Origin of the sequence: Haloferax sp. DFSO52 (assembly GCF_048158745.1) — an archaeon.
Classification (GTDB): Archaea; Halobacteriota; Halobacteria; order Halobacteriales; family Haloferacaceae; genus Haloferax.
In genome coordinates, this window is sequence record NZ_JBLOPB010000002.1 from 1 (window position 1) to 113,229 (window position 113,229).

110 protein-coding genes and 2 tRNA genes (1 of these 112 only partly in view) are annotated in these 113,229 nt (G+C 60.7%); 51 read left to right on the top strand and 61 right to left on the bottom strand.

Going from position 1 to position 113,229, the window contains the following annotated elements:
* The first annotated feature begins 200 nt into the window (after positions 1–200).
* Positions 201–277 (top strand) — tRNA-Cys (locus ACK3SC_RS09695).
* Between the two features lie 315 nt (positions 278–592).
* Here ACK3SC_RS09695 and ACK3SC_RS09700 read toward each other — a convergent pair.
* Together ACK3SC_RS09700 and ACK3SC_RS09705 are read right to left on the bottom strand one after the other, a co-directional pair.
* The gene (locus ACK3SC_RS09700; protein WP_416839975.1) at positions 593–3,388 is read right to left on the bottom strand and encodes a DUF1508 domain-containing protein; all 2,796 of its coding nucleotides are present in this window, start codon (positions 3,386–3,388) and stop codon (positions 593–595) included.
* A 133-nt stretch (positions 3,389–3,521) separates the two neighbouring features.
* A complete protein-coding gene (locus ACK3SC_RS09705) occupies positions 3,522–7,142 on the bottom strand; it encodes a tetratricopeptide repeat protein (RefSeq protein WP_416839976.1) in 3,621 nt (1,206 codons plus the stop codon).
* 267 nt (positions 7,143–7,409) lie between these two features.
* Here ACK3SC_RS09705 and ACK3SC_RS09710 point away from each other — a divergent pair, with 267 nt between their 5' ends.
* Positions 7,410–8,264 (top strand): hypothetical protein, encoded by an 855-nt coding sequence (locus ACK3SC_RS09710; RefSeq protein WP_416839977.1) that lies wholly within the window; start codon positions 7,410–7,412, stop codon positions 8,262–8,264.
* Between the two features lie 10 nt (positions 8,265–8,274).
* Here the strand turns inward: ACK3SC_RS09710 and ACK3SC_RS09715 are convergent, their stop codons facing one another.
* From ACK3SC_RS09715 to ACK3SC_RS09725, 3 genes are all read right to left on the bottom strand, one after another.
* Complete coding sequence (locus ACK3SC_RS09715; protein WP_416839978.1) at positions 8,275–8,493, bottom strand: hypothetical protein; 219 nt, start codon at positions 8,491–8,493, stop codon at positions 8,275–8,277.
* 260 nt (positions 8,494–8,753) lie between these two features.
* Positions 8,754–11,348 carry a heavy metal translocating P-type ATPase gene (locus ACK3SC_RS09720; protein WP_416839979.1) on the bottom strand — a complete coding sequence of 865 codons (2,595 nt, stop codon included), beginning with the start codon at positions 11,346–11,348 and terminating at the stop codon, positions 8,754–8,756.
* A 109-nt stretch (positions 11,349–11,457) separates the two neighbouring features.
* Complete coding sequence (locus tag ACK3SC_RS09725) at positions 11,458–12,063, bottom strand: AsnC family transcriptional regulator (RefSeq protein WP_416839980.1); 606 nt, start codon at positions 12,061–12,063, stop codon at positions 11,458–11,460.
* Positions 12,064–12,193: 130 nt separating this feature from the next.
* Between ACK3SC_RS09725 and ACK3SC_RS09730 the strand changes: the two genes are divergently transcribed.
* From ACK3SC_RS09730 to ACK3SC_RS09740, 3 genes are all read left to right on the top strand, one after another.
* Entirely contained in the window at positions 12,194–12,391 is a 198-nt protein-coding gene (locus ACK3SC_RS09730; protein WP_416839981.1) for a heavy-metal-associated domain-containing protein, read from the top strand.
* Positions 12,392–12,560: 169 nt separating this feature from the next.
* On the top strand, positions 12,561–12,899 hold the full coding sequence (locus ACK3SC_RS09735; protein WP_416839982.1) for a hypothetical protein: 339 nt from the start codon (positions 12,561–12,563) through the stop codon (positions 12,897–12,899).
* Positions 12,900–13,041: 142 nt separating this feature from the next.
* Entirely contained in the window at positions 13,042–13,260 is a 219-nt protein-coding gene (locus ACK3SC_RS09740) for a hypothetical protein (protein WP_416839983.1), read from the top strand.
* Positions 13,261–13,343: 83 nt separating this feature from the next.
* Here ACK3SC_RS09740 and ACK3SC_RS09745 read toward each other — a convergent pair whose 3' ends face one another.
* Positions 13,344–13,748 (bottom strand): MaoC family dehydratase, encoded by a 405-nt coding sequence (locus tag ACK3SC_RS09745; protein ID WP_416839984.1) that lies wholly within the window; start codon positions 13,746–13,748, stop codon positions 13,344–13,346.
* Between the two features lie 118 nt (positions 13,749–13,866).
* On the opposite strand from ACK3SC_RS09745, the gene ACK3SC_RS09750 reads away from it, so the two are divergent.
* The gene (locus ACK3SC_RS09750) at positions 13,867–14,223 is read left to right on the top strand and encodes a hypothetical protein (protein ID WP_416839985.1); all 357 of its coding nucleotides are present in this window, start codon (positions 13,867–13,869) and stop codon (positions 14,221–14,223) included.
* Positions 14,224–14,288: 65 nt separating this feature from the next.
* On the opposite strand, the gene ACK3SC_RS09755 is transcribed toward ACK3SC_RS09750, so the two are convergent.
* From ACK3SC_RS09755 to ACK3SC_RS09790, 8 genes are all read right to left on the bottom strand, one after another.
* The gene (locus ACK3SC_RS09755; protein WP_416839986.1) at positions 14,289–15,401 is read right to left on the bottom strand and encodes an NAD/NADP octopine/nopaline dehydrogenase family protein; all 1,113 of its coding nucleotides are present in this window, start codon (positions 15,399–15,401) and stop codon (positions 14,289–14,291) included.
* 117 nt (positions 15,402–15,518) lie between these two features.
* Positions 15,519–16,703: an NAD(P)/FAD-dependent oxidoreductase gene (locus ACK3SC_RS09760; RefSeq protein ID WP_416839987.1), complete on the bottom strand. Its 1,185-nt coding sequence runs from the start codon at positions 16,701–16,703 to the stop codon at positions 15,519–15,521.
* Positions 16,700–17,740, bottom strand: a complete 1,041-nt coding sequence (locus ACK3SC_RS09765; protein WP_416839988.1) for an oligopeptide/dipeptide ABC transporter ATP-binding protein — start codon at positions 17,738–17,740, stop codon at positions 16,700–16,702. Before ACK3SC_RS09765 ends, ACK3SC_RS09760 begins: the two co-directional genes overlap by 4 nt.
* Positions 17,724–18,716 (bottom strand): ABC transporter ATP-binding protein, encoded by a 993-nt coding sequence (locus tag ACK3SC_RS09770; protein ID WP_416839989.1) that lies wholly within the window; start codon positions 18,714–18,716, stop codon positions 17,724–17,726. The genes ACK3SC_RS09765 and ACK3SC_RS09770 overlap by 17 nt, the downstream gene beginning before the upstream one ends.
* Positions 18,716–19,609 carry an ABC transporter permease gene (locus tag ACK3SC_RS09775; protein ID WP_416839990.1) on the bottom strand — a complete coding sequence of 298 codons (894 nt, stop codon included), beginning with the start codon at positions 19,607–19,609 and terminating at the stop codon, positions 18,716–18,718. Before ACK3SC_RS09775 ends, ACK3SC_RS09770 begins: the two co-directional genes overlap by 1 nt.
* Before the next feature lies 1 nt (position 19,610).
* The gene (locus tag ACK3SC_RS09780; RefSeq protein ID WP_416839991.1) at positions 19,611–20,594 is read right to left on the bottom strand and encodes an ABC transporter permease; all 984 of its coding nucleotides are present in this window, start codon (positions 20,592–20,594) and stop codon (positions 19,611–19,613) included.
* Positions 20,595–20,704: 110 nt separating this feature from the next.
* Complete coding sequence (locus ACK3SC_RS09785) at positions 20,705–21,850, bottom strand: mandelate racemase/muconate lactonizing enzyme family protein (protein ID WP_416839992.1); 1,146 nt, start codon at positions 21,848–21,850, stop codon at positions 20,705–20,707.
* A 110-nt stretch (positions 21,851–21,960) separates the two neighbouring features.
* Positions 21,961–23,706 carry an ABC transporter substrate-binding protein gene (locus tag ACK3SC_RS09790; RefSeq protein ID WP_416839993.1) on the bottom strand — a complete coding sequence of 582 codons (1,746 nt, stop codon included), beginning with the start codon at positions 23,704–23,706 and terminating at the stop codon, positions 21,961–21,963.
* A 611-nt stretch (positions 23,707–24,317) separates the two neighbouring features.
* Between ACK3SC_RS09790 and ACK3SC_RS09795 the strand changes: the two genes are divergently transcribed.
* Positions 24,318–25,109, top strand: a complete 792-nt coding sequence (locus ACK3SC_RS09795; RefSeq protein ID WP_416839994.1) for an IclR family transcriptional regulator — start codon at positions 24,318–24,320, stop codon at positions 25,107–25,109.
* A gap of 56 nt (positions 25,110–25,165) precedes the next feature.
* Here the strand turns inward: ACK3SC_RS09795 and ACK3SC_RS09800 are convergent, their stop codons facing one another.
* A complete protein-coding gene (locus ACK3SC_RS09800) occupies positions 25,166–25,816 on the bottom strand; it encodes a GNAT family N-acetyltransferase (protein WP_416839995.1) in 651 nt (216 codons plus the stop codon).
* 122 nt (positions 25,817–25,938) lie between these two features.
* Here ACK3SC_RS09800 and ACK3SC_RS09805 point away from each other — a divergent pair, with 122 nt between their 5' ends.
* The 6 genes from ACK3SC_RS09805 (at position 25,939) to ACK3SC_RS09830 (ending at position 31,244) form a co-directional block, all read left to right on the top strand.
* On the top strand, positions 25,939–26,184 hold the full coding sequence (locus ACK3SC_RS09805) for a hypothetical protein (RefSeq protein ID WP_416839996.1): 246 nt from the start codon (positions 25,939–25,941) through the stop codon (positions 26,182–26,184).
* Between the two features lie 181 nt (positions 26,185–26,365).
* Complete coding sequence (locus ACK3SC_RS09810; RefSeq protein ID WP_416839997.1) at positions 26,366–26,896, top strand: TQO small subunit DoxD; 531 nt, start codon at positions 26,366–26,368, stop codon at positions 26,894–26,896.
* Between the two features lie 214 nt (positions 26,897–27,110).
* Complete coding sequence (locus tag ACK3SC_RS09815; protein ID WP_416839998.1) at positions 27,111–28,307, top strand: ABC transporter substrate-binding protein; 1,197 nt, start codon at positions 27,111–27,113, stop codon at positions 28,305–28,307.
* Between the two features lie 3 nt (positions 28,308–28,310).
* Positions 28,311–29,306: an FAD-dependent oxidoreductase gene (locus ACK3SC_RS09820; RefSeq protein ID WP_416839999.1), complete on the top strand. Its 996-nt coding sequence runs from the start codon at positions 28,311–28,313 to the stop codon at positions 29,304–29,306.
* A complete protein-coding gene (locus ACK3SC_RS09825; RefSeq protein WP_416840000.1) occupies positions 29,299–30,414 on the top strand; it encodes a FecCD family ABC transporter permease in 1,116 nt (371 codons plus the stop codon). The genes ACK3SC_RS09820 and ACK3SC_RS09825 overlap by 8 nt, the downstream gene beginning before the upstream one ends.
* On the top strand, positions 30,414–31,244 hold the full coding sequence (locus ACK3SC_RS09830; RefSeq protein ID WP_416840001.1) for an ABC transporter ATP-binding protein: 831 nt from the start codon (positions 30,414–30,416) through the stop codon (positions 31,242–31,244). The genes ACK3SC_RS09825 and ACK3SC_RS09830 overlap by 1 nt, the downstream gene beginning before the upstream one ends.
* A gap of 44 nt (positions 31,245–31,288) precedes the next feature.
* Here the strand turns inward: ACK3SC_RS09830 and ACK3SC_RS09835 are convergent, their stop codons facing one another.
* From ACK3SC_RS09835 to ACK3SC_RS09860, 6 genes are all read right to left on the bottom strand, one after another.
* Positions 31,289–31,762, bottom strand: coding sequence for an FKBP-type peptidyl-prolyl cis-trans isomerase (locus ACK3SC_RS09835; RefSeq protein ID WP_416840002.1), 474 nt, complete (start codon positions 31,760–31,762; stop codon positions 31,289–31,291).
* A gap of 61 nt (positions 31,763–31,823) precedes the next feature.
* Entirely contained in the window at positions 31,824–33,296 is a 1,473-nt protein-coding gene (locus ACK3SC_RS09840) for a hypothetical protein (RefSeq protein ID WP_416840003.1), read from the bottom strand.
* 93 nt (positions 33,297–33,389) lie between these two features.
* A complete protein-coding gene (locus ACK3SC_RS09845) occupies positions 33,390–34,115 on the bottom strand; it encodes a cytochrome c biogenesis protein CcdA (protein WP_416840004.1) in 726 nt (241 codons plus the stop codon).
* Positions 34,115–34,705 carry a TlpA family protein disulfide reductase gene (locus ACK3SC_RS09850; RefSeq protein ID WP_416840005.1) on the bottom strand — a complete coding sequence of 197 codons (591 nt, stop codon included), beginning with the start codon at positions 34,703–34,705 and terminating at the stop codon, positions 34,115–34,117. The genes ACK3SC_RS09845 and ACK3SC_RS09850 overlap by 1 nt, the downstream gene beginning before the upstream one ends.
* A 101-nt stretch (positions 34,706–34,806) precedes the next feature.
* On the bottom strand, positions 34,807–35,490 hold the full coding sequence (fer, locus tag ACK3SC_RS09855; RefSeq protein WP_416840006.1) for a ferredoxin Fer: 684 nt from the start codon (positions 35,488–35,490) through the stop codon (positions 34,807–34,809).
* Positions 35,491–35,565: 75 nt separating this feature from the next.
* A complete protein-coding gene (locus tag ACK3SC_RS09860) occupies positions 35,566–35,898 on the bottom strand; it encodes a hypothetical protein (RefSeq protein WP_416840007.1) in 333 nt (110 codons plus the stop codon).
* A gap of 131 nt (positions 35,899–36,029) precedes the next feature.
* Between ACK3SC_RS09860 and ACK3SC_RS09865 the strand changes: the two genes are divergently transcribed.
* Complete coding sequence (locus tag ACK3SC_RS09865) at positions 36,030–36,965, top strand: EamA family transporter (RefSeq protein WP_416840008.1); 936 nt, start codon at positions 36,030–36,032, stop codon at positions 36,963–36,965.
* 28 nt (positions 36,966–36,993) lie between these two features.
* On the opposite strand, the gene ACK3SC_RS09870 is transcribed toward ACK3SC_RS09865, so the two are convergent.
* From ACK3SC_RS09870 to ACK3SC_RS09890, 5 genes are all read right to left on the bottom strand, one after another.
* Positions 36,994–37,587, bottom strand: coding sequence for a class I SAM-dependent methyltransferase (locus ACK3SC_RS09870; protein ID WP_416840009.1), 594 nt, complete (start codon positions 37,585–37,587; stop codon positions 36,994–36,996).
* Between the two features lie 88 nt (positions 37,588–37,675).
* Entirely contained in the window at positions 37,676–38,758 is a 1,083-nt protein-coding gene (locus ACK3SC_RS09875) for a TrmB family transcriptional regulator (RefSeq protein WP_416840010.1), read from the bottom strand.
* Between the two features lie 1,026 nt (positions 38,759–39,784).
* Positions 39,785–40,918 carry an N-methyl-L-tryptophan oxidase gene (gene solA / locus ACK3SC_RS09880; RefSeq protein WP_416840011.1) on the bottom strand — a complete coding sequence of 378 codons (1,134 nt, stop codon included), beginning with the start codon at positions 40,916–40,918 and terminating at the stop codon, positions 39,785–39,787.
* A gap of 101 nt (positions 40,919–41,019) precedes the next feature.
* Positions 41,020–42,432, bottom strand: a complete 1,413-nt coding sequence (locus ACK3SC_RS09885) for a Na+/H+ antiporter NhaC family protein (RefSeq protein ID WP_416840012.1) — start codon at positions 42,430–42,432, stop codon at positions 41,020–41,022.
* 140 nt (positions 42,433–42,572) lie between these two features.
* A complete protein-coding gene (locus ACK3SC_RS09890; RefSeq protein ID WP_416840013.1) occupies positions 42,573–43,679 on the bottom strand; it encodes an NAD(P)/FAD-dependent oxidoreductase in 1,107 nt (368 codons plus the stop codon).
* 125 nt (positions 43,680–43,804) lie between these two features.
* On the opposite strand from ACK3SC_RS09890, the gene ACK3SC_RS09895 reads away from it, so the two are divergent.
* A complete protein-coding gene (locus tag ACK3SC_RS09895) occupies positions 43,805–44,566 on the top strand; it encodes an IclR family transcriptional regulator (RefSeq protein ID WP_416840014.1) in 762 nt (253 codons plus the stop codon).
* A gap of 1,123 nt (positions 44,567–45,689) precedes the next feature.
* Here the strand turns inward: ACK3SC_RS09895 and ACK3SC_RS09900 are convergent.
* The 3 genes from ACK3SC_RS09900 to ACK3SC_RS09910 are packed head-to-tail and all read right to left on the bottom strand — an operon-like array spanning position 45,690 to position 50,962.
* Complete coding sequence (locus ACK3SC_RS09900; protein WP_416840015.1) at positions 45,690–47,921, bottom strand: glycoside hydrolase family 3 N-terminal domain-containing protein; 2,232 nt, start codon at positions 47,919–47,921, stop codon at positions 45,690–45,692.
* Between the two features lie 59 nt (positions 47,922–47,980).
* A complete protein-coding gene (locus tag ACK3SC_RS09905; RefSeq protein ID WP_416840016.1) occupies positions 47,981–49,642 on the bottom strand; it encodes a CRTAC1 family protein in 1,662 nt (553 codons plus the stop codon).
* Complete coding sequence (locus ACK3SC_RS09910; protein ID WP_416840017.1) at positions 49,643–50,962, bottom strand: hypothetical protein; 1,320 nt, start codon at positions 50,960–50,962, stop codon at positions 49,643–49,645.
* A gap of 153 nt (positions 50,963–51,115) precedes the next feature.
* Here ACK3SC_RS09910 and ACK3SC_RS09915 point away from each other — a divergent pair, with 153 nt between their 5' ends.
* The 6 genes from ACK3SC_RS09915 to ACK3SC_RS09940 all read left to right on the top strand — a co-directional run bounded on the left by ACK3SC_RS09915 (position 51,116) and on the right by ACK3SC_RS09940 (position 57,542).
* Positions 51,116–52,939: an ABC transporter substrate-binding protein gene (locus tag ACK3SC_RS09915; protein WP_416840018.1), complete on the top strand. Its 1,824-nt coding sequence runs from the start codon at positions 51,116–51,118 to the stop codon at positions 52,937–52,939.
* 21 nt (positions 52,940–52,960) lie between these two features.
* Complete coding sequence (locus ACK3SC_RS09920; RefSeq protein WP_416840019.1) at positions 52,961–53,965, top strand: ABC transporter permease; 1,005 nt, start codon at positions 52,961–52,963, stop codon at positions 53,963–53,965.
* Positions 53,952–54,995 carry an ABC transporter permease gene (locus ACK3SC_RS09925; RefSeq protein ID WP_416840020.1) on the top strand — a complete coding sequence of 348 codons (1,044 nt, stop codon included), beginning with the start codon at positions 53,952–53,954 and terminating at the stop codon, positions 54,993–54,995. Before ACK3SC_RS09920 ends, ACK3SC_RS09925 begins: the two co-directional genes overlap by 14 nt.
* On the top strand, positions 54,996–56,084 hold the full coding sequence (locus tag ACK3SC_RS09930; protein ID WP_416840021.1) for an ABC transporter ATP-binding protein: 1,089 nt from the start codon (positions 54,996–54,998) through the stop codon (positions 56,082–56,084).
* Positions 56,081–57,172: an oligopeptide/dipeptide ABC transporter ATP-binding protein gene (locus tag ACK3SC_RS09935; RefSeq protein ID WP_416840022.1), complete on the top strand. Its 1,092-nt coding sequence runs from the start codon at positions 56,081–56,083 to the stop codon at positions 57,170–57,172. Before ACK3SC_RS09930 ends, ACK3SC_RS09935 begins: the two co-directional genes overlap by 4 nt.
* Positions 57,173–57,308: 136 nt before the next feature.
* Positions 57,309–57,542 (top strand): hypothetical protein, encoded by a 234-nt coding sequence (locus tag ACK3SC_RS09940; RefSeq protein WP_416840023.1) that lies wholly within the window; start codon positions 57,309–57,311, stop codon positions 57,540–57,542.
* Positions 57,543–57,606: 64 nt separating this feature from the next.
* Here the strand turns inward: ACK3SC_RS09940 and ACK3SC_RS09945 are convergent, their stop codons facing one another.
* Positions 57,607–57,747 carry a hypothetical protein gene (locus ACK3SC_RS09945; protein ID WP_416840024.1) on the bottom strand — a complete coding sequence of 47 codons (141 nt, stop codon included), beginning with the start codon at positions 57,745–57,747 and terminating at the stop codon, positions 57,607–57,609.
* Between the two features lie 11 nt (positions 57,748–57,758).
* On the opposite strand from ACK3SC_RS09945, the gene ACK3SC_RS09950 reads away from it, so the two are divergent.
* From ACK3SC_RS09950 to ACK3SC_RS09965, 4 genes are all read left to right on the top strand, one after another.
* A complete protein-coding gene (locus ACK3SC_RS09950) occupies positions 57,759–57,947 on the top strand; it encodes a hypothetical protein (RefSeq protein WP_416840025.1) in 189 nt (62 codons plus the stop codon).
* 605 nt (positions 57,948–58,552) lie between these two features.
* The gene (locus tag ACK3SC_RS09955) at positions 58,553–59,389 is read left to right on the top strand and encodes a QueT transporter family protein (protein WP_416840026.1); all 837 of its coding nucleotides are present in this window, start codon (positions 58,553–58,555) and stop codon (positions 59,387–59,389) included.
* Between the two features lie 198 nt (positions 59,390–59,587).
* A complete protein-coding gene (locus tag ACK3SC_RS09960; RefSeq protein ID WP_416840027.1) occupies positions 59,588–60,817 on the top strand; it encodes a low temperature requirement protein A in 1,230 nt (409 codons plus the stop codon).
* An 80-nt stretch (positions 60,818–60,897) separates the two neighbouring features.
* Entirely contained in the window at positions 60,898–61,302 is a 405-nt protein-coding gene (locus ACK3SC_RS09965) for a pyridoxamine 5'-phosphate oxidase family protein (RefSeq protein WP_416840028.1), read from the top strand.
* A 48-nt stretch (positions 61,303–61,350) separates the two neighbouring features.
* Here ACK3SC_RS09965 and ACK3SC_RS09970 read toward each other — a convergent pair whose 3' ends face one another.
* Positions 61,351–61,647 (bottom strand): DsrE family protein, encoded by a 297-nt coding sequence (locus tag ACK3SC_RS09970; RefSeq protein WP_416840029.1) that lies wholly within the window; start codon positions 61,645–61,647, stop codon positions 61,351–61,353.
* 111 nt (positions 61,648–61,758) lie between these two features.
* A complete protein-coding gene (locus ACK3SC_RS09975) occupies positions 61,759–62,880 on the bottom strand; it encodes a ferritin-like domain-containing protein (protein WP_416840030.1) in 1,122 nt (373 codons plus the stop codon).
* 145 nt (positions 62,881–63,025) lie between these two features.
* On the opposite strand from ACK3SC_RS09975, the gene ACK3SC_RS09980 reads away from it, so the two are divergent.
* Positions 63,026–64,294, top strand: coding sequence for an MFS transporter (locus ACK3SC_RS09980; RefSeq protein ID WP_416840031.1), 1,269 nt, complete (start codon positions 63,026–63,028; stop codon positions 64,292–64,294).
* Between the two features lie 56 nt (positions 64,295–64,350).
* Here ACK3SC_RS09980 and ACK3SC_RS09985 read toward each other — a convergent pair whose 3' ends face one another.
* Positions 64,351–65,007 (bottom strand): CDGSH iron-sulfur domain-containing protein, encoded by a 657-nt coding sequence (locus ACK3SC_RS09985; protein WP_416840032.1) that lies wholly within the window; start codon positions 65,005–65,007, stop codon positions 64,351–64,353.
* Between the two features lie 180 nt (positions 65,008–65,187).
* Between ACK3SC_RS09985 and ACK3SC_RS09990 the strand changes: the two genes are divergently transcribed.
* The 4 genes from ACK3SC_RS09990 (at position 65,188) to katG (ending at position 69,549) form a co-directional block, all read left to right on the top strand.
* Positions 65,188–65,646 carry an SRPBCC family protein gene (locus tag ACK3SC_RS09990; protein WP_416840033.1) on the top strand — a complete coding sequence of 153 codons (459 nt, stop codon included), beginning with the start codon at positions 65,188–65,190 and terminating at the stop codon, positions 65,644–65,646.
* A gap of 95 nt (positions 65,647–65,741) precedes the next feature.
* Positions 65,742–66,470, top strand: a complete 729-nt coding sequence (locus tag ACK3SC_RS09995) for an ABC transporter ATP-binding protein (RefSeq protein WP_416840034.1) — start codon at positions 65,742–65,744, stop codon at positions 66,468–66,470.
* Positions 66,467–67,183, top strand: coding sequence for an ABC transporter permease (locus ACK3SC_RS10000; RefSeq protein ID WP_416840035.1), 717 nt, complete (start codon positions 66,467–66,469; stop codon positions 67,181–67,183). The genes ACK3SC_RS09995 and ACK3SC_RS10000 overlap by 4 nt, the downstream gene beginning before the upstream one ends.
* 227 nt (positions 67,184–67,410) lie before the next feature.
* A complete protein-coding gene (gene katG, locus ACK3SC_RS10005; RefSeq protein WP_416841208.1) occupies positions 67,411–69,549 on the top strand; it encodes a catalase/peroxidase HPI in 2,139 nt (712 codons plus the stop codon).
* Between the two features lie 220 nt (positions 69,550–69,769).
* Here katG and ACK3SC_RS10010 read toward each other — a convergent pair whose 3' ends face one another.
* The 9 genes from ACK3SC_RS10010 to ACK3SC_RS10050 form a co-directional block, all read right to left on the bottom strand.
* Complete coding sequence (locus tag ACK3SC_RS10010) at positions 69,770–70,468, bottom strand: ABC transporter ATP-binding protein (protein WP_416840036.1); 699 nt, start codon at positions 70,466–70,468, stop codon at positions 69,770–69,772.
* Positions 70,469–71,242 carry an ABC transporter ATP-binding protein gene (locus ACK3SC_RS10015; RefSeq protein WP_416840037.1) on the bottom strand — a complete coding sequence of 258 codons (774 nt, stop codon included), beginning with the start codon at positions 71,240–71,242 and terminating at the stop codon, positions 70,469–70,471. It abuts the gene before it with no gap.
* Positions 71,235–72,689 (bottom strand): branched-chain amino acid ABC transporter permease, encoded by a 1,455-nt coding sequence (locus tag ACK3SC_RS10020; protein ID WP_416840038.1) that lies wholly within the window; start codon positions 72,687–72,689, stop codon positions 71,235–71,237. The genes ACK3SC_RS10015 and ACK3SC_RS10020 overlap by 8 nt, the downstream gene beginning before the upstream one ends.
* On the bottom strand, positions 72,689–73,891 hold the full coding sequence (locus ACK3SC_RS10025; RefSeq protein WP_416840039.1) for a branched-chain amino acid ABC transporter permease: 1,203 nt from the start codon (positions 73,889–73,891) through the stop codon (positions 72,689–72,691). The genes ACK3SC_RS10020 and ACK3SC_RS10025 overlap by 1 nt, the downstream gene beginning before the upstream one ends.
* A 52-nt stretch (positions 73,892–73,943) precedes the next feature.
* Complete coding sequence (locus ACK3SC_RS10030; RefSeq protein WP_416840040.1) at positions 73,944–75,098, bottom strand: MFS transporter; 1,155 nt, start codon at positions 75,096–75,098, stop codon at positions 73,944–73,946.
* A 3-nt stretch (positions 75,099–75,101) separates the two neighbouring features.
* Positions 75,102–76,763, bottom strand: a complete 1,662-nt coding sequence (locus ACK3SC_RS10035) for a hydantoinase B/oxoprolinase family protein (RefSeq protein ID WP_416840041.1) — start codon at positions 76,761–76,763, stop codon at positions 75,102–75,104.
* Positions 76,760–78,808 (bottom strand): hydantoinase/oxoprolinase family protein, encoded by a 2,049-nt coding sequence (locus tag ACK3SC_RS10040; protein ID WP_416840042.1) that lies wholly within the window; start codon positions 78,806–78,808, stop codon positions 76,760–76,762. The genes ACK3SC_RS10035 and ACK3SC_RS10040 overlap by 4 nt, the downstream gene beginning before the upstream one ends.
* A 63-nt stretch (positions 78,809–78,871) precedes the next feature.
* Entirely contained in the window at positions 78,872–80,248 is a 1,377-nt protein-coding gene (locus ACK3SC_RS10045; RefSeq protein ID WP_416840043.1) for an ABC transporter substrate-binding protein, read from the bottom strand.
* 113 nt (positions 80,249–80,361) lie between these two features.
* On the bottom strand, positions 80,362–80,910 hold the full coding sequence (locus ACK3SC_RS10050; protein ID WP_416840044.1) for a ribbon-helix-helix protein, CopG family: 549 nt from the start codon (positions 80,908–80,910) through the stop codon (positions 80,362–80,364).
* Between the two features lie 257 nt (positions 80,911–81,167).
* Here ACK3SC_RS10050 and ACK3SC_RS10055 point away from each other — a divergent pair, with 257 nt between their 5' ends.
* The 3 genes from ACK3SC_RS10055 to ACK3SC_RS10065 all read left to right on the top strand — a co-directional run bounded on the left by ACK3SC_RS10055 (position 81,168) and on the right by ACK3SC_RS10065 (position 84,747).
* Positions 81,168–81,938: a glycerophosphodiester phosphodiesterase gene (locus ACK3SC_RS10055; protein ID WP_416840045.1), complete on the top strand. Its 771-nt coding sequence runs from the start codon at positions 81,168–81,170 to the stop codon at positions 81,936–81,938.
* Positions 81,939–82,115: 177 nt separating this feature from the next.
* Positions 82,116–83,276, top strand: coding sequence for an MFS transporter (locus ACK3SC_RS10060; protein WP_416840046.1), 1,161 nt, complete (start codon positions 82,116–82,118; stop codon positions 83,274–83,276).
* Positions 83,277–83,601: 325 nt separating this feature from the next.
* Positions 83,602–84,747 (top strand): Fic family protein, encoded by a 1,146-nt coding sequence (locus tag ACK3SC_RS10065; RefSeq protein ID WP_416840047.1) that lies wholly within the window; start codon positions 83,602–83,604, stop codon positions 84,745–84,747.
* A gap of 61 nt (positions 84,748–84,808) precedes the next feature.
* On the opposite strand, the gene ACK3SC_RS10070 is transcribed toward ACK3SC_RS10065, so the two are convergent.
* The 3 genes from ACK3SC_RS10070 to ACK3SC_RS10080 form a co-directional block, all read right to left on the bottom strand.
* A complete protein-coding gene (locus ACK3SC_RS10070; RefSeq protein ID WP_416840048.1) occupies positions 84,809–85,450 on the bottom strand; it encodes a helix-turn-helix domain-containing protein in 642 nt (213 codons plus the stop codon).
* A 262-nt stretch (positions 85,451–85,712) separates the two neighbouring features.
* Positions 85,713–86,336 carry a plastocyanin/azurin family copper-binding protein gene (locus ACK3SC_RS10075; protein ID WP_416840049.1) on the bottom strand — a complete coding sequence of 208 codons (624 nt, stop codon included), beginning with the start codon at positions 86,334–86,336 and terminating at the stop codon, positions 85,713–85,715.
* Between the two features lie 31 nt (positions 86,337–86,367).
* Complete coding sequence (locus ACK3SC_RS10080) at positions 86,368–87,066, bottom strand: hypothetical protein (RefSeq protein WP_416840050.1); 699 nt, start codon at positions 87,064–87,066, stop codon at positions 86,368–86,370.
* Positions 87,067–87,337: 271 nt separating this feature from the next.
* Between ACK3SC_RS10080 and ACK3SC_RS10085 the strand changes: the two genes are divergently transcribed.
* Complete coding sequence (locus tag ACK3SC_RS10085) at positions 87,338–87,781, top strand: hypothetical protein (protein WP_416840051.1); 444 nt, start codon at positions 87,338–87,340, stop codon at positions 87,779–87,781.
* Positions 87,782–88,089: 308 nt separating this feature from the next.
* On the opposite strand, the gene ACK3SC_RS10090 is transcribed toward ACK3SC_RS10085, so the two are convergent.
* The 4 genes from ACK3SC_RS10090 to gnd all read right to left on the bottom strand — a co-directional run bounded on the left by ACK3SC_RS10090 (position 88,090) and on the right by gnd (position 91,618).
* Positions 88,090–88,162 (bottom strand) — tRNA-Arg (locus tag ACK3SC_RS10090).
* A gap of 62 nt (positions 88,163–88,224) precedes the next feature.
* The gene (locus ACK3SC_RS10095) at positions 88,225–89,691 is read right to left on the bottom strand and encodes an MATE family efflux transporter (RefSeq protein WP_416840052.1); all 1,467 of its coding nucleotides are present in this window, start codon (positions 89,689–89,691) and stop codon (positions 88,225–88,227) included.
* 234 nt (positions 89,692–89,925) lie between these two features.
* The gene (locus ACK3SC_RS10100) at positions 89,926–90,510 is read right to left on the bottom strand and encodes a 2Fe-2S iron-sulfur cluster-binding protein (RefSeq protein WP_416840053.1); all 585 of its coding nucleotides are present in this window, start codon (positions 90,508–90,510) and stop codon (positions 89,926–89,928) included.
* A 208-nt stretch (positions 90,511–90,718) separates the two neighbouring features.
* Entirely contained in the window at positions 90,719–91,618 is a 900-nt protein-coding gene (gene gnd, locus ACK3SC_RS10105; protein WP_416840054.1) for a phosphogluconate dehydrogenase (NAD(+)-dependent, decarboxylating), read from the bottom strand.
* Positions 91,619–91,721: 103 nt separating this feature from the next.
* Between gnd and ACK3SC_RS10110 the strand changes: the two genes are divergently transcribed.
* Entirely contained in the window at positions 91,722–92,822 is a 1,101-nt protein-coding gene (locus ACK3SC_RS10110) for an aminopeptidase (protein WP_416840055.1), read from the top strand.
* 254 nt (positions 92,823–93,076) lie between these two features.
* The gene (locus ACK3SC_RS10115; RefSeq protein WP_416840056.1) at positions 93,077–93,586 is read left to right on the top strand and encodes a hypothetical protein; all 510 of its coding nucleotides are present in this window, start codon (positions 93,077–93,079) and stop codon (positions 93,584–93,586) included.
* A 15-nt stretch (positions 93,587–93,601) separates the two neighbouring features.
* On the opposite strand, the gene ACK3SC_RS10120 is transcribed toward ACK3SC_RS10115, so the two are convergent.
* Positions 93,602–93,856 carry a rubrerythrin-like domain-containing protein gene (locus tag ACK3SC_RS10120; protein WP_416840057.1) on the bottom strand — a complete coding sequence of 85 codons (255 nt, stop codon included), beginning with the start codon at positions 93,854–93,856 and terminating at the stop codon, positions 93,602–93,604.
* A 153-nt stretch (positions 93,857–94,009) separates the two neighbouring features.
* Here ACK3SC_RS10120 and ACK3SC_RS10125 point away from each other — a divergent pair, with 153 nt between their 5' ends.
* The 8 genes from ACK3SC_RS10125 to ACK3SC_RS10160 all read left to right on the top strand — a co-directional run bounded on the left by ACK3SC_RS10125 (position 94,010) and on the right by ACK3SC_RS10160 (position 100,613).
* Positions 94,010–94,411, top strand: a complete 402-nt coding sequence (locus ACK3SC_RS10125) for a 30S ribosomal protein S6e (protein ID WP_416840058.1) — start codon at positions 94,010–94,012, stop codon at positions 94,409–94,411.
* A gap of 22 nt (positions 94,412–94,433) precedes the next feature.
* Positions 94,434–94,871, top strand: coding sequence for a hypothetical protein (locus ACK3SC_RS10130; protein ID WP_416841209.1), 438 nt, complete (start codon positions 94,434–94,436; stop codon positions 94,869–94,871).
* A gap of 425 nt (positions 94,872–95,296) precedes the next feature.
* On the top strand, positions 95,297–96,544 hold the full coding sequence (locus ACK3SC_RS10135) for an MgtC/SapB family protein (RefSeq protein ID WP_416841210.1): 1,248 nt from the start codon (positions 95,297–95,299) through the stop codon (positions 96,542–96,544).
* A 169-nt stretch (positions 96,545–96,713) separates the two neighbouring features.
* On the top strand, positions 96,714–97,811 hold the full coding sequence (gene phnD, locus ACK3SC_RS10140; RefSeq protein ID WP_416841211.1) for a phosphate/phosphite/phosphonate ABC transporter substrate-binding protein: 1,098 nt from the start codon (positions 96,714–96,716) through the stop codon (positions 97,809–97,811).
* A 39-nt stretch (positions 97,812–97,850) separates the two neighbouring features.
* A complete protein-coding gene (gene phnC, locus ACK3SC_RS10145) occupies positions 97,851–98,651 on the top strand; it encodes a phosphonate ABC transporter ATP-binding protein (RefSeq protein ID WP_416840059.1) in 801 nt (266 codons plus the stop codon).
* 3 nt (positions 98,652–98,654) lie between these two features.
* Positions 98,655–99,467, top strand: a complete 813-nt coding sequence (phnE, locus tag ACK3SC_RS10150) for a phosphonate ABC transporter, permease protein PhnE (RefSeq protein WP_416840060.1) — start codon at positions 98,655–98,657, stop codon at positions 99,465–99,467.
* A complete protein-coding gene (gene phnE, locus ACK3SC_RS10155) occupies positions 99,468–100,286 on the top strand; it encodes a phosphonate ABC transporter, permease protein PhnE (RefSeq protein ID WP_416840061.1) in 819 nt (272 codons plus the stop codon). It abuts the gene before it with no gap.
* Complete coding sequence (locus ACK3SC_RS10160) at positions 100,287–100,613, top strand: hypothetical protein (protein ID WP_416840062.1); 327 nt, start codon at positions 100,287–100,289, stop codon at positions 100,611–100,613.
* Here the strand turns inward: ACK3SC_RS10160 and ACK3SC_RS10165 are convergent.
* Entirely contained in the window at positions 100,547–101,218 is a 672-nt protein-coding gene (locus ACK3SC_RS10165) for a phosphoglycolate phosphatase (protein WP_416840063.1), read from the bottom strand. The two genes, ACK3SC_RS10160 and ACK3SC_RS10165, sit on opposite strands and share 67 nt — an antisense overlap.
* Before the next feature lie 170 nt (positions 101,219–101,388).
* On the opposite strand from ACK3SC_RS10165, the gene ACK3SC_RS10170 reads away from it, so the two are divergent.
* Complete coding sequence (locus ACK3SC_RS10170; protein ID WP_416840064.1) at positions 101,389–101,814, top strand: DUF5807 family protein; 426 nt, start codon at positions 101,389–101,391, stop codon at positions 101,812–101,814.
* 54 nt (positions 101,815–101,868) lie between these two features.
* Here the strand turns inward: ACK3SC_RS10170 and ACK3SC_RS10175 are convergent, their stop codons facing one another.
* Both ACK3SC_RS10175 and ACK3SC_RS10180 read right to left on the bottom strand, forming a co-directional pair.
* Positions 101,869–103,083 (bottom strand): DHH family phosphoesterase, encoded by a 1,215-nt coding sequence (locus ACK3SC_RS10175; RefSeq protein WP_416840065.1) that lies wholly within the window; start codon positions 103,081–103,083, stop codon positions 101,869–101,871.
* Positions 103,084–103,177: 94 nt separating this feature from the next.
* Positions 103,178–103,630, bottom strand: coding sequence for a universal stress protein (locus ACK3SC_RS10180; RefSeq protein WP_416840066.1), 453 nt, complete (start codon positions 103,628–103,630; stop codon positions 103,178–103,180).
* 101 nt (positions 103,631–103,731) lie between these two features.
* Between ACK3SC_RS10180 and ACK3SC_RS10185 the strand changes: the two genes are divergently transcribed.
* Positions 103,732–104,187 carry a universal stress protein gene (locus ACK3SC_RS10185; RefSeq protein WP_416840067.1) on the top strand — a complete coding sequence of 152 codons (456 nt, stop codon included), beginning with the start codon at positions 103,732–103,734 and terminating at the stop codon, positions 104,185–104,187.
* 29 nt (positions 104,188–104,216) lie between these two features.
* Here ACK3SC_RS10185 and ACK3SC_RS10190 read toward each other — a convergent pair whose 3' ends face one another.
* Positions 104,217–104,759: a GNAT family N-acetyltransferase gene (locus ACK3SC_RS10190; RefSeq protein WP_416840068.1), complete on the bottom strand. Its 543-nt coding sequence runs from the start codon at positions 104,757–104,759 to the stop codon at positions 104,217–104,219.
* Positions 104,756–105,124 carry a universal stress protein gene (locus ACK3SC_RS10195; RefSeq protein ID WP_416840069.1) on the bottom strand — a complete coding sequence of 123 codons (369 nt, stop codon included), beginning with the start codon at positions 105,122–105,124 and terminating at the stop codon, positions 104,756–104,758. Before ACK3SC_RS10195 ends, ACK3SC_RS10190 begins: the two co-directional genes overlap by 4 nt.
* Before the next feature lie 121 nt (positions 105,125–105,245).
* Between ACK3SC_RS10195 and ACK3SC_RS10200 the strand changes: the two genes are divergently transcribed.
* On the top strand, positions 105,246–106,118 hold the full coding sequence (locus tag ACK3SC_RS10200; protein WP_416840070.1) for a DUF5806 family protein: 873 nt from the start codon (positions 105,246–105,248) through the stop codon (positions 106,116–106,118).
* Here the strand turns inward: ACK3SC_RS10200 and ACK3SC_RS10205 are convergent.
* Positions 106,115–106,636: a hypothetical protein gene (locus ACK3SC_RS10205; RefSeq protein ID WP_416840071.1), complete on the bottom strand. Its 522-nt coding sequence runs from the start codon at positions 106,634–106,636 to the stop codon at positions 106,115–106,117. The genes ACK3SC_RS10200 and ACK3SC_RS10205 overlap by 4 nt on opposite strands.
* A gap of 100 nt (positions 106,637–106,736) precedes the next feature.
* Here ACK3SC_RS10205 and ACK3SC_RS10210 point away from each other — a divergent pair, with 100 nt between their 5' ends.
* Positions 106,737–106,994, top strand: coding sequence for a hypothetical protein (locus tag ACK3SC_RS10210; protein ID WP_416840072.1), 258 nt, complete (start codon positions 106,737–106,739; stop codon positions 106,992–106,994).
* Between the two features lie 36 nt (positions 106,995–107,030).
* Entirely contained in the window at positions 107,031–107,201 is a 171-nt protein-coding gene (locus tag ACK3SC_RS10215; RefSeq protein WP_416840073.1) for a hypothetical protein, read from the top strand.
* Positions 107,202–107,246: 45 nt separating this feature from the next.
* Here ACK3SC_RS10215 and ACK3SC_RS10220 read toward each other — a convergent pair whose 3' ends face one another.
* The 4 genes from ACK3SC_RS10220 to ACK3SC_RS10235 form a co-directional block, all read right to left on the bottom strand.
* A complete protein-coding gene (locus tag ACK3SC_RS10220) occupies positions 107,247–107,525 on the bottom strand; it encodes a hypothetical protein (RefSeq protein WP_416840074.1) in 279 nt (92 codons plus the stop codon).
* A gap of 20 nt (positions 107,526–107,545) precedes the next feature.
* Positions 107,546–107,995 (bottom strand): hypothetical protein, encoded by a 450-nt coding sequence (locus ACK3SC_RS10225; RefSeq protein WP_416840075.1) that lies wholly within the window; start codon positions 107,993–107,995, stop codon positions 107,546–107,548.
* A 113-nt stretch (positions 107,996–108,108) separates the two neighbouring features.
* Entirely contained in the window at positions 108,109–109,398 is a 1,290-nt protein-coding gene (locus ACK3SC_RS10230) for a dihydroorotase (RefSeq protein ID WP_416840076.1), read from the bottom strand.
* 104 nt (positions 109,399–109,502) lie between these two features.
* Positions 109,503–110,192: a lipoate--protein ligase family protein gene (locus ACK3SC_RS10235; RefSeq protein ID WP_416840077.1), complete on the bottom strand. Its 690-nt coding sequence runs from the start codon at positions 110,190–110,192 to the stop codon at positions 109,503–109,505.
* Between the two features lie 54 nt (positions 110,193–110,246).
* Here ACK3SC_RS10235 and ACK3SC_RS10240 point away from each other — a divergent pair, with 54 nt between their 5' ends.
* Together ACK3SC_RS10240 and ACK3SC_RS10245 are read left to right on the top strand one after the other, a co-directional pair.
* Complete coding sequence (locus ACK3SC_RS10240; RefSeq protein ID WP_416840078.1) at positions 110,247–111,155, top strand: hypothetical protein; 909 nt, start codon at positions 110,247–110,249, stop codon at positions 111,153–111,155.
* Between the two features lie 246 nt (positions 111,156–111,401).
* Positions 111,402–112,094 (top strand): helix-turn-helix domain-containing protein, encoded by a 693-nt coding sequence (locus ACK3SC_RS10245; RefSeq protein WP_416840079.1) that lies wholly within the window; start codon positions 111,402–111,404, stop codon positions 112,092–112,094.
* Positions 112,095–112,256: 162 nt separating this feature from the next.
* Here the strand turns inward: ACK3SC_RS10245 and ACK3SC_RS10250 are convergent, their stop codons facing one another.
* Positions 112,257–113,229 carry the 3' portion of a PfkB family carbohydrate kinase gene (locus ACK3SC_RS10250; protein ID WP_416840080.1) on the bottom strand. It continues 155 nt past the right edge of the window, so 973 of the gene's 1,128 nt are visible here — the last part of the coding sequence; the start codon falls outside the window, past its right edge; the stop codon is at positions 112,257–112,259.

Below are 113,229 nucleotides of genomic sequence, written 5' to 3' on the forward strand. Positions count from 1 at the left end.
TGACACACCGACTCGAGAGCAACAGCACGCGCTCGAGTCGAGTCGGGTCACTACGTACGCACTACAGAGAGGTATCACCCTACACAGAGGCATCTTTGTCCGTCAGCACGCGCTCTGGTCACCCCCAACCAGGCGTCTCTCGGGGCACAGATACAGCACACCGTCAGGCTTAAGCACAAGACAGCGGTACGATTAATTGCGCCAAGGTGGCAGAGTTCGGCCCAACGCATCCGCCTGCAGAGCGGAACCCCCGCCGGTTCAAATCCGGCCCTTGGCTTTCTTATGCGAACGACAGTGAGCAGTCGTCGCCACACCGGATTGAACCCTGAATGGCGAGTGTAACGAGTCGTTCTCCGGTTCAAATCCGGCCCTTGGCTCTTTTGACCGAGCGTAATCATACGTGAGAGACAGTAGGCCGCGATTTGAATCAGGGAGCGGAGTGACCGTGGTTCAAACTCCGGCCTGTGGCTCTTCTATTGGAACTGAGCCCCGAGAGATATCGCGAGGAGTTGCGTTCTGAGCGGTAGCTCACACATTCGAGACGGAACAGCGTCACAAAAAATCGAGACGTGAGAGTTTCCCGTCGAGGGAATTACTGTGCGACGGTCACGTGACCATCGGGTGCCTGGTCTTTGAGCGTCTGCATGGCTGCACGGGCTTCTTGCCGAGTCGGGTACACCTCGATACTCTGCGCGAGGGAGTTGCCGTTGCCATCGACGAGTCGCCAGATCCACCCATCGTTCTGGTAGTTGAGTTCGAACGTCGGGTCGTCGATTTCGAGGACGCTCGCGGTGGCGACGAAGTCGCGAACGGTTTCGATTCGGTCTTTCGCTTCTGCTTGCGTCTCGAACGGTGTCGCACCGGTCGCAACAATCTGCTCGTTCTGGTCGAGCAGACGCCAGCGCCATCCATCGTCGTCTTCGAACAGTTCGAATCCGGCGTCGCCGAAGTCGATGGTGTGGGCGTCGGGAACGAGTTCTTTGAGGCGCTCGATGGCGTCGAGCACTGCTGCTCGCGTATCGTACTGGGCGGGGCTGCGGGCGTAGGAGTTCCGCTCGCGGTCGATGAGAACCCACCCGAACCCGTCGTTGTGGTGGGTGAGACGAATCGCAGCACCGTCGATTTCGAAGATTGGCGCACTGTCGGCGTTCGCGCGGAGCGTGTCGATATCACGGAGTGCACCGTCTCGGTCGGAGTACTGCCGGGTTCCCGTCGCGACCACTGCCCGGGAGGGGTCGAACACACGCCACGACCACGAATCGGTGGCCGCAAGTTCGATGGCGTAGGTTTCGAGGACGTTGACGGGTGCGTTGACCGCTGCCGTTCTGACTTCTTCGACGTGAGCGGCGGCGTCGTCGCGGGTGCCACGAGTCTCAGTTCCGTCGGCGATGGTTTCGTTTTCGACGGTGACGTAGCGCCACGCCCACTCGCCATCGTCGGTGTACAGCTGGAAGACTGGGTCTGCCATCTCGCGGACATCGGCGTCTGGCGAGAGGTCCACCAGCAGGTCCATCGCCTGTCGGGCCGCCTGTCGACTTGGATGGGTCGACGCGCCTTCTGCGATGAGATTTCCACCTTCGTCGATGAGTCGCCAGCGCCACTGGTCGTCGTCGGTGCGGACGAGTTCGAACGCGGCCGTCTCGATCTCGAGGATCTCGGCGTCGGGTGCTTTCTCCTTGAGCGTCTGCATCGCTTGGCCGGCGCCGGCCTTGGATTCGTACGACTGGCCACTGTCTGCGAGCACCGCACCGCCTTCGTCGATGAGTCGCCAGCGCCACTGGTCGTCGTCGGTCTTGTACTGCTGGAAGGCCGAACTTTCGAACTCCAGTAAGTCTGCTTCGGAGGCTTGCGAACGAACCGCCTGGATGATTTCACGGGCTTCGTCGGGCGTCTCGTAGCCACCTTCGCGGTCTGCGACGATGGTGCGGTCCGCGGTGACGAATCGCCAGTGCCACCCGGTCTCACCGGGGTAAATCTCGTAGTCGCCGGCTTCGATAGAGACCACGTCGGCGGTGGCCGCCGTGTTGGCGATGTTCGAGGCGCGGTGGACGAGCGCACCCGAACTGTCTGCCGACTCGGTGTTCCGAGCGACGATTTCTTCGGTGGAATCGACGAGTCGCCAGTCCCACCTGTTGGCCTCGGAGAACACTTCGAAGCCTGCACGGCCTTTCTCGACGACGGTCGCGTCGCCGATATCTTCGAAGAAGCCGTCGGCGGAGGCCTCTGCGAGTCGTCGTTCGCTGAACGTCGTTCCGCTCGTCGCGAGTTCTCGGTCACCCGAATCGACGACTCGCCAGCGCCACTGGTCGTCGTCTTCGTAGAGTTCTGCGCCGACATCGTCCAGTGCCAGCACGCGGGCGTCCGGCACTAACGACTGGAGGTCTTCGACGGCAGCAGTGGCCGATTCTTTGTCGGGATGGGCGGCGACATCACCCGCGAGTGATTGTCGGTTTTCGTCGATGACCCGCCAGTGCCACTCGTCGCCTTCGCGGTAGTAGTCGATGGCCGCACCGTCGATATCGATAATCGGTGCGCTCGGGCCGGTGTCTTTCGTGAAACTCACCGAGTCTTCGACGCCATCGCGTGCGCTGTAGACCGTTCCGCTCTCGGCGACGACACCACCGTCTTCTTGCATCAGCACCCACCGCCACTGGCCGTCGTCTTCGTAGAGACGGAATGCGGCCGTCGTGATTTCGAGCATTCCGGCCTTCCCGACGAGTTCGCGGACTTCTTCGACTGACTCTCGTGCCGTCGCACGACTCTCGGTCGTTCTGGTGCTGTCTGCGACGGCGTCTTGTTGAATCGCACGCCAGGTCCAATCTTTGTCCGTCTTGCGGAAGACGCTGAACAGCGTTCCCGTGGTCGAATCGCCGATCAAGACCGGCGGTTGGTCCGCGAGGTTCAGCAACTCGTCTTCGACGAACATTCCCTGTTTGCCGGTCACGACCGGAACCAACACTGCGACACCGGCGATGACGGCGATACCGACCGTATAGAGCGCGACGATTTCACTCGTGTAGTTCGCCCCACTGCGCCAGTGTTGTGGGTACGCGAACTGGAACGCGAGCACACCCAGCACCGACAACCCCGCCCCCCCGAGCGTGACCTGGACTGCTCGCCATCTGACAGGTAACAACAGGACGATACCGAGCATCGCTAGCGGCAGTCCCAGTGCCGCGAGTGTGACGGACATTCGCCAGTAGAAGACGTTGACGCTGCCGCCGGCGTTCGGAAGTCCCGTGAGGAAGATACCGACCCCGGCGAAACTCACGAGATAGCCGGTGACGAACAACCAGTAGCCGTACACGTCTTTTTGCGAGTCCGGTTCTCCGACGTATCGTTCGTACAGGCGGTATAGACGACCTTGTAAAACATTAGCGTGTGACATGGATGTTCACACGTAACAACTCACGAAAGTCACTAATAACGTTAATTGCCGATTATGCAGTCATATCAACGAACACGTACTGTTTCGACCGTTTTGCTGTCTGCGAAATTGGGCGTTTAATGACGGCTAACAATCACGAACTGCTGTTGTCGAGTCGCGATTCGAACTCGGTCACGGCAGCGTCGTCGCTCACGTCACGAGCGATTTCGAGCGCCTCGAGTATGGATTCTCGCGCTCGAAGGTCGGCTTCGACGGCCGAAAAGCAGTCGACAGCACGGCGGAGTTGGTCGAGCGCTTCGTCAGGCTGTCCAGTCGACCGGAGCGCGTCGGCGAACTGGGTACGACAGCGACCCTCGAGTTCGGTGGTTGCTGCGACGTCGGCGGCTTCTTCGAGGTGAGCAAGTCCACGTGCGATGTCGCCTGTTTCGACGAGGGCACACCCTAACGCGACTTTGGCGCTCGCCTGTTGTTCTGCTCCGAGTTCAGCCGCGCGTTCAGTTGCCGTGCTTGCGAGTGTGCGCCCCTCGTCGTACTCACCACGCTCCAGCTGTATTCGTGCGTGAACCGCCTGGAGTTCCACCTGTTGAGATTCGCTCGTCTCTCGATGTGTTGCTGCTTCGACGTGTTCGAGGGCTGCGTCGGGGTCGCCCAGTTCCAAGAGCGTCTCGGCCAACCCGTAGTGAACACGCCCACGAATCCACTCCGGTTGGTCGTCGAGGTCGTCCAACAGCGCGGAGTAACGACTTCGGGCGTCGTCGAGGTTACCACGGACGTATCTGACAGTCGCAAGGTTGCTCGACGACAGCGCGCACCCCATCGAATCGCCGATGTCGCGCCGAATGTCGAGAGACGACCGGATGTACCGCTCTGCGTCATCGAGCGACCCGTCTTCGAGTTCGATGACCCCGAGAACTGAGAGGCTCAGCGCCTCTCCCCAGCGGTAGCCGATGGCACGACGAAGTCGAAGACTCTCTCGGACGTACTCGCGTGCGATGTCGTACCGTTCGAGCGATTTCTCGGCCCCTGCGAGATTCGCGAGCGTACTCGCCACTTTGGTGTCATCACCGATGGCGCGTCGGTAGTCGAGTGCCGCTTCGTAGTATCGTTTTGCGGTTTCGAAATCCCCGAGCTGCGCTTCGATTCCGCCGAGCGCGTTCAGCACGTCACCGCGTCCAACGTCGTCGTCGATGTCCTCGTATCGGTCAAGTGCCTCGCGGGCGCACTCGCGGGCGCGGTCTAACTCAGCATGATAGCGAGCAATCTCCGAGATACCGGCACACCCGTCTGCACGCGCTCTGGTGAGTGTCTCGCTGTCGAGGTCGTCGTCCTCCAGGGTAGACAGTGATTCGAACTCGCGTCGTGCGCGGTCGAGTTCGCCACCGTTGACGAACATCCGGGCGCGCCACCGACGGACGTCGAGTCGGAGTTCTCCATCACACGCCTCGGGAACATCGACGCCCGAGTAGTCCGTCTCGGCGAACAGCGCCGAGAGCGTCGGGTTGTTGACGCCGAGTTGGAAGACGCTCTGGACGAGGCGGTCACCCCACGACTGGGGGTCGTCTTCGATAGTGCGGATGATGTCGGCGGTTCCGCCAAACACTGCCTGGACGCGCTGTCGTTCGTCCGCGTCGTCGACGAGCGACACCAGCGCTTCCAGACAGCGTTCGAATCGTCGTCTCGCCCGGCGCTCGGATTCGACGTCGAGGAGTCGCAGGAGGAACCGTGTCGACCACGTCTCGTGGACTGTCCGGACACGGTCGGTGTGGTCGTCGTCGGTGTGGTCGTCGTCGGTGTCGCCTTCGCTGTCGGTGTTGTTGTCACGGCCGGTGCCGATGCCGTCGTCGTTAGCACTGTCGGTGTCGGTGTCGCCGAGTGCCGAGTAGAGGACCGACCGCTCGAGTTCATCGAGTGCCGCTTCGATGAGCGGTTCGTCTCGTTTCGACGACGACAACGCGTACGCCAGGGGTGCGTCGATGTCGAGTCCGGCGGCGTTCAGGAGATTGACGAGAACGCCGACGTCGACGCCGAGTTCGTCGTCGACCGCCCGGAGGTCCTCGTAGACGCCATCGATATCGTCGAGGAGTGTCGTCGGCCCGGTGTCGCCGTAGGATGTCGTGCCGATGTACCGTGCGAGTCGATGGAAGAAGAGATACATCTCTCCGGGGGCGAGTTCGTCGTCTTCTCCGGGGGTCAGGTCGTCGGGGTCGACATCGAGTGGTTGGCCGACTGTCTCTCCGAAGTGAGCGACGATGCGTTCGCGTTCCCGAGCATCGACCGGCGGGACCGACACCACTTCGATGGCCTGCGTTCGGTAGGATTCGAGACGGGCAGACCCACGGAGGTGACCGTCTTGCCACTCGTTTTCTCGACTGTCGAGGAGGAACGTCACGTGGTCGTCGTCGGCAAACTCGCGGACGAGTTCGAAGATTGCGTTGGCCTCACTCCGCGTCGCGTCTTCGACGACGACGAGCGCGTGCCCCGGTGTCTCGGCGAGATACGAACTGAGTTGCGCAGTGGCGGTAAACGGCTCTCGTTGCCCACTCTTTCGGTAGACGACTGGGCCGTATTCAGACTCGTACCACCGGGTCGCGACGGACATACAGACCGTGCTCTTTCCTGACCCGGGTGGCCCGACGACGACGTGGTCGTCACCGGCGCGAATTCGGTCGAACAGGTCGTCGGTGACGTTCGCACGCCCATCCGGGGTGGGACGTTCGCGGTCCAGTGCGTATCCTTCGCGAACTTCACCGAGGTCGAACCCGGTTCGCCAGCAGGTGAGTGGTGCCGAGACGCCGACTCGGTCGAAGTAGTCCGCAGTGGGTCGGACGAACCCCTGTGCGTGGAGGATGGTCGGAAGGTGCGTCCCGTGAATCGACTGGGCTGCGGTGTCGTGGTCTGTCTCGTCGACGTGTGGCGTTCGCGCTGCGTCGGCGGTGCCGGCCGCGTCCAGTCCATCGTCTGTTGACTGCCCGCCGAGACCGAACGGGGTTGCGTCCGCCCAGATCGATTCGATGCGCTGTCGCCCCCACGCCGTTGCGGCATCGGCGGTGTTCTGGACGACACACCGGGGGCGTTCGTTCTCGTCGTAATCGACGAGGTTCAACTGGGTGGTCCCATCGACGACGGTCAGTGAGAACGAAAACGGGGGTGTCGAGCCCGTGCGAATCGCACTGTTGGCCGTGTTCTGCACCGTTTCGAGGAGGGCCGGAAACTCCCGCCAGAGGGTCGTGATGACCGACTCCGGTGCGACGATGCGACAGGAGTGGCCGTCGGCGACCCAGTCGGTCAGTCGCTCGATGAACGCGTGAATCGGCCGTCGAGCGAAGACGAACGTTCCGTGACTCGTCGACGCGAGTTGGTCTCCGAGAACTTCGATTGGGCGGTCCGGCGACGAACCAGCCGTAATCTCGACGTCGGCACCGACGAGTGCCTCGACGGGGAGCGGATAGTCAGACGCCTCTTCGACGAGGACCGGGTCGAGTTGCAGCACGTCGCTCAGATCGGATTGATACGACTGAAAGAGCGACAGGAGATACTCCCCCTTCAGCGAGGTGGTGTAACCCTGCTCGGTTTCGGCGACGAGTCCGGCCGTGTCGAGGTCCTTCACCGCCCGGTCGACTGTCGACCGAGAGCAGTCGAGTGTCTCGGTCAATTCGCGTTTGTCGAGCCGACGCTCGTCCAGTACCCGGAGGAAGTCGACCCTGTCGAAGACGAGTTTGATGAGCTCCGTCTCGACGGAACTGTCCGAAGTCACCGTGTGCTATCCCTGCGCTCCCGCTGGGTCGTGGACTGCCCTGTGTCCACTGGCCCCGTGCCCTGTGCCCAGTTTTCTTGCTCGCTGCCCATTTGCCCTGACATTCGCCGCTTCGGGTTAAAATGCTTGTTCGACGAGTACTCACGACGGCGTGTTCGGCAGCAGCCACAATATGTTGGGTCTGCGTGTCGGCGATGGTGGTGAACGTCTCCGTCCTCACTCCACAGAAAAGTAATCGTTATACGCCGTGTGGCCCATGCCGAAACCATGCAACGACGCGCCGCGATCATCTCCGTCGTGTTCTTCCTGGTCATCGGTGCCGGTGCATACTCGCTCATCGCGACTGCATCGACGCCGGCGGTCAGTTTCGAGAACCCCGAGTACTCGCTGGCACAGGGAGACGAGTTCTCCGTCCCCGACAGTGACCAAGCGTTTAATGTGTCGTCGATTACTGAGGAAGAGGAATCTGGCGGACACGGTGGCGGCACCACCCTCGTCCGTTCCGGAGAAATCACCTACGTAAACGAATCATCCCGCTTCACCGAGTCGTGGGACAACGCGAGCACCGTCACGCTCGACGGCACGGACTACCGTATCGAGATCGAGAACGTCTCGGACCCGTCCGAGGCGACGCTCGTCGAGCTTCGCAACGATACGGCCATCCTGCAGAACGACCCGAACGCCGACAACGAGACGGTCACCCGAGACGGTGAGCGCTACGTCGTCGTCAACGACTCGACGCTCGTCCCCGCCGAGGAGTACTTCCCGGCCAACGAGACGCGCACCATCGCCGAGGGTGACTCCTTCTCGTACAACAACGAGTCGGTCACCGTCGCCGCCGTCGAATCCTCCGGTGTCACGATCGAATGGTTCGCTGCAGAAGAAAAGACCATCACCGTCGACAACGAAGCGAACGTGACCGTCGGCGGACAGCAGTACCTCGCGTACTTCCCCGACGGCGAGACGCTCGTCCTGACGCAGAACTACAATAGTTACGAAGCGCAGGTCCACAGCATCGAAGAGTTCCACCTCTTCGAGAACGGCCTGTGGGGCGTCGTCATCGTCGCCTTCACCACCGTCGTCCTCCTCGCTGGGATGGCGTTCATGCCGTCGCGGTACTGAACACCGCGTCTCACGTTTTCCGGGCACTCGTCACGCTGAGCCACGCGAGCGCGACGCCGACGCCGACGGCTGCAACTCCCCCGAGAATCTGAATCGGGGCCCCGACTGTACCGAGTGCAGTATAGCGCCACGGCATCACGGCGAGCGTCCCGACGCTGTAGAGGGCGACGAACACGCCGACTGCGACTACCATCCACGTCTTCCACTGGGCCGCCGTTCCTCGTTTCATCTCTTGAGACATTCACCTCGGGAGAAGAAAAACTGAGGGGCATATCGAGTCGAGGCCAGCGGAATGAGGAGACGTCACTCCATGTTCGTGGATAGAGGCTCGACTGAGAGACCACCATCTAGCCACAGTCGAGAAAAACTCTGTTCAACGAAGTCGTTGTTCGAGATGAAACGAAGGGGTTGCGCGGGGGCACAAATCCTCGAAAAACGCGGGTGAAACGAGGACGAGACAGAACCGAAAAACGAGGCGAAGAGCCTCGATTACCGGCGGAGGAAGTCGAACAGCGAGTAGTCGTGGTCGGGCTTGTAGGTGCGGAACAGGAGGCTGTTCGCGAGCACCGACACCGACGAGAACGCCATCGCGCCGGCGGCGAAGACGGGTTGTAAGAGTCCGAGCGACGCCAGCGGAATCATCGCCGTGTTGTAGCCGAGCGCCCAGAACAGGTTCTGCTTGATTTTCGCGAGCGTCCCCTCGGAGATACGGATGGCCTTCACCACGTCCTGTGGGTCGTCGCGCATGAGCGTCACGTCGGCCGCTTCGATGGCGACGTCGGTCCCCGACCCGAGTGCCGTGCCGACGAACGCGGCGGCGAGAGCGGGCGCGTCGTTGACGCCGTCACCGACCATCATCACCTTCGTGCCGTCTGATTGGAGTGATTCGACGGCGTCGGCTTTGTCTTCGGGGAGGACGCCGGCGCTGACGTTGCTGGGGTCTATCCCCACCTGTGCGGCGACGGCGCGGGCGGTCCGCTCGTTGTCGCCGGTAATCATGTGGACCTCGGTGCCGCGCTCGTGAAGTGCGCTGACGGCGGCTTTCGCAGTCTCTTTCACCTCGTCGGCGTCGGCAACGATACCGGCGAGTTCGCCGCCGACGGCGACGAGCATGGCGGTCTTGCCATCGTCTTCGAGTTCTTGCAGGGCGTCTTCGGCCGGCGCGGGGTCGATTCCGTCGTCCGACAGCAGTTTGCGGTTGCCGACGAGCACGGGCTGGCCATCGACAGTCGCGCGGATACCGTGTCCGGGGACGTTCTCGAACTCGTCGGGGTCCGAGAGGTCGAGACCGCGTTCTTCCGCTCCATCGACGATGGCGCGGGCGAGTGGGTGTTCGCTGTTGCGTTCGGCGGAGGCAGCGAATCGAAGGACTGCGTCTTCGTCGAGTGCGCCTTCCTCGGCGGTGACGACGCCCGACCCGTCTGCGGCGGGTCCGAGTGCAACCACGTCGGTCAGCGTCATCTCGCCCTTCGTGAGCGTGCCCGTCTTGTCGAAGACGACTGTCTCCACGTCTCTGACTCGTTCGAGGATGTCACCACCTTTGAAGAGGACGCCGTTGCGGGCACCGATGGCCGTCCCGACCATCGTCGCGGCGGGCGTGGCGAGGCCGAGGGCGCACGGGCAGGCGATGAGAACCGCCGACGCGAAGACGACGACGGCGAACTCGAACGTCGAGACGGTTCCACCCGCGATTGCCGGGCCGCCGGCGACGAGGCCCCAAAGCGGGAGCGACTGGACGAAGCCGGCGAGCGTCTCGGGGAAGAGGAACCAGACGGTTCCCCAGACGAGCGCGTTGAAGATAACCGCCGGGACGAAGTACGCAGAGATGCGGTCTGCGAGGTTCTGAATCTCGGGTTGCCGACCCTGTGCCTCCTTGACGAGCGAGACGATTTGCTGAATCGCCGTCTCCGAGCCGACTTTGGTCGCCTCGACGACGAGGACGCCGTTTTGGTTCACCGTCGAGCCAACGACTTCGTCACCGGGTTCCTTCGAGACGGGGACCGACTCGCCGGTGACCATCGATTCGTCCACGGCGGAGTCGCCATCGACGACGACACCGTCTGTCGGAATCTTCTCACCCGGCCGCACCTTCATCCGGTCGCCGACTTCGACGTCGTCGAGCGGAACCTCACGTTCGGTTCCGTCGTCGTCGACGAGCGTCGCAGTGTCTGCTTCGAGTTCGAGCAGGGTGCGCAGCGCCTCGGACGCCTGTCCCTTCGAGCGGGCTTCGAGGAAGTTTCCGAGCGTGATGAACACGAGGATGAGCACGGCGGTGTCGAAGTAGAGACTCCCCGCGAGGAGGCCGACGAGGACGGCGACAGAGTAGAGATACGCCGTCGACGACCCCATGGCGATGAGGACGTCCATGTTGGCCGTCCGATTCTTCACGAGCGCCGTGTAGGAGTTGGCGTAGAACTCGCGTCCGAGGACGACTTGCACCGGCGTCGCGAGGGCGAACCCAAGCCATCCCAGTGGGATGCCAGTGCCCGGAATCGTCTCGGGGAGTCCGGACGTGGTGAACAGTTCCAGCGCGAGCATCACTACCAGCGGTGCCGCCAGTGCTGCCCCAAAGAGCGTCAGGCGTTTCTGGTGTCGAATCTCGTCGTTTCGGGCGGCATCACGGGCGTCTTCGCCAGTGTCGTCACCACCGTCGTCGCTCTCGCCGTCGCGGATGGGCGTGTAACCGGCGTCTTCGACGGCCTGATAGAGGTCGTCGAGCGTCACGTCGGCCGGATTGTACGTCACCAGCGCTTCGTCGGTGGCGAAGTTGACCTCCGCATCGACCACGCCCGGCACCGACTCCAGCGACTTCCGGTTCGCGTCGGCACAGTTCGCACAACTCATCCCGGAGATACCGATACTCCGCGTCTGAGAGACGGCCTCGTAGCCTGCCATCTCGATGGCGTCGTACACCTCCGCGAGCGATACCTCGTCGGAGTCGTACTCGACAGTCCCCTCGTCGGTGGCGAAGTTGACCGTCGCCGCTGATACCCCGTCGAGTGATTCGAGCGTGTCCCCGACGGTCCGCGAGCAGTTCGCACAGCTCATGCCGCGAATGTCCAGGTGGGCCGTTCGGCTACTCATTACCTACGTGTACGGGTCCCTCTCTTACCTGAATTGTGCCTTGCAAACCGGGTGTCATCGAACAGGCAAACTTTGGATTCGAAGGCGAGATTCCAGATTCGGTTTCCTCTCAGTCGTCGTTCGCGCCCGCTCCCGCTTCGAGACGGTCGTATCGGTCCTCGAAGCGACCCAGACAGGACGAACAGCAGAAGTGATACAGCGACCCACCGATGCGAGCGCTCTCGCCTTCACTCGTGACGGTGTTGCCGCACTCGGCACACTCCAGTGCGAACCCGGTTCCGTTAATCGTCGGCGTCCACTCGGCGGATTCGACGAGGCGAACCTCGTACTCGCGGACCTGCGAGAGGTCGACGAGTTCGTTCAGTTCGGCGCGCGTCGCGTCGTCGTCGAGTCTGGCGTGAAACGTCACTTCGCCGTCCACCGAGACGAACAGATGTTCGACCTGGTCGGCACTGCGGAGGTCATCACGCACCGTGCTGACGAACTCCGGACGGACGAAGAGGCGGACGAGGACGGGCGTCCCACCGGAGAGCGTCGATTGGTCGATGTCGACCGTGAATCGTCGGATGATTCCCTCGTCGCGGAGTCTGTCGATTCGGTCGGAGACGGCCGGGGCGGAGAGACCAACGTCGTCGGAGATGTCGCTGAACGGTCGGCGCGCATCCTCGGCCAGGAGTTCGAGGATTCGGAGGTCTGTCTCGTCGAGGTCACGCATACCGACGCTTGGGGATGCGAAGTGATAGGCATTTCTCGAATTTGACTTTCGATTCGAAGGTGAGATGGCCGACTGAGACGAACGATGTAAAGAGTAATTCACAAAGTCTGGAAGGCCGTAGCTCTCACCGATGAGTACGACCATCACCGTGACCGGTATGACGTGCGAGCACTGCGAAGGACGCGTCGAAGACGCACTTACCGGCGTCTCCGGCGTGACCGATGCAAACGCCGACCGTGAGGCCGACAGCGCGACCGTCGAAGGCGACGCGGATATCGATGCGCTCGTCGCCGCCGTCGAAGACGTCGGGTACGACGCGAGTGCGTAAGGACACTGCCGACGCCGTTCCCTCGCCACTTCCTTCCCCGGTTTCTTTCGGACGCCGTCTCACACTCCTCGACTCGGTAGTGTGTTTCGTCGTGTCATGTTCTCCGACTGTGTGACGAGCGGCAAATATCGTTTTCACGCTGGCACTGAGAGAACGGATGGGGGAATTCATGCCCCGAAACGAGAAGACGGACGACCGGTCGAGTCGTGACGCAGACACCAACTCGCGTCGTGACAGCGGAGGAGCGGACGAACACGCCCCGGATGTAGACGAGACCACAGGACAGCCGAACCGCATCGCTGAATGGCTTGCATCGACGGCGGTGTGGGTCGGTGTGGGGGGAATCGGTATCGTCCTGTTGCTGTTCGCTCTCGGCCAGGCCGTCGGGATTCCGTTACTCTCGATGGCAGCCGAGGCCGTCTCGTCACAGACTGGCCGGTGGCTTGTGGTGGCACTGTTCGCCCTCGCGCTCATCGGACTCGCCGAACGGGGAATCTCGTACGCATAGCGTACGACTCTCCGACTCCGTCTCTTTTCTCGTCGTCGCCTCCGTGACTCTCGTGTCTCACGAGATGCTGGCCCCGTGATAGTATTTAAACGCTGGCCCATTGAAGCCGAACCCCTACGCGGGAACCGCGTCGAGTGAGTGTATGAACTCGATGTACGCGTGCTCTGATGGACGGTACTACACCGAACGCGACAGACGGCGCAACCTCGAATCGGGATGGTGGACACTCTGCGTGCGTGACGCCGAGACGGGTGTCGAAGTCGTCTCCGACCCGTACGACGTCGTGGTCCGACTGGAACCGCTCTGCGGGACGGCCGTCTCCGAGTCGGGTCGGCAGACGCGCGAGTATACGATTGGTTGACGGACGATGGTTGGCTGGCGGGCGAAAATTGATTGACGACGATGATTGATTGACGGACGACGATTGGTTGACGATGGCCCGTGCTAGACCGTGCTCTCAATCGGTGGCAGTGACAGGACGACTGCTTCGCCAGTGAGAACCGTCTCTGTCGTTTCGGCGACTGTCTCGACGCGAATTCGGTCGTCTCCTAGCGCTTCGACGACTGTCGCGGTGACGGTGACTGTCTCGCCCGGCCGAACCGGGTTCACGAATTCGATGTCTTGAGAGAGATAGACGATCTCGCCGGGGAGGTCACCGAGGGCAGCGCTGACGGCACCGGCAGTGAGCATCCCGTGTGCGATACGGCCTCCGAACATCGATGCTGCAGCGTGTTCGTCGTCGAGGTGGAGCGGATTCGTGTCGCCGGTTACGTCAGCGAACGCTTCGATTCTGTCGGTGGTCACGTCGAGTGTTGCTCGAGCCGTGTCACCGACGGTTGCGGGTGCCATACGAAACGGACGCGACGGCGGGCCTTCTACACGCGGGTTACTATCAAACTCCGCGACCAGTAGCTTCCCTCACACGACCGCCCTTCAGATACAAGAGGCTCCACCGCTAACCCCGACTGTGCCTACTCCGAGCGACGACGACTTCCAGACGCCACTCCCGACTGCCCCAATCGACGACACGCCGACTGTCTCCTGTTCTCGCTGTGGGACCGAGTGGGACCTCACGTACGAACTGGACGAGCTCAAACTCGGCAACCAGTCCGTCGAACAGTTCGCGCTCGACCATCACCGCCACACCGGTCACTTCCCGGACGACGTGTCGCCGTGGGTGACGGATTGCCAGCAGTGTCCGGACGGAGAACAGTTCCTGTCAGAAGGGGCCGCACAGCGGTGGGCGCGAACGCATGCCAGACACGCCCGACACGAGGTTGCCCTCGAACACGCAGACGAACAACACATCGTCACTCCCGAGTGAATGAGGGGCGAGGGCGTTCGCCCCTCGTCGGTCGGGGTGTTCGTAGAAGGACAGAAGGTGCCGCGTTAGACGTGAATATCACGCACCGTCGCCGCGTTGACGAGATCGTTCTTGTCGAGCGTGGGGACGCCGCACACGTCGAGTGTTCGCCCGTTCGCACGGTAATCGGTGTGATGGACGACGTCCGCGATGGTGATGAGCGAGTCGATGGCCGGCGTCTCGACACCCGCGGCGTCACCCATCTCCGACAGTGGGACGAGGCCGTACGGAACGTCTTCTGTGACGTACCGATGGTCGAGTGAGTCAGGTCCCTGAATCGGGCCGTGAATCTGGCTGATGCGAATCGAGTTGACAGTTGTCGCGTAGTACTCGTTCTCGCCGATGCCGTACCAGTCGAGGAATATCTCGCCGACCGACTTGATATCGTATCCGAGCGCCTCGCCGATTGCGATTCGCTCCTCGTCGACTTTCGTCATGACGCGGCCGATGGAATCCGTGACGTTCTGGTAGAGGTAGTACTCCTCGTCCGGCGACTCGATTTCACCCGCGTTCAACAGCGCGCCGACGGGGTGGATGACTGGGTTGGCGTTGTAGAGGCTCGTCTCCAGAACACTGTCTGCTGCTTCGATATCCGTGGGGAAGGCGGCGTCCATCAGGTCAGCGAGTTCTTCGGAACACGATGCCGGGAGTCCGGCGACGATCAATTTTTTCTTGAACCCGAGGACGTTGACGCTGCTTGGACTGGTCTTTCGGACTGCGTACGCGAGCGACGGCGTCTCGCCGAGTCGAATCTCCGGGGCACCAACGTCGTCGAGGAGACGACGGTATTCGAGTGCGCTCATCGTGTTTGCCGAGAGCAATACGAGCGCCTGTCCTTCCGAGAGGTGCGGGCCGACGGTTTCGACGAAGGCTCGGAACGCGAAGTTGGGAACCGCCTGTAAGACGAGGTCTGCGTCGGACACTGCAGCGGCCGGGTCTGAGGTGACTGCCACCGGTTTTGCGTGACCTTCACTCGCCGCACCGGAGATGTCGATTCCATCGTTATCGCGAACTGCGTCCAGATTCGACTCGAACTGTGGCAGTTCGAACAGCGTTACGTCGTGACCAAGAAGCGTCAAATCTGCCGTCGCCGCGAGGCCTCCTGCGCCCGCACCGAGTACTGTGATATTGAGTCCCATATTCGGGGCTTCTACCCCAGACACCTTAATAATTACGGGTAGAAAAGTTATGAAATAAAGTAGCATATTTGTAAATACCGCTGGAAAGCGGCTGGAGACACGGCGCTGAAACAGCGATTAGCGCCAGTCTACATACTCGTCGAATCTGGATATCGAGAGCCCCTCGTAGTACGACGTCGGGTCGTCATCGAGGAGTTGAGCGGCGATGATTTTCCCTGTGGCCGGCGAGAGCTGAATTCCGGAGGTGCTGAAGGCCGCAATCGAGAAGCCACGGACGCGAGTCCACCCGACGACCGGATTCATGTCCGGTGTCGAAGACCGAATCCCGACCCGTTCGTCGACGATATCGAACGACTCGGCCTCGGGAAGGAGTGTGTAGAGCGTTTCGAGCCCCCGATTTCGAATCTCTTCGGGCACCGTTTCGCCCCACGCGTCGGGGTCGTACTCGGTCGCGTCGTCGTACCCGCCAACCGGGTGGTGGGTCATCATGATTTTGCCGTCGGCGTTCCTGCGGATGGTGAATCCCGACTCGTGGTGTGTAATCCACGGGAGCGTGTACGCGAGCGGTTCCGATGGTTCGAGTTCGAGAACCGGTGCGAGCGTGTGTTTGACGGGGATGTCGACGCCGGCCATCTGCGAGACCTGCTGGTTCCACGGCCCAGCGGCAGCGACGACAGCCTCCGCAGGTTCGAACTCGCCGTCGACGGAGAGTCCAACGAGCGTTTCGTCTTCGACGTGAAGGTCGGTGACGGTCGTGCGCTCGTGGAATGTGACGCCGTTGTCGCGGGCACGTTCGATGAACTCGGTCGCGAACTCACACGGCCGGACGTACCCGACATTTGGTCTGTACACCCCGCCGACGACAACGTCCGTGTCGAGGAACGGGAGGAACATCGACTTCGGGAGTTCGTCGCTGGAAAGATAGTTGACCGGCGACGTGTCGGCCGATTTCCCCCTCGCGTCGGCGAGTCGTTCGCCGCGCGTTTCGACTGTTTGGCGGAGCGCGTCGGCCCCGTCTTCGGTCGTCGCAACGTCGAGACGCCCCGTGGCGACGTATCCGGGTGACGCGCGCGGCGATTTCATGAACTCGTTGTACTGCTCGATGGCGTACCGTTTCATCCGGTATTGGGTCTCGTCGCCGTAGAATCCGAAGAACGCGAACGACTTTCTGGTCGTCTCGTTCGCAAGGGTTCCTTTCTCGTAGACGTGAACCGGTTCGTCGGTACGTTCGCTCAAGTGGTAGGCGATGCTCGCCCCGACGATACCGCCGCCGACGATGTGGTACCCGTCGCCGGCGCTCATCGGCCGTCCTCCATCTCACCAAGTGGGTAGAAACACGCTGCTTCGTGGTCTTCTCCCATCGATTTGAGCGTGGGGTCTTCCGAACACCGCTCTCCCTTGTACGGACAGCGGTTCTGGAAGTTACACCCGTGTGGGAGGTCAATCGGCTTTTGAATCTCGTCTTTGATCTGTATCTCCGGAATCTCGTACGACGGATCCGGGACGAGCGACGCCGACTGGAGCGCCGAAGTGTACGGATGCTGTGGGTTCGAAATCACTCGCTCGGTGTCGCCGAGTTCGATGAACCGACCGAGGTACATCACGGCGATGCGGTCGGAAATCTGCCGGAGAACGCCGAGGTGGTGCGAGATGTAGATGACGGAGATCTCGCGTTCTTCGATGACGTCGCGGAGAATCGAGAGCACTCGGCCGCGGTTCGATGCGTCGAGCATCGACGTCGGCTCGTCGGCCACGAGTATCTCGGGGTTGACGCTGAGCGCCGCCGCGATCGAGACACGCTGGAGTTCCCCGCCACTGAGTTCGTGCGGGTATTTGTGGGCGAACTCGACCGGGTTGAGCCCCACCTGTTCGAGTGCGTCGTGCGCACGCTCTGTGAGTTCGTCGTTGGAGAGATCCATAAGGTTTCGTGGACCTTCGGAGACGATTTGCTCGATGCTGTGCGTCGGATTCGACGACCCGAACGGGTCCTGGAAGACGTACTGAATCTCTTTTCGGAGTTCTTTCTCGCTGAGGTCGCGGTATTCGACGCCGTCGATGTACACTTCACCGTCAGTGGGTTCCGTCAGGAGACTGAGCGACAGCGCAGTCGTGGACTTCCCACATCCGGACTCGCCAGCGAGGCCGAGAACTTCTCCCGCTTCGAGGTCGAAACTCACGCCGTCGACTGCTTTGAGCGTCTTGCTCGACGAGAACAGTCCACCGCCGACTTCGTAGTACTTCTTGAGGTCTCTGACCGACAGTTTTGGCTCCGTCGCGTTGTCGGTCCCCGTGCTGCTCGTTGGTCGGTTCTGCTCGGCGTGCTCACTGTACGTAGACATCTTGTGACTCCTTCCGCATGGCTTCCATCTCCTCGGTGCTGAGATGACAGGCGACGTGGTGACCGTCCGTCTCGGTCAACGCTGGCGTCTTGTCACACTCTTCGAACTGGTACGGGCACCGACCCTTGAACTTACATCCCTCGTGACCCGCTCTGATGGTTGGCGGTGACCCGGGGATGTGACTCGACGGTTCGTCTTTGTCGATGTGCATCGTGCTGTCGATGAGTCCTTTCGTGTACGGGTGCGACGGGTTGTTGAACAGGTCTTCGGCGTCGCCGAACTCGACGAGTTGCCCCGAATACATCACGCCGAGTTTGTCCGACATCTGCGCGACCAACGGCAGGTCGTGCGAGATGAGCAGCAAGCCGAAGTTGTTCTCACGCTGGTGGCGTTTCAACCACTTCAGAATGCGCGTCTTCGTCAGCAGGTCGAGTCCGGTCGTCGGCTCGTCTGCGAGGACCGTCCCCGGTTCGAGGATGAACGAGTTTGCGATGAGAATTCGTTGGACCTGCCCCCCACTCAGTTCGTGTGGGTATTTGTCGATGACGCTCTCGTCGAGACCCATCTCGGCGATGCGCTCGTGAATTCGCTCGTCGACTTCGGTCTTGCTCACGTCGTCTTCGTGGACACGAATCGACTCGGCCAGCTGTGAGCGAATGGTGTATATCGGGTCGAGTGAGTCCATCGACGCCTGTGGGATCGTCGAGACTTTCTGGAGTGCGTAGTCGCCACGGAACTCCTGAATCGGGAGCTCGAGGATGTCGGTTCCATCGACGCGAATTTCGCCCGACGGAATCGACGCGTTCTCCGAGAGAATCCGCTGAATCGATTTCAACAGGGTGGACTTTCCACAGCCCGACTCGCCAACGATGCCGACGATTTCGTCCGAGTCGACACTGAGCGATACGTCGTCGACGGCCACGACCGGGCCGCCGTCTGTTTCGTACTGGACAGTGAGGTTTTCTATCTCTAACATCAGTTTTCACCCCGAAGCCGCGGGTTGGTGAGGCTCTCCAATTCCTGGGAGATGAGCAGCAGTCCGACGATGAGGCTCGCGATACCGAACGCAGGGAATGCGAACCACCACGGTGCAGACATCATCATCCCCGAACTCCAGACGCTCTGGAGCATGATTCCCCAGGTCACCATGTTCGGGTCGACCAGTCCGAGGAACGCGATGCCCGAGACGGTCAAGAGCCCCCACGCTGCCGACAGCGGCAGGTACACTGAGATAAGTCCGAGCAGGTTCGGGAAGATGTGCTGGTAGATGATTCGCGTCTCGCTCGCGCCACGGGCTTTCGCCGCGAGCACGAACTCTCGTTCCTTGATGGACTTCGTCTCCGACCGGACGACACGGGCGATGGTGCGCCAGAGGACGACACCGACTGCGATAGTAATCACCGCAGGGCTCTTGCCGATGATACCACCGACGACGAGGCCGAACGGGAGAACAGGCAGTCCCATCGCCATGTCGGTCAACGCCATCAGCCCCTCCTCGACACGACCGCCCATGTACCCGGCGACGAGACCGATGTTTCCGCCGATGGTGATGGTGACGAACGCCGAGAGGAACGCGACGAGGAGCGCCCACTTCGTCGATGCGACGAACTGCAACAGGACGCTCTCTCCTAGCCACGTCGTTCCGAACGGGTGCTGGAGCGACGGTGCCATCGCGCCGGTCGAGACCGTCTTGTGCGGGTCCGGAATCAGGAATACGCTGAGTGCTGCGAGCAGCAAGTACGTCCCGACGATTCCGAGTCCGACCGCGAGTTTTGGACGGGCGAGAATGCCGTCGTCCGACACGTCAGCCAGCGCTTCGAGGCCCCCAAACCCGATTCCCGCGCTGGAGGAGACTTCTTCTTCTGCCATCTCATGCACCCCCGTCCTCGATTCGTGGGTCGAGTGCAGAGTACATGATATCGACAGCGAAATTCGCCAACATGACGACCAGCGCGATAAGGAAGAACGCCGCCTGCGCGACGGGGTAGTCGTTCGAGAGGACCGCGTTGACGAGGGCTTTCCCCATGCCGGGCCAACTGAAGATCGTCTCGACGAGCACCTGCCCGCCAATCATGTAGCCGAAGGTGAGCGCAACCTGCGTCAGGAAGGGCAGAAGCGAGTTCCGTGCGGCGTGTTTGAACATGATCCGCCGTTCCGGGATGCCCTTCGCGAACAGATAGTCGACGTAGTTGGTCCGCAGTTCTTTCACCATGTTACTCCGCATCAAGAGCACCGGTGTGGCGAGGAAGAAAAACGAGTTCGTCAGCAGCGGCAACACGAGGTGGTGCCAGAAACTGACGCTCGTAATCGTGGTGAGCACGCCCGCCGACTGGGAGACGGTCCCCATGCTTCCGACGGGGAACCACCCGAGCGTCAGCGCGAACAGCATGATGAAGAGGATTCCCGTGACGAACGGCGGAATTCCCTGTCCGAGGACTGCGACGACCATGCCCAGCGTGTCCGAGTTCTTGCCGCGATTCCACGCCATGAGGACGCCCGCGTAGTAGGCGATGCAGTAGGTCACGACGATAGACGTGAACATGAGGTACAGCGTGTTCACCAACCGGTACTGGAGGATATCCCACACCGGTTGGGAACTCGTGAACGACTGTCCGAACTGGAAGGTGAACAGACTCTTCAAGAAGAGCAGGTACTGGATGTGCATCGGTTCGGAGAGTCCGTACTGGTCGCGGAGGCGTTCGAGTGTGGCCTCCGTCATCCCCTTGCTGAGCACCGAGGCGAACGGGTCGCCCGGGACGACCCTGAAGAGGACGAAGAGCACGCTCGCCACCACGAACAGGGTGAGCGTAATGCGTGCGAGGCGTTTTCCGACGAATTTTACACTACTGTTCATTGGTCGATTCCCGTGTCGTTCTGTTGTGGTTCATCGTTCCTGTTTCTCTGTGGGGTACACTGCGGTCGACGAATCTCGACTGCGGCGCTCGTCTCGTTGGTCGCTGCGTTCTATATCTCAATCTCGAACACCTCCTGTGCAAACGACGAGAGATCCGTCGTCGGCGAGACGCCGAGGCCGGGAGCGTCTCTCGGCGTGATCGACCCACCGGATATCTGCTGGTCGAAGTCGGTCAGCGTCTCGCCGAGTCGGAGCGGGGACATGTACGCGTGTCCGACGTCGACGAGCGAACTGGTCGACGCCCCGAGTTGCAGGCTCGCAGCCTGCGTGAACCCGGCTTCTATCATGCTGTTCATGTAGCACGAGACGCCGAACGCCTCTGCGAGGTCCACGATTCGCTTGGCCTCGTGGAGACCGCCGTGTTTGGCGACTTTGACGCTGAAGATGTCGACGGCGTCTGCCTCGATGAGGGTTCGAGCGTCACGAACCGAGAACAGGCTCTCGTCTGCCGATACTGGAATTGGCGACGCCTCGCGGACTCGGCTGAGTCCGTCGATGTCGTCGGCCGGGACCGGTTGTTCTAAAAACGCGACGTCGTAGTCGACTGCCCGCTCGGCGAAGTCGATGGCAGTCCGGACGTCCCACCCCTGATTCGCGTCGACGATGATGTCCGTCTCGTCGCCGGTCGCATCGCGAATCGCGCGAAGTCGTTCGAGGTCTTCGTCTGTCGAAAAATACCCCGTCTTGAGCATGAACGTGGTGAATCCGTCGGCTTCGAGCGCCCGCGTCTTGCGGGCACACTCGTCGGCCGGGACGTTCCCAATCGGTTGGAGGACATCGATTTCGTCGTGCACGCGTCCGCCGAGAAAATCCGACGTGGGTCGTCCAGTGACGGTTCCAAGCAGGTCGTAACACGCCATGTCGATGGCCGACTTCACGAGGTGATTGTTCGGCCCGAAGACGGCGTCGAGTCGGTGGTGAAGTTGGTTCGGGTTGGTCACGTCCACACCGGCGAGTGCGTCGCCGAGGAACTCGTCGAGGAGCGTGGTGACGGACCGAGCGCTCTGCTGGGTGAACGGAACGAACGGGTCGGTTTCACCGTATCCTCGGTGGCCGTCTGTAGTCTCGATTTCGACGATGACCGGTTCGGTGTACGTGAGTTCACCGAGCACGCTCGATAGTTGGTACGGCGTACTCAGCGGGAGTTGACACCGATAGACTCGGACAGTTTTTGCCTGGGTTGTTGGGGTTCGCATTGGGGTTCGACTGGGTCTGTGTTTGGGTGTATGGTATGTCTGTGAAAGGGGCGTGGTTCACGTGGGTGCGCGAACCGCTGGCACGGATATCCGTGACTGGTCGGGGATGGTTATTTGTCTGGGACTGGGATCGTGACCTCCTCTTCGGATGGGACACCGACCATCCCGGCGGGGAACCGGACCGTCCCGTCGTCGTCCCACGTGTAGCCAGCGTCTCTGAGAATCTGTTTGGCCTTCTCAGGGTCGTATTCGTACGGCTTGACGTCTGGATTGTTCCAGAACTTGTTCCCCGGCGAGATGATACTCGTTCCGGGAGTCGCCTTCCCGCTGAACACGCCTTCGACGATTCGCTCCCGTGGGATGATGTGTTGTATCGCACGACGGAACTCAGGGTCGGTAAAGGGCGCACGGTCGCAGTTGAAGAACAGCCCGTAGTATCCGACAGATAGCGCTGTGTTCGTCTCGATGTTGTCTTTCTGGCTGGCGCGGTCGAACAGGTTCGGCGTGACAGAGTACGAGACGACGTCGTTTTCGTTCTGTTCGGTCGCTTTCATCGCGAGTTCGACGCTATCGCGGTTGGTCCGAATTATCTTCTCGATCTTCGGTGGCTCTGGCACGAAGTCCTCGTTGCGGCTGAGGATGAGCTTCCCACCGCGGTTCCAACTGTCGAATTTGAACGGCCCACTCCCGACTGGGTCTTCGACCTGGTACTTGAGGAGCGACTCGCTTTCGGCCTCGATGGTCTCCCACTTTTCTTTCTTCAGGAGCATCACACCGGCGAGTGCCGAGTGGGTGAACGAGGCAGTTGGCTCAGTGAGATGGAAGCGGACGTGGGTGTCGTCTTCGATGGTAACTTCGTCGAGTTTCTGGAGCGACGCGTTGTAGTACGGTGCCTGTGCGCGCTTGTAGAGTTCGAACGTGAACTTGACGTCTTCGGCAGTGACGGGGTCGCCGTCGTGCCACGTCAGGTTCTCGTCGAGGACGATTTCGATCTCCGTCGGGCTGATGACGTTCAGTTCTTTCGACTCGTACGGTTCGGGCACGCCGTCCGGACTCACACGCAGGAGTCTGCTGTAGATGAGGCGGGCGAACCACAGGTCCAGCACGTCGGTGATCGCGATGGGGTTCAGCTTGTCGACTGGGCTCGTCCACGCCTCTCGAATCTCGCTTCGCCCTTTCGGTTTCGCGTTCACCTTGGCCCAAAACGAGTTCAGTCCCTCCCCGGGCGTGAACGGGCCTTCGAACTCGACGTTGTCGCTCCGATAGAACTGGAGTAACTGCGGGTGAGCAATCTGCGCCGCAGGCGACTCCTCGCGAAGTGTCTCCTGGAGTTGGTAGACGATTTGTTGCCGTTGGCTCTTGTTTAGCTCGCCGCCTTGGAGGTTACAGAGGAAGTCGACTTCGTCGTCCTCGAACCCCATCCAGTTCCATCCCTGGTTGTGCTGTGACCACGACCCGTAGAAGTTGGACGTGTGGAAACTCGGCTCGATTCGCGCCGGAGACGACGAGATTCGAACGAGCCACATGTCGTAGTCTGGCTCCTCCTGGATGACTTTGTCGGCGTTCTTCTGGTATCTGAGTAGGTTTGGCTCGAAATTCACGCCGATGTTCTTCATCTCTTCCGAGATGATCTTTGCAATCTGTGGGCGAAGCGGGTCGAACTTCGCGGTCGCAGTCAGAATCGAACGGTCGGGGAGTGGGTCTCCAGGTTCGCCGCTCGTTGCGGACGAAGCGTTGCCACCGTTCGACGATGACGCTGACGAGCCACCATCGCTGCCGATCTGGGCAGCACCCCCTCCGAGGACGATCCCTCCGAGACCGATTCCGCCGTATGTTAGGAATTCACGTCGGTCCATGTTATCAGGTTCCACTCTCACAATACGATGACCATTATTTATAGTTATTGTTTGGAGGGTGGTATGTAGAGGTGGATTTATATGTAATAAGAATGCGTTCACACGATTATATACTAGTGAATTATCGCTTATTGTGGCCTCTATCGGTGGAATTCGGCATTATTGGTACGCTCTAAACCCTGTCATAACTGTTTGCAGTTCACAAACAGAAAATTGCCAATTACCACCCTTTATATACTATTTTTATGCGGACTTTCTAACTCTGTACTTTGGTTCGAGCGGCGCTATTGTTTGGGTTTGTTGGGTTTCACACACTTCGAAACCTTTTGTCAGCACAAATTCACTACTTTCTGTGGGTGTCCAGAATAATGATGAAGAATTGGTCGAATGTGGCAGTAATTCGGCGACGACAGTGAGAATGTTTCTCACTCAGTCTGTGTCCACGCCCAGTGACGACGTTTTCGACGCGTCCACGCTGCAAACACCGCTGAAACGCTCGAAAACCCACGGTTTCGGGGGTCTATCTCACCAGTTTACCGTTCGTCCACTGAGAAAGCGGTTTGCAGCATGCAAACAATTAACTCACATTACCCCAGATGGAGAGACCGACGATGGGGGATACCGAACCAAGAACGCTGAAGACGGTCGAGACGACCTGTACGATTATCGACGCACTCGTCGAGAAAGACGGTGCCGGAGTCACCGAACTGGCGAACTACCTCGGTCTGTCGAAAGGTGCGGTTTACAACCACCTCGCGACGCTCCGAAAACAGGAGTTCGTGGTCAAAGACGGTGACCAGTACCGACTCAGCTATCTGTTCTTCAACTACGGAATGTACAGTCGGAACAGAACAGACCTCTACAACGCTGCCAAGCCCGAACTCGAGAAACTCACCACTGAAGTTGGTGAGTACGCCCATCTGATGGTCGAAGAGTTCGGAACCGGCGTCTATCTGGTGAAGATACAGGGGAAGAAGGGAATCGCCGACGAGTATCACGTCCGAAAGTTCGAGTTGCGAGACCCACTACACGCGAGCTCGACGGGAAAAGCGATTCTTGCCCACCTTCCAGAAGAACGAGTCCACGAAATCATCGACGCGCAGGGACTGCCGGCGTTCACCGAGAACACGATTACGACGAAAGAAGCGCTGTTCGAGGAGTTGGAGACGGTTCGTCAACAGGGATACGCCCTCAACGACGAAGAGGAGATTCGCGGTGCACGTGCTGTCGGCGCACCGATCCTCGACTCCCACAGCTCAGTCCTCGGCTCGATAAGCGTCTCAGGCCCTATAAGCAGAATCAAAGACGAAGCATTCCACGACTCTATCCCGGAGAAAGTGATGGGTGCAGCAAACGTCATCGAAGTCAGTCTCGAAACTGGGCAGATGTATCCGCAGCTCTGACTTCACTCGTCGACCGATGACGCTCGACCATCGCCACGGTGTAACTCGCGTCGCCGTCAGTTCTCTACCTCGCCCACATGGGGATTCTCGTCTGGTTCCGGTGTCGTTCGAGTCTCCGCCATAACTGACTGGTCGAGTACCAATCGCATCTTCGTATCCGTACTCTCCGATGCAACCACCTCGAACCCGAGACCCAGATAGACGTGAATCGCGCGTCGATTCTCTTTGGCGACGTAGAGCAGGAGCGCCTCGTGTCCCGACTCGGCAGCGTCAGCGATGGCGTGGCGGCAGAGTTCGGTTCCGATTCCCCTGTTGTGGCTGTCCTGGTGGACGAAGACGGCGAGTTCTGGTTCTGGGTCGTCTCGCGGAGTGTACGTGATGTGGCCGACGACTCGCCCGTCACCGACGGCGACGAAGTTTCGCCCGCGTTCGACGAGGGCCGAGAGCCATTCTTCTCTGTGTTTGTCGCCAATCGGAGGGATGCCCATCGACCGGTGTTCAATCGCGTAGTCGCGGTACATCTCGTTCAGTGGTTCCCAATCGTCTGGGGCGTATGGGCGGATGACGAGTCCGTCACCGTATTTGTCGATAAATCGCGGACAGCGTGGCGGACAGTACGGTGTGCCCGTGCATTGGCTCGGGTCCCAGAAGGTGCCGTTCCCGTCCCCGGCAGTGCCACCGTCACCGTCGCCAGCAGCCACGTCCATACGACCCGATACGCGTGGTGGCCTCTTGAGACTGTCCGGTCGTCGTGTTTCTGGCAGTCGTCCACTCACCCGGTCGCCGTCCATTCGCGTGACTTATGGTCTGTCTCCCCGGCGATGTGTTCGTGTCCGTCGATTCGCCCGACTCCCCGCAGGAGGCCGACGCCGTGGAGAAGCGCCTCGAAGACGCGTTAGAGCGCGTCGCCCACGGTGTCAAGTCGGTGCTCACCGGGATGCTCGCCATCGTGGTCGGCACCACGTTCGGTCTCGTCGTGTACGCGCTCGCTATCCGGGCGATGGGAGTCGCTCCCGTCGAGCGCCGGTTAGTCGCTTCGCTGGTCGGTCGGTACCGGGCGGTCCTCAGCCGCTGAGTGGTGTTTATATGTCTCTCCTCTCGGGTGCGTGGTCCGTTCTCCCGGTCGAAACGGTCACTCTCGGCGGTTTGGGCACCCAGTCGCTCGTTTTCGACGATTCCCAGTTCCATGGATTCGAAAATCGGTCTGGATTTATACCTCTCTCCGGTGCCACGTCTCACATGTGAGGTGACAGACGATGGCTGCAACCGGACAAATCGAGATGCTGGGGAACCGGCTCGAGTTCGACTACTCCGAGAGCGTGACCGGCTACGTGCTGGTGCTCACCCGGATTATCACGGGGTACTGGTTCCTCCACGCAGGGGTCGGAAAGTACATGGCGGCTGAACCGTTCAACGCGGCAGGGTGGCTCGTGAACGCGACCGGTGGCTCGCCAATTCACGGCTTCCTCGCGTGGGCAGGCCAGACGCCGTGGATGCTCGGATTCACGAACTTCATGATTCCGCTCGCCGAGACGCTCATCGGGCTTGGCCTCCTCGTCGGGGCACTCACCCGTCTCGCCGCCTTCGGAGGAGCGTTCCTCATGACGTTCTTCTACCTCGGCAACGCGGCGTGGGGCCACGGCCTGGTCAACGGTGACCTCTTCGGCCTCCTGCTGTTCGTCATCGCCGGGACGCTCGCGACGGGGCGCATCCTCGGCCTCGACACCTACATCGAGGAGACGGACCTCGTGAAGCAACATCCCAAACTACGGTACCTCCTCGGCTGAGGGGGCTCACGACGGCGACGACCGAACGCGACGACGCGACTTTTTTGCCGGACGTGACGACTGCTCGCGGCACCCACGACGATGGCGACGACCTGAGAACGTCCGTTCGGCCGAGGGTCGACCTTTGTTCGACTTGCCGGCGACAGTCGTCGATTAGTTTTAGGCGCGCCTAAATTCCGAAAGTGGTTTATTGGATTAGGCTCGCCTAAACTTCATGAGCGAAGACGGAAATAGTTCGCGCAATTCGACGCGGCGGTCGATTCTCAAGGGTGCTGGTGCAATCGCGGCCGGTGGCTTACTCGCCGGGTGTACCGGGCAGAGTGGCGCTGAGCAGACGGAGACGGCCACCACGACTGCGCAGGTCGACTCGGAGACGACGACTGCACCCGACACTGCGACCGAGTCCGCGGAGGAGGATGGGTCGTACAGCGTCTCGATAGCGCCTGTCGGCGCTGTCGAGTTCGACTCTGTTCCCGAGTCGTGGGTCGCCAACAATGGCAGTTGGGCGGATATGGGCATTGCTCTCGGCCTCGAACCGCCGAAGGGCGTCTGGCTCACCAGCCGGTACCACACCCAGTATTACGACGATATCCCGGGACTGTCGGTCGACAAGAGCGACATGGTCTCGCTCTACCAGGACGGCGTCAGCAAGGAGTTGTTCTACGAACTTGACGCCGACGTGCACGTCATGGACCCGAACTTCCTGCTGAACCGCTTCAAGGGATGGGAGCAGGCCGACGTCGGAGAAGTCGACGAGAACATCGCCCCGATATTCGGGAACTGCATCTACGCCCAGCACTACCCGTGGCACGAGGACTACCGCTACTACACGCTCTACGAAGGATTCGAGAAACTCGCGCAGGTCTTCCAGCGCACCGGGCGCTATGAGGCGTTCACTGCGCTCCACGAGGAGTTCCAATCGAATCTCCAGTCGGTCGTTCCTGCGGAGGGTGACCGCCCGGAAGCGGCCGTCCTCTGGGGTGTCGGCGACGAACCCGAGACGTTCTACCCCTACATCATCGGTGGTGGAACCGGGTTCAAACACCTCCGCGACCTCGGCGTGAAAGACGCGCTCGCCGACTCCGACGTGAAAGACTTCCACGGCAGTCGCGCGGCTATCGACATGGAGACGCTCCTCGAAGTCGACCCCGAGGTGCTCATGCTCCGTGGCTACGAGGCGAAGTCCCGCGAAGAGTTCGAGAGCACTGTCATCGACTTCCTGAAGAACGACGACACTGCGAGTGCACTCACTGCGGTCAAAAACGACGACGTGTACCGCGCAGGCGGCCTCTATCAGGGTCCCATCACGAACTTCGTGCTCACACAACGCACCGCCGAGGAACTCTACGGCGTCGAAGCACAACTCTACGACCCAGAACGTGTTGCTGACATCGTCGCTGGTGACATCTGACCGATGAGCGACACAGGGGAGCTGTCGACAGTCGACGTGGTCGTCGTTGGCGGAGGTCCTTCAGGGTGTGCCGCGGCCGTCTTCACTGCTCGCTACGGTCTCGACACCATCGTCTTCGACCGCGGCAACGCGGCGTTCCGTCGGTGTGCCTATCTGGAGAACTATCTCGGATTCCCTGCGGGTATCGGTGTCGAGACGTTCACGTCGCTGATGCACGACCACGTCACAGCGGCGGGTGCGGCCTACGTCGCCGACATGGTCGAGTCGGTCGAGTGCGTCGCCGACGTCGACGACGCCGACACCGACGCCGATGCGGGTGAATTCGTCGTCTACACACAGGACGGTCGCCGTGTCGTCACCGAGTACGTCGTCGCCGCGGCGTGGTACGACGGCGACCATCTCCGTGGACTGGACGACGACGACGCGATGTTCGACCACCACGACCACCATGGCGAGTCGCACGAACAGTTCGACTCGTCGTATCCCGACGACGACGGCCGAACGCCGGTCGAGGGGTTGTACGTCGCCGCCCCGACGGGTGACCGAAACGCGCAGGTCGGAATCGCGGCCGGACAGGGTGCCCACGTCGCTCGCTGTCTCCTCTCTGACCACCGCCGTGAGCAGGGATTCCCCGGTGATGTCCTCGCGGCACACTACGACTGGCTTCGCCCGGACAGCGAATTTCAGGGCGAGTGGGCCGACCGCGACCGCTGGCGCGAGTGGTTCGACAGCCAGGTTCCCGCTGACGTGGAAGTCGACATCGACGACGACCACCTCACCGAACTTCGCGAGACCTACCTCGACCGGGCGTTCGCGACGCGACGCAGTGACGACGAGATTGCGGCCGCCGAAATGCGGGGCGTACAGCGCCTCGTCGAAGTGATTGGGACCGACCGTGTTCTCGACGCTGTGTCAGACGAGACGCTCCGCGACTACCTCGATGGTCGCAAACGAGGGGAGTCGACAGATGCGAACAGGGAGGCCCCGTGCGATGAGTGAGGCGACCGGAACGTCACGGGAGGGTGCGTCGGTAGTCCGGCGCGTCGTCGACTGGGTCGATAGTTCGCTGGTCACGCTCTGTCTCGGGAGTACACTCGTCGTCCTCTTCGGAGGGCTGTTGCAGGTGAGTTTCGGGTCGTTCTCCATGAGCATCTTCGAGGCGTGGCGAGCAGTGTTCGACCCAGCCGTGGTTCTGAACCCACAGGCGTGGAACGCGTTCTTGTTCGGGGGCGAGATTCCAGAACTGCACAAACAGACCCTCATCGTCTGGAACATCCGACTCCCGCGCGTGTTCGTCGCCATCTTCGTGGGGATGAACCTCGCCGTCTCCGGAGCGATCTTTCAGGCGGTCACACGGAACGAACTCGCGAGTCCGTTCATCCTCGGCGTCTCCTCAGGGGCAGGTCTCGCGATTCTCCTCACGCTCGTGGTTTTTTCCGGGCTCTCGACGTTCTTGCCGCTCGTCGCCTCGCTCGGTGGAGCAGTCGCGTTCCTCACCGTCTACGCAATCGCGTGGAAGAACGGGACCTCACCGGTTCGACTCGTCCTCGCCGGAGTCATCGTCGGGACGGTGTTCGGGAGTCTCCAGACGGCGTTGTTCTTCTTCGCCGACGACATCGGCGTCGTCCAGAGCGCAATCGCGTGGACGACTGGCTCGCTCACCGGAACCGACTGGGAACAGGTTCGGATGGCGCTTCCGTGGACCGTCGTGGCGATGCTGTTGGCATTCGTCGGTTCGCGGCAATTGAACCTCTTGCTCTTGGGTGAGAACACGGCGAGTTCGCTCGGCATGGACGTCGAGAAGGTCCGATTCGGCCTCTCTGGTGTCGCAGTCCTCGCGGCCGCTGCGAGCATCGCCGTCGCGGGCATCGTCGGCTTCGTCGGCCTCATCGTCCCGCACATGGTCCGGAACATCGTCGGCAGCGAGTACAAGAGACTCGTCGTCGGGTGTCTCTTCGCCGGCCCGGCGCTGATGGTCGCCGCCGACGTCGGCGCACGTCTCGCACTGAGCCCGGTTCAGATTCCGGTCGGTATCGTCACCGGCCTGGTCGGTGGTCCGTACTTCCTCTACTTGATGCGCAAGCAGGACGCGATGGGTGATATCTGATGGGCGACGAGCGGGCCTCCCCAGCGACCGGCGGAGCGAACGCGAGTGAACTCGTTGGCGAAGACCTCGCCATCGGCTATCCGACGACCGACGAACCGGTCGTCGAGTGCGAGCACGTCGTCATCCCCGCTGGAGAGGTGACGGCGCTCGTCGGCCCGAACGGGAGTGGAAAGAGTACGCTGCTGAAGGCGATGGCGAAGCAGCACACTCCCGAACGAGGGCGTGTGCTGCTCGATGGACAGCAAGTTCAGTCGTTCGACTCGAAGGAACTCGCGAGACGGCTTGGACTCCTCTCGCAAGAGAATGAGTCGCCGGCGACTCTCACCGTCGAAGACCTCGTCTCGCACGGCCGATATCCCCACCGTGGGTTCTTCGACTCTATCACCGACGAAGACCGCACCGCCATCGACCGGGCCATCGAGTTAGCCGGCGTCGAAGACATCCGAACGCAGGACATCGGCAATCTGAGTGGTGGACAGAAACAACTCGCGTGGATTGCGATGGTGCTCGCACAGGAGACGGACGTGCTGTTACTCGACGAACCCACCACGTATCTCGACTTACACCACCAACTCCGCGTGATGGAGGTGGTCCGAACCCTCAACCGCGACGCGGAGATAACTATCGGCATCGTGCTCCACGACATTGGGCAAGCGGCACGGTTCGCAGACAACCTCGTCGCGATGAAAGACGGGACGCCGTACGACTGGGGACCGCCGCGGGATGTCGTCACCGAGGAACTGCTGGCGGATGTCTTCCGGGTCGACGCCGACGTGGACAGCGAAAGCCCCACGGGGCCTCACATCTCACCTCACCGGGCGCTCGATTGAGTCATTCTGTGGGTCGAGAATGTGAGACCGCTCTCGCTCTGTCCTCACTCCACGGCGACGATTTCGATGTCGAACACCAGTGTCTTGCCGGCGAGTTCGTGATTGAAGTCGACCTCGACCGCCTCGTCGCGGACGGCGACCACGTCGCCGTGGAGGCCGTTTTCTGCGTGGACGTGGAGGCCGACGTCGGGTTCGTCGCCGACCATCTGCTCGAACGTCTCGGCGTCGTACGTTCGGACGCGTTCGTCGTCGAACTCGCCGTAGGCGTCCTCCGGCGGGACGGTCACAGTCGCCCCCTCGCCGACGGTCATTCCGACGACTGCCTCGTCGAGTCCCTCGATTATCTCACCTGCACCGACGACGAACGACTGCGGCCTGTAGTCTTCACGCCCTCGTTCCTGTGCGTCGAAGAGGCCGTGTTCGACCGCGACATCGTACCGCGACGTGTTGAAGACGGTTCCGTCCTCGAATCGACCGACGTAGTCGATGGCGACGTGGTCTCCCGACTCGATGGTCATACCGACAGTTCAGGTGAGAGCCCGGTTAAATATCGCCATCGACGTGACCGACCTGGCGTCGTCACAGCCACATCGACGGTTGCTCGTCGTCACTCGTCTCGGTCTGCGGGGCCCACGATGGTCGGCTCACGAACGTCGAACCGAGGTGTCCATAGGTCCACTCGAACCGAACGTTGTAGTCGCCATCGTCGGTGAGGAGGCGGTATGTCACCGTCACGTCGGAGACCATCCCACGGTCGTCCACGTACGCGACAAACTGATAGTCTCGAATCGGTTCGACCCAACTGGAAGACTGGCGGCCACTGCCTTCGACTCGGTAGTACGTGGTGTTGCCGACGCGAACTTTCCCGGTCACGTTCGTCGTTTGTGTCGAGAGATACTGGCGGACGAGCAACGAGTTGAGCTGTCGGGGTTCGAACTGGAGCGGTGGTGTGCCGGTCTCGCCATCGATTCTGCGTGTTTGCTGACTCCCGTTTTGGTGCTCGATGACGTACCAGTCGCTGCCGTCGTAGTTCACCGTCCGCAAGCGTGCACGCGTTCGGCCTGTTTCGGTGCTCTCGGCGACGAGATATGAGTCTCCAGAGACGGCGACGTCCGTGTCGTACTGGACGCGAGTCGAATTCGGGTCGTCGTCTCGCGGGCGATACGTATCCAACCACAGTGTGTACGACTGGTTCGAGAGGGTTGCATCGTGTGCTTCGCTGAGTGCAGACAGGTTCGTGATTCCGGTCTCCGTGACACCCGGCACAGAAGCCAATTCTCCGGGTTCGACTGGTTCGAGTTCCCCTCGCGCTACGCCCCCGACGAACATCGGCGGTTGCGTACTGGAGGCAGTCGTCGACTCGTTCGTCGATGTCGCACGCGTCGGTTGCTCGTACGGTTCGACGGTCGGTTGTGCACCGGCTGTGGCCGCCGAGTCACCGGTCGTCCCGACGCTCGTGTACGTCGTCTCGGCGAACGGTGAGTCGATGAGACCCGAACTCATTGCCCCACCGCTCACGACGAGCACGAAGACGAGGAGAACTGCGACGACGCGAGAAGGTGGCGGAGTGATGCGGCTGACCCGTTCTTCGAACCGGTCGAGACGCTGGCGCGTCCGGGTCCGAAGTGGTGGTGGAAGGTCGTCGATGCGTGCGCCAAAGTGACGCTCACAGAGTCTCTCCGCTTCGGGTCGTTCGAGTGCGTACAGAAGCATCTCGACGAGTGCAGTCGAATCGATGTGACGAGCGCGGTGAGTTCTCGCGAGCGCGTGTCCGCGGCGGTCGTTTCCGAGTGAGACTACCACGTCGATATCCCCATCACCACCCGGATGGAACTGCTGTGACAACCCTCGAATCCACCGACCACAGACGGGGGCGAGAACGGTCGTCTGCCCGTGTCGTCTCGCGATAACGACGTTCGAATCGACGACCGTCTCGAATCCACGGGCGCGCCACACGTCCGCGACGAACGAGAGCGCGGCCTGTGGGTCGAGGCGTTCGAGATGAGAGACGAGACCCGCTCGTCGCCGACTCGCCGGACCACCGGATACCATAGGTTCTGTCTGGTCTCTCCCCCGCAACCATCATAGCTACTTTTACGGGTGAATTGACGATTCCACCCGGACCAGACTGCCACCTCCCCCCAGTTAGAACACCGCGCTGGAGACCGAATCGAGCTGACGTGCGATACCGAGAACGTCGAAGACGACGAGCAGATAGTAGACGCTGACGACGAGCATGACCGCACCCGTCACGCGATTGATGGCGGTGGTGTGACGGGCGAACCAGCGGGTCACCCGTCTGCTGTACCGTTCGGAGACGAGCGAGAAGGCCAGCAACGGCGCACCGATACCGAGGCCGAACGCGAGGAATCCGAGCAAACTCTCGGCGGCGGTGTCGAAGAGGACGGGAACTCGCGCGAAGAACAGCGCGATGAACCCCGGATTACACGGGAGGACGATTGCGCCGAAGAAAAAGCCGTACGAGAACGCCGAAAGCGCGGGGTACCGCGTTTCCGGGGGTTGGATGGTCGGGATACGAGCGAAAACCTTCGCGTCCGCGAGGAGGGCGAGACTCACGACGAACAGGACGCCGAACGCGATGGGTGAGACGATTTCGACGACTGCGGTGAGCGAGATTTCGAGAACGAGCGAGAAGATGACACCCACTGCGAGCATGAACGAGACGGCACCCAGTGTGACCAGTCCACCGAGGACGGCGATGGGGAGGCCCTGCTTGCCGCCGGATTCGCGGGTGCTCTGCCGGGCGAGATAGGCGAGAAACCCGGGATACAACGGTAACGCACACGCTGCGGTCAACGGCGTGCCGACGCCGAGGATGAAGAGTTCGAGTAGTCGTGGCGCGAGGTCCATCAACACTCGTCGACCTGTTCGCGCAGATAGTCGGTCGATTTGAACCCGTTTTTGATTCGGGTCGCCGTCCCGTCGGGACAGACACGGAGCATCGGGACGGTTGGCGCGCTCGCCATCGACGACCCGAACTCGTCGGTGAGACTCTTCGTCACCGACTCGGGTGACAGGGCGTAGCGCCAGTCGAATCCGTGACGGTCTGCGTGTTCGCGAACCTTCTCGGCGTCCTCGTTGGGGTCGATGTCGAGTGCGACGGTCAGGACGTCGTCACCGACGGCCTCGTGGAAGTTGATCATCTCTTTTTGTTGACTGAGGCAGTTCGAACACCACACTGCGAACGTCTCCACGAGGACGGGACGGTCGGTGAGTTGCTCGATCGTGAACGTCTCGCCTGTCCGAACGTCGGTGAGTTCCGTGGTGTACCAGACGCGACCGTCTGCTGCGTCACCGCCACTCCCTTCGTCGGTCGATTCGGCCGGTTGGTCGGTCGGTTCCCCGTCGCCGCTCTGTCCGCCACCGAGACAGCCAGCAAGCCCGACGCTCCCAACACCAGCGAGACGGAGAAATCCTCGGCGAGTCTGTCCAGAAGTCATTGTCTTGTAAGGAGTCCTCCAGAGAATAACTCGACCGCGGTAGGGTATAGCTAGTGCACAACCGATAGATGGACTGCAATCGAGCGGTGGTTCGTCGGAACTCACTCGTTCGTCCGCATACGTCGCGCTTGCTGGGACGGCAATCGGAGTTCGTCCAGTCCGGGGAGATGTTCGATGTTGTAGACGACTTTCACGTCGTCAGTAGTCGGGGTACTGATACAGGAGAGTCGAATTCCGAACTCCATCATCTCAGACGAGAGGATGTGATTCGCGGGCATCTCCATCTCACCTTCGACGACGGCGACGGCGCAGTTCGCACACGCACCGCCGCGACACGCATAGGGCCACCGGTGGCCATCGTCTTCGGCCGCGTCGAGGAGACAGGTTCGTGGTTCGACGACCACCGTTCCGTAATCTTCGGGGTCGAGGTTTGCGTCTGCCGCCTTCTCGAAGAGGTCGTCGTCGGTGAGTTGCCACGGATAGTCGGCGATGACGTCGTAGTTGAGAAACTCGACGCGTGTCCCGACCGGTCGGGAATCGGCGTCGCCACGAGCGTCGTCAGTCGAACCGTTTCGTGAGCCATCGGGGTGTCGGCGTTCGATGCCGTGTTGTCCGAGCGAGTAGTTGGTGCGAATCTCTTCGTACGCGGCGCGAACCAGTTGGAACTCGTCGACCGACCCACCGTGGTCGGGGTGGGCTTCTTTCACGCGCCGGCGGTACGCCTCGATGACGTCCGCTTCGTCCGCGTCCACGTCGATTTGGAGGACTTCAAACGGGGTGTCCACAATCGGGCTAGTAGGAATTCGAGAGCATAAACCCACGCCCGCAGGTCGGCTTCGTGCAGACTCTCGATGTGGTCGTCAGGTCAGCGCCAACAGCACCCACGTCTGCCAGATTCCCCAGAGAAGCCACACGAATCCGGTTCCGGCGACAGCATGTATCCTGTAGTGTGGCGCGACGTTCCTGACGATGGCCCAGACGACTCCGACGGCGACGAGTCGTGCAGTGACGAGCCCCCACACGCCGAACGACAACAGAATCGATGGAAACGGGAGAATCGTCACTGGACGCTCGCCCAATCTGAATGCGTTGCTTGCTGCCCACGTCGATAGCGCGAGGCCACAGAGCACGATACATCCAGCAACGACGTGCCAGCGCCCGAAGTGGTTAACACTGGAGCGTACTGTTCTCATCGACTCCTGACTCCGACTGCCGGACATGGAACTCGTTCGTCCCTCTCGGTCTCCAGGTTATTGAAAATCCGTCGCGCCACTCCGTCGATTCCTTTCACGGAATATATACTGGTGTGTCGCGGAGCAATCGTATGGACCTCTCGGCCCCACTTTCTGTTCTTCTTCTCGCCTTTGCACCCGCAGTGATGTGGGGGTTCACGCCCGTCATCGAGAAGCGGGCACTGTCTGACGGTGGAACACCGCTTCAGGCGGCAGTCACCGTCGTCGTCGTCGATTCGGCGGTGTATCTCGTCGCACTGGCCCTCTTTCAGGACGACCCGTTCAGCGGGATTACGCTCGGAACACTTGCCGTGTTTGCTGCTGCTGGTGCCGTCGGCACAGCACTGGGTCGAATCGCTATCTTCGCCGGCAACGCACGGGTTGGCGCGAGTATCTCCAGCGCCGTCGTCAGCGCTCGCCCGTTGTTCGCGACGGCGCTCGCGGTCGGATTCATCGGTGAACCTCTCTCTGTTCCGACGGCCGTCGGGATCGTCGTTATCGTCGTCGGACTGGGCGTCCTCTCACTTTCGAGAGGTGGTGACCTCAGTGGCTGGTCGAGTCGGGACTTGTTGATTCCGCTCGCCGCCGCCGGTCTGTTCGCCGCTGGCAACGTGGCGCGTCGGTGGGGGCTCTCGGCCGCCGAAGCCACGCCACTCGAAGCGGTGGCTATCAACGAGTTCGCCGCACTGATTGCACTCGGTGCGTACGTCGCCATCGTCGGGAAGAACCGCGTCCTCGGCCGCCCCCGCCGGTCCTACCTCGTCTTTGCCGTGAGCGGTCTCATCACTGCCGTCGCACTCCTCTCGATGTTCACTGCGCTTGCAGCACCCGAAGGCCGAATCGCCGTCGTCGACCCGCTCGTCGCCACGGCCCCGCTCTTTACCGTCGTCTTCTCGTGGCTCTGGCTTGGCAACCTCGAACGCGTTACTCGCGGTGTGGTCGTCGGTGTCATCCTCGTCGTCGTCGGTGCCGCCCTCGTGACTGGTGGGCCCGCACTCGTTCGGGGACTCACGGGTCTTGGGGTGTAAAATCAGATTTTGTCCGGGGGAACCGGCCTTATCGCGTGAATCGGAGCGCGTAATGGTAGGGTAGCAACTCGACGCGTTCAATGCAGTTCACGTCCGCCGCGTCCGACACGACCGCTTTCGTTTCCTCGGGCGACAGTCGTAATTCGGTCGGTGGCCCGCGTGGCTCGCCCATGACTGGTGTCGATTCGGACGGCAGGTCGTGCCAGTTGACGACGACGAACTCGCCGTCGTCGGAGAGCGAGTCGGACACCTCTCGAACGAGGGACGGTTTGTCGTCGACACCGTGGAACGTGTTTGCGATGAGGACGATATCGACGGGTTCGGGGAGGAGTGTCGAGAGGTTCCGAGCGTCGCCCCGGAGCGTGACGACGTTCTCGATGGCCTGTTGCTCGGCAAGATGGTCGAGTTCGTCGAGAACCGACTGCTCGATATCGAGCGCGTAGACGGGGTTCGGGTCGATGATTCTCGCCGCTGGAAGCGCGAAGTAACCGTTTCCGCTGGCGACTTCGGCCAGCGTCTTCTCCGGCGTCACGCCGAGACGACGGAGCGTCTCGCCCGGCGTCGGCCACAGTCGGCCCCACCAATCCCAGTCCGGTTGTCTCGTGTTCTGAAACGCGCCCATGCGGGACAGTCGTCTGTGAGATTAGATAATGACTGTGTTCTCCTGAACGGGGCTTGTTGAGATGTTCGGGGTCGCACCGTCACTCAGTTCAGGGAACTACCGACTCACCGAGGTCGATATCGACCAGTGTAATCGTCCGCATCTCTATCTCTTCGAAGACCGCACCCCACCCTCCGACGACGACGGTTCTGTCGTCTGTTTGGAGTGTGATGTTCTTGTACGACCCGAGGTCGGAGAGCGCTAACCGAGGTGGTTTCTGCTCATCACCGAGGAACGAGACGTCGACGACCGTTCCTTCCAACGAGGTCTCTGTCTCGGTTTCCAGGTCGATTCCTTCGACGACAACGTCGAGTTCGTAGCCTTCCTCCCAGAGGGGCAGACAGTCCCGAATCAACTCCTCCATCGTGACGTAGGTAAACCTGTCTTCGTCGTCGACGTATATGGTCGGAGAGAGGTTCCACAGACAGGTGAGGTAGTACCAGTGGAACACGAACGGAAGGATTCGGCCGTTGATGAGAACCCCGTACTCTTCGTCTGAGCGCGTGTTCGGTGCGAAACACGTTCGGTGGCGGTCGATGACGACGAGAAACGGCCCGGGGATGGTGCACGCCCGAATCTCTGAGAAGACGCCAGTTGGGTCGAACCCCAGTTCTGGTCGGTCTCCCTCGTCGATGTAGACGGTCGCACGGACGACGACACCACGGCTTTGCGCTGTCCGAAGCGCCGGAGAGAGGGTGTGCAGTTGCTCGGCCGTTCCCGCGACTTCGACGACGGTCTGGGCGTCGTCGATGAGTGTCTGCGCGTTTTCGACTGCTGTCTCGACACGCTTCGTGACGCCGATTCGGGCATCGATTCGTTCTGGAGTCCGATACCGTTCACGTACTTCTTCTGCCGCGTCGTGGAGCAGTTCGCCTCGGGTCTCGAGGTCGGCCATCGCGCTCTCGGGGTCGCACGGCCGGACGTAGAGTTTCTCTCGGTCAATCGTTTCGACGTAGCCTTTCGACTCCAGACTCCGAAGCACGTCGTACACTTGCGAGACGGGGACGGAACTCTTGCGCCCGACTTCGATTGCGGGCGACGTGCCCATCTCCAGGAGTGTGAGGTAGGCGTCGGCCTGGTACGACGTGAGGTCCGCGTACTCCAGTGCCTGCGCGAGCGTGTCGCGGTCCATGATGACACTCTCTCCATAATAGCACATGAACCTTCGTCACGGAGCGCCGGCAGTCACTGACGCGTTCTCTTCTGAATGAGTGGTTCGGGGGCTGTTGCGATGAGGCCAGCGGTGGTCTTCGGTCGAGACCAGTCTACTCAAAACACTCGAAATTACGCATTTCTGCCACACATAGAAGTTTGATATATTGGACACGATGTCTCTGACAATGAAGTTTCGGACCGGGTACATCGAGATCAGACGCTCGACAAAATGGTGAGGCAGCAGTACCGACCACTGGCTATATTGTTTTTCTGGCCCCTCATTCGGCCGTTTGTGAGTTTGACTACTGAAATCGATACTCGTTCGTCTGCGTGATTTGCCCGTCTTCTAATCTGTAGGGAGAGATTCGTCGCTGTTGCGGCTATGGTCGATGTTTCCGACCAGTATCTGTGTTTTAGACGCTCAGCGTAACGGAACACACCGCCTGTGTGTTATCTGCTCCACACTCTGTACTCATCGTGTTCAAAACATACGGAATAATATATGAACTCGTTATTATCAGAATTATGATTGTTTGGTGTTTGGGTTGTAGAAGCACGGAGATGCGCTCCGGACGGTCACAGACTGGACTGTGTTAGTGGGGGTCCGTTCACAACAACTGCCGTTCGAAACGCCACGTGGTGTCGAAGCGACGAATCGACACAGAGCACTCGCTCATCGGTGTCAAAACCTGGTGAGGTGCGAACACCGTCCAGTTTGCATCGACTGGTCGACTCGGATGGACGGTGTTCTCCTCACCGAGGGGCAGATGTGTGTTTGAATTCTCTCCTCGAGTTACCCGCCTACGGACTGACAACTCGCACGTGTAGCCACCACATGTTTGACGAGTGTCGTGGGCGTACTCAATGGCTCATCGTTCTCTGTTACCAGAGACAAAACGGGATTCTCGAACCAGTCAAATATAATTTTCTCTAACTGTGTTGGACGTTACACCTTGGCACGGACTCTGGGCGACACGACGTCGACGAAATCGAGGCCGCGTGACTACAGACGACCGTCAAATTGGTGGACACTGATTGGGTTCTCGGTGGCTCCCGTGGTCACGAAGTCGGCCAGCACCTCGCCAACGACGCTGCAGAACTTGTACCCGTGGCCAGTAAATCCAGCAGCGACCGAGACGTGTGGATACTCGGGGTGGGTGTCGAGATAGAAGTGGCCGTCGTGTGAGTAGGTGACGATACAGGTGGCTAGCCGGACCGTCTCGCCCGCCGCGTCGGGGAAGTGTTTCTCGACCAACGGTCGGAGGCGTGCCTCGTCGTCGAGTGTGGGTTCGTCGTTCCAGTCGCTGGGGTCTATCGCTTCTGGAGTTTCGGGGGTCCTCCCGATTTTGAAACCGGGTCGCTCGAACACGGGGAAGCCATAGAAATTCCCCTCTGGGACGTCGGCACTGAACACTGGGAAGTTCTCCGGGCGGAAGTGCTCCGGTTCAGAGGGTTGGAACCACGCAAGGACGCGACGTTGCGGTGTTAGCACATCGGAGAGGAAGTCGAGGTGCTTTCCAGCCCACGCACCCGCGGCGAAGACGAGATTGTCTGCAGTGTAGGTGTCCCGGGTCGTCGTGACGGTGACGCTGTGTTCTTTGATGTCGACGTTCTCTACGGCTTCGCGGGCGCGAATCGTTGCACCGTGTTGGAACGCCTGTTTCACGTGCGTCGCGGTTGCTCGCTCACACGCCAGAAAGCCACCGTCCGGTTGGTAGACACCTCGGTGTTTCTCCGGAAGATTGTAGCCGGGGAACCGCTCGTTGAGTTCTCTCCCTGTCAACACCTCGTGGTCGACGTCGTGTGCTTCACACGACGTGACTGCGTCTTCGACCATGTCGCCACCGTCGGGTCCGGCGTGGACTGACCCTGTCGTCGTGAGGAGATTCGTTCCGGATTCTGACTCGAGCGTCCGCCAGAGTTCGTGCGCCCGTTTTGCGAGTGGCACGTACTCTGGATGTTCGGGCTGGGTCAGTCGGAATATCCGTGTATCCCCGTGCGACGACCCGCGCGTGTGTGGAACGTCGTAGCGCTCTAGCCCGAGGACCTCGACCCCTCGCTTGGCCAATTGGTAGGTCGCTGCACTCCCCATGCCACCAACACCGACGACGATTGTTTCGTACGAGGTCCCAGCCATCACCAACCAACTGAGGGCAGTGTAAAATAAGTGTTAGTATTTGTCTCACGTTGGTTCGCCTCGCTCGATGGCCTTGATGAAAACAGAGAGAACAGTGTCGGTTACGGTGCGATGAGGACGCCGACCACGGCGTACCCAACTGCAGTGATTCCCCCGGCGGCGACTGCGTACGGAAGTTGCGTTCGAACGTGGTCCATGTGGTCGGATGCTGCACCGAACGACGACAGGATGCTGGTGTCGGAAAGCGGCGAGCAGTGGTCACCGAACAGGCCACCACCGACGACTGCTGCGACTGCGGCGTACAGGACAGGTCCGAAGGTACCGCCGTTCATGCTGAACGCGATCGGGACGATGATTGGAATCATGATGCCGTAGGTCCCCCACGAGGTCCCGCTGAAGAACGAGATGGCCGCGCCGGTGACGAACGTGATGAACAGCAGCAACGCGGGCGTTAGCCAGCCCTGCGTCGCGGCGATGACGAAGTCAGGTGCGCCGAGTTGCCCGGTGATTTCGTTGATCATGTACGCGAGTCCGAGAACCATCATCGCTGGGAACACACCCTTGATACCGTCCGTGGAGATGTCGACGAGGTGGGTGACGTCGTCGAAGTATCCCTGGGCGTACATCACGATGGCGAGGTACGCAGTCGCGGCCATGAATGCGGCGAGAATTTTGACGCTCTGCAGGACGACGAACGTCCCGATGCTGATTCCGAGGATGATGAGAACCGGAACGAAGAGATGGAGCACGATGCTCGCACGCTTGCCTTCCTTCGGGTCGATATCCTCGATTTCGACGCCAACGAGCGGGTTGGCTCCCTCGCGGAGCACCTTCCCGGTGTTTCGTGCCCGGCTTTCGGCTTTCTTCATCGGTCCGAAGTCGGAGACGATGCCGGCGGCGATGAGGCCTGCCAGTGCGATGGAGAGGACGCCGTAGAAGTTGTACAGGATGGAGTTCACGAAGACGTCGAGTGCGACAGTCTGGTTCGCAACGTTTCCTTGCTCGGCGATGAGGCCCGCGATGAAGACTGCCCAGCCACTGATAGGGATGAGCGTCGGCACGGCGGCACTCGTCGAGTCGAGAATGTACGCGAGTTTCTCACGTGATACGTCGTGTTCGTCCGTGACTGGCCGCATGACTGGTCCGGACAGGAGCGGACTGAAGTAGTCGCTGAAAAACACGAGAACGCCGAGAACCCACGTCATCCCCTGTGCGCCTCGGTCGGATTCGACGCGTTCTGAGACGAGTTCGGCGAATCGTTCGGTCACCCCCGCGAACATGAAATACGCGATGAGTATCCCCACGAACACCTGAATCATGATGACCCAGATGAACCACCCACTTCCGAGGGCGTCTTGGAACAACTGAGCGGTTCCCGTGAAGGGGTCGCTCCCGAGCATCATGACTCCGACGACAGAACCGATGAAGAGCGAGAACACCGCGTTTCTCGTTTTGAATGCGAGCGCCAATGCCACTGCAACTGGTAGTAACGATAAGGCTGTGCCTTCGAACATACGGAAAAACCATTATAGTAATGGTATATCAATGTTACTGTCTGCCATGGCCCTGTGTAACGCCACACGGGCGGTCACGTCCCAGTGTTCTCGACGAGAACCCTGCGCTCTCGACGAGGACATCCACGTCGGTGGTGTCGTCAGGAGAAACGCGCCGGGGACAGGTACGATTGTACGTCCGAATCGACGCTATCGCCCTCGATTACGTCGGCCAGATACTCCCCAATTGCCGGTGCCAACGTGACGCCGATACCGTTCATGCCTGCACCGACGTAGAAGCCCGAGACGTCTGTTTTACCAACGATTGGGACACCATCCGGTGTGAGCGTCCGTACACCGACCCACTCGTTGGCGAGTTCGACGCCTTCGAGACGCGGAATCGCCTCTTGGATACGGTCGTCGATTCTGAGGTAGAAGTCGTGGTCGATAGACCGTGCACCGGCCGGATTCAGTAGTTCGGCGTTCTCGTACCTTGCGCCGAAATTTCCTGCGAACGCCTGGTTGTGGCCCTCTCCACGGAAGTACATCCCGTCACCAAACTGGATGAATGGAAGTGAGAACGAGGTGTCTTTTTGAAGGACGACGACCGGCCCACGATTGTGTCGGAGCGGGAGTGACACGTCGACCATCTCGTTCACAGTGTGGGCCCACGGCCCTGCCGTGTTCACGACGGTAGCAGCAGAATGGTCTCCAATCTCGGTCTCGACACCTGTGACACGGCCGTCTTCGGTCACGATGTCGGTCACTGCAGTCTGTGTTTCGACGGTGACGCCCGCGTCAGTGGCCTCTCGGATGTAGTGCTGGATAATCTCTGATGGGTCCATGTAACCGTCTTCTGGAGTGGACATTGCTCCCGTGACGGCATCCGGATTGAGGCCGTGTTCCGAGAGGGAATCCGGTTCGAGGAAGGTCGCTTCAGCGCCGAACGCTTCGATAGTTTCTGTAACTTCCCGAAGTGATGCTGCCTCCGCAGCTGTCTTGGCAACGTCGAGCGTCCCAATCTGTTCGTAACTGAGCGTTTCGTCGTCAACGAGCGGTTCGTAGTACTCCCACGAACGACACCGGAGTTTGTGGCTCAAACGGTCCGGCGTCGACTGGTGCCAGACGAAGAGTGCGACGGAGTCTGCCGACGTTCCGGAACCGAGTGCATTGCGTTCGTACAGGACGACAGGGCGGGGGGTATTTCGGAGATTGTAGGCGAGACTTGCGCCGATGATTCCTCCTCCGATAATCACTATGGGGTCCATTGCCATGCTTGTACTCCTGTCTTGCTAAAAAGTTTTTCACGGAGGGTGACGACGTGTCTTCCCGCTGTGAGAAACTGTGTTTGTCGATGCCAAACAGTTATGGGCGTGGTCGTGGAGCCACGTTTATGGGTACACTGGATTCCGGACCGCGCACGATCAAATCGGTCCAGACGACGTTTGCTCTCGTCGACGAACTCCTCGAACGAGACGGCGCTGGCGTCACCGAACTCTCGACCGCGCTCGGCTGTTCGAAGACGACGGTGCACACTCACCTCTCGACACTGTCTCGACTCGGCTACGTCACGCAAGATGGAGACGAGTACCGTGCAAGCCTTGGGTTCCTCACGACCGGAAACCGAGTCCGGGAGAACTTCGACCTCTACCGGTACGGATACTCTGTTGCGAACTCGCTCGCAGAGTCCACAGGCGAAGTCGTCCATCTCGCCGTCGAGGAAGACCAGGTAGTTCACTTCGTACACGCGAGTCGTGGTGGCCCCGACGCGATCGAGTCGGTGACCCCAATCGGCCGAACTGCGTTACTTCACGCGACCGCTGTCGGGAAAGCGATGGTAGCACACATGCCCGAAGAACGTCGAGAAGCGATTCTCTCAGAGGAGTTAGCGCCGATGACTTCGCGGACGATTACCGACCCTGACGTGCTTCGCGAAGAACTCGACCAAATCCGTGAACAGGGATACGCTGTGAACGACCAGGAGCAAGTACTGGGTGCTCGGTCGGTCGCCTGTGCGGTGAAATACACCACGGGTGAACTCATGGGTGCAATCGTCGTGAGTGGGCACGCCTCACGCTTGAACGACGCCAGTATCGAGGAGCTGGCGGTCAGTGTCAGAGGTGCAGCAAACCAGATCGAGATCGAGCAAGGGTGATGACCGAAATTCCCTGAACACACGGCTCTCTTGTTTGGTACTGGCAAACGGTCTGTCGTCTGTCATCGAATATCTTGTCTGCCATCGAATCTCATTACACGTCTACGTGCGTCATGCTTTGTCTCCGATCGTTCCTGTTCGACAGTCTCTGCGTACGACTGCAGTGACAGTGAATCGTCCTTCACCTGCCCAGCGTCTTCTTCTTCGAGTGTGGCAACGGTTTCGATACGACGAATCTGGCATTTTGTGAAATCACTCGACGAGCGAACCTGTCTGTTGTATTCGCTCACTGCCGACTGCGATACTACCGAGCACGGTACGTTTGTCGATGCCAAACATTGGGTGGCGGATCTCCAGCACCACCCTCGACCTTCGGTTTTGCAGCGGTTCTTGCGTCGGCGGGACAGGAGAACCGTCTATCGACGGGAGCCGGAGAAACGCTTCACTGTGACAAGCGTACTTCTGTAATGGATATCTCAGTTCAGGTGTATCAACGCAGGCCCAAGGGTGAACCTCACCAACTTTCCCGCACACCCAGTTGTCCTCTCTTCTCATCGAGATCTCCACTCATTGGTCGCTTGGATTCCCAACTGAGATTTTCGGTTCTCAGGGCTCATACTCATCGTATTCGCCGAATTCAGATACTCTACTACTCGTTCCTCATCCGTTCAGAAAGGATATTATTTGACTCCCTGTAGAGATTTGCAACACATGATTGATTCATTATATTTAAGACGACACTCTCTCAGAACTTCCATTTTCGTGTGGTAGCGTCCGTGAAAATGGCTCTTCAGTAATATACGTCCTGTAAGAAATTGTGTTGTTCTATGTCTACCAAACAATTTCCTGATAGATACGTTTTCAGACATACTCATCTGGGGTGTCTGAATCTCGGTAACCGAATGCCAGATTCAGTACTGTGGACTCTGCTGACTCCGCTGACGAGCGCACTGGAAGGTGGCGTTTCGAGACGCTTGGCTAGAACTCGTGACTTTCTCCTGGCCACAGTGCTGGTTGCAGAACACGGGCGCAGTTCGTCTCGCTGGCAACTAGAGGCTCGCCTCCACTGTTGGATGGCACAAAAAAGACCGACCGAAGCAGTCAGATAGCGATTCGGGTGCGCTCAGTTGGAGTTCGTTTCGATGGTGACCGTGACTGACTGGTCTTCGACTTGGAGCGTATAGTCACCGGGGGTGGCACGAAGCGTTCCATTCGACTCGACACGCCCGAGCGACGGCGCGTCGATGTCGATTGCCACCGTCTCTGTCGTTCCGGGTTCGACCGAGACGCGTTCGAACCCACAGAGCTCTCGGACGGGAGTCACTCGTGTGCCTGCATGACCGGTTGCGTACACCTGTACGACGGTCGAACCGGCGCGTTCACCGACGTTCTCGACCGGAACCTCGACCGTGGTCGTCCCGTGAGGTGGGATGGTCTCGTTGGTGACCGATGGTGACCCGAATTCGAAGTCGGTGTAGCTCAGCCCATGGCCGAACTCGAACAGGGGGTCGTACGACGGGAGATGCTCCTCGGGACCAATCGGCGTTGGATTCGGAAAGTGGTTGAACCGGGTCGGGAGGTGACCAGCGGACCGCGGGAACGAGATCGGCAGTCGTCCACTGGGGTTGCTCTCACCGAAGAGCGTCTCTGCCACTGCCTGTCCGCCCATCGTTCCGGGATAGTACGCCATCAGCAACGAGGGCAGGTTCTCTGCCATCCAGTTGACGGCCAGTGGTCGCCCCGCGACGAGAACCCCGATGACTGGCGTTCCAGTCTCGTGGAGGGCTTTGAGCAGGTCTCGTTGTGCATCGGGAAGGTCGATGGTCGCGCGGTTGGGGAACTCGTCCGGTTCGGTGCCGCTTTCGGCAGTCGGGCCGAACTCGTGGAGATACCAGTTCTCACCGACTGCGACGACAGCCACGTCCGCGTCTTCTGCGGCGGCCACTGCAGCATCGATGTCGAGTCGCTCGTTCATCGTGGCTCCCTGTTCGTACGTCACCGTCCCACTGCAGACGGACTCGATTCCGTCTCTGATGGTGACGACGTCAGTTCCCGCAGCGTCGGGAACGCTCCATCCACCGAGTTGGTGGATCGGGTTGTCGGCGTTCGGCCCTGCGACGAGAACGTCCGCGTCGGGGTCCAGTGGGAGCGTTCCATCGTTCTGGAGGAGCGTCATCGACTTTCGCGACATCTCGAGCGAGTCGGCGCGATGACGTTCGGTTCCGACGACATCCCGCGCTTCGTTCGGGTCGACGAACGCGTCTTCGAACAGGCCGAGGCGGAATTTGAGTCCGAGGACACGCCTGAGACTCTCGTCGAGTACTTCATCGGAGATTTCACCGGCTTCCACGAGGGAGACCAGGTGTTCTGCGTGCGCAATGGCATCGACCGATGCAACGTCCAACCCTGCGTCACGCGTCATCCGAACTGAATCTCGGTGGTCGCTGGCCACGAGGTGGTCTTCGTGGAGCATTCGAACACCGTTCCAGTCTGAGACGATGGTTCCGTCGAACCCGAGTTCATCACGGAGCAGTTCTGTGAGGTACTCCCGTGACCCGTGGGCTGGACGCCCGTCGATGGCGTTGTAACAGGGCATGACGGACGCGACACCCTCGTCGAGTGCGTCGAGGAACGACGGTAAGAAGACGTTTCGAAGGAGATACGAAGAGACTTCGACGGGAGCAGTGTCTTCCCCGCGTACCGGCTCACTGTAGGCGGGGAAGTGCTTGGCCGTGGCGACGACCGAGTTGGGGTCGTCGAGGCCGTCGCCTTGATAGCCACGCACCATCGCGGCGGCCAACCGACCGCAGAGATATGGGCTTTCGCCGAACGTCTCGAAGGTCCGCCCCCATCGAGGTTCACGTGCGACGTCACAGGTTGGCGAGTAGTTCTGGTGTGCGCCCGTCTTCCTGACTTCCGTTGCGGTGATATCCGCTGCAGTCTCTGCGCCTGCTTCGTCCCAGGTTGCCGCCATCCCGAGTCCGTTCGGGTACGCCGTCCCCTCTGCGACGTATGCGTGCCCGTGGACCGCATCGACGTTGAACAACAGTGGGATTCCGAGTCGCGTCTCCGAGAGCGCGACTTCCTGGAGGCGATTGACCGTCTCGACGATGTCGTCCAGACGAGCGTCGACAGCACCGGCCCACCCGAACGACGCGACTGCGCCGACGTTGTACGCTTTGATTTCGTCTTCGACGTCTTCGACCGTTTTGAACTCGCCGAGTTGCCCGGCCCAGGTCCCGACGAGTTGCCCCGCCTTCTCTTCGATGGTCATCCGTTCGACGAGGTCATCGACCCGTTTTTCGGTCGAGAGAGTGCCATCTCTGTATGGGGGGCGCGTGCTTTCTGACTGCATACTGCGAAGAGAAATGCGCTGGTATTTATAAATTTGCCAACCGGTGACAGACTGGTCGCCTAGCCGGTCTCGTTCAGCGAAGCAGCGACGACCAGCCCGGACTTCGTCACCCGAACCCGTTGATTCACCGCGACATCTTCGAACGTCCGGGTCGTTCCGTCTGGCCAGCTGACTTCGAGCGTAACCGTCTCGTGGTCCCCGACGCCGACGTGTTCGACGCGAGTATCCTGCGAGAGATAGTCGACGTTGGCTGTCTGGTGGACGACGTGAGCGCGCGTGTCTGTGCGGACTGTGACGACGGACCCGAGCGCCGTTGCACCGTTCTCGTCGACGACGCGGAACTGGAGTGACCCCCGCCCAGACGTCTCGGCGGCGTTGTCGTACACGACGAAGGAATCGTCGTACGTCGCGACGACGAGTTCCTGTTCACCGTCGTGGTCGAAGTCGAGTGTTGCGAGTCCTCGGCCATCGGTCTCGGCCATTCCGTGGGTGGTCGCGTTCACACTGGTGAATCCGTCACCACCTCCCTGGAAGACCATCGGATAGGTGTACACTGGGTTGTCTCGGTCGATGCGGACGACGACCTGTGTCGTGTGAATCAGGTCTCGGTCCCCGTCGTTGTCGAAGTCGGTCGCACTGGTGGCCCACCCCCACCCTCCGTGGCGGACGCCCAGTTCGTCTGCGTGGTCGGTGAACTCGCCGTTGCCTTGGTTGACTAACAGCGTGTTGCCTTTCGTTCGGCCGGAGTGGATGACGAAGTCCAGCAGCCGCTTGAGGCGTTCGTAGCGCTCTTTGGACATGTTCCCTTTCAGCTTCGGGAACCAGATGTTGGAGACGAACACGTCGGGACGACCGTCTGCGGTGACGTCGGCAACTTCGGACGCCATCCCGTTTCGTGCCGTCGACCCAGCGAGTGTCCGGCGGTCGAACGTTCCGTCGCCGTTGTTGACGTAGAGCGTGTCGTTGTTGTAATCGTTCGCGACGTGGATGTCCGGATAGCCGTCTCCGGTCAAGTCGGCAAAACTCGCTGCCAGACTCCAGTGGTTCCCGGAGATGCCCGTGGCGTCGACCCGGCGGAACCGCCCATCGACGTTCTCGTAGAGATAGTTCGGATTCCCGTTGTCCTCCGTAATTCGCTCGTCGAGACTGAAGTAGCCGTCCGGTTTGCGGTCTGACCACGGCCCGGACTGATAGACGAACAGGTCGGTGTCGCCGTCACCATCGTAATCTGCTCCCGTCGCACCGAGCGGATAGGAGAGATTTCCGACACCGTACTCGGTTCGGACGAACTCGCCACCCCTGTTCCGGAACGACACGACCGAGCCATCTTGCATAAACAAGAACAGGTCCGTCCAGCCATCCCGTTCGACGTCGAGAAAGACGGCGCTCTTGACGCTGTGGTCGAGCGATGGGAGCGCGTCAGTCCTGACGAACTCTCCGCCTTCGTTCACGAACAGCGCCGGTTCGTCGCCACCGATGGTCAGGAGGTCCGGCCACGAATCGCGGTTCACGTCGGCGACGTAGACGCCGGAGTTCCCGCTGCCGACCCCACTTCCGACTGCCTCGTAGTCGAGCCCAGACTGTTCCGTAACGTCGGTGAACGCGAGTCGAGGCGCTTCGGGAGTCTCAGAATTCTGTTCGAGAGCCGCAGGGCCGAGCGTGACGCCGGCGAGAACCACTGCGAACACCAGACCGACCGAAAACACGCGTCGAGTCTCCATTTAGACCACCGGCAGTGCCCGTTTTTCGCGAGGCGGTGCCAGATACGAACCTCGGCGTATCGTCTCGAGGTAATCGACGATGCCGTGGTTTTCTGCGGGGATATCGAAGTCGTACTCGTCGGGGTTCATCGCCTTGCGCGTCTCGATGAAATCCTCCATGGTTCGCTGGACGGCGTTGAACTGGAACGCAGTCCCGTGATGTTGGCTGGTTGCGACGCCCTCCGTCCGGCGCAAGATGCGTGGTTCGAACTCGTCGTCTCTGGCCAACGCGACTTTCTGCGTGTGTCCGACGCACCCATGTGACTTCGCGTCTGCGTCGATGCGGTCGACATCTTCCTCGGTAATCCCGCTGTCACTCCCGAGTTTTTCGCCCGTCGGCCCCACGTCGTCGGTGCTGTGTGCCGGGCAGAACATCTCGGCGACGCGTTCGTCAGATTGCTGGTCGTACCATCGGTCGAGGTCGATACCGAGTGTCGAGGAGGCGATGGTCGTCCCACCGGCGAACGGTCCCGACGACAGCGTGACTGCGTCCTCCTTCGGGAGGTTGTCGCGGAATCCGGACTTGAACCCCATCGAGAGCGGCGCGTCTTCTGGAATACGGTCTTCGTCTAGTTCGTCAGCCGGAATCCCCTTTCCGACGAGGCCAGTGTGACGTCCCGCCTTCGAGAACACACCTTCGAACGTTGCCTCGACGGGGACGCCGTTTACTTCGTCGAGTCCGCCAAACAGCGCTTCTTCTGCGCTGAGCACGATCGACCCGATGTCGCTCGTCAGGAGTACGATGGCGTCGTACGAGTCTGCCTTCGCGGGGTCTTCACCGACAGCATCGAGCACGCCTTCGGGCGTCGTCAACGAATCGGGTGTCTGCCCCATCGCCTCGAAGTAGCGGGGGGCGTACCCCAGCATGAAGAGTAGTCCGCGGTTGAAGACTGCACCAGCGTTCCCGCCAGTTCCCCACTGGAAGGCACGTTCGAGCGTTTCGAGGGCGCGTTCTACCTGTTCACGCTCGGCGTCCGTCGGTGGAACCGACCCCTCGTACTCGAGCCCGATTGTCACGAGTTGCTGGGGTGGGACCGTGTTTCCGTGTGCATCCCGAACGAGGAACGACCCCCACCGGTGTTGTCCGGTCGGGATGGTTTCGAGGTCGCCTCGGGGGAACTCGGGCGACGCGGACTGTTCCTGTTCGGTGGGAATCGCTGTCTTCTCTGTTTTCGTTCGCTCTCGCTGCATACACGCCGTGAGGGCACTCGTCCCGCCGATCGCCACCGCTGCCGTGACGAAGTCGCGTCGGGAGAGCCCCCGGTCTCTGTTTGGGGCCACTGACCGTGGTAACGATTGACACTATTTAGTTCTTGCGCAGTTCAGGCCGTCAAAAGGCGGCCTGTGAGCGCTGAGCGTCGTGACATCGCTGTCAAATGTGGTGTCCCATCCCAATGTTTATTAACAATGGGTCAGGTTCTGTATCAGTACGCCATGTCAGACAGTACTGACCGCTTTAGCGACCTGATTAGCCGACGCCATTTCGTCGAACTGACTGGAGCAACCGGAATCGCTGCCCTCGCGGGTTGCAGCGGTTCCAACGAGGACACCGGAGGTGAGACGTCCGGCGACGATTCAGGCGACACCACTGAATCCGGCGGGGGCGGTTCTGGTGGCGAGGATTCGGAGTCGGGTGGGACGACAGTTCTCGACAAGAAGCTGATCGGTGCCACGAACAACGGCGTCCCGACGAACCTTCACCTGAACCCGGAAGCGACCCAGAACTACGACCCGCGCGCAGGCAACTTCGTCTTCGAGCGATTCGCGGCTTACAACTTCAACACGAAGGAGTTCGAGATGGGCGCACTCGAAGGGTGGGCCATCGACGGTGAGACGGTGACGCTCACGCTCCGCGACGACCTGAAGTGGGACACTGGCGAGGACGTGACCGCTCGTGACGTCCTGACCCAGTTCCGCCTCATGAAGAAGATGGGCGCGTCGCTCTGGGACTTCACCGAGAGCGTCGAAGAGGGCGACGACGACAAGACGGTCGTTCTCAACCTCAAACGACCATCCAATCCGGAGGTCATCAAACACACGCTCGCCAACGGTTCGCTCCGACTGTACGCCTACCACCCGACCTTCGAACAGTTCCTCGACAAGGACGCAGAGGAACTCCAGCAGTTCAAATGGGAAGGCGACGTGGTGGCGAGTGGTCCCTTCTCGGTCGAGTCGAAGTCCAAGCAGTCGTGGGAACTCACGCGGAACCCCGAGTACTACGGCGCTGACAACATCAACTTCGCCGGTATCTCGCTGCTCTCGCGGGGAGACAACACCGCGCTCCAGCAGGGCCTGATGGGCCGCGAACTCGACTTCGTCACGAGTCTCTTCGCACCGCCGAAAATCGTCGCCAACTTCCCCGACTCCGTCGAAGAGATTGCCATCTCCGCGAAGTGGGGATACGGCGTCCTGTTCAACCACGACGACCCAGACTTCGGGAAGCGAAAGGTCCGGCAGGCCGTCGCCCACGTCATCAACCGACAGCAGGTCGCCGAGAATGCAGGGCCGCGGACGAAAGCACCCGCACCGAAGGTCACTGGTGTCGCCCCGAACGACCAGGAAACGTGGCTCGGTGACGCGTACGACTCCTTCGAGAGCTACGGCATGGCAGAGTCGCAGACGGACAAAGCCGCTGCACTGCTTCGCGAGGCAGGCTACTCGAAAGAAGGCGGCACGTGGAAACACAGCAGCGGACGAACGCTCGGCGGCACGTACTACACGCCTGCTGGGTGGACGGACTGGACCACGGCGACGAACACCGTCGTCGACCAGCTGAACGCTTTCGGCTTCGACTTCGAAATCAGCCAGAAGCCGACTGGCGACTACTTCGGGGGCTACATCGAGGGCAACTTCAAGATGGGTGCATTCTACTGGATGCCCGGCGGAGCACGCTCGGCGTTCCCGTACTTCCCACTGCGCTGGCAACTCAACATCCCGGACATCGACGGCGGTCACAACTTCCCAGAGGGCGAACAGACCGTCCCCGGAATGGACGGCGGCGAGATGACGATCGACCCACTGTCGGAGATACAGGAGGTTTCGACCACGCAGGACCGGGCCAAGACGGAAGACCTCATCCAACGTGTCGCGTGGCACCACAACCAGAACCTCCCCATTCTCGGACTGGTGTCGAAGCTCGACCAGTCGTGGCTCACTGACGACGACTGGGCCATCCCGGAGGAAGGCAGCGACGCACGAGCAGTCAAGTGGCCAAGCGAGTGGCTCCCCCGCCAGGGTAAGCTCCAGGCCAAGAAATGACCGGACAGGAAAACCGAAACGATGAGTAACTACTACGTTCGCCGGACGGCCAGAGTGTTCGCCACCATCTTCGCGGTGGCAACGCTGACGTTCGGACTGATTCGCCTCCTCCCCGGCGGTCCGTTCACGCAGTTGCGCGCGCAACTGCTCCGGCAGGGAGTCCCGGCATCGGAGGTCGACGCTCGGATTGCGAATCTCCAGAACATCAACCCCGACGCCCCGCTCTGGCAGCAGTATCTGGACTACATGAGTTCGGTCGCACAGGGGAACCTCGGCGAGTCGATATCGCTCGGTGAACCGGTCGCACAAATTATCGCCGAAGCGGTGCCGTGGACGGTGTTCGTCGTCCTCGTGTCGACGATTCTCATGTTCGCTATCGGCATCTTCCTCGGGTCGCTGCAGGCCTACTGGGAAGGGTCGCGGTTCGACAAGGCGTTCAGTGGACTCTCGATCGCGCTCATGTCGATTCCGTTCTACGTCGTCGCCGTCATCTTCCTGTACGTCTTCGCGTACCAGTGGGGATGGTTGCCGACGGCAGGAACTGTCGGTGCGAGCGTGGAGAAGGAACTGAGCATTCCGTTCCTCATCAGCGCGCTCGAACACAGCGTCTTGCCCATCCTCTCGTACACGCTGGGCGGGATTGGTGGACAGGCGCTGGCCATGCGTGGGAACAGTATCCAGGTGCTCGGTAACGACTACGTCCGCGTCGCCAGACTTCGCGGTCTCGCCGACCACCGAATCGCGACGCGGTACGTCGCGAGAAACGCCATCCTTCCGATGTACACCGGATTCTTGCTGCTCTTGGGCTTCCGTCTCTCGGGAACCGTCATTCTGGAGCAGATATTCTCGTACACTGGCCTCGGGTACTACATGTTCGCCGCACTCAAGGCGAACGATTACCCGCTCATGATGGCGACGTTCCTCGTCATCACCGTCGCACTCATCGTCGGCGTCTACATCGCCGACCTGACGTACAGCAAAATCGATCCACGAATCAGCGCCGGAGGGTCAGATGAAGCGTACTGAAGGCGACGAGTCCAGCACGCTGGTTACAGACGGTGCAGGTGTCGATTGGCGAGGGTCGAATTCGTCGTCGGTGACGCTGACGCGTGAGGAGCGACTTCGGGAAATCTACGAGGAAAACGTCCGAAAACCGATGGTCGTCGCGTGGGCGGACAGCAGAACCCGACTCGGACTGCTCATCATCGGCTTCTACATCCTCGTCGCCCTCGTTGCCATCTTCGGTCTCTGGAGAGAACCGTCGACGAGTCAGGCCCCCCGATATCTGATGCTGTTCGAGAACATGAACTACCCGCTCGGGACGACTGCGTCCGGGACGGACCTCACTGCGCTCATCATCCACTCGACGCCCGACATCCTGTTGATGGTCGTCTCGGGTGGACTCTGGGCGACCGGCATCGCCGTCCTCATCGGGACCGTCGCTGGCTACAAAGGCGGTTCCGTCGGACGGGTACTGATGTCGATTTCGGACTTCGTGATGGCCATCCCCGGTCTTCCGCTGGTGATGATTCTCGCGATTACGTTCAACCCGAAGAACCCCATCCTGCTCGGTATCATCATCAACATCAACTACTGGGCGGGCCTCGGTCGGTCCATTCACTCGCAGGTGCTGACGATTCGCGAGAACAACTACGTCGAAGCGTCGCGGACGATGGGCGTGAGCACGCCCCGAATCATCCTGAAGGACGTCATCCCGAACCTCATGCCGTACGTGACGGTCAACTTCGTGTTCGCCGCGCGGTACGTCGTGTTCGCATCTATCGGGTTGTTCTTCCTCGGCGTGTTGCCGTACTCCGAGCAGAACTGGGGTGTCACCCTGAACTTCGCGTACAGCGGTGGAGCCCTGTTCTCCTGGAGTGCTGCGCACTGGCTTCTCGTCCCGATGGCCGCCATCATCGGACTCTCTATCGGACTCATCCTCCTCGGGCAGGGTATGGACCGCGTGTTCAACCCGCGCGTCCGCACCCGTCTCGCGGGAGAATCTGAATCGACGGCCACCGACGAGAAAGACACCGGCATGACGGAGGTACTGTAGATGACTGCCGAACAGGATGGGACATCCGACACCACGACATCCATGAAGACAGACGACCCGATTCTCGAAATCCGCAACGTGGCCGTTACGTACGATGGCGGCGAGACGTTCGTATTGGACCACGTGAGTGCGTCCATCGAACGCGGAGAGATTCTCGGCATCGTCGGCGAGAGTGGCAGCGGGAAGTCTATGTTCGCCGACTCACTGCTCGACGCGATTCCCGACCCCGGGCGGCTCTCCGGTGAAATTCTCTACCACCGCGACGACGGCACCACCGTCGACGTGCTGGAGCTCTCGGACGACGAACTCCGTGAGTTCCGGTGGGAAGAGGTGGCGATGGTCTTCCAGGGGGCGATGAGTTCGTTCAACCCCACGATGAAGATTGGTGGGCACTTCACGGAGACGCTGAAGGCGCACGACGCAGACGTGTCTTCGGGGATGGAGTTCGCGCGGGAACTCCTCTCAGACCTGTATCTCGACCCGGAGCGGGTGCTCGACTCGTATCCACACGAACTCTCGGGTGGGATGCAACAGCGGGCGCTCATCGCCCTGTCGCTCATCCTCGAACCCGAGGTGCTGGTGATGGACGAACCGACCGCCGCACTCGACCTCCTGATGCAGCGGTCCATCCTGACGCTGCTCGAAGACTTACAGGAGAAGTACGACCTGACGATGGTGTTCATCACCCACGACCTGCCGCTGGTCGCAGAACTGGCCGACAGAATGGCCGTGATGTACGCTTTCCAACTCATCGAAGTCGCCGACCGTGAGCAACTCATCGGGAACAGCGGTCATCCGTACACGCGCGCGTTACTCAATGCCACGCCTGACATTGAAGCACCACTCGAAGAGATGCGACCGATAGCGGGGCAGAGCCCAGCACCCATCAACGTTCCTCCGGGGTGTTCGTTCGCACCGCGATGTCCACTCGCGACCGAAACGTGTCGAGTCGAAGACCCTGCGTTCACACAACTCGAATCCGGTCACACCGTCGCCTGTCACCATGCGGAAGAGGCCAGAGACGAGATTGCGCTCCACTTCGACCGTCACGAGGACTCGGTTCCTGCCTCGGGAGGTGACGGACAGTGAGTCGCGCCGACGAGGGTGCGACCGAGTCCGACCGGGGCGACGAACCACTCGTCTCACTCGAAAACGTTGAGGTCCACTTCGAAAAAGAGAAAGAACTACTCGAGTTCTTCGAGGACCCCGACGTGGTTCGGGCCGTCGATGGCGTCTCGCTCGACATCGAGGAAAACGACGTGCTCGCGCTCGTGGGCGAAAGTGGGTGTGGAAAGACCACACTCGGAAAGACGACAATCGGGCTTCAGCGACCCACCGGTGGGTCGGTGAAGTACAGAGGACAGGACATCTGGGCCGCGAAGGACGGACACGGAGAGATTCCGTTCGACGAGATTCGCTCGTCACTCCAGATTATCCACCAGGACCCGGGGAGTTCGCTCAACCCCAACCGGCGGATTCTGAAAATCCTCGAAGAACCAATCAAACTCACCCACCCCGAGGTTGGTGCCAGCGAACGCCGCGAACGGATTCACGCGCTTCTCGAACGCGTCGGGATGAACCCTGCCGCAGACTTCGCCGACCGGTATCCACACCAACTCAGTGGCGGGGAGAAACAACGAGTCGCACTCTCCCGTGCGCTGTTGATGAATCCCGACGTCATCCTGGCAGACGAGGCGATCAGTGCGCTCGACGTCTCGTTGCGAGTCGAGATGATGGACCTGATGCTCGACCTGCAGAAAGACTTCGACACCTCGTTCGTCTTCGTCTCACACGACCTCTCGAACGCTCGGTACTTCGCAGAACACGGCGACGGCCGTATCGGTGTGATGTATCTCGGGAACCTCGTCGAAGTCGGCCCCGCTGACAGACTCATCGAAGACCCCAGTCACCCGTACACGAACGTGCTGCGCTGGGCGACGCCCAATCTGTCTCGAATGGCAGACGACGCAGGTGATCCTCCGATGCGAAAAATCGACATCCCTGACCCGGTTAATCCGCCAAGCGGATGTCGGTTCCACACTCGCTGTCCAGAGGCACGAGAAGCGTGTCAGAACGTCACCCCGCAGTTGTCTGACGAGACGGACGGACACCGAGTTGCGTGTTTCAGAGACGACTCGGACCACGACTACTGGGACAGCGACCCGATAGAAGACTGAGGCCATCGAGGGCCTTCGATGTGACCTCACCACTTCGTGCAACTTTGAACGGGGAGTGTCGGCCCCGTCGTGAACGGAATATCTGACTGTTCAGTTGAATCGGGAACTTGATACGCCGTGCTCGTGAGGCCAGTGTATGGCACGTCTTGAGACCGTCGTCGATGTAATTTGCGACCAGCGTGACCGGTTTCCGTTGTTCGTCGCCATCGCCATCGTGATGGGGCTCCTTCTCGGATTCTCGCTCCTCTTTCTCGAACCGGGGACTGCCGCGTACGCGATCGCGCTCGTCGATGTCATTCTCGTCGTCGTCATGCTGGTTGGCTTCGGTGGCGGCTATTGGCTCTGTACGAAGCGGTCGATGGAAGAGTAAGAGGAGTCGCAGGAGAGTCGCGAGCGGGTTCGTCTCCGTCTGCACTCGCCGAGGGGCGTGTCGCTCACCTGTCGAGGAACGCAGCAGTTGTCACCGCGTATTCAGCGACAGCTTCGTCCGGGTCGTCGGCAGCCACCTGTCGGAGGGTGGGAACGACCGAATCGGTACCGAGATACCCGAATATCTCGATGGTCCGGGCTCGCACACTCGGCTTTCGTGACGAAGACAGTCGAGGAGTGCGTCGTCCACAGCCACGACACTGGGGTCATCTCGTGCGACCGCAGAGAGAGCCGTGAAGCCCGCACCGACGACGAGTGGGTCTGTCGAGTCGAGCGCCGCTCGTATTTCGGCTGTCTCTACGTCGTCAGGGTGGACCCAGTTCGGATGGACATCCGCCAGTGGTGACTCACCAGCATCGAGCATACTGTGTGACAGACGCTCGCAAGTTCACAAATACGTGTCGGTGGTCTGCCTGCCCCCGAGTAGCTAGTGCTGTCAGATGGTGCCGTCCAAGCGAAAAACATTGACAAAATTACATAATTGAATTTTTATATTTGTGAAATAATAGCAGAACTATTACCTATCTATTTTGGAGGTAGTTCACGAAGTTCTCACGCGGCGAGACCGGAGTCTCTAGCGGATGAACCTTCACCAGTGAATGAACCACGTTAGACAGGAATTTATATAACGGTGTATTCGAGTCGTGGTCATTAGTCTCGACTGGTTTCGATGCTGTGTCGAGAGTGGGGTGGACGTATTACCTCACTCACCACCCATATTGGAAGGTCAATGATGGATTCTTATCTGTTTTCATAACACTATGTATAACTGGTAATTTGTGGAAATACCTTTGCTGTAGCTCTTTGAGAATCTGAGATGTACGTCGCTGTCGGGTCGGCTGGTTCATCGTCACGACACCGAACCTGCTCGCATCGACACAGAATCTGCTACTCAGCTATAAGATTGTTCGAGTACTCTAGTACGACACCAACTGGAGATTCTGAGATGATATGAGAGAAATCCTCACGATGTGGCGGGACCCGCGAATGGTCGCTCTCACTGCCGTGATCGCAGCGGTGTACATGACGGCGCTCATTCCGTTCAAAGGGTTCGTCATCGTTCCGGGGTTCACCGAAGTTCGGCCAGCGATTGCCCTCCCTGTCGCACTTGGGCTCTTGTTCGGTCCGGCGGCAGCGTGGGGTGCAGCCATCGGTAACCTTCTCAGCGACGCGTTCGGTGGGACGCTCAGTGCTGGAAGCGTCTTCGGATTCGTCGGGAACTTCTTCAGCGGGTTCGTGGCGTACAAACTCTGGGGGAACCTCGGTCGACTTTCGTCTCAAGAAAAACCGACCATGCGGACACTTCCGCAACTCGCCGAGTTCGTCGTCATCTCCTTCGTCGCTGCGGCGGGCACTGCAGCCATTATCGCGTGGGGACTCGACCTCTTGGGGCTGTTTCCGTTTTCGCGGTTCGCACTCATCATCTCGTTCAACAACTTCCTCGCTGCTGCTATCCTCGGCCCACCGATTCTGTATCTCCTCTATCCCCGACTCGAGGCCGCACAATTCCTCTACACGGATATCATGGGTGACCAACTCGCCCCGGAGATTCCTGCCGAGCGCCAACACACCGCCGCGGTCGGACTGGCAGCAGTCGCCTCCGTCTGGCTGGTCGGCGGCATCGTCATCGGTATCGTGGTTGTGGGAGTCCCATTCGAAGTCCCAGTCACCGGTATCCAACCGGGGACCGGTGGCTCGACGCTCCAGGCCGTCTTTGGTGCCGTCGCATTTGTTCTGTTGCTCGGGTTCAGTGCCCTCTCTTTAGGGTGGTCCCTCCGAGGCCAGTAATTCGGTCTTCAATACGCTGACAGCCTCTTCCAACTAGAACCCACCCCTTCGGTTCCGAAATTCGTGACTGGCTACTGATTGCTGTCTGATTCACACCAACTCAGTACATATCGTGAAATAGTGAATTGTATTTAATATTTAATCGGGCTAATTATCTACTACACTAAGCGGGTGCCTTCCGCGTGTGGAGCGACCAACGTGACACAGTACAGGGGCCAGTTCAGGGGGTTGTTGAGTCGGCCTCCGGGAATTGGTGGGAGTGAGGGCGAGGACGTTCGCCACGCGACGTGGTTAGAACTGTTCTTCGATCTCGTCTTCGTCGTCGCAATCGCAGAACTCGGAAGTTACCTCCACCACCATTTGACACTGCGGGGAGTTCTGGGGTTCGCAGGTCTCTTTCTCATGATCTGGTGGGTCTGGCTCGGATTCAGTTACTACGCAGACCTCTTCGATACGGACGACCTGCTCTCTCGATTGATGATGGTTGCCTCGATGTTCATCATCATCTTCCTCGCGCAGACAGCCGACGACGCACTCAACGGAGAGTCGTTCGCGTTCGGATTAGCGATTCTCATTCTTCGGGCAATTATCACCGTCTTCTACTACCGAGCCCAGCACATCGAAGGTGCAGAAAAACGGTTCGTCCAGTACTTCACCATCTCCAACGTCATTACGACGGCTATCATCGGATTATCGTTGCTCGTCCCTGAACCCGGTCGACTCGGCCTCTGGGGTGCTGCTGTGGTCATCAGCCTCGGCGGTGCATCTGTCATCTACACCGCCACCGGTGTCGTCGTCAAACAGACGTCTCACCTGCCCGAACGCCTCGGACTCTTTACCATCATCGTCCTCGGTGAGACTGTCCTCGCTGTCTCGTTCGGGACGTCCATCACCGACCCCGGACCGGAGACGCTCATTATCGGTGCGCTCGGCTTCCTCGTCGCTGTCTCGATGTGGTGGCTTTACTTCCGCCACTTCGACGAAAACCTCATCGACCGGATTCTCAACCCAACGTCCGAATCGTGGCTCAATGCGAGACAACGAGGGCTGGTGTACACGTTCAGTCACTACTTGACGCACATGGGAATCGTCGCCGGCGGCGTCGGCATCATCATCCTGTTGGAGTCGTCGCTGACCGGCCACGCGCCAGAACCCGGCGGAATTGGTGTCGTGGGTGGTGGCGTCGCGCTGTTCCTCGTCGGCACAAGTTTGGCTCACCGGTCGATTCCACACAGCATCGACAGACACGTGTTCAGGATACGGATGCTCGTTGCGGCTGGGTTATTCCTCTATCCGGGGCTGGGAATTCAGATGTCTTCGATCGTCACCCTCGTCCTCGTCGCGGGGTTGTTGCTCGCCGTCATCGCGCTGGATTTCCGGGCACCGAAAACGACACCCCGACAACTCGACGCCGACGTGGAACACTGACCGTCGAACTCCGACCGAGAAGACACCTGCATCGCCGAGAGTGGAGGCACGCTTTTGCGCAAAAGTGACGTCTAGGCTGTATGAACCGGAGTCGTACTCGGGGAGACGTTCCGTCCGAAGTAGAAGAACTTCTCACGGGCGAACTGGTCGTTGCTCACCTGGCGACGTGCGCTGACAACCGGCCCCACTCAGCCCCGCTCTGGTATCGGTACGAAGACGGGGTCGTCGAGATACTCACCACGGGCGTCAAACTCGCGAACATTCGGAAGAATCCGAACGTGTCGATATCGATGGAACAGGACCACGACGGAATCCCGGAGTGGATGGTCACGATCCGCGGCACGGCAACCATCATCGAAGACGAAGACGAGATTCGGAAAGCGAACACGCGAATCAACCGAAAGTACGGTGTCGAAGACGACGCGTGGTCCGAGAACGTCCTCGTACACATCGACGTTGGGTCTGTCGCCTACAGAACGTACTGACGCGCTAACGCCGTAGCATCACGACGGAACTCGTGACTCCTGAACGGGCTACGGCGCTTTGATGTAGCCGTAGCCTTCGTCTTGCAGTCGTGCGAGTGCACCGGACCCGGATGGGACAGACTCGGCACCGGGGAGTAACTTGTCGTCTGAGACGCCCATCCCGTGAAGTGCGTTCTCGCAAACTAACAGGGAGACACCCCACTCTCGGAGCGCGTCGACCATCTCACGGTTCGACGCCGTTGCCTCGACGAACATTCTGACGCCGGCCCCGTTTGCGACGACTGCGACATCGTCACCGACTGTGTAGACGCTCTCGTCGTTCAGCATGTTCAGGATGTTCACCATTGCGTGCTCCTGGTCTCGCGGGTCTGGGGACGACACGTGATACACAGTCTTCATGAGAGAAAGACGATGGCTATCGCCATAGCATTAGAGCATGAACGCACGCGTCCCGGTTCATTCGGATGTGAGGGTGGGCCGCGTCTGGAGACTCTCTACCATCCCGTTGAGGTGGACGAGTTCACCGACGTCTCTCGCGACAGTGGTAGTCAGTGCTCGAATCTGTGCCCACGGCGTCGACGAGTCGTCGAATCGATAGAACGCGAACGTCGGTGCTGCATTTCGGTCGCTCGCTTCAGATGCTGGTTGACTCGTCAGATATCGGGCCAACGGCGAGAGCATGCCGGACATGATGGTGTAGAGGTCACGGACGAGCGCATCCTTCCTGCTCCGGTCTGTTGTGGCGTACAGTTCGTCCATGAGAACGTACGTGTAGCTGTATGTGGCATCGAACAGCTCTGAGACCGGTCGTAACGCTGGGCTGAACTCGGACGTCGCCGGATTCTCCACGACGGGTCTTACGTCCCCAAGCGGGTAGGTGCCGTCTGCGATTGCTTTGAACTTGTAGAAGTGGGTCATCTCGTGGTGTGCCGGGTCAGCCCAGTGTTCGTCACGTACGCCCTCTCCCTGGTGGATGACTGTCTCGATTGCTCGGCAGGCGCTGTCGATTCCATCGATTGGGTGGAGTCCACCACTGTCGTCTTCGTCGAACTCGACTGGGGCGTAGTAGCCCGGATGCAACAGTTGCCGCTCGACCTGTGGATTGTTGAACAGTTTTCCTTCGTCGTCGAACCGTTCTCCTTCGTCGTCGAACCGTTCGATGGCCTCTTCGACTGCGAGATAGAACTGCCCAATCGTCTCGTAGTTGTCGTCTTCAGGAACCCCACCGACGTCCCGTGGATGCTCGATTGGCATGCAGACCCGCTCGATGAACTCGGGGCTACACGGTTCGAGGTTCATTCGAATTGGCGGGTCGTGATGCGGCAAGTCCATCGGATACGACGGCATCACGGTCTGGTCGTAGAACCGAGGTGTGCCTCCCACAGCGACCATGAGGTTGGCGGCGAGCGCCGTGTGGAGCATCTCTTCGACGACGACGCTCCGAATGAGTTTGTACGGGTCCGAGTCTCTATCGTCGATTGAATACATCGCGTAGAGATAGGTTGGAATCGTCGAGAGTTCGACCTGCATCGCCCACTGAAGATGTTCTGTGAGGTCTGTTCGCGTCCTGATAGCCATACTCATCAATTCGTCAACAACAAGCATCAAGATTCAGGTCGCATTCGAAGACATTCAGCTTCCGAAGGGCTTCTACACCGTATATATGGCCGATTAGATGTCTTCTCGAAGCGAGCTATAACTCCTGAGGCGTCGAATAGTTGGCATGAAAATTCCCAGACTCAGTCACCATCGAGGGTCGATGATCGACGCCTCACTCCCGATGGGCCACCATCTGCGCGTCGGGTTCGGACGAGGCAGTTCGAAGATTCCGTGGGACTCCCCAACCCTCCGAGTCGTCTTCGCGAGCACGCTCTTGGCACCGCTGGGAATCGCGCTGATCAGTCCCGGACTGTCGGTCATTCAAGCGGAATTTTCTCTGACCGATGCGGAGACGAGTTTGATACTCTCTTCGTACTTCGTCACCGGAATCGTCCTCTCACCGTTCATCGGAGCGCTCGAAGACCGAGTCGGTCGACGGGCCGTCCTCATCCCGTCACTCCTGCTGTTCAGCCTGACGGGCGCGGCCATCGCGTACGCCCCCAGCTATGAGGTCGCGTTGGCCCTTCGAATCGTTCAGGGAACCGGCGCAGCAGGAATCTTCATCTCGACGGTCACGCTAATCGGTGACGTATTCGACGGCGTCCAGCGAACTGCCGTTCTCGGCGCGAACACCGCCGTCCTCTCGACTGGCGCGGCTATCTTCCCGATTGTCGGTGGTCTCCTCGCGGCGACGTCGTGGAACGCACCGTTTCTCGTCTACCTGCTCGGCATTCCTGTGGCACTCCTCGCGTACGTCGCGCTCGATGAACCGTCGGTCGAACACCACCCTCGCTCTCTCGGCTCGTTTCGGGAGGTCTTCGTCGCGCTGTCGCTCAGAGAGAGCCTCCTCCTCTACGGGTCTGCGTTCATGATCGAAATCCTCCTCTTCGGTGCGGTGTTCACTGCGATTCCGTTCCAGCTATCTGCCGAGTTCGACGTCCGACCAGTTCAGATCGGACTGACGGTCACAGCAGCGCTCATCGCATCCGCAGTCGCTGCTTCGCAGGCCGGTACACTCGCAAAATACATCTCAGACGAGGCAATCATCATCTCCGGATTCGCCTGTGCCGGCGCTGGACTGCTCTTCGCTTGGCAGGCTGGCTCTCCGGCCTTAGTCGGCGTCGCCAGCGCTGTCTTCGGTGCAGGATGGGGCCTCGTCCTCCCGTCTATCGACGACGAGGTGAGCGAGTTCGTCCCGGTCGAATTCCGAGCAGAGGCACTGAGTTTACGCAACAGCACGACGTTTCTTGGACGAACGCTCGCACCGATTCTGTTCACGGCGCTCGCGCCCTTCTGGGGATACCGACTGCTCTTGCTCGTGGCGGGTGTCGTCGGCTTTGCCAGCGGACTCCTCGGCTGGATACTGTCGCGATGGAACTCGAACGGGGACTGAACGCGTTCTTTGACCGTACTCGGCGACCGGTCAACAAGGCCACAGAGCGTGTTTCTTCAGGCCTCTTCCGTCGTAAACCCGATTTTTTTGTGTGTGTTGTCGCAGAACGGTTTGTTCTGTGACCCGCCACACCGACACAGCCATTCGTCGTCTCCGCTGGACCACGACCCGTCGTCTTGGCCAACTATCTCGAACGCCCCTTCGGCGTGAAGTGGGCCGTTTCGCGTCGGTGTCACGGTGAGGACGCTCGACTCCGTGTCACCGCCCTCGTGGACCTCGCTGACGCTGCCCGGTGCTTCGAAGTCCACGAGGAGATGACTATTGTCGCAGAGGGGCTTGTTTTCGGATGCACCACAGCGACAGAGTGCGAGACGCGTATCCGGAAGCAACAGTGTCCCGTCTTCGTCGGTAATCTCGACAGTTCCGCGGACGTAGAGTGGGCCGTCGTGCGTGACTTCGATGGTGTTCTCGTCGTCGGGTGTCTCCTCCCACCCGCCATCTTTTCGCTCGAAGTGGAGTGCACCGGTCGGACACCTCGTTATCACCGCTGCGAGGTCGTCCGCGTCGGCGTTCTCTGGTTCGATCCACGGTCGCTTGTTCTTGTCGAACACGGCTGGGAGACCCTTGACGCATTCGCGCGCATGGATACAGCGCTTCACGTCGAAACTCACCGTGATGTCCGTTCCCTCGTATTCGTGGACGTCCTGTTCCATACGTGTTATCGGACTGCAACAACGATAATACCACAACTAGCCCGCTCGTCGCGACGGTCCTGTTCGTCTGGATTCTCTCTGCCAGTTTGCGTTGGTGGTCGAACAGTCGATTCCGAGGTTGGTCTGCCGAGTGCTGGGTGGACTGTGGTTAATATCCGACGAGGTGAACTAGAGGGTAGAATGCAACTCGAAGCGCGGACGAAAATCGATGCTCCTGCCGAAGCGGTGTTTCGGTTCTTCGAGACGATGGAGTCGAACTACGAGCGGTGGCACCCAGACCACATCGAGTTTCGGTGGAACGACGAGCGCGGCTTAACCGAAGGGTCAGAAGCCTACTTCGAAGAGCGAATCGCGGGGAAGGTCCAACGGAAGACGGTCGAATTCACGGAAGTCGTCCCGAACCGGTATCTCGAATTCAGACCCTCTTCGCGCCTGATTGCACTTCTGATGCCGTCTATCAGTTTCACCATCGAACCGCGGCAGGACGGGTGTACACTCACCCAGCGCATCAGGGTTCGAACTGGTCCGATTGGAGCGTGGGCCAACCGCCGGGAGTTCGACGCAGTCCGGAAGCACATGCGAGAGGAAGGCGAAAACATGAAGCAGATTCTCGAATCCGAAGTGGTTCGGTCCGTCTGAGCGGCCGCGCCGCGTCGGTCGCTTCGATGCAGTGTCGTCGAGTTGATTGTCATCTGACCACTGTACTTTTTCGGGGTGCGGCTCGTCTTCTTTGTATGGACAGGGGAGACGTATCGGTCACCACCGATGAACTCTCCCGTGAGTTTGGAACGACTGTCGCACTCGACGGCGTCGACCTCGACCTTCACGACCCCGAAATTCTCGGACTGGCTGGACCGAACGGGTCTGGAAAGACGACGCTCATCCGGTGCTTGCTGGGGTTGCTCGCACCGACCGCAGGAACGAGCACCATCAACGGGGTTGCTTCGTTGGAACTGGGGCCCGAAGAGCGCAGTCAAATCGGATTTATGCCGCAGCGAGAGGCTGTCTACGGCGACCTCACAGCGCGGGAGAACGTCTCGTTTTTCGCTCGACTGTACGGGCTGTCGGACCGAGACGCGGCGGTCGAGCGGGCGCTCTCGTTCGTCGACCTGACCGACCGCGCAGACGAGCGTGTCAGAAATTTCTCGGGAGGGATGATTCGGCGAGTGAGCCTCGCGTGCACCGTCGTCCACGACCCCGCTGTCGTCATCCTCGACGAACCGACGGTCGGGCTCGACCCCGAACTTCGCGCGTCGATGTGGCGTGGCTTCCGCGAGTGGCGGGAAGCGGGCGCGATAGTCATCGTCTCGACACACTATCTCGGTGAGGCGACGAACTGCGACCGGGTGTTGTTCTTACGAGACGGGCGCGTCCTCGCACTGGACACCCCCGATGCGTTCCTTCAGGCGACTGGCACTGACGACCTCGAGGATGCGTTCCTCGAACTTCTGGAGGGGCAATGAGCGGTGCGCTGGCGGTCGCCTCACGGATTCTGCTGACGCTCCGAGGCGATAGACGCACGCTCGGTCTGGTTCTCGTCGTCCCGGTGGTCATCATCTACTTGCTGAACGAAGTCTTCGAACGCCCTACTGAGGTTGCTCCCGTACTGCTCGCCGTGTTCGTGTTCATGCTGACGTACATCCTCACAGCCATCGGGTTTCTGCGTGAACGACAGGCCGGCACGTTCGAGCGAGTTCTCGTCTCGCCCATCTCACGGCTCGAGCTGGTTCTCGGATACGTTCTTGGGTATGGGTTGCTGGCGACTGCGCTCTCACTCGTGCTGCTCGGGTCGTCGATTTACTTCTTCGACCTCGAGTTCGAACACGGGATTGCACTGTTTTTCCTCGTCGAATGGCTCGGCGCGTTGACGGCGCTCGCCATCGGTATTCTGCTGTCGTTGTTCGCCCAGAACGAGTTTCAAGTCATGCAGTTTATCCCACTCGTGATCACCCCACAGGTCATTCTCGGTGGCACGTTCGTCCCTGTCGAGGAGCTCCCGTTCTTCCTCGAACTGCTGGCACGAGCGATGCCGCTTACGTACCTGATTCAGGGGATGAACTTCGTGGTTCTCGACGAGGGGACGACGAGGGACCTCTGGGTCGCAATCGTCGCGCTCTTGTTCTTCACTGAACTGTCTGCTATCGCCGCCAACGAGGTCATCCGGCGAGTTCGGTAGGTGTGGCACTGTCCTGTACGGGTTGCATCGGCGGTTCACGGTGGCGTTTCGAACCCTCAGTAGCGTGTTCCGCCGGCAGAGACCGAGTACAGTGCGTGAGTCCATCAGTCGAATCTGTTTCTGCTTCCGATAGATTACTTTGATTGGGCCCTGATTTTCATTTTCGAATCAGAACTTCGTTTCTGGATTAGACAATCTTAACATCCAAACGCGTCAACTGTTCGATGATGAATGGGTCTGACCAAGACTGGTGGCCAAACCAGTTGAAATTGACGAGTCTCGACCAGAACGCTCGCGAAGTGGATCCGATGGGAGCGGAGTTCGACTACGCCGAGGAGTTCGAATCACTCGACCTCGACGCTGTGAAGGCGGATATCGAAGAAGTATTGACGACGTCTCAAGAGTGGTGGCCGGCTGACTACGGCCACTACGGCCCGCTCATGATTCGGATGGCGTGGCACAGCGCTGGAACGTACCGAACTATCGATGGACGCGGCGGCGCGTCTGGCGGTAGACAACGCTTCGCCCCGCTCAACAGTTGGCCCGACAACGTCAACCTCGACAAGGCCCGGCGACTGCTCTGGCCCGTCAAGCAGAAGTACGGACGCAAGCTCTCGTGGGCCGACCTGATGGTCCTGGCCGGAAACGTCTCTTTGGAGTCCATGGGCTTCGAGACGTACGGCTTCGCCGGCGGGCGCGAGGACTCCTTCGAGCCCGACGAGAGTGTCGATTGGGGACCGGAAGAGGAATGGCTCGGTGACCAGCGCCACGACGAGGAGGGCAACCTCGAAGGTGACCTTGCGGCCGACCACATGGGTCTCATCTACGTGAACCCGGAGGGCCCAGGCGGCAACCCGGACCCGAAAGAGGCGGCGAAGTACATCCGACAGTCGTTCAAACGGATGGCGATGAACGACGAGGAGACGGTCGCGCTCATCGCCGGCGGACACACGTTCGGGAAGGTCCACGGGGCCGCCCCCGACGACCACCTCGGTGAAGAACCCGAAGCGGCTCCCATCGAACAGCAGGGGCTCGGCTGGGAGAACGACTTCGGCTCTGGCAAAGGAAACGACACCATCACCAGCGGGCTGGAAGGCCCCTGGACCGACGCACCGACCGTGTGGGACAGCGGCTTCCTCGACAACCTGTTCAACTACGAGTACGAACTGGACAAGAGTCCTGCCGGTGCGTGGCAGTGGCACCCGAAGAACGAAGAGGCCCAAGAGAGCGCACCGGACGCACACGACGCGTCGAAGGGGCAGACCCCGATGATGCTCACGACGGACCTCGCCCTCAAGGAGGACCCAGACTACCGACCGATTGCGAAGCGCTTCCACGAGAACCCAGAAGAGTTCCGAGAAGCCTTTGCGAAAGCGTGGTACAAACTGACCCACCGCGACATGGGGCCACCAAGCCTGTTCCTCGGCCCAGAGGTTCCGGATGAGGAACTGCTGTGGCAGGACCCACTCCCGGAAGCCGACTACGAACTCGTCGGCGACGAGGAGATTGCCGCGCTCAAAGCGGATATCCTCGAGTCTGGACTCTCCGTCTCCCAGCTGGTCAAGACCGCCTGGGCGTCGGCATCCACGTACCGCGACAGCGACAAGCGGGGCGGTGCCAACGGGGGCCGACTTCGCCTCGAACCGCAGAAGAACTGGGACGTGAACGAGCCGGAGCAGCTCGCAACCGTGCTGGAGACGCTGGAAGGAATTCAGGCGGACTTCAACAGTTCGCAGTCCGACGGAACGAAGATTTCGCTCGCCGACCTCATCGTGCTGGGTGGCTGCGCGGCCATCGAGCAGGCTGCTGCGGACGCCGGGTACGACGTCGAGGTTCCGTTCGAACCGGGACGTGTCGATGCGTCGCAAGAGCAGACCGACGTCGAGTCGTTCGAGTGGCTCGAACCGAAGGCTGACGGCTTCCGTAACTACCTCGGAGACGAAGCGGACCTGTCCGCAGAGGAACTGCTGGTCGACAAAGCGGACCTGCTGAGCCTCACGGCTCCCGAGATGACGGTCCTCGTCGGCGGGATGCGAGCGCTCGGTGCGAACTACCAGGACTCCGACTTCGGTGTCTTCACCGACGACCCGGAGACGCTCACTAACGACTTCTTCGTGAACCTGCTCGGCATGGACACGGAGTGGAAACAGTCCGCCGAATCCGACGACGAGTTCGAGATTTACGACCGTGAGACGGGCGAACTCGAAGGGAAGGCCACGCGTGTGGACCTCATCTTCGGCTCGCACTCCCGTCTTCGGGCCATCGCAGAAGTCTACGGGTCTGACGACGCTGAAGAGCAGTTCGTCGACGACTTCGTTGACGCGTGGCACAAGGTCATGACCCTCGACCGGTTCGACCTCGAATAACGTCTGCTGAGACGCTTCGAGTGGGTGGCCGTGGACGACACCCCGGTGGTGTGAACGCACTGCCGCCAATTTTGTTCGACGGCTGATTTTTCGGGTGTTCTCCTTGCATCTCGTTTCTGGACGTTGAACGAGGAGCGAAGAGTGGTTACCCGCCGAGAGGAGGAGAGTGATTTCCCGCCGAGGGGAAGAAAGTGGCTACCCGCCGATGGGAGGAAAGTGATTACCCGCCGAGGAAGCGCTGACGCACCTCTTCGTCTTCGAGCAGTTCGGTTCCGGGGCCGTCGTACGCGTTCTCACCGTTGACGAGAACGTAGCCACGGTCACAGCGTCGAAGCGCCTCCTTGGCGTTCTGTTCGACCATCAGGATGGCCGTGCCGGCCTCGTTGATCTCGTCGATTTTGTCGAACATCTCCTGGACGAGGTCGGGTGCGAGGCCCGCCGAGGGTTCGTCGAGGAGGAGTAAGTCCGGTTCGAGCATCAGCGCACTTCCCATCGCGAGCATCTGCCGCTGGCCGCCAGACATGGTGCCGGCGCGTTGTCGCTGGCGCTCTTCGAGGATTGGGAACCGCTCGAAGACCGCATCGAGCGCCTCGTCGGCCGACTCTTCGTCGATGTAGGCTCCCATCTCGAGGTTCTCGCGGACCGTCATCGTCGGGAAGATGTTGTCCGACTGCGGGACGAACCCGATGCCACGCCGGATGATATCGGCAGTGTCGACGCCCTGAACCGGTTCACCACGGAAGGTGATGGTTCCGTCCATGTGCGTCGTGAGCCCGAACACCGACTTCATCGCGGTCGACTTGCCGGCACCGTTCGGGCCGACGATGGTGACGTACTCGCCGTCGTCGACGTGCATGTCCACGTCGGTGAGAATCTGGAGGTCGCCGTAGCCGGCGTCCAGACCCTGAATATCGAGCATTTAGACCTCCTCCCCGAGGTAGGCTTCGATGACGCGGTCGTCGCGTTTTACCTCGTCTGGGTCGCCCGTGGTCAGCACCTGTCCCTGATGCATGACGATGACGCGGTCGCACGTCTCCATGATGACGTCGATGTCGTGTTCGATGAAGAGGAAGCTGTACCCCTGCGATTCGAGGTCGTGGAGGCGGGAGAGAATCTTCTTTTCGAGCGTGGGATTGACGCCCGCCAGTGGTTCGTCGAGGAGAATCATGTCCGGTTCGGTGAGGAGGACGCGAGCGAGTTCGAGCAGTTTGCGCTGCCCGCCAGAGAGCGTCCCCGCTTTCACGTCGAGGACGTGGTCGATTTCGAGGAACTCGGCCATCTCGGTTGCTTGCTCTCGGACGCGGAGTTCGTCGTCGGTAAAGGAGTCGCCGCGAAGCCACGTGTTCACGAGTTGCTCGCCGCTCTGCTCGGTCGGGGCGAGTTGCAGGTTCTCGCGGACGGTCATCTCCGGCAGTTCACGCGGTATCTGGAACGTCCGAACGAGACCTTCCTGTGCGACTGACGACGGACGCTTGCCAGTGATGTCGGTGCCCTCGAAGGCGACGCGACCAGCATCGGGCGTGAGCGCGCCGGTAACGCAGTTGAAGAACGTGGTCTTGCCCGCACCGTTCGGTCCGATGAGACCGGTGATGCCGTCGCCGACTCGCATGTCGAGGCCGTCGATTGCGGTGATGCCACCGAAGTGTTTCTCGAGTCCCTGTACGTCGAGAATCGGGTTCTCGATATCAGTCATCGTTCACACCTCCCCGGCCGAGTTTGATGTCGTAGTCCTGTTCGCCGAGCATCCCCTCCGGCCGGTAGTAGAGGATGACGATGAGCAGCGTCCCGATGAGGATGAGTCGGAGCGCCGCGAGCTGCTGGGCGTACTGACTCGGGAAGAAGTCGTCGAGGAAGCGGGTTCCCGAGTTGATGACCCAGAAGACGGCCGTTCCGAGGATGACGCCTTTGTTGTTCGCAGTGCCGCCGATGATGACGGCAGTGTACGCGAAGAACGTCACCGTCGCCGCGAACTGTGTCGGGTCGATGAAGCCGATGTTGGCCGCCCACAGTCCACCGGCAGCGCCGGCGAGAGCGGACCCGAACATCAGACTCTGAATCTTGTACCGGAACGTCGGTTTGCCGAGCGCCTCGGGGACCGTCTCGTCGTCGCGCACGGCGCGCAGAACACGTCCGTACGGGCTGTTGACGGTGCGCTGGACCCAGACGTACGCGCCCACGAGGAACACGAGCGTGAACAGGAAGAAGAACCGGTCGTAGTCCATCCCTCCTGCCGGCCCTGCGGTTGGGTCGTAGAGCCAGAACAGGTTGAGAAGCAAGTCGGCAGTCTCCCCCTCGGTCACGAACGCGACGAGCGGTTGGCCGAAGTACCAGAGGCCGAAGAGGAGAGCCGAGACGAGCGCGAGTAGCGCGCCGATGTTCTCGGTTTCGACGAGTGCCTGTCGTCCTGTGGCGACTGCAGCGACGAGCAACAGGAAGGCAATCGTGTTGTCCACGTTGAGGACGACGACTCCCAGATCGACGACGAGTCCGGTCATCGTGGTGATGGCGAAGACGAGACTCCCGGCGAGTGCGAGGATCGAACCGGTGCCGAGCAGTGCTGGACGCGCGCCGAGTGGTCGGACGACTTTCGCCGTGCGATAGGCGGCGTAGCCGAGAACGGCGACCGAGGGAAGACCGAACAGCAGGATGTTCAGCTGGAAGTTCCCCGTCCCGAGTGGGAAGACGCCCGAGAGCGGTTCGTACACTTCGCGAATCCCGAACGAGCCGTTGAACAGCCACCGTTCGTTGTGGAAGATGGCGTTCAGGATGGTCGCGATGCCGAGCGCCGTAATCGCCAGATAGTCCTCTCGAAGGCGTATCGTCGGAATCCCGACCAGGAGTGAGACGAGTGCTGCGGCGGCCATCCCAATCACGAGCGCGATGAGCCATCCGAGCAGGCCGCCACCGGGAATCCCGGCGAACGCGGTCGAGAGGCCGAGTCCCGTGAGTCCCTCGTAGGTATTGGAGACGCCGGCGGGCATCGCGAGGAAGACGGTGACGTACGCGCCAATCATGAAGTAGGCGACGTGACCGAAGTCGATGAGCCCGGTAAAGCCGAACTTCACGTTCAACCCCAGCGCGAAGAGGCTGTAGATGGTGACGAACGTGAGCAGACTGATGAAGAAGTCAGCAAGCGCCATCAGACATCACCCCACAGGCCCTCGGGCTTGACGAGCAACACGGCGATGAGGATGACGAACGCGATTGCGACGCGGTAGGTCGCGAACTCCGCAGGGAGCAAGAAGACGCCGACGTCCATCGAGACGCCGATGATGAGACTGGCGAGGACCGCACCGTACGGCGAGGTAATCCCGCCCATGATGACGGCCGCGAAGATGGGAAGCAGGAGTGAAAACCCCATATTCGGGTTCAGATTGCTCGCGAACCAGCCAGTCAGGACACCGGCGAGTGCCGTGAGCAGCGCCGCGATGACCCACACGACGAGTTGGACGCGGTTGATGCTCACGCCTCTGATTTCGGCGAGGTCCATGTTGTCGGCGGTTGCGCGCATCGCCCGCCCGGTCTTCGTCCCTTTCAACAGGAGGTTCATCGCGAGCATCGTCAGCAGCGTGAGGCCGATGATGACACCGTATTTGATGCTGACGCCGACGCTCGTCGACCAGACAGCGGTTTCGATGGTCTGTGGTGCCCCTCGCAGAACCGCTGCGAGGAGTGCGAACGCCGCGATACCCGCGGCGACGCCGACGACGCGGGGTGAGACGAGATGAACCGTCTCGAAGTCCGCGTCGTCGCTCCGCCAGCGGTAGACGGCGACACCGACCGCACCTGTGAGTGCGACGACGACGAGGAGTGAGAGCCATCCGTACCCCCATTCGCCGAGGGTAACGAGGTCGCCCGCCTGTCGCTGGACGGTCTGGACGCTCAGGCCACTCCCGGTGAGGTAGAGTTCGACGTTGGTGTTGGTGACGCGTTCGGTCTGATAGGAGATGTTCCCGGACCCGACGAGGAACAACACGACGTTCCGCAAGACGAGTGCGAGTCCGAGCGAGACGATGACCATCGTGATGAGGTCGGCACCCTTCGAGCGGAACCGGCGGAAGATGGCAACCTCGTAGACCGCACCCGTCCCCCCGGCGACGGCGATGCCGAGGACACCCGCCGCGATGAGCGGCAGACCACCGAACTCCGGAACGAAGGGAACAGCGCCGGGCTTGTTCAGCGCGAGCGCGAGGTACGCACCGATGGTTATCATATCGCCGTGTGCGAAGTTCGGAACCTCAGCGATGGAGTAGATGAGCGAGAGGCCGAGCGCACCGGCCGCGATAATCGACCCCGTGATGAGTCCCTGTAACAGCGCGTCGAGGAGGCCCGCCGATGCCATCAGCGACCCACCTCCACGGCTGGCGATACGTCCGAATGTCTGTGTCTCCGAGTCATGAGTGTTGAATCTGTGAAAACTGCTTCGTACCGAGGAGTGCGGCCGCCCCGACGGCGACGACGTTGAGGAGTGCGAGCAGGGCGAACCCACTCGTGTACGTGCCCGTGGCGTCGCGCAGTGCGCCGGTGACTGCCGGAAGCACGAGGGCCGCGAAGTTGCCTGCTGCGACGACGACCGCGATGGCCACCCCCTCGTGGACGGTGGCATTCGAGGCGACGGTGAACACCGCCCCGAACGGAACCGAGACGGCGAGCATCGCCGCCACCGGCAACATCAGCGTGAGTGGTGACGGCCCGAGCGCGGCGAGGCCTGCGAAACACACCGTCGCGAGCGTCGTCGCACCGGCGATAATCCACGGGTCACCGATGGAGAACTTGAAGACCGCAACACCGCCAGTCGCTCGTCCTGCAGTCGCCGTCAACAGGACTGCCACGTTGAGTGGTCCGGTCACGTTCAGGTCGGCCGCGTACGAGGTGATGAACGTCGAGAGCGTGATGTACGAGGCGATGATGGCCACGTAACAGAGCGATGCGAGCGCCACTGCGAGCGTGAACCCTGACCAGAGGGTCCCTTCTGAGCGGTCACCTGTTGGGAGCGTGAGTACGTCGTTTCGTTCTCGAACGAGGAGTGCGAGCGCAGGCAGTGCCAGTAGTGCGCCCGGACTGTGGAGCAGTCCCACCTCGACAAGTGTGGGTGCGAGCGCGAATCCAACCGCGCCACCGAGCGTCAACATGCCGCCGTAGATGCCCTGTTGACGGGTTGCTGCCGGTCCCGAGTAGAGGCGGGCGATATGCGTCACACCGACCGAGAGGACGAATCCACCCGCGAGCCCCCAGAGCGCACGGAACGCGAGCAAGGCCGGATAGCTCGACACGAAGTCGAGGCTGAGTGCGAGCAGTGCCTGGACTGCCGTCCCGTAGAGGAGGAGTCGGGTCGTCGCTCGCTGTGCAGTGAGGCGACCCGTCGGTACCTGCACGAGGACGAACGCACCGAGTGCCGCGCTCATCAACAGGCCGATTTCGGTGAAGCCAACCCCATATTCGGCCATGAGCGCGTCTGGGGCGGCGGCGTACACGAACAGCACGTAGCCGACGCTGGCGACCGCGAGATGCGGTGCGAGTTTGCGTCCGCGTGCAGCGTGAGTGGTCATGTGCTAGTCCTCGTAGTCGTAGTGGTCGCGAGCGAACGCCGGCGAGATTTTGCCGAGACGGAGGTCTCGGGCGATTGCGTCTGGGTCTCGCGCTGCCGGGTCGCCGTACCCTCCTGCACCGGGCGTCCGTACGCTGACGGTCTGTCCCGGTTCGAGCAGATGGGTGGATTTCTGCGGGAGTTTCGTCTCTTCGCCATCGATGAGGTAGGCCGCGCCGTTCCCACCGGATTCACCGCCTGCGAGTCCGTAGGGGGCGCTGACGTGGCGGTCGGCGAGCAGGCTGAACGTGGCCCGGTGGTCACGAACCTGGATATCACGGCGGAGGCCGAGGCCACCCCGGAACTCACCCGCACCGCCCGAGTCCTGCCGGAGTTCGTAGCGCGTCACCCGCAGGGGATAGGCCGTCTCCAGCACCTCGATTGGTGTGTTCATCGTGTTCGACATGTGGACGTGAACACCGTCCATGCCGTCTTTTCCGGCACGCCCGCCGAAACCGCCGCCTTGCGTCTCGTAGAAGGCGTACGGTGACCCGTCACGTGGGTCCGTGCCGCCGAAGGTGATGTTGTTCATCGTCCCCTGACAGGCGGCGACGACGCGCTCTGGAACCTCGCGTCCGAAGGCCCCTAACACGACGTCAGTGACTCGCTGGGAGGTTTCGAGATTTCCACCGACGACGGCCGCTGGGAGCGTCGGGTTGACGATGGTTCCTTCGGGCGCGTGGATGTCGATGGGTCGATAACAGCCGTGATTCGGCGGGATATCCGGGTCCGTGACGCAGCGAACTGCGTAGTAGGTCGCACTCGCGGTCACTGCAAAGACGGCGTTGACCGGGCCGTCTGTCTGGGGTGCAGTCCCCGTGAAGTCCACGTGAACGGCGTCGCCCTCGACTTCGAGTTCCACGACGACGGGGAGGTTCTCGTTCCCTGCACCGTCGTCGTCGAGCACGTCGTCGAACGAGTACGTGCCGTCGGGAAGCGATTCGATCTCTGCCCGCATCCGACGCTCGGAGTAATCTTTTATCTCTTCGAGCGCCGGTGAGAGCGTCTCGACGCCGTACTTCTCGACCAGTTCGGTAAAGCGCCGTTTACCAGTCTGGTTCGCGGCCTCCTGTGCCCGAAGGTCTCCTCGACGCTCGTCCGGCGTGCGGACGTTCGAGAGAATCATCTCCATCACGGGGTCGTTCACCTCGCCACCCTCGAACAGTTTCACGGGTGGGATGCGAAGCCCCTCCTGATAAATCTCGGTCGAGTCGGCAGCGACACTCCCTGCTCGTGAGCCACCGATATCTGCGTGGTGAGCGCGGTTCGCCGCGTACGCGACGATGTCGCCGTCGACGAAGACCGGCGTGACGAGCGTGAGGTCCGGGAGGTGTGCGCCCCCACGGAACGGGTCGTTCAGGATGATTGCGTCGCCGTCTTCGAGCGTCTCCGGTGGAAAGCGGTCGATTGCCGCGGCCACCGAAAACGGCATCGCGCCCAGGTGAACGGGCATGTTCTCGGCCTGACTGATGAGTTCGGCGTCGGCGTCGAACATCGCACACGAGCAGTCTCGTCGTTCTTTGATGTTCGGCGAGTAGCCCGTGCGGATGAGGTTGGCGTTCATCTCCTCGGCGATGGCGATACAGGCGTTTCTGATGACTTCGAGGGTGACTGAATCGATACTCATGGGTTCACCTCCACGTGGAGACTGCCGAAGTCGTCGACCGACACCCGCTGGTCGGGGTGGATGACGACCGTACTTTCGACCCCACTGACGACCGCCGGCCCTTTGAACGACGACCCGGTTGGCAGCGCCTCACGGTCGTAGATTGGCGTCTCTGTTGGCTCGCCGTCGTAGACGACTTCACGAGTGTCGGTGACGGCCGCTTCGACCGACCCGCCGGTTTCGGCCGGTCGAAGGTCTGGCGTTTCGACGACGCCACGTGCCCGCAGTCGGATGGTGACGAGTTCGATTGGCTCTTCGGGGTAGGCGTGGCCGTAGCGCTGCCGGTGGCGTTCGTGGAAGCGCTCTGCTATCGTGGCCATCGATGCCTCCGTGAGCGACCCGTCGGGAACGGGGACCGAGAGTTCGAACGCCTGTCCTGCGTAGCGCAGGTCGACAGTCCGCTCGAACTGCATCGCCGCCGCGTCCAACTGCTCGGATGCGAGTCGGTCGTTCCCCGTCGCAGCGAACTCGTCGAACTGCGCTTGCAGGTCTGCTGGCCCGACATCGTTCCACGGGCGAACCCGTGAGGTGCTGTAGTCGTAGAGGATGTCGCTGATGAGTAATCCGAGTGCCGAGAGAACCCCCGCCGTCCGGGGGACGATTACGTTCGGAATGTCGAGTTCCTCGGCGAGTTTGCAGGCGTGGAGTGGGCCAGCACCGCCGAACGCGACGAGGCCGAACTCGCGGGGGTCGTAGCCGCGTTCGACCGAGACGACTCGAAGCGCCCGCGCCATGTTGGCGTTGGCGACGTCGAGGATACCCTGTGCGGCCTCTGTCACCGTCATGTCGAGCGGGTCTGCGATTTCGTCTGCGACGACGCGGCGAACGTCGTCGAGTTCCACGTCGAGTTCGCCGGAGAGGAACGCACCGGGGTCGATGCGGCCGAGCAAGAGGTTCGCATCGGTAATCGTCGGTCGGTCGCCACCGCGTCCGTAACAGATTGGTCCCGGGTCGGCACCTGCCGACTTCGGGCCGACGCGGAGTGCGCCGCCGGCGTCTATCCACGCGATAGACCCGCCGCCTGCGCCGACGGTGTGGATGTCGATGGTCGGCACCGAGACGGGGTACTCACCGACCTCGGTATCGGTCGACACGAGCGGTGTTCCGTCTTCGACGAGCGAGACGTCACAGGACGTGCCGCCCATGTCCATCGTGATGAGGTTGCTCTCACCGGAGAGTCCAGAGACGTAGGTTGCGCCCTGTACACCTCCAGCGGGCCCGGAGAGCAAGGTGTTGACCGGTCTCTCGCGAGCGATGTCGGCGGTGATGATACCGCCGTTCGACTGCATAATCTTCAACTCGGCACCGACGCCCTCTGCTTCGACTTTCGCTTCGAGTTTGCCGATGTATCTGTCCATCACCGGCTTGAGCGACCCGTTCAGTGCCGTGGTGAGCGTTCGCTCGTACTCGCGAATCTCTGGGAGGACGCCACTCGAAAGCGAGTACGACGCGTCGAGCCCTTCGTCGACGAGGATGTCGCGGACTCGCCGTTCGTGGCTGTCGTCTTCGAAGGCGTACAACAGGCTGATAGCGACGCTGTCGACGTCTGCGTCGATGAGTTCGCTCGCGAGGTCTCGAACACCCGCTTCGTCGAGTTCGGCGAGCACGTTTCCACGCTCGTCGAGGCGTTCGGACACCTCGTAGCGTCGGTCTCGTTCGACGACCGGGGTCGGCTTTTCGACCTGAAAGTCGTAGATATCCGGCCGTGCCTGTCGACCGATTTCGAGAACGTCTCGGAAGCCTTCGGTCGTGACGAGTGCGGTGTCGGCCCACTCGCCTTCGAGGACGGCGTTCGTCGCCACCGTCGTTCCGTGGGCGAGAAAGCCGATATCCGAGAGGGCGAAGTCGTCGCGCTCGCTGACCTTTCCGAGGCCGTTGATGACGCCTTCGTCGGGTTCGTCAGGGGTCGAAGGCGTCTTCGAGACGCTCACCGTCCCGTCGTGGATGGTGACGATGTCGGTGAACGTGCCACCGATGTCGACGCCGACCCGTCGCTCCTCACTCATGCGGCCTCCGAGTCAGTCGATACTGTTCCGTGTGGTGCGTCTCGGAAAGGGTGAACATGTCTGTTAGACGAGGTCGTCGGCCGGAATGGTGTCTTTGTTGGTGAACTCTCCGTCTTCGACCTGCACGATGACCATGTCACTCGCGACGTCACCGTTGTCGTCGTAGTTGACGTTGCCACTGGGGCCACTGTAGTCGATGTCGGTTCCGGCGTCGATTTTCTCGGCACCCGACCCGAACTCGGTGTAACTGACGGCGTCACCCGGTGGGTTAGAGACCTCGCGCATAGCCTGTTTGACCGCGCCGGAGTCCGTGGTTCCGGCCTTGTGGACGGCGAGTGCGTACGAGACGAGCGCGTCGTAGGAGTTCCACGAGTAGGGGTCGAACACCTGCGCGTCCGGGTAGGCCTCCTGATAGTCGGAGACGAACGATTCGGTCGCACCGCCACTCGGCGGTTTCGTCCGGACGCCGTACATCCCGTTCATAACCTCGGCACCGACGTTCTCGATGACGTCTTCGGAGAGAAGGCTCGTGTGGAGGACCCAGTTGCCGCCGTAGCCCTCTTCGGCCCACTGACTGAGCATGGTCGTTCCGCTCTCTGGGTATCCCGCGAACGCGACGAACCCTGGGTCGTCTTCGAACGCCTTCGCGAGCACCTGTTGGTAGGACGATTGGCCGGACTCGTATCCGACTGTCGTGGTCGTCGTCCCCGAGAACGACGATTCGAACGTGTCGGCGAGCGCTTCGCCGAAGTCGTTGTTGATGTAGATGACCGACGCCTTGTCGACACCCTGGTCTTCGATGATTTTGGCCATCACCTTCGCGACGAACCGGTCGTTCGTGCGCGTCCGGAACACGAGGTCGTCGTCGTCGAGCGTGCTGATACTCGGTGACGAGGACGCCGAGGTGATGTGCAGCACGTTGTTCGGGATGGTGACCGATTTCGCGATGGAAATCGTGACACCTGACGAGACTGCGCCGATAATCCCGCTCACCCCGTTGGTGTCGACGAGTTTGTTCGCCGCGTTCACGCCCTGCGTCGAGTCCGTGCCAGAGTCCTCGTCGTGGAGTTTGAGTTCGCGTCCGAGCGGGCCGCCCGCCGCGTTGATGTCCTTCTGCGCCATCTGTAGCGCGTTTATCATGGGCCCACCGAAGTCGGAGAGGTCACCACTGAACGGGATGACGACCCCGACGTCGACTGGTTCGGAGTTCATCTCTTCTTCTTCGTCGCTCTCGGTCGTCTCTTCGTCACCGCCTCCGGAGTCGCCGCCACTGTCGCCACCGCTGTCGCCTCCGCTATCGCCGCCGCCACTGCCACCGCTGTCTTGTTGTACGTCTTCTTGCCCGATGCACCCTGCCATACCTGCGACGCCCGCCATCCCAGCGAGACGCAGGAATCGCCGCCGCTCCAGCCGTTCTACGAATCTGTCACCCGATGACATACCTGTCCCACTGTAGACCACCACTATATAGTTCATTGTTACCCATTCCCATACCAGCACACGGAGTATGAACTGTTATGCGCGAGTATGAACTCTGAACACGTCCGTCGAGTTTATTTTGGCGTTTCGGTCATCAGTACCTTCGTTAGCCCCGCTTCGACGTCGACAGAAAAGGGGAGGTCGACGGCGCTTCGTTCGATGAACCGGGTCATGAACCACCGAAGTTGCTCGGATGGATAGACGACGTGATAGGTGTTTTCGTTGCTTCTGCGGACCGTGAGAAACCCACAGAGAGAGAGCCATTCGAGTAACTCCCCGAGGGTTTCGAACTGTCCGTTGTACTCGTAGGCGTGGTAATCTGAGACTTTGTCGGCACCTTCGAGAAAATCCGGGTCCGGTTTGCCGTCTTCTCCCTCGACGAAGTCGAGAAAACAGTGGAGGAAGTCGATGTCGAGGAGGACGTGTTCACCCCCCGAGAGCATCTCGTGGTAATCTTGCAGGTTTGCGCTGGTATCAGTCGTTGCGGCCTGGAAGTTCGCGGCGTAAAACGCGAGCGCCCGACGAACCATCTCGCTCTGGCCAACGCCGGTGCGCTCGGTCAAATCTTCGAGCGCCGCCTTGGCGTCGGTGTCGAGTGAGACCGTCACCCTGTCGTGTGACATACGGTACCAGTGGGTGGTCGAGTTGGTATAGTTCACGAAAACTGTGTGTGGTCTGTAAGGTACTACTCGTGGTGGTCTGGGCTGTTTTCTGAAACTCGGCGTGTATCCGCGTCGAGACACGATCAGCAAGACCGCTCACGTGAACCTACATCGTCGAAACGCCTATCGATCAAGGGAGATAAGCGGCGCGACAACCCATCTCTGCCATCGGCGGAACAGTCGCAGCATCGAGTGCGGGATGTCTCGATGGAGACGGCTTGGGAGCCACCGATGGAAACGGCCCAGAACACACCGACACGATGCACGCAAACGATTCGACCGACGACAGAACAGACACAGTGACTACCGCTTCAGCAGACGATACAGAACTCACGGTCATCGGCCACCGAGGGTGTGCCGACCAGTACCCTGAGAACACAGTGCTCGCGGTCCGGCAATCTGCACCACACGTCGATATGATAGAAATCGACGTACAGCGGTGTCTCTCGGGCGAGCTCGTGGTCTTCCACGACGACAAACTCGACCGACTGACCGACGCCAGTGGGGCCGTCTCGACGACCGAGTGGGAGACGCTGCGCGAGTTGCGGATACTCGACTCCGACGAGACGATACCGTTACTCGCAGACGTACTCAGTGCAATCCCGACAGACACTGCCGTCAACGTCGAACTCAAGCACGAGGGGATGGCCGACGCAGTTCTCGACGCCGTGAGTGCTGTCGATAACGACGTGCTGCTATCGTCGTTCTCGGTGACCGCGTTGCGAGAACTCAGAGCGCGAGACGACGAGATACCGCTCGCACTCATCATCCACGACGAACCGGACCGCAATCGCGCCATCGCCACAGACCTCGACTGTGTCGCGGTCAACCCCGGGTACGAGATGGTGCTCGGAACAGACTTCGTCGAGAACGCCCACGCAGACGGACTTGCGGTCAACGCGTGGACGATAGCCGACGCCGAAACCGCAACCCGAGTGATAGCCACGGGTGTCGACGGAGTCTTCGTCGACCGGTGGGATATCGTCTGACTCGTCGCGGAACTGGTCGCCGAGTGCAGCAGTAATTGGAGGCTGACTGCAGCAGTAATTGGTGGCTGATTGCGATACCGACCAGACGCTGACGCCGGCACCGAGTACTCGGATGTATGCCAGAAAGTCAGAAGACATTCGTACCAGTAAGACATCTCCCCCAACTGGATCTGAGTAATGGAGAAGGCACGGCGGTATCAGGCGATTTACTTCGTCTACTTCGCGGCGTTCAGTGGATTCGTCGCCTACCGAAACGTGTTCTACCAGGAACTCGGCATGGACGGCGTACAGATGGGTATTCTCGGTTCGCTGCTCGTCGCGAGTGGTGTGCTCGCCCAACCTGTCTGGGGAGTCGTCGCCGATTACACTCGTTCGCCAAGTCGGGTCATCACGTTCGCGGCAGCGCTCTCGGGAGTCGCCATCTTGACCTACCCACTCGCGATGGGCCTTCCGGGGAATCCGTTCGTACTCGTCGCCGTCGGGACCATCGCGTACGCCGCGACACGCGCACCGATCGTCCCGATCTCGAACGCACTCGTCGTCTCACGAGGCTACAACTACGCGCTGACGCGGAGTTTCGGCTCACTGGCGTTTGGTGCCACGGTCCTCACGTTGAGTGCTGTCCTTGCGTGGACCGGGGTGAGTATCATCGTCTACGTCTACGTGGCCGGAATGGTTGTCCTCGTGGCGTTACTCCGAGGTGTCCCAGAGGTCGAAAAGACAGTATTCAAAGGGTCGCTTGGGGGGCAGGCACTCGGACTCGTTCGACAGCCACGCTACTTGCTCGTCTTACTGGCCGCGTTTGCGATGGGATTCGTCTCGTTCGGTGGCAGTGCGTTCTTCTCTGTGTACATGCGTGCGGTCGGTCTGGGCGATGGACTGACCGGAGTTGCGTGGGCGACGAAGACCGCCGCCGAGGTGGTCGTGTTCTTGTCTCTGTCACGACTCGACAGGTGGCACGGACTGGCCGTCGCCGCCGCCGGTCTCACGTATGCGGGCGGGTTCGCGGCCCTCTCTGCGTTCCCGTCGATTGGCCCTGTCCTCCTCGCTAACGTTGGGATGGGACTGGGTGTCGCCTTCGTTTACTTCGCTCTCGTCAATCTCGCACACGACTGTGCCCCGGATGGACTCGACTCGACCGCCCAGACGCTCGTCACCAGTGTCGGTATCGGTGCCGGCGGAACCATCGGTGAGGTCGTCATCGGGTGGACCGTCGACGCAGTCGGCGTTCAGTTCATGTATCGGTATCTTGCGCTGGCGTCGCTCTCGCTCACGCTCTGTGGTGGGTTACTCGTCGTCATGCGAGTCAGGAACCGCTCGTCGCGACTCGGAATGTGAGTGCGGTCGATGCGGGCGGGAAGTCGTGGGAGAGTGAGGCGACGGCCGAACGGACCCGACGGGCTTTCGTTCGAACTCTGAACGTCGGTATCTGGTGGTACTCGACCGGACCGGGTCGGGCCAAACTCTGTTCTCGTTCGTAGACAATGGAGACTCGAACACCTTCACTTGTTCAGTTATTTAAATAGCTGTTTTACAAGTCTTGGTACCAACGACTGTTGTTCCAAATTCTCCGGTCACGCTGAATAAGCCGTGCTTCTCCTCTCGAACTTGTTCAATTGGTATATGAGTAGTTATACATGCTCTCCCAGTGTACTGCGTAGAAATGCGGACGAAAAAGCTCTCAAAGGAGGCACCGGGGAAGTACGTCGAGTCTCATCCACGTCCGTATTACTCACCAGATTCACTTCCGCCAGAGCCGAAAATCGAACTCCCCGACGAGACACACGAACTCGTCGCTGACGCAGCCTACCAGATTGGTCGTGTCGATGGCATCAGCTCGACAGTCGACTTCGCTGCCGTCCTGTACACGACACTCATCCGAATCGAGGCGGTCGAGTCGGCTCGAATCGAGGGTGCAGAAGTCGACTATCAGGATGTCGCCGCGTTCCACACGAAACACGAAGACAGCGCCGACGCCGAACCGCAAAGCAAGGACTTGCGAGAGGCGGTAAACTACGAAGACGCTCTCCTGTATGGTATCGAGCACGTCGAAGGCGGTGGTAAAATCACGCTCGACTTACTCAAACACCTCCACGGAATGCTCCTCGACGGCGTGCGAAACGAGGGCGACGCCGTCGGAGAGTTCCGCGACCACATGGTTCGGCTCAACAGTCCGAATCCAGCCAAAGACCCGTTTATCCCACCGGCGGCGTCGTCACTCGGTCCTCTCATGTCTTCGCTCGTCGAGTACGTCGGGATGGACGGTGAGTATCACCCACTCGTCGACGCCGCGATTATCCACTACTTCTTCGAGACGGTTCACCCGTTTTCAGACGGGAACGGGCGCCTCGGCCGACTCGTCATCATTCTCTACCTAGTCAGTCAGGGCTATATCGAGAGCCCGTACATCTACCCGAGTGCCTACTTCAACCGACACAAAGTCGAGTACGTCGAGAAGATGCGCGCCGTGAGTGAGCAGGGCGAGTGGGTGGAGTGGATCGACTTCTTCCTCGAAGCACTTCGGTCACAGGCCGAAGAGTCGTACGACCGCACGTGGGCGCTCAAAGAGTTGCAGTCGAAGTACGAGATGGACTACGCTGGGGGTACGTCGACGGACAGGTTTGCCCGTAAATTGCTCGAAGTCCCCTATTTCACGGCGAACGACATCGTTCGAGAACTCGACGTATCACGTGGAACTGCCTACAACGTAATCGGTAATCTCGAAGACGTCGGCCTCATCGAAGAGGTGACCGGGGCCGAGTGGGGTCAAGAGTACAAGGCAGTCGAAGTGTTCGACGTCTTCGAGTAGGTAGTTCGCCACGAAGGTTTACGTCATAAACCGGGGCCATCCCGGCTTATGCACCGTCGAGTCAGTCGTCTAGGACGGCGTCGAAGAGCTTTCGTTGGGCGGCGTCGAGGTGTCCACGGAAGGTCGATGGGGAGATACCGAGTTCGTTTGCAACCGCTGTTGCGTTCGCACCCGTGGGGTAGTCGAAATAGCCCATTTCGAAACTGGTCTGGAGGGCCTCCTGTTGTTTCTCGGTGAGTTCACTCCGGTCGAAGATGGCGGCAGTGCTGGTTCGATAGTCACGACTCGGCGTGCGGAAGTGGACGTGGACATCGCCGAACAGGTCTTCCAGGTCGTTGTAGACGTCCTGAACGGTCTCGAGGGTCGCGCTGTGGAAGGTGAGATAGAGCGACCCGTCTCGGGCGTGAACGTCGAAGACGTTGCACCCGTGTAGTTCGGTGCAGGCACACACACACGGGCTCGCGGAACTCCGAGCGTAGCGATAGATACTCTGAGTTGCCGTCTCGAACACGTGTTCGAACCCGGGGTGGTCTGGAGACGCTTCTGAATCGATTGCGAACTCCTCGACGATTCGCTGATGTGAATCCGGTGAGACGGTCTTGGAGACGTGTTCGATGGTCGAGTCGGTCGTGGTAGACGCTCGGGCGAGCGGACACCCTGCCGGCTTCTCAACTTCGATTTGAGCCCGGATGGGTTCCGACATACGTGGTCGTTCGTCTCTCAGTCGCTTAACCCCCCGTCTCGTTGTTCTCTGCTCACATTCATCCCGTAGTTATATATTGGAGTACCGTCCGCCACGCCTCACTACTCACCTCTTTCTGGTCGCGGTCCGAGTGACGAGGGCCGACGCTCTGAACCAATCCGACTCCAACGTGTTCGAAAAATAGGGTGTGTGCCAGACGAACTTCCTTCGTCGACGCGGGTGGTCGACGTTCTATTCTCTCACCACCGGGGTGTGGGTCCTGTCATGGCCCACTGACGCGCTGCTCGGAGACTATCGTCTCTACCGCCGGGAGCGACTCCTGTGCAGCGGGTGGAATGTCTGTTGGTGACTCGGTCGCAGGACCACCCTGTGGTTCCCCAACGACGATGCGGCCGACCATTCCGAGCATCTCGTGAGGCGCACAGTAGAAGTCGTAGACGCCCTCCGTCTCGAACGTGTGTTCGAACACCGCATCGGTGTCCGTGAACAGCTTCGACTTCCACGGGTCCGCACCGTCCGGGATGCGGAGTGGGCCGTCGTCGTTGTCGGGGTGGTAGGCCGCCGTCGAGTGGGTCCCCGAGATGTTGACGAATCGGACGGTCGTTCCGGGTTCGACGACGAGTCCCTTCGGGTCGAAGTACGAACCCTCGTTGTCCGTCTTCATCTCGACGACCGGGCCATCTGCGTCGCTCTTCGAGGATTTCTGCGTCGTTGTGGGGGTGTCTGCCGCCTCGGTCGGAGTGGTCGTCTCCGTCTGGGTCGTCGTCTGCTGCGTGCTCGTCTGTGCCGACTCACCTTGTTGAGCCCCGCAGCCAGCGAGTCCGACGAGCGCGGCAGTTCCGACGCTCACGACGAACCGACGACGGGACGACTGGTTTTCGTTCATGATGGCTCGATGGGTGCGGTCTCTCTGTGTCTCAGGTTCGTCGCCCGATGACGAACGCGCCGACACCGACGAACGCCAGCAGTGCAGTGACGACGCCCATCCCGGGGAGCTGTGCGTTCGACGCTTCGGCTTCGTTCTGTGCCTCTATCTGGTTCTGAAGCTCGTCCACCTGCGTGTTGAGTTGCTTCACTTGCGACTGCAGTTTGTCGACCTTGTCGTTCGTCTGTTTCACGTTCTTCTCGACGGAGTGGACCTCCTCGGACATGTGTTCTATCTCCTCACCGGTCGCCTTCGCGGGGAGAAGCGTGACGTTCCGCTGGAACTGGAACGCGTACTCTTGACCCTCGATTTCGGTGACGACGGCGATACTGTAGTTCCCGGCTTCGGGGAACATGTACGTCCAGTGGAGGTGCGCTTCGTCCTCCGGAATCTCGACTTTCACGTGGTCGTGATAGCCGTCGGGACCTCGAATGTGGACTTCTGCGGTCCGGTTCGTGACGCCACCCCAGTCGAGTCGGTCTGCGTCACCCTCTGGGTTCGCGTCTTTGATGCGTGCAGAGAACTCGGCTTGCATCCCTGCGACTGGCTCTTCTGGCGAACTGCTCACGCCAAGCTCCATCGGCCCCTGCGTCACCGTCGTCTGCCAACTGTGGGCAGATACGGAGCCGACACCGCCGAGTAGCAGCATGCCAATCAACATCACCGACAGGAGTTGTCTTTTGCTTCGCATCACACGTGAACCTCGACCGGTCGTCGTAATAGACGGCAATGAAGGGTTGTCGACTCAGCAAACCCGGTTCCCGATTCCCGCGATATCGCGCGATATTAAGCGTGCCCCGAGTTCGAGCGTCACGCCGTGGTCTCCGTTCGCGGTGTATAGTCTGTTGTGCGATGGACCGATGGGGTCGGTATCTCGCAGCCTGTCGGTCAGCATCGACTCCCTCGACAACCCCCGAATGGTGCAACAACACAGATAACGGTTGGGTGGTACACCATCGAACATGGCACTCACCGCCGAGCAACAGAAAATAGAGGCTGCCATCCGATCTATCTGTGAGGGTAGCCAGTTCGCCACGGTGGAAGATATCACGAACCGACTGCCCCTCTCGAGGCAAGCGGTACTCGACAACGTCGATATCGTCGCCGCCGAACACGGCTACATCCAGTCCCAACACGTCGGCGAGGCGACGGTGTACTACGTGACCGAGTTCAAACTGGACCCCATTCGAACCACCGACACCGACGCGGTGATTCGTCTCGAGAGCGATACTGATGCAGATTATGCGGAGGTTCGGGCGGCCCCGAACTACAGTGATTTCGACTTCGAAGTCCACTGGTACGACTACAAGCTGAACGAACTCGAGAATCACGTTCCGACTGACGTCGAACTGGGACAGGTAATGGGTCGGTACGCGACTTCCCCCGTCGCTATCAAGTTTTACTGACTATTTGTCGGATGCTCCACGGTACGATGCTCGCTCTCGTCTATCGTATCCAAACATCACGGAAAATGACGGACTCGACGGGACTCACGCGAGCGGAGTGAGTGTGAGTACGTTGGGGGAGTGAGCGAAGCGAACGAATCCGACGGGATTTGAACCTCGGTCGCTCACTTCGTTCGCTCCCTGATTCAAACCCCTCGGGTGTCACAGATTTCACTGCTCACGTTGTTCGCAACAGAAATCTGACGGACCCAACGGGACTCACGCGAGCGGAGCGAGTGTGAGTACGTTGGGGGAGTGAGCGAAGCGAACGGACCCAACGGGATTTGAACCCGCGACATCTTGGTCCGGAACCAAGCACTCTGTCCACTGAGCTATGGGCCCTCAGCGAAAAACTCTACACCGCACCGACGTAAAACCATTGTGGAACCCCCGCTGTTGGTCGATTATGCGGTACTCGCGTCCGCGTCGATGACGCTTTCTTTCCACGTGCCGCGGGTGAACCACGCTGTCGCTGCGATGGCACCGAGAATCTGCCCGGTCGCCATCCCAAGCCAGATACCGGTCTCGCCGAACCCGAGTTGGAACGACAGCAGGTAGACGATGGGAACGCGACCAAGCCAGAGTGCGAGGAGCGAAAACCCGAGTGCAGTCTTCGTATTCCCGGCCCCACGATAGGCACCGAGAACGACCTGGAGGACGCCGATGAAGCCGAACTCGAAGGCACGGATTCTGACGTACTGCGCGCCGAGGTCGATAGTCTGCTGTGCCGACGCGGTTCCAGTCGAGATGAAGAACCCGACGATGGGTTCGGCGAAGATGTAGGCGAAGACGCTGATGACGACCATGACGCTCGCGCCGACTTTCGCCGCCAACCAGACGGCGCTCTCGGCGCGCTCCGGTTTCTGTGCACCGAGGTTCTGGCCGACGATGGTGTTCGTCGCACGGCCGAGGCCAAGTGCAGGGAGGAACACGAGTGACGTGAGGCGGTTTCCGAGGCCGAACGCAGCGACGACTTCGGGGGCGAACGTGACGACCATCGCAGTGAGTGTGATGAACCCGAGTGCCGTCGCGGACTGTTCGATGGCACTCGGGACGCCGATGTCGACGATTTTCTTGATGTATTCGAACTGCGGGCGGAAGTCGGCGAGTTTGACGTCCGGACCGGCAGAGGTTCCGAAGATGACGTAGATGCCGATAACTGTGGCAACACCACGCGAGAGGACCGTCGCGTAGGCCGCTCCGGCGACCTGGAGCCCCGAGAAGCCAGTCGCGGCGAGGAGGCTCGACTCGACTCCTCGAAGGCCGAGCATCCCGAACAGTGGGTTCGACTCGAAGCCGAAGATGAAGATGGGGTCGATGATGACGTTGATGACGACGCTGATGAACATCACGACCATCGGTGCTCGCGTGTTGCCGTAGCCACGCATGAGCGCCGAAAAGACGAAGAACCCGAAGAGGAACGGCAATCCGAGGAAGAACACACGCATGTAGTCGCCGGCGAGCGGGACGACCTGACCGGCCGTCGCTGGCGAACTCGGGAGCACGCCGAGCATCGCGTCGGTGGCGAAGAAGCCGATTATCCCGACGGTGATTGCGATGAGGGTGATGAACGTGAGCGTCTGGCCGGCGACGGTCCCTGCCGAGCCTTCACTCTTTGCACCCGTGTATTGGGCGACGAGGGTACTCCCCGCGACGGTGAACCCCCCGCCGACAGAGATGAGGAGGAAGATAAGCGGAAACGCGAGGCTGATGGCTGCGACGGCGTCAGTAGAGAGACGGCCAAGCCACACCGTGTCGGCCAGATTGTACGCCACTTGGAGGAGTTCAGTGACGATGATCGGCCACGCGAGTTCGAACATCGGGCGTTTGAGGTCGCCTTCGGTGAGGGAACCTCCTTCGGGGACAGACACTGAACCTGTGAAACACGCGGCGTGCGTTTCAAGCCGTCGATACGTGTGTCGACTCTATCGCGTCGAGGTGTATCGATGTGTGCCGAGGTGTATCGATATGTGTCGGAGTGTGTCGATGTCTATCGAATTGTACCGAGGTGTATCGAAGTGTATCTAAATCTGTCGAGTACAGTCTCCGTCGAGAGTCTCGACTCAGGCAGTGAGGAGAGAAAAACGAATGGTGGGTTCGAGTCGTTACGGCGCTTCGCCGGTCTCGATGGAGAAGTCGGCCTTCGGGTAGGCCACACAGGTCAGCGTGTATCCGTTGTCCATCTCGCCCTCGGAGAGAGTCTCCTGCTTGAAGTGCGTCACGTACTCTTCGGCAGGTCCGTTTGTAATCTTCGCCGAACAGGAGACACACGACCCTTGTCGGCACGCGTACGGGAGGTCCATCCCAGCGTCTTCACCCTGGTCGAGGATGGTCTCGTTGCTCGCCAGTTCGATGGTCTCGCCTTGCTTGACGAACTCGACTTCGAAGTACTCGACTTCGTCTTCGGGCATGTCGGCGGGACTCGGTTCTTCTTCCGCCGCTTCCTCGCCTTCGAGTTCGGCACCCTGTTCGCCACCGGCGATTGCACCAGCGACCCCGCCACCACCGATGGAGCGGCTCATTGGTTCGGGGAAGTCGGTCTCCGGGACGGTCGCCGCACGGCGCTCGAGGACCTCTTGCGTGATGTCGGCGGTTGGTTCCCAACCGGTGCCCTTCGAGAAGTGCAGGGCGACGGTGAGGAGTACCAGGACTAAACCGGCCCCGACACCCACCAGACTGATGACTGCCATGAGGGCGGATATGGAGGGAGGGGTTAAGGAAATTGTGATTATGTCGCCGCCCGACGACGGGCGAATTTGCCACGCAGACGGCATGTTCGCCGATTTCCCAACATATTACGGGGTGATGCCCGCCGCGTCGATTCTCCCGAGGGGGCCTGTGTGCCACGAACGACCTGTTCGTCGCTTACCTGTGTGTCACGAACGACCTGTCCGTCGCTTACTCGTCTTTTCGCGCGACTTCGTGACGGCCGAAGCCGTAGCGGAGACGGTTCGCGAGTCGACGCGAGAACCGGTCGTCCGCGCGCGACCCGAAGCGCTCTGCGAGCGACTGGTAGATGAGCGGGACAGGAACCTCCTGTTCGAGCGCCTCCTGTACCGTCCACGTCCCCGTCGACCCACCGGAGATGTGGTCGTCGACGTCGCCGAGGTCGGTTCCTTCCTCGCGGAACGCTTCCTCACAGAGTTCGAGGAGCCACGAACGAATGACAGCACCGTTGTTCCACGTGCGAGCGACTGCTTCGAGGTCGAGGTCGTAGCGACCCTCTGCGAGCAGTTCGAACCCTTCGCCGTAGGCTTGCATCAGCGCGTACTCGACGCCGTTGTGGACCATCTTCACGTAGTGGCCGGACCCAACCGCACCCATCCGGTCGTGGCCGGCGGGGCTGGTTGCGACGGCGTCGAAGACCGGCGTCATCTCGTCGTAGGCCCACTGTGGACCGCCAATCATGAGCGAGAAGCCGAGTTCGGCACCTGCCGGACCGCCGGAGGTTCCGCAGTCGAGATACGCCGCAGAACACGCTTCGGCGCGACGGACCGACGCCTCGAAGTGCGAGTTGCCGCCGTCGACGACGACGTCGTTCTCGTCGAGGTGTGGGTCGAGGTCGTCGAGCGTCGCGTCTACCGCGTCGCCCGCAGGAACCATGAGCCAGATTCGCTTGTCGTCGCCGAGTCGGTCGGTGAGGTCTGCGACGCTGCCTGCGGGTTCGGCACCCGCGTCGGCCGCTGCTGCGACGGCCTCTTCCGAGAGGTCGAAGGCAACGACTTCGTGCCCGGCATCGAGCACTCGGTCGACTACGATGCGTCCCATCCGGCCGAGGCCGATGACGCCTAATTGCATACGACGGAGTCGTCTGCGGGGGGAGGTAGTGGTTGTGGTTTGGGGCGTGGTGGGAGCCGACCCCAGACGCCGAGGTTTTTACTGGTCGACCCAAGGGTCGCGTATGGACGAACGAATCTCCGAGCACGCCGAGGTGCTCGTCGACTGGAGCGCACGAATCGAGGCGGGCGACGACGTCGTCGTCTCGGTCGGGGAGGGTGCCCACGACCTCGCAGTCGCAGTCGCCGACGCACTCGGTACGCGCGGTGCGAACGTCGTGACGACGTACGCGTCCGAAGAAGTACAGCGGGCATATCTCCGTGCCCACGACGATGAGTTCGAACTCCCCGAACACGAACTCGCGCTCTACGAGGCCGCGGATTCAGTTCTGTTCCTCGGCGGGACGCGAAACACGGCCGCGACGGCCGACATCCCAACGGAGACGCGACAGGCGTACGGACGCGCCACGAAAGCGGTTCGTGAGGCACGCATGGACACCGATTGGGTCTCGACGGTTCACCCGACTCGCGCGATGGCCCAGCAAGCCGGCATGTCGTACGAGGCGTACGCCGACTTCGTCTACGATGCCATCCTCCGCGACTGGGAGGAACTCGCAGACGAGATGGCGAACATGAAAGAGATTCTCGACGCGGGGTCGGAGGTCCGACTCGTCAAAGAAGACACCGACCTCACGATGTCTATCGAGGGCCGAACAGCGGTCAACTCAGGCGCGTCTGTCGTTTACGACTCGCATAATCTCCCATCTGGAGAGGTGTTCACTGCCCCCGTCGAGGACGCCGTCGACGGAACGGTGTTCTTCGACGTGCCGATGACGCTCGACGGCCAGCGCGTCGAGAACGTCCACCTCACGTTCGACGCGGGAGAAGTCGTGGAGTTCAGTGCTGGTACCGGTGAAGAGGCCCTCGCAGGCATCCTCGACACCGACGACGGCGCGCGACGCCTCGGAGAACTCGGTATCGGCATGAACCGTGGTATCGACCGCTTTACCGACAGCGTTCTCTTCGACGAGAAGATGGGCGATACCGTCCACCTCGCTCTGGGCCGGGCCTACGATGCCTGTCTGCCAGCGGGAGAAGACGGGAATCAGTCCGCTGTCCACGTGGACATGATCACCGACATGAGTGAAGAGTCGTTCATCGAAGTCGACGGCGAAGTCGTCCAGCGCAACGGCACGTTCCGGTGGGAAGAGGGGTTCGTGGAGTAATTTTTCCTCCACCGTGAGAGGCGATGCGTCTCACGAGCCTTCGTTCGCGTTGCTCGCGAAGACAGGTTTTGCGGTCGGAACGGAGTGACGACCGGAAAAAGTGGAACTGGCACGTTCCGGTGGGAAGAGGGGTTCGAGGGGTGATTTGAACGCATTCTCCGTTTCCGATGAAATACCAAAGTAATAGACAACTATCCCAGATTACCCGGTGTAACCCTGTGCTTACCCAAGTACGTTGGCTTGCTAGTTCACCCATGCCACAATCTGGTCGAACGAGACGGCGATTCCTCCAGCTAACTGGAACTGGAACAGTCATTAGCATTGCCGGCTGTCTCGGCGGCGGTGGCGGTGGTGGGCAGGAAACGTCAACGACGACGACACCGGCACCGACGACCACGGAAGGGATGGAAGAAGAAGAAGAACACGAAGAGGAACTCCCAGAAGGCGTGTCCGAAGAGGAGTTCGTCTTTGGACCAGTGCCCGAAGTGTACCAAATGGCGCTCTCGCAAGCGAACGAACAGCGAGACCCGGAGCTGTTGGTCTCGAAAGAATCTGTTCAGTTCCAAGAGGCAGAAGACGCCTTCGACGCTGGACTCGCGGTTGAAGGGACCAATTGCGGGAACTGTGCGGAGTACATCCCGGACAAAAACGGCGACGGTTTCGGTGCCTGTGCGAAGGTCGAAGGCTACATCGACCCAGAAGACTGGTGTATCCTCTGGGAATCTATCGAAGACGCGGAAGCAGAAGCAGAAGAGGAGTCGTAGAGCCTCGCTGGCGTTTCACTCCTGTGCGACGCCGATGTTCTTTAACATTCCACCGCAGCGTGGGCAGACCTGTTCATGGACACCGTGTCCAGAGCGATAGCCACACGAGATACACTCGTACCACGTGCGTTCGACGAGTGCTGTGGTCGGCCGCTCGACGAGTGCTTCGGACCGCCGTTCGACCAGGTCGGTTGGTTGCGGCCCGACCAACGCTCTTGTCTCCGCTCTGACGAGGTCTGCAGGCTCACGAGTGACGATATCTCTAGTCATGGGAATCTGTACGCTATGCGAGGAGTTAACTGTTGACATAGGCCCCGAAACCGGTGATAGCTCCGTTTTCGAGCGTTTTGCCCCATTTTAGCGGGTATGGTCTTGAGACGCGCTTTCGACGTACTTTTTATTGGCGAACGTTTTCATCCGCGCATGGCAGAATTCATGGTCGTCGTCGCCGACCCAGACTCCGGCGAGACCCACCAGTTCGACGTTGAAGGACAGGACGCAAACCGATTCCTCGGCCGCGACCTCGGTGACGAGGTCGACGGCAGTGCCGTCGGTCTCGAGGGATTCACGCTCGAACTGACGGGCGGATCCGACAAGGCAGGCCGTCCGATGCACCCCGAAGTACCCGGTTCGAACCTCAAGGAAATCCTCACCGAAGGTGGCATCGGCTACGCACCGTCCCGTGACGGCGAGCGCAAGCGCGTCACCGTTCGCGGTCGACAGGTCTCCGAGGAGACCGTCCAGATCAACGTGAAGGTCGTCGAAGGTGGCTCCGTCGCCGACGCCCTCGCCGAAGACGCCGAAGACGAAGAAGCAGACGAATAACCCTTCTCGCTTCTCTCTGTTCGTGCCCGAGCAACTCCCATCCGACCATCCGTCGGTCCAGACGTACCGAGCACACATCGCCCGTAGCGGGGGCACTCGTCGTCCCTGTCTGCGCGTCCCCAGCGAGGTTCCCGCCACCGAAGGCGATTTCATCCGTCTCCATCTCGACGGAACTGCGTACCACGCCCGTCTCGCGTCTGATGCGTCAGGGCTCGTGATTCGCGGCGCGTACGACAACAAACGTCTCGCGCGAACTCCCGGCGAAGGTGAGAACCGACTCGTGGAGTGGTGTCGCGAGAACGACCGCAGAGCAGACGATGCGGTGGAGTTCGACGAACTCGACGGTGGCTACCAGTTCGGCCTCCGTGTTCCCGGTGTCCGAACCGTCTACCGCATCACGGAACGTCCGAACGACTCGCTGTCGAGCATCGCAGAGAAGTTCGGGTTGACCGACGAGTAATCCGCTCGGTACCGACCCACTCACGTTCTTCGACCAGGACACGAGAGCGTGACTGCGCCACCCACTCAGAGAGCGGTGCGACTCGTCCTTCCTCCACAATGTGGTGCTACTCTTGGTCTGGGTCTGGGTCTGGGTCTGGGTCTGGGTCTGGGTCTGGGTCTGGGTCTGGGTCTGGGTCTGGGTCTGGGTCTGGGTCTGGGTCTTGGTTTCTACCTTCACCTTCGTCAGCGTCGTCAATTGAATCACTCAGTGGAGAGTCTTACAAAGTGACGAACAGTGTCATATATAGTCTATAGAGAATTCTTATGTGGTCGTACCGAAAAGTGCACACAGAAGACGATGGTCTTTGAAACTCACACGACGCTACGAGACCACCCCTCCTCGTCGTATCCGACTCGACGCCGAGAAGAGGTGAGTCGTCGATGATGCAGGTAGACGTTGCGACGCTTCCGATTAGCCCCCAGATTACGCGATTGTTTATCGCCGCCGCGTTAGGGATGTTCCTCGGCCTCGAACGGGAGTGGTCCCACAAATCTGCCGGTATTCGGACCTTCGCACTGATGAGTCTCATCGGTGCAATTTCGATGACGGTCGGAAACGACGTCATTCTCGCGTTAGGTGGCGTTCTCGTTTTGATACAGGCGGTCTTGCTCGGTGCCGATGGACTCCTCGACGAGGAAAAACCCCGGAGTCTCTCGTTGACGACGTCGGCCTCGTTGTTCGTCGCCTACAGTGCTGGCGTGATGGTCGCCGCAGACTACGTTCTCGAAGGCGTGGTCCTCGTCATCATCTCGTCGTTCCTCTTGGTACTTCGGCGCGAACTCCACCAGTTCGCGTGGGGACTGTCGAAAGAAGAAGTCAGAAGTGCAGCAGAGTTCGCGATTCTGGCGTTCGTCATCTATCCATTGTTACCGTCCGAACCTGTCGGCCCCTGGAACGCGATTCAACCCCAGCTCGTCTGGTTACTGGTCGTCGCCGTCAGTGGTCTCGGCTTCGTCAACTACGTCATCATGCAACGATACGGGAGCAAAGGCATCGCTATCACGGGCTTTTTCGGGGGACTGGTCAACTCGACTGCCGTCATCGGAGAGTTCGCAAACCGTGCCGAGCGAAACAAGGATATCCTCTCGCTGTCGGTTGGAGCAGTCTTGCTCGCTGATGCAGCGATGGCCGTCCGAAATCTGTTCCTCGTGGGTGTGTTCATCCCCGACGTTATCCCTGAAGTCGGAACCCCACTCGGTGTGATTGCAGTTGTCGGTATTGCACTATCTGTCCATCTCACCGATTGGGACACCGAACTGCACCTCGACTTCGACTCTCCGTTCAGCCTGTCGAACGCGCTCAAATTCGGTGGTCTCTTCCTCCTCATTCTCGTCGTCTCGGCAGGTGCACAGCAGTTCTTCGGCGCGGCAGGGTTGATTACCACGAGTTTCCTGAGTGGGCTCGTTTCGAGCGGGTCGACGACGACGACTGCCGTGACCCTCTATCTCGCTGGTCAGGTGTCAGCACAGGTCGCCGCGGCCAGCGTTCTCGCTGGAACCACCGCGAGCATCATCGTCAAAATCGTCCTGGCTGCGAGCATCAATCAGTCACTTCTTAAACCGGTGGCAAAGATGAGTACACTGCTTATCGGGGTCGGAGTGGTGAGCGGGGGCCTGTTGTATATATTCTAACAATATTTCTGTTAATTCCGTTAATATTCCAGTGTTAGTATTTCAAACGATATATATGGCTATATACTAGTTCATAACGTTTATTAGGACAGTCCAGTGTTGTGGCAGTACAGCAATGGAGAAACGAAACATCAGCCGACGGTCTGTCCTCTCCAGCAGTGCAGTTGCGATGACCGCTGGCCTTGCAGGGTGTATCACGGGTGACTCGAGTTCGAGCGATTCGTCTGGCGGCGACTCCGGGTCCGAAGGTGGCGACTCGGGTGGCGACGGTTCCTCCGAGCAGTCTTACGACTTCGACCCATCGAACCCGACGTTCCCACAACCGATGCAGGCGCTCATCCAGACGGGCTTCGAAACCGGCTCGCTCTCGGACCTCGAGAACATGGAAGAGCGCGACGAGCCCCGGTACGGCGACCCGGTGCAAGAGACGCCGTCTGACGAGGGCGAACTCCTCGACCCCGACAAACTCGCGTTCGCGATGACGCCGACCGAAGACCCGGCGGCGTACCGAACGACGATGCAGCCGCTGATGGACAACATCGCGGAGGAAACCGGGAAAGAAGTCGAGTACTTCCCGCTCCAGTCCTACGCGTCTCAGGTCGAAGCGATGCGCTCCGAGCGACTCCACGTCGCCGGGTTCTCGACGGGTCCGACCCCGTTCGCAGTCAACCTCGCGGGTGCCGTTCCGTTCTCACTGCAGGTCTCCGAAGAAGGCGACTTCGGGTACCGTCTCTGGCTGGCCACGCAGGCAGATAACGACGAAATCAACGCACTCGGAGACCTGGAGGGCAAGCGCGTCGCGCACTCCGAGCCTTCGTCGAACTCCGGTAACCAGGCACCCCGTGCACTCTTCGCCAATCAGGGCGTCGTCCCCGGCGAGGATTACGAAGTTGCGTACTCCGGCGGTCACGAACAGAGCATCCTCGGCGTCGCCAACGGCGACTACGACGCTGCCCCTGTCTGCAGTACGTGTGTCACACGTGTCGCCAACTCAGGCAACCTCGACCCCTCGAAGATCAAAGTCGTCTGGGCGTCCAACCCGTTCCCGACGACGAGCTTCACGTACCGCTACAACCTCACGCCCGAGATTCAGGAAGGCGTCCGCGCTGCGTTCCTCGACTACGACTACTCCGACACGGAAATCGCAGAGACGTTCGAAGGCCGTGGCAAGTTCACCGAGATCGACTACGCAACCGCGTACGACATCATTCTCCAGATTCAGGAGAACAACGGCGTCGAGTACGAGACGGGCAACCTCGGCGAATAAGTCGTCCCGCCAAATCGAATTCACGCACCTCAAAATTTTATGCTGAATGTCAAAGACGTAGAAAAAGTATACGACTCCGGTGACCGTGCCCTCAAGGGCATCTCGATGGAGGTCAGTGGCAACGAAATCGTCTCGATTATCGGCCCGAGTGGTGCCGGTAAGAGTACGCTCATCCGCTGTATCAATCGGCTCACCGAACCAACGTCGGGCGAGATTTGGCTCGACGACACCGAGATGACCGGGCTATCGAGCAAGGAACTCCGTGAAACCCGCCGCGACATGGGGATGATCCATCAGGAGTTCAACCTCGTCGAACGACTGACCGTGATGGAGAACGTCCTCTCCGGGCGCCTCGGCTACATGAGCACATGGGATGCGTTCCGCCGAAACTTCGATAGCGAAGACATCGCCACCGCACGCGAAGTGCTTCGCCGCGTCGGTCTCGAAGGCGTCGAAAACAACCGTGCAGACGAACTGTCGGGTGGACAGCGCCAGCGTGTCGGTATCGCTCGCGCCGTCATTCAGCGGCCAAAGATTCTCCTCGTCGACGAACCGACGAGTGCGCTCGACCCCGAGACGTCGGTCGAAGTGATGGACCTCCTCACCGAGATTGCGCGTGAGGACGACATCCCGGTCCTCATCAACATCCACGAAGTCGACCTCGCGACCGAGTACGCCGACCGTGTCGTCGGTCTGACCGACGGTGAACTCGTCTTCGAGGGTGCTGCAGACGAACTCGACGAACGGGCAAAGGACGTCATCTACCGCGGTGGCGAGACACGAGAAGAGCGCGACGCCGCGAAGGCAGCAGCCAACCAGTCTGCACGCACGGGGGAGTAAGCGATGGCGACCCAATCCGGCTCGATGGACGGCAGTTGGGAGCGACCAACTGCGTTCTACAACCGGACGACGAAGTACATCGTCTACGTCCTGATTACGGGGTTCGTCCTCTACAGCTTCTGGGACATTCGAGTCTCTCCCGAGCGGTTCGTCCGCGGTATCGGCGCGGGGATAACCCTCGTCTCGAACATGCTGCCGCCGGCAGTGACGCCGATGCAACTGGACCTGATGATCCAGGGGATTCTCGAGAGTATCCTCATGTCGATCATCGCGACGACACTCGGCATCATCATCAGTGCACCTGTCGCCTTCATGGCGGCCAACAACCTCGCGCCCCGGCCAATCTACCTTGCCGGCCGGAGTATCATCGCCGTCACGCGGTCGTTCCACGAACTCATCGTCGCCATCGTCATGGTGAAAGCAGTGGGATTCGGCCCACTTGCAGGCGTCCTCGCGCTCGCGTTCAAGACGGTCGGATTCTTCGCAAAACTCCTCTCTGAGGAGATCGAAGATATCGACACCGGGCAGATGCACGCCATCGAAGCAGTCGGTGGGAGCCGGATGCAGGTGTACCTCTTCGGTGTGCTGCCGCAGGTCATCCCGCGCATCATCGGCCTGTCCATCTACCGTCTGGACATCAACCTCCGCCACAGTACGGTCGTCGGCATCGTCGGCGCAGGTGGGATTGGGATTACGCTTCTCAACTCCTTCCAGAAGTACGACTACCAGTACAGTTCGATGATCATCCTCGTCATCGTCGCCATCGTCATGGTCGGCGAAGCGGCGAGTGCGTACGCCCGGCGGAGGGTCCAATAGATGTCGAACAACTCGGACCTGTCCCGGTCGAGTGGGACCGCAGAGTGGGAACGCTTCGATTCGCGTGAGCGACTGATTCGCTACCTGCTCATCTTGGGCACGCTCGTCGTCCTCGCCATCTCCTGGCGACAGATGGACATCAACTACTCGTACGTCGCATCTGCGCCACGTGAAGTGATGGACCTCTTGACGCGGATGTACCCGCCGAACGTCATGTACACCCGCGAGATCGTGGGCCCCCTGCTCGAGACTATCAACATCTCGATTCTCGGGACGGCGCTCGCAATCGTCCTCGCGATTCCCGTGGCGTTCCTCAGTGCGAGTAACACCACGCCCAACCGGTGGACGTACTTCCTCGGGAAGTTCATCGTCTCGTTCACACGTTCTGTCAACGTCATCATCTGGGCACTCATCTTCGTGGTCCTGTTCGGCCCGGGTGCCCTCGCAGGCGTGTTGGCGATTGCCGTCCGCTCTGTCGGGTTCACCGCGAAACTCCTCGGTGAGGCAATCGAGGAAATCGACCACGGCCCAGTCGAAGCGATATCCGCGACTGGTGCATCGACGCTCGATACGTTCATCTACGGCATCGTTCCGCAGATCAAACCGGCGTTCATCAGTGTCGCCACCTTCCGGTGGGACATCAACGTCCGTGCGTCGACCATCATCGGGTTCGTCGGTGCCGGCGGTATCGGTGTCGCCCTGCAGACGAATATTAACTACTTCAAGTGGGACGCTGTGCTCACCATCCTCATCGCGATTCTCGGAATCGTCCTCGTGAGTGAGGGTATCTCCGCGTACCTCCGCGGAAAAGTGAGCTAAATGTTCCAGAGCGCGCTCCTCGACCTCGATGGCACGGTCTACCGCAGTAACGACCTGCTCCCCGGGGCGGCCGAAGGCATCGACGCCCTTCGGGACGCGGGGGTGCGCGTCCTCTTCGTCTCGAAACTTCTCGACACGAGCTCGACACGCTGCCGTACACGCCGGACTACGTCTTCGACTCACTCGGAGACGTTCGCGAGTTGTTGTAAGGAGAGTCAACGCACGCCGTCTGGCACTTCTGGCGTGTGTGGAGCCGAAGATTACGCAGGTCGAACGTCCGCGAGTACTTCGAGAACGCCGGTTGCGTGTGGGCTGTCGGTCACGTAATCTGCGGCTTCCCGTGCCTCGTCAGCGGCGTTCGCGACGGCAGCAGCGTGGCCGGCGACCTCGAACAGTTCGACGTCGTTCGCCGAGTCGCCGATTGCGACGACCGATTCGGGGTCGATATCCAGCATCGAGCATGCAGTCTCGAGTCCGAGTCCTTTGTTCACTGTGGGTGACTTCACGTGATACGAGTAGCCCGTATCGACGACTACCTGGTCGTGTGCGTCGGCGATGTCGCTGAGTTCGTCGAGCGGGGTTGTCCGATTCACCGAGAGTTCGGTCTCTCGCCACCGGTTGTGTGTGTCGATATCGCCCCTGCCGGTTCCATAGCCTGCCGCGTCGAGGGCGGCTGTGACTCGCTTGGCGGCTGTGTCGTCACCGACTATCGTTGCCTCGTCGTCGACGAGAACCACGCCACCGTTCTCGGCGATGACTCGTTCTGGGATGCCGATGAACTCACAGAGTGCGACAGGGTAGGGAAACGACTTCCCCGTCGCGATGATGACCGGTGCGTTCCACGTTTTGAGTGGGTCGAAGACACGGGGGTCGATGCCACCGTCTGGTCGAGTGAGCGTGCCATCGATGTCGAGGGCGAGTGGCGGCGTCATGGTGCCCTCGTGTGCCTGGTCGTGTGGTGGCGAATCGTGGACATGAGTGGACCCACGAAGAGGTCATATTTGACTGTCCTGTCTGTGGAGTACCGGCGGTCGGATTCCACCACAACCCTTCCCGCCGCAGATACACGCCGCTTTTAGGGCGTGATTCCTCTAGACGGGGTATGAGCAAGGTAACGGAGTACCTCTCGGGCGAGCGTCTCGACGACGTGGCGCTGTTTCTGACGCACGAGTATCTCGACAGCGAAGGCAAACTCCCGAACATGGGCAAAGAAGTCGAAAACGGCTACATCCTCGTCGTCCCCGGTGACGATGGCCGCCGCGCGTTCGCGGCAGGGACCGGAATGGACGCGATGCAGTTCGCCAAGAACGCCATGGGCAACGACGGCGACATCGACCGCGACCTGAGCGGTGGTGTCTGTCCCGACGCGGCACCCGGCGAGAACCACGAAGCCAAGTTCATCTTCTCGTTCGCAGAGGCACAAAACGAAGAGGTCGGCGGCATCTACGAGGAGGGCGACGTCATCCACGCCTACGCGAAGTGTACCTGCGGGACGACGTACTCCGACCGCTGGGTCGTCGACGAGTAACGCGACAAAACGACGGAAGGCGACGATGCTCGTCGCCTCCTGTCTCACTGCAGTTTACCGTTCCGTCTCGATATCTTCGTCTTCTTCGGGCATCTCCGCGACGCGTTCGAACGCGTTCAGGATGACCCGCTTCGTCGTCGCTCCCTGCGTCGTCCAGTGGTGCGCGTAGTCGAGCATATCGTCGTAGATGTCGGGTTTGCACCCGGCGGCCTTCGGGTGGCCACCACCGTTGACGAGCCCAGCGACTTCGTGGCAGCGCTCGAAGTCGTCGGACCCACGAATGCTCGCGCTTCCTGCGGGTTTAACGATGACTGCAGCGTCGGCACCTTTCTCGCGAAGGGCGTCTGCGACTTCGTTTTGCGAACAGCGGCCGTAGGTGATGCCGATAGTCCAGTCACCGACTGTCTTCATGTCTGCGCGGTCGACGGCCGCTTCGATGAGGTTCTCCTTTTCGACGCGGCGGTCTGCGATGTACGCCTCGACGACTGGTGGGAGGTCCGCACCGTAGGCACCGACGATTGCGACGTACTCCTCTTTCGAGGTCCAGTAGGCGTAGTCTGCGAGGTCCTGACTCCGCTCGTCTTCGTTCAACCACAGGTCGTGGTCGCGCGTGACTGCGGCGAGTTCGACGAAGCGGTCGTCGAACTCGTAGTCGAGTTCGCGGAGCGCAACGTCGGTCGAACACTCTTCGTCAGACTCGCCGACGACGAGGTCGACACCCGCGTCGCGGACCTTCGATTCGACCTCAGGTTTCCACTGGTGGTGGTCGAACCATCGAATCTGGCCAGCCACTTCGGCGAGGGCTTCGAGTTCGTCTTCGACGTACTCGTATCTGTCCGGACAGAGGTCACAGACGTACACGTCGATGCCTTCGGGGGCGTACTCGGCGACGCGTAACAGGTCGTCTTCGAGCGAGTAGGGGCTCGACCCCATGAGCGCGACTGGCGATTTGGGTCGTTCTTCTTCGTCTTCCGTTTCGGCTTCGTCTTCCGCTTCGTCCTCGTCGTCGCTGAGTCGCTCTTCGATTCGCGCTTCGAACGCTTCGACGTCGAGGGCGGCGTCGTACATCTCACGGATGAGCGCGACACAGCCGAGTCCGTCAGCGTCGGTGTCAGTGACGACGGCGACCGATGCGTCTTCGAGTTTCTCTCTGGCGCGCTCTTCTGCGCGGGATTCGTCGAACGAGTCGGGGTAGAAAAATCCAGCTCCCGGGAGGACGGATTTGCGGGGGAGCGAGAGTCGAGAACTGTCGATAAGCTCGTCTTCCATACCAGCGGGTCGGACGCGACGGGGAAAACTCCTGCCGATTGTCTTCCCCGGCGTCTGTGTACCCGACTGCAGTCTCGTCTGGTAGTTTCGCCTGCTATCCCTCGAGGAGTGTGTCGGCCGACCCGTTTTCGAGTTGCCGGACAGTCAACACCGGAACCGGGCAGGTGCGGACGACGCGTTCGGCGACGCTCCCGATGAGGAAGCGATTCTCTCCGTGTCGGCCGCGCGTGCCCATCGCGACGAGGTCGGTGTCGATTTCGCGGGCGTAGTTCGCAATCTCGGCCGCAGGGCGGCCCTCGCGCACTGCGACGGTTACGTCTCGCGTCGTCTCCGACTGCACGTCTGCTAGCGCCTCCTCGCTGCGTTCGTGGAGCGCCTCGCGCATCTCGTCGCGAAGTCGCTCCGGCGCAGTCTCTACGTCGCCAGCGTCCACGACGTACAGCGCGTGAACGTCTGCGTCGAAGCGCTCGGCCAGGTCCACAGCGACGCGGATCGCCCGACGGACGCTCGCAGAACCGTCGGTGGCGATGACGATGGTGTCGAACATATCCTCGGGTTCAGCGTGTGAGGTGATAAAACCCGTCCGGGTCGGTGAGATGCGCCGACGGTGGAGTGACTTTTTTGTCGTCCCCCAACGGAGGTGGGGACATGTCATCGCGCCCGCTCTCTATCGACCTCGTCCTCGTGCCAGTGGACCAAAGCGAGGAAGCGACGCGTGCAGTGAGATACGCCGTCGCAATCGCGGCCAAATACGACGCCGCAGTCCACGCTGTACACGTCTTGGGTGAGGACGTCGTCCGCGCCATAGAGCAGGGCGTCGTCGACCAGGAGGCCGTTGCCGAAGACAGCAAAGTCGTGACCGACACCGTCACCGACATCGCCCAGGAGGCGGGTGTCCCCGTCACGACGTCTGTCGCTTACGGCTTCTCGCCGACGAGCAAACTTCGACACCCCGGAAGCGTCGTCCTCGACACCGCAGAAGAGATAGACGCCGACTTCGTGGTCGTCCCGCGCGAACCTGTCTCCGGCGACCCCGGTGAAGTGCTCGCGAAGGCCGCCGAGTACGTCCTGTTGTACGCGAGTCAACCCGTGTTGTCGGCCTGACGACGCCGCCTGTCGGCCTGACGAGGCCCTTACTCGTCCGGTTCGGCGAGGCGGATGGTCATCTCCAGTTCGAAACTCTCGGCGTCGCTGGTCTCGAATCCGACGGTCTGGTAGAGGCCGACTGCGGCGCGGTTCCACCGTTCGACCGTCAACCACACTTTCTCGACGCCGGAGGCACGTCCGTGTCCGAGCAACGCCTTGATGAGTCGCGTCCCGATACCCGAGCGCTGGTAGGTCTGGTGGACGAAGATGGCGAGTTCGTACGCGTCGCCGTCGGGGACGAGCGTCGCGTGTCCGGCTACCTCGTCGCCGTTCCACGCGACGACGTTCAGACAGTCTTCTCCGAGGATGTTGTCCAACCAGTCGCGAATGCGGTCTTCCCGCCCCGGTGGGATGCCCTGTGCTCGGTCTGCAGGGTCGAACGAATCGTACATCTCGACCAGTGCTTCGAACGCGTCGTCAGACCCGTCGTAGACCCGTAGTTCGATGGTCCGCTCTTCTTTGTCGGTGAACGACAGTGGCGGCGCTTCGTAGGGGTCCGCAACGGCGTCTGCGTAGGTTCGGGTACTCATCGTACTAGGGTCACAGTCACGTGGGAGTTGAGGAGGACGAACTCCGCGATGCTCCCGATCTGAATCTTCCCCATCGGACTCGTCTCACCACCACCGAGCACGATCTGGTCGAACCCCTCGTTCTCTGCGAGGTCGACGAGTTGGCTTCCGGGGTTTCCTTCCAGATGGCGGACGTCGGCCTCGATTCCGAGTTCGTCGAGCACGTCCGTGACTTTCGATTCGATATCGTCTCGCGACCGGTCGACAGACGGGTTCTCGACGATTGCGATGGTGAGGTCGTCCCCCGCGTTTGCTGTTCGTTCGACCGTCTTTTCGAGCGCCCGGATGGAATCGTCGCTCCCGCCGATTCCGAGCAGTACCTTCATGATTCCCACTCTCGCGGGGGCGATAGAAAACCCTTGCCCGGTACAGGGAGGATTCACACGCGACCCCACGTCGTCTCCTCGTCGCGGAACGCTTTTCGGCCCTGCCACGGTACCCCGCGGTATGACAGACGAGTACGACGAGTCCGACGAGGTTCCTCCGAACGCGAGTGAGTCGGAACGCGTCGAGGGAGTGGGCGAAGCAGACGGTTCCGACGTGGCGGACGACTCGGCCGAAGATATCGACCGCGTTTCGGTCGGTTCTGAACCGGCGTCGGCGGAGGCCGATGCAGATGTGGGTGTCGATGCTGCGGCTGACGTTGGAGTCGACACAGCAGAAAACAAACGTGACGGTCCCACGGAGGAGGCTACTGCGGCAGCATCTGATGCTGAGAGAGGCGTCGAATCCGAATCAGACGCAGACGCCGAAGTGGACTCAGAATCCGAAGCAGATGCAGACGCCGAAGTGGACTCGGAAACCGACGCGGAACCCGACGTCCCGGAGGACGTACAGAAGTACGCGCGCTTCAAGAAGGTCGACGGCGCGCAGTACGACCGCGTCAACGACTTCCTCCGCGACCGAACCTACGTGACTGCCCGCGAGTGGGCTATCGCGCGACTGTGTGCCGACTTCCGTACGGAGACGGGTGTCGAGATGACCAAGATAGGCGAGAACCTCCCGGAACTCGTCCCCTTCATGACCGACACGTACTCACCGCAAGCAGTCAATCAGGCCCGCTCTGCGTTCCGTGACAAGGTTCGCAAGTCGGGCGCGACGTTCCTCTACGGCGCGATGTCCGGGTTCTTCACTGCCGAGGAACTCGACGAGATGATGTACGAAGTCACCGAGATTGCGAAGTTCCTCCTCGAAGTCGAGGGTGTGGACCTCTCGGTCGAAGAGGAACTCGAAGCGGAAGAACGCATCTCCAGTGTCATGCGCGAAGTTCGCGAAGCGAGTACGGAACTGCGAAACGAAGAACTCTCGAACGACGATTAGACGAACAGTGGGTCCGGGTCGGCCTGCACGAGTTCGACGCGTCGCTCGGCATCGAGGGGTCGGACGTACAACCGCAACTCGCTCTGTTCTCGGGCTTTTTTCGCCATCACGTCGACGCGGTCGATCGCGTAGTAGAGCGGCACCACGACGGCCTGTTCTTCTGCTGCGGCCTGGACGACTGAGACTGCGAAGACGGTCCCTCCTTCACGGGCACGGTACACGTCGTATCTGTCGAACGTGCCGGCTTCGACCCACTCGGAGAGCGTCTCGAACTCGTCACCCGGCACGAGGATGTCGAATCCAACACGGTCGGTGGCATCCGGGAGGTTCGCCGGTGGCAGCACCGTCACGTCGCCCGGATGGAGGACGAGCGTCTCCCACCCTTCCGACTCGTACTCTTCGGCGGTGTTCTCGGCGTCCTCGACGACTGTCTCCCAGAACGAGAGTATTCCTTCGAGTGGATGCGGTTCCCCCGCGTTCGGACCACGACTTCGTGGCGGCGTCTGCTCGTCGGTCATGTGTGTGGGTGTCTCGGTGTGTCTGACGGGAAAAGGGTTCGCTTGTCGACTCCTATTCATGACGGAAAATCTATGTCTTTACGCTTCGACGGATGGGCACATGCGCTGGTCCCTCCGTGCGATACTCGGGTCACTTCAACTCCCAGTTGCGGCGCTTGGACTCGTGGTTCTCGTGTCGACGTGGCAGTTGTTCGGCACGCTCGAACCGCCGCCAACCGGGAGCGACGGGTTCGCGCATGGCCTCGCTGGGTTCTTCCTCCTCCTCTTTGGAGTGGCGGGCTACGCCATCTTCGTGACCGGTCTCCTCATCCCGCCTGGACCGGGATACGGCATCGAGTTCACCCGAAAACAGCGCTGATTGTTCGCGTATGCGCTGGTCGTCCCGGTGGTCGCAGTGGCCGTCTTTCTGTCGAGTATCGGGATGTCGGCCGTACTCGGTGGTGCGTCGGAGTTTCTCTTGACGGTGTTCTTCGTCGTCGTTCCGACGGCACCGCTCGCGGTGCTCGCTGGTCTCGGTTGGAAAGGCGTTCAGGTCGTCGTCGAACGCTCTCAGCAGAGGGCGTAACCGGATGAATTTCCTCTCGTCGGGAATCTAGAACTCGGTGTACTACTACCTGAGCGCCAGCAACGTGACGAAAACCGTGTAGAGTCGTTCGAAGACGGTCGACCACGCGAGCGTGAGAAAGAACCCGGCGACGTACATCCCGGCGACGACCAACGCCCGAACGACCGAGTTCATCCCTTTTTGTGCTTTCTCGCCACCCTCTGGGTCGTCCATGGTAGACACGAGCCACGACAGTCGGTGACGTTCCGGGGCGTACCACTGCGCCGCACCGACGACGAAGAACGCGAGTCCGATTCCAGCCATGAAGACGTGTCCGGTATCCATTGCTATGCGTTCGGTGTCTCTTACTTCAGATAGTTGAGGCCGATTCGTCGCCGCCGATTGTACAGATAGGCCAGACAGACGGGACCGCTCGCCAACGCGAGAGAGACGACCCCCACGCCGACGATTCCAACTGCCCCGAATGCGTACGTCTTGGAGACTGGTACCGGAGGGAAGAGCGCCAGAACTGCCACCACGCTGGCGACGACGACACTTGCGGTGACGTACCGCCGCCACGACGGCTGCCAGTCAGCGTCTGCCTCCACGAGCGAAGACGCATCTCCGAGCAAGCCGTTGTAGCCGAGGAAGGCCGATACGTAGAGGCCGGAGAGCAACAGAATGTGGAGCAAGACGAGATTCTTCGGTCCGGTTTCTGTCGCAAACGCGAGGCTCACGAGGAGAATAGACCCGACTGTAAAGACGGGAAACCAGAGATACGTCCGGTATCGGAGGGGAGCCGGGTCCAGTGCCATCCACTGAGGAATCTCACCCGCCCCACATAAATTCTCCCAGCCAGTGACAGGTTCGCTGACTTGCTGTGGCGATGTGATGTTCGACACGACGAGTGGTTTCAGCCCATCGCCGATTACGTCCGAACGTTCTCGCCAGCCACGTCACCGAACTCGTCGCCGTCCCAGACCATCTCGCCGCGGAGCATCGTCCACTCGGGAAAGACGCCTGTGTGCCCTTCGAACGGCGTCCACCGACACTTCGAATGCAGGTCATCACCGCGAATCTCGCGGGGGGCGTCGAGGTCGTAGAGGGCAAGGTCGGCATCTGCACCTTCTTCGATGCGGCCTTTCTGCGACAGGTCGAAGATGTCTGCCGGGTTCGTCGCGACCACGTCGCGGACGGTTTCGAGCGACAGGTCGCCTTCGACGACAGCACCGAGGAGAAGTGGAACCATCGTCTCGACACCGGGGACGCCACTCGGGGCGTCGAGCAATGACTGGTCTTTCTCTTCGGTGGTGTGCGGTGCGTGGTCGGTCGCAACCACGTCGATTCGGCCGTCTGCGAGGCGCTCGAACATGGCTTCGCGGCGTTCTTCGGAGCGGAGCGGCGGGTTCATCCGCCCGTAGGTTCCGAGGTCCGAGAGGTCGTCGCGCGAGAGGAACAGGTGGTGCGGCGTCACTTCGCACGTTGCACCGCCGTCGCGGGCGGCGTCCACGCCTTCGGGCGTGCTGGTGTGAGCGATGTGTATCTGTGCGCCCGTCTCACCACCGACGCGAACGGCGCGTTCGACGGCCGCCGCTTCGGCCTCAGCACGACGGTAGGCGCTCCACGCGTCAGCGTGGGCGTCGCGACCGATGCCGCCGAGGTCACCCTCGATGGCCGACTCGTCGAACAGGTCGGCGTCTTCGGCGTGGACGGTCACGGGCACACCTGTTTCACCGGCGCGTTCGGCGGCGGTAGCGAACAGGTCGGCGTCGATGCCCATATCCCCTGTCGAGTCGGCGAGGAACACCTCACCGAGAGCGAACAGCGGACGGTCGAACAGGCTCTCGGAGTCCCAGTCCGGCGTCACGCCGCCGTTGATACCGTAATCTATACACGAGGTAACTGCCCGGTCGGCTTTCGCGTCGAACCCCTCACCACTCGTCGTCGTGGGGTCGGTGTTCGGCTGGTCTGCGACAGTCGTCACACCGCCTGCCGCCGCACTCTGCGACCCGGTTTCCCACGTCTCTTTGTGTTCGAATCCCGGTTCGCGGAAGTGGACGTGAACGTCGATTGCACCCGGCAGAAGGAGCTTTTCGTCGGCGTCGATGGTCGATTCGTCGGCGACCGAGTCGAGGTCACCGACGGCGTCGATGCGTCCGTCTTCGACGCGGACGTCGACCACGCGCCCGTCGGCCAGCGTCGCGTTCGCAATTCGCATAGATGAGGGTGCCACGCGCCGGGCCCTAAGTGCGGCGGTTCGGGTGATACGTCCGCACACTCACACTTCACTCACGCATCATTCACACTTCATTCACGCATCATTCACACGTGGACGTCGCCCGCGTCGTCGATTCGAGTCGTCGCGTCGCCAACGAAGACTGATTCGAGCACCTCGCAGACAGCGTCCGAGTCACCCGGGCCACCGGCGGTGTCGATGCTCCCGACCGAGTCGGGGTCGAACGGGACGTCGATTGCGTCGTAGATGGGGACCAGAACGTCTGCGATTTCGTCGCGGTCGGTGACGACGACGACGCCCGAGACGAGCGCCGACGATTGTTGCACACGTTGGGCGATTCCACAGAGTTTCCCGCCGGCTTGAATCGAGTGGTCTCCGGGGCAAAACGAGTTGGATGGTTCGCCCCGTCGCGCAGGGACACCGAGGGTTCGAAGCGCGCGGACGACTGCCGTCGTCGCCGCCTCGTATCGCTCGTCGAGACCGGAACGAGCGTCGTCGATTGGGACTGCGTGGGCGAACGCGACAGTGGTTCCGGTGTAGGCGACGGCGCGGCCACCGACGGAGCGTTCGAGTGCAGGGAATCCTCGTGACTCGGCCGCAGCGACTGCTTCGTCGTAGTGCGGTGCGCGCGTGTCGCGCCGACCGAACGCAATCTGTCGGTGCGGCGTCCACGCTCGGAAGGCGGGTTCACCCGTCTCACCTGTCTCTCGGAGCATCGATGCCGTGACCTTCCGGTCGGTCACGTTGTCTCCTGCCCGGCCGCGGATGACACGCATACCTGGCAGAAACACCCCGACGTACCTAAGAACATCCGTCCCGTCCCAGCGAGCATGCTGGGTCTTCCGCGGTCGGTTCTCACCCGCTTCGAGCGATTTTCGCTCTACAACTCGCCGTACCCCGCTCACGACAGTGGCTGTGCAATCGACCTCTACGTCGACGCCGACGACGCGATCGCGCGGTCACCTGTCGCAGGTGTCGTCCGCGAGACGCGGACGCTCCGTGCGCCCGACAAACCGTACGCCCACGACGAAGAGTACCTCATTCTCGTGGATGTCGATGTCGAAGCGACCGGGTTGCAGTGGACCGGCAGTGCGGACGACGACCCTCGAAGCGGACTCGTCGCCAGACTGCTTCACGTCGAACCCGACGTTTCGGCGGGCGAACTCGTCGAAGTTGGCGACCCGATGGGCCGACTCGTCCGGTCGGGCTTTTTCGCACCGTGGGTCACGAACCACATCCATCTCGGGTTTCGTCCCGAGACGGCCAATCACCACCGCGCCCGAGGGTCGCTCCCCCTCTCTGTGGACGTTCCCGTCTCGCCACTCGACTGGGATGGCGAGGGAACCGTCGTCGAAGTCGGCGACACCTACGCAGTTCTCGACCGACCGACACGCGGTGAAGATGTTGACCCGGAGACGTTCGTCGGTCTCGGCAGCACTGAAGGCGCTGTCTTGGACGGTGGCCTCGCCCATTACGAATACGGTGGGACGCTCTCTCCCGTCACTGACGGCCAGTCACTCTCACTGCTGGGTGCCACTGTCGGGCACTCGTCGGGACGCGACGTTCCGTGGGCGAACTTCGACGTCGTCGCAAACGGGGAACGGGTGACGGGTCTGTCGCTTTTCGCCTCGCGCGGGACGTTCGGGACGAAAATCGTCGCTCCCGGCCACGACTTCTCCGTCGGAGACGACGTCGTGGTGACGATTCGACCGAGCGACGACCCGATTCGACTCGGGTGACCGCTCGCAGCAAACATTCGAAGCCGTACCTGTTCGGTTCTGTGTGCGGTGTGTGGCGTATCTGAATTATGGTATGTATTCGATATAAACTGGGCGATTGGGGTGGTCTTAAACAACTTGATATCGAAAGCATACCGCCCCGCAAGCGATATGTCGGTTTTGTCCTTACAGGCCTGCGCTCGTGAGAACTAGAACGTCTCCCCAGACGGGAATTGTGGGGATTAGACAATACACTTCGGTGGGACGATGGGTGCCGAGGCTTCAGTGACAGGATACGAGGTGGAACTCGGGTGCCCAATCGAAGGGTCGTCTCTCGGGGCTGCGTTAGCGGACTCTGACCGTAAAATAGCGTTCGTTTCGGGTTTACACGTCTCGGAGACACCGATTCCGTACTTTACGGCACTCGGGTCAGACCTCGACGCTATCGACGACGTCCTCGACTCACACGAGTGTGTCGAACAGTTCGAACTCGTCGAGAGTGGCGGGAGCAAACGGCTCTATCGCTGTGAGTGGACGACCGAAACCGACGGTCTCATCTCGGTAATTCGACGGTCTGACGGGATCATCCGGAGGATGGAAGGCACGAGTGACGGATGGGTCATTTCGGTGTTCTTCCCGACGAACACACACGCTTCGGAGTTCCACAACGCGTGTCTCGACAGGGATATCGATATCACCATTCGCCGAGTCGAGCGTTCACGTCTCGACGAGCGACGACTCCGTAACGATGGCCTCTCGGACAAACAACTGACTGCACTCGAACTCGCCTACAGCCGGGGCTACTTCGAGACGCCCAAAGAGAGTTCACTTACCGAGATTGCATCGGAGATCGACATCACTGAACAGGCGATGTCACAACGACTCCGCCGTGCACTCAACACCCTCGTCAGGTCGTCCATCGACGACATCGGAGGTGACTCATCACGCAGAGAGAAGTGACGGTATGTGGTGCCTCGGCCGTGATGAAGTACGGCGCGGTTTCGAATCTCACATCCGTCAAATACGATTGAACCTTACCAAAACAAGGTGTATTCGCGCAACCGACTGCCTGTGGCACGTTTGACACCACATTCTCAGCGATACCCGGCGGCGAAGTCGGACTTACGCCGCGTCGAAGTAGTCGAGATACTGTTCGACGAACTCGCGGACGTTCTGGTACGTCGGTGGCGTTCCGTTGCGGACGAAATAGCCGGCGACTGCGTTGCCGACGACGAGTGATTCGGCCCGTCCGAGGCCGAGAACGTGTGCGAGTGCGAGCCCAGCGTTGAAGTGGTCGCCAGAACTCGTCGTGAGGACGGGGTTGGCTGTCCGGGGAACACCGACGTGTTCGACTCCGTCGTCGTCGACGAGATATGCCGCGTCGATACCGTGGCCGACGAATCGAGTCACGTCGAGGTGGTCGAACGCCGTGCGTGATTCCTGTTCGAACGTCGCTTCGTCCCTGCCGGCGAGTTGTGCGAGATACCGCGTCTCGTATCGATTCGCCGAGACGACCACGTCGACCACGTCGTCGAGTGCCGACACCTGTGCGATTCCGTCGGCGACGATGTCCGGCTCACGCTTTCGGAGGTCACCCGGGTCCAAGAGGAGCGTCTCGGGCGGGTCCGAGAGCGTCGGCCAGAGTTCTTCGCGGATGCCACGCGCCACGTCCGGGAGTTCTGGCATCTCCGACCAGTATCCCATCCCGAACAGTTCGGTCCCATCGACGAGTTCCGCCAGTCGGTCGACTCCGACCTGCGAGTCGATCGTTTCCCAGTCGAGTCGAATCTGCACACCGATCTCGGTGAGCATCAGTTTCCCATCGCTGAACTCGACGGCGTCGGTGTATCCTGGCGACCCGAGCGTCTCCATCGGGAAATCACCGAACTCGTCGACGAACGGGTCTTCAGGTGGGTCGCCGAGACAGCCGACGAGCGCGGGGTCGAAGCCCATCTCACCGAACGCCCGGGCGAGGTGACTCACGTGTCCACCGGTGCGGACGCCCTCTTGTATCCACTCGAACGAGAGCGAACTCTCGGCTTCCACAGACGCGTGCACGCGCTCCGAAAATTCTGCGAGTGTCGAGACTCGCTCG

Coding starts and splice junctions, on each gene's coding strand:
- ACK3SC_RS09700 (WP_416839975.1), bottom strand. CDS start 3,388: ATGTCACACGCTAATGTTTTACAAGGTCGTCTATACCGCCTGTACGAA.
- ACK3SC_RS09710 (WP_416839977.1), top strand. CDS start 7,410: ATGCAACGACGCGCCGCGATCATCTCCGTCGTGTTCTTCCTGGTCATC.
- ACK3SC_RS09715 (WP_416839978.1), bottom strand. CDS start 8,493: ATGAAACGAGGAACGGCGGCCCAGTGGAAGACGTGGATGGTAGTCGCA.
- ACK3SC_RS09720 (WP_416839979.1), bottom strand. CDS start 11,348: ATGAGTAGCCGAACGGCCCACCTGGACATTCGCGGCATGAGCTGTGCG.
- ACK3SC_RS09725 (WP_416839980.1), bottom strand. CDS start 12,063: ATGCGTGACCTCGACGAGACAGACCTCCGAATCCTCGAACTCCTGGCC.
- ACK3SC_RS09730 (WP_416839981.1), top strand. CDS start 12,194: ATGAGTACGACCATCACCGTGACCGGTATGACGTGCGAGCACTGCGAA.
- ACK3SC_RS09735 (WP_416839982.1), top strand. CDS start 12,561: ATGCCCCGAAACGAGAAGACGGACGACCGGTCGAGTCGTGACGCAGAC.
- ACK3SC_RS09740 (WP_416839983.1), top strand. CDS start 13,042: ATGAACTCGATGTACGCGTGCTCTGATGGACGGTACTACACCGAACGC.
- ACK3SC_RS09745 (WP_416839984.1), bottom strand. CDS start 13,748: ATGGCACCCGCAACCGTCGGTGACACGGCTCGAGCAACACTCGACGTG.
- ACK3SC_RS09755 (WP_416839986.1), bottom strand. CDS start 15,401: ATGGGACTCAATATCACAGTACTCGGTGCGGGCGCAGGAGGCCTCGCG.
- ACK3SC_RS09760 (WP_416839987.1), bottom strand. CDS start 16,703: ATGAGCGCCGGCGACGGGTACCACATCGTCGGCGGCGGTATCGTCGGG.
- ACK3SC_RS09765 (WP_416839988.1), bottom strand. CDS start 17,740: ATGTCTACGTACAGTGAGCACGCCGAGCAGAACCGACCAACGAGCAGC.
- ACK3SC_RS09770 (WP_416839989.1), bottom strand. CDS start 18,716: ATGTTAGAGATAGAAAACCTCACTGTCCAGTACGAAACAGACGGCGGC.
- ACK3SC_RS09775 (WP_416839990.1), bottom strand. CDS start 19,609: ATGGCAGAAGAAGAAGTCTCCTCCAGCGCGGGAATCGGGTTTGGGGGC.
- ACK3SC_RS09780 (WP_416839991.1), bottom strand. CDS start 20,594: ATGAACAGTAGTGTAAAATTCGTCGGAAAACGCCTCGCACGCATTACG.
- ACK3SC_RS09785 (WP_416839992.1), bottom strand. CDS start 21,850: ATGCGAACCCCAACAACCCAGGCAAAAACTGTCCGAGTCTATCGGTGT.
- ACK3SC_RS09790 (WP_416839993.1), bottom strand. CDS start 23,706: ATGGACCGACGTGAATTCCTAACATACGGCGGAATCGGTCTCGGAGGG.
- ACK3SC_RS09795 (WP_416839994.1), top strand. CDS start 24,318: ATGGGGGATACCGAACCAAGAACGCTGAAGACGGTCGAGACGACCTGT.
- ACK3SC_RS09800 (WP_416839995.1), bottom strand. CDS start 25,816: ATGGACGTGGCTGCTGGCGACGGTGACGGTGGCACTGCCGGGGACGGG.
- ACK3SC_RS09810 (WP_416839997.1), top strand. CDS start 26,366: ATGGCTGCAACCGGACAAATCGAGATGCTGGGGAACCGGCTCGAGTTC.
- ACK3SC_RS09815 (WP_416839998.1), top strand. CDS start 27,111: ATGAGCGAAGACGGAAATAGTTCGCGCAATTCGACGCGGCGGTCGATT.
- ACK3SC_RS09820 (WP_416839999.1), top strand. CDS start 28,311: ATGAGCGACACAGGGGAGCTGTCGACAGTCGACGTGGTCGTCGTTGGC.
- ACK3SC_RS09825 (WP_416840000.1), top strand. CDS start 29,299: ATGAGTGAGGCGACCGGAACGTCACGGGAGGGTGCGTCGGTAGTCCGG.
- ACK3SC_RS09830 (WP_416840001.1), top strand. CDS start 30,414: ATGGGCGACGAGCGGGCCTCCCCAGCGACCGGCGGAGCGAACGCGAGT.
- ACK3SC_RS09835 (WP_416840002.1), bottom strand. CDS start 31,762: ATGACCATCGAGTCGGGAGACCACGTCGCCATCGACTACGTCGGTCGA.
- ACK3SC_RS09840 (WP_416840003.1), bottom strand. CDS start 33,296: ATGGTATCCGGTGGTCCGGCGAGTCGGCGACGAGCGGGTCTCGTCTCT.
- ACK3SC_RS09845 (WP_416840004.1), bottom strand. CDS start 34,115: ATGGACCTCGCGCCACGACTACTCGAACTCTTCATCCTCGGCGTCGGC.
- ACK3SC_RS09850 (WP_416840005.1), bottom strand. CDS start 34,705: ATGACTTCTGGACAGACTCGCCGAGGATTTCTCCGTCTCGCTGGTGTT.
- ACK3SC_RS09860 (WP_416840007.1), bottom strand. CDS start 35,898: ATGAGAACAGTACGCTCCAGTGTTAACCACTTCGGGCGCTGGCACGTC.
- ACK3SC_RS09865 (WP_416840008.1), top strand. CDS start 36,030: ATGGACCTCTCGGCCCCACTTTCTGTTCTTCTTCTCGCCTTTGCACCC.
- ACK3SC_RS09870 (WP_416840009.1), bottom strand. CDS start 37,587: ATGGGCGCGTTTCAGAACACGAGACAACCGGACTGGGATTGGTGGGGC.
- ACK3SC_RS09875 (WP_416840010.1), bottom strand. CDS start 38,758: ATGGACCGCGACACGCTCGCGCAGGCACTGGAGTACGCGGACCTCACG.
- solA (WP_416840011.1), bottom strand. CDS start 40,918: ATGGCTGGGACCTCGTACGAAACAATCGTCGTCGGTGTTGGTGGCATG.
- ACK3SC_RS09885 (WP_416840012.1), bottom strand. CDS start 42,432: ATGTTCGAAGGCACAGCCTTATCGTTACTACCAGTTGCAGTGGCATTG.
- ACK3SC_RS09890 (WP_416840013.1), bottom strand. CDS start 43,679: ATGGACCCCATAGTGATTATCGGAGGAGGAATCATCGGCGCAAGTCTC.
- ACK3SC_RS09895 (WP_416840014.1), top strand. CDS start 43,805: ATGGGTACACTGGATTCCGGACCGCGCACGATCAAATCGGTCCAGACG.
- ACK3SC_RS09900 (WP_416840015.1), bottom strand. CDS start 47,921: ATGCAGTCAGAAAGCACGCGCCCCCCATACAGAGATGGCACTCTCTCG.
- ACK3SC_RS09905 (WP_416840016.1), bottom strand. CDS start 49,642: ATGGAGACTCGACGCGTGTTTTCGGTCGGTCTGGTGTTCGCAGTGGTT.
- ACK3SC_RS09915 (WP_416840018.1), top strand. CDS start 51,116: ATGTCAGACAGTACTGACCGCTTTAGCGACCTGATTAGCCGACGCCAT.
- ACK3SC_RS09920 (WP_416840019.1), top strand. CDS start 52,961: ATGAGTAACTACTACGTTCGCCGGACGGCCAGAGTGTTCGCCACCATC.
- ACK3SC_RS09925 (WP_416840020.1), top strand. CDS start 53,952: ATGAAGCGTACTGAAGGCGACGAGTCCAGCACGCTGGTTACAGACGGT.
- ACK3SC_RS09930 (WP_416840021.1), top strand. CDS start 54,996: ATGACTGCCGAACAGGATGGGACATCCGACACCACGACATCCATGAAG.
- ACK3SC_RS09940 (WP_416840023.1), top strand. CDS start 57,309: ATGGCACGTCTTGAGACCGTCGTCGATGTAATTTGCGACCAGCGTGAC.
- ACK3SC_RS09955 (WP_416840026.1), top strand. CDS start 58,553: ATGAGAGAAATCCTCACGATGTGGCGGGACCCGCGAATGGTCGCTCTC.
- ACK3SC_RS09965 (WP_416840028.1), top strand. CDS start 60,898: ATGAACCGGAGTCGTACTCGGGGAGACGTTCCGTCCGAAGTAGAAGAA.
- ACK3SC_RS09970 (WP_416840029.1), bottom strand. CDS start 61,647: ATGGTGAACATCCTGAACATGCTGAACGACGAGAGCGTCTACACAGTC.
- ACK3SC_RS09975 (WP_416840030.1), bottom strand. CDS start 62,880: ATGGCTATCAGGACGCGAACAGACCTCACAGAACATCTTCAGTGGGCG.
- ACK3SC_RS09980 (WP_416840031.1), top strand. CDS start 63,026: ATGAAAATTCCCAGACTCAGTCACCATCGAGGGTCGATGATCGACGCC.
- ACK3SC_RS09985 (WP_416840032.1), bottom strand. CDS start 65,007: ATGGAACAGGACGTCCACGAATACGAGGGAACGGACATCACGGTGAGT.
- ACK3SC_RS09990 (WP_416840033.1), top strand. CDS start 65,188: ATGCAACTCGAAGCGCGGACGAAAATCGATGCTCCTGCCGAAGCGGTG.
- ACK3SC_RS09995 (WP_416840034.1), top strand. CDS start 65,742: ATGGACAGGGGAGACGTATCGGTCACCACCGATGAACTCTCCCGTGAG.
- ACK3SC_RS10000 (WP_416840035.1), top strand. CDS start 66,467: ATGAGCGGTGCGCTGGCGGTCGCCTCACGGATTCTGCTGACGCTCCGA.
- katG (WP_416841208.1), top strand. CDS start 67,411: ATGAATGGGTCTGACCAAGACTGGTGGCCAAACCAGTTGAAATTGACG.
- ACK3SC_RS10010 (WP_416840036.1), bottom strand. CDS start 70,468: ATGCTCGATATTCAGGGTCTGGACGCCGGCTACGGCGACCTCCAGATT.
- ACK3SC_RS10015 (WP_416840037.1), bottom strand. CDS start 71,242: ATGACTGATATCGAGAACCCGATTCTCGACGTACAGGGACTCGAGAAA.
- ACK3SC_RS10020 (WP_416840038.1), bottom strand. CDS start 72,689: ATGGCGCTTGCTGACTTCTTCATCAGTCTGCTCACGTTCGTCACCATC.
- ACK3SC_RS10025 (WP_416840039.1), bottom strand. CDS start 73,891: ATGGCATCGGCGGGCCTCCTCGACGCGCTGTTACAGGGACTCATCACG.
- ACK3SC_RS10030 (WP_416840040.1), bottom strand. CDS start 75,098: ATGACCACTCACGCTGCACGCGGACGCAAACTCGCACCGCATCTCGCG.
- ACK3SC_RS10035 (WP_416840041.1), bottom strand. CDS start 76,763: ATGAGTATCGATTCAGTCACCCTCGAAGTCATCAGAAACGCCTGTATC.
- ACK3SC_RS10040 (WP_416840042.1), bottom strand. CDS start 78,808: ATGAGTGAGGAGCGACGGGTCGGCGTCGACATCGGTGGCACGTTCACC.
- ACK3SC_RS10045 (WP_416840043.1), bottom strand. CDS start 80,248: ATGTCATCGGGTGACAGATTCGTAGAACGGCTGGAGCGGCGGCGATTC.
- ACK3SC_RS10050 (WP_416840044.1), bottom strand. CDS start 80,910: ATGTCACACGACAGGGTGACGGTCTCACTCGACACCGACGCCAAGGCG.
- ACK3SC_RS10060 (WP_416840046.1), top strand. CDS start 82,116: ATGGAGAAGGCACGGCGGTATCAGGCGATTTACTTCGTCTACTTCGCG.
- ACK3SC_RS10065 (WP_416840047.1), top strand. CDS start 83,602: ATGCGGACGAAAAAGCTCTCAAAGGAGGCACCGGGGAAGTACGTCGAG.
- ACK3SC_RS10070 (WP_416840048.1), bottom strand. CDS start 85,450: ATGTCGGAACCCATCCGGGCTCAAATCGAAGTTGAGAAGCCGGCAGGG.
- ACK3SC_RS10075 (WP_416840049.1), bottom strand. CDS start 86,336: ATGAACGAAAACCAGTCGTCCCGTCGTCGGTTCGTCGTGAGCGTCGGA.
- ACK3SC_RS10080 (WP_416840050.1), bottom strand. CDS start 87,066: ATGCGAAGCAAAAGACAACTCCTGTCGGTGATGTTGATTGGCATGCTG.
- ACK3SC_RS10085 (WP_416840051.1), top strand. CDS start 87,338: ATGGCACTCACCGCCGAGCAACAGAAAATAGAGGCTGCCATCCGATCT.
- ACK3SC_RS10100 (WP_416840053.1), bottom strand. CDS start 90,510: ATGGCAGTCATCAGTCTGGTGGGTGTCGGGGCCGGTTTAGTCCTGGTA.
- gnd (WP_416840054.1), bottom strand. CDS start 91,618: ATGCAATTAGGCGTCATCGGCCTCGGCCGGATGGGACGCATCGTAGTC.
- ACK3SC_RS10110 (WP_416840055.1), top strand. CDS start 91,722: ATGGACGAACGAATCTCCGAGCACGCCGAGGTGCTCGTCGACTGGAGC.
- ACK3SC_RS10115 (WP_416840056.1), top strand. CDS start 93,077: ATGCCACAATCTGGTCGAACGAGACGGCGATTCCTCCAGCTAACTGGA.
- ACK3SC_RS10120 (WP_416840057.1), bottom strand. CDS start 93,856: ATGACTAGAGATATCGTCACTCGTGAGCCTGCAGACCTCGTCAGAGCG.
- ACK3SC_RS10125 (WP_416840058.1), top strand. CDS start 94,010: ATGGCAGAATTCATGGTCGTCGTCGCCGACCCAGACTCCGGCGAGACC.
- ACK3SC_RS10135 (WP_416841210.1), top strand. CDS start 95,297: ATGCAGGTAGACGTTGCGACGCTTCCGATTAGCCCCCAGATTACGCGA.
- phnD (WP_416841211.1), top strand. CDS start 96,714: ATGACCGCTGGCCTTGCAGGGTGTATCACGGGTGACTCGAGTTCGAGC.
- phnC (WP_416840059.1), top strand. CDS start 97,851: ATGCTGAATGTCAAAGACGTAGAAAAAGTATACGACTCCGGTGACCGT.
- phnE (WP_416840060.1), top strand. CDS start 98,655: ATGGCGACCCAATCCGGCTCGATGGACGGCAGTTGGGAGCGACCAACT.
- phnE (WP_416840061.1), top strand. CDS start 99,468: ATGTCGAACAACTCGGACCTGTCCCGGTCGAGTGGGACCGCAGAGTGG.
- ACK3SC_RS10160 (WP_416840062.1), top strand. CDS start 100,287: ATGTTCCAGAGCGCGCTCCTCGACCTCGATGGCACGGTCTACCGCAGT.
- ACK3SC_RS10165 (WP_416840063.1), bottom strand. CDS start 101,218: ATGACGCCGCCACTCGCCCTCGACATCGATGGCACGCTCACTCGACCA.
- ACK3SC_RS10170 (WP_416840064.1), top strand. CDS start 101,389: ATGAGCAAGGTAACGGAGTACCTCTCGGGCGAGCGTCTCGACGACGTG.
- ACK3SC_RS10175 (WP_416840065.1), bottom strand. CDS start 103,083: ATGGAAGACGAGCTTATCGACAGTTCTCGACTCTCGCTCCCCCGCAAA.
- ACK3SC_RS10180 (WP_416840066.1), bottom strand. CDS start 103,630: ATGTTCGACACCATCGTCATCGCCACCGACGGTTCTGCGAGCGTCCGT.
- ACK3SC_RS10185 (WP_416840067.1), top strand. CDS start 103,732: ATGTCATCGCGCCCGCTCTCTATCGACCTCGTCCTCGTGCCAGTGGAC.
- ACK3SC_RS10190 (WP_416840068.1), bottom strand. CDS start 104,759: ATGAGTACCCGAACCTACGCAGACGCCGTTGCGGACCCCTACGAAGCG.
- ACK3SC_RS10195 (WP_416840069.1), bottom strand. CDS start 105,124: ATGAAGGTACTGCTCGGAATCGGCGGGAGCGACGATTCCATCCGGGCG.
- ACK3SC_RS10200 (WP_416840070.1), top strand. CDS start 105,246: ATGACAGACGAGTACGACGAGTCCGACGAGGTTCCTCCGAACGCGAGT.
- ACK3SC_RS10205 (WP_416840071.1), bottom strand. CDS start 106,636: ATGACCGACGAGCAGACGCCGCCACGAAGTCGTGGTCCGAACGCGGGG.
- ACK3SC_RS10210 (WP_416840072.1), top strand. CDS start 106,737: ATGCGCTGGTCCCTCCGTGCGATACTCGGGTCACTTCAACTCCCAGTT.
- ACK3SC_RS10220 (WP_416840074.1), bottom strand. CDS start 107,525: ATGGATACCGGACACGTCTTCATGGCTGGAATCGGACTCGCGTTCTTC.
- ACK3SC_RS10225 (WP_416840075.1), bottom strand. CDS start 107,995: ATGGCACTGGACCCGGCTCCCCTCCGATACCGGACGTATCTCTGGTTT.
- ACK3SC_RS10230 (WP_416840076.1), bottom strand. CDS start 109,398: ATGCGAATTGCGAACGCGACGCTGGCCGACGGGCGCGTGGTCGACGTC.
- ACK3SC_RS10235 (WP_416840077.1), bottom strand. CDS start 110,192: ATGCGTGTCATCCGCGGCCGGGCAGGAGACAACGTGACCGACCGGAAG.
- ACK3SC_RS10240 (WP_416840078.1), top strand. CDS start 110,247: ATGCTGGGTCTTCCGCGGTCGGTTCTCACCCGCTTCGAGCGATTTTCG.
- ACK3SC_RS10245 (WP_416840079.1), top strand. CDS start 111,402: ATGGGTGCCGAGGCTTCAGTGACAGGATACGAGGTGGAACTCGGGTGC.